A 115,343-nucleotide genomic window follows, 5' to 3' on the forward strand; every position below is an offset into this window, starting at 1 on the left:
TAGGACTTCATGGCCGGGATGCGGGGGACAATGTAACCAGTCGTTTTGAACAGGCTCATACTCAGCAAATGTATACCGGAGTCGTTTTTGCAGGATATGGGGTTGCTTTGCCCAACTCTGTACAGGTGCATCATTTGAATACTGGCAAAATAGAATCCATGTCAGCACTGGAGTTAATTCATAAATCACAACACACCAGCCAATTTACACAGCAATCAAGTGCGATTGCAATAGCGCCTTTGCAACGATTGGCAGCAAATGGCCAATGGCAGAATATTGAGCAGGATATGTCCCAATTGACATTTGGAGCAAAACGCGGTGCCTGATTATGCAATAGGGGATGTACAAGGTTGTTATGATCCTTTACAACGTCTGCTTGAGCTAATTGATTTTAACGAAAAGGAAGATTGCTTGTGGTTTGTTGGGGACTTAGTCAACCGCGGTCCTGATTCATTGGCTGTATTACGTTTTATTTATTCCTTACCTGTGAAACCCAAAATAACCTTGGGTAATCATGATTTGCATTTATTAGGCTTATTATTCGGCGGGCAACCCTGGAAAGGTCATGATGATACACTTGAAGAGGTGATGCTGGCTGATGATGGAGAGGAGCTTGGGCATTGGTTGCGCAAGCAATCCCTTCTTTGCAGGTCATCTGAGTTAAACTTAGTCATGTGTCATGCAGGTATTGCTCCTTTATGGGATTTATCGAAGACCGTGGGCTTGGCTAATGAGTTGGAAGCGGTGCTTTCAGGCGATTCATATCACGAATTTTTCGCCCATATGTACGGCAATAAGCCGGATATTTGGTCAGATGGTTTGGTTGGACTGGATAGATTACGAGTCATTACCAATTATTTTACCCGGATGCGATATTGTGATGCCCATGGACGATTAGATTTCGGTTATAAGGGGACTTTATCCAAAGCCCCCAATCATCTGTATCCCTGGTTTGAAGTGCCATGCCGAAAAGAAATTGAAATGGATATCGTTTTTGGTCATTGGGCGGCGCTCATGGGGCAAAGTTCTCATCCTCGGATTCATGCGATAGATACCGGATGTCTTTGGGGAGGGCAATTAACGGCATTACGCCTGCAGGACAGGCAGCGCTTTTCGGTACCCGGGTATGGGGTTAATCATTTTGAATAACTTTGATGTATAGGCATTTTTATAAACACAGGCGATAACAACGGTGAAATTTTTAAATAAAAGCACAGCATTGTTACCGGTAATTATTTTATCGGGCCTGATTAGTTTTCATGCCGCAAGTGCCAAGACCTCTTCAAATACTGGCAGTTCACTTTATTCCTGGACAGAAAATCCTTTAGCTGAAGCTCAGAGAGTGGAGCAAGCGGAGGAAAGACTAAACGCAGCTATCGCCAACCCGGAATACATGCTGAAAAATTGGATAGAGTTGCCTACCTCGCCTGAATCAAAAAAGAAAACAAGGCATCAGTTGACGATAAGAGAAGCCATACTGTTGGCCTTGCGTTATAATCCTAATATCCAGAATGCGGAATTAGACCGTATTATTCAGCGCTATCAATTGCGTTTGGCTAATAATGAGTTTGAATTGCAATATGCTCTTGGTGCCTCAGGCGTTGTACAGAAAAGTACTTTTGAAGGGATAGGCAGCGCTACAAATCATTCATTTCTGGCCAGTCCTGAATTGGATTTGAAAACCAAATTGGGGACGAAAGCGTCCGTATCCATCGATAACAATGTTTCCACCAACAACAGCTATAATCCGGTATTGAATTTATCTATTACTCAGCCTTTGCTCCGTGGATTTGGCAAGTCAGCGAATGAAGCAAAACTGTTGGATGCGATTGATAAGGAATGGCTAAATAAATTAAGTTTACAGCAATCGGTTATGGATCAGATTACGCAGGTGATTACGGCCTACAGGGCTTTGATTTTAAGTGGGAACAATTTAGAGAATCAGCGCTTGCAATTGGAAGAAGCCAGAAAATCCTATCGTATTAATGAAAAAAAGATTGCAGCGGGACAATTAGAACCTACCGGAAATATTCAGCAATCCTACCAGATAGAATCTTTGAGTTTGATGGTAGAACAAGGTGAAAATGATTTTAAATTAGCCTCTCAGGAATTATTGCAAATGATTGGGCTTGATCCGGATTTGCATATTTCAGTTCCCAGTGATGTGACGATAAAGGAAATTATAGTGCCTGACTTGCAAGAATCCATTGCCATCGCATTAAGTCACAATACTCAGTATCTGGCCCAGAAAATGGCCTTGCGTGCGGATGAGAGGGCTTATACTGTTGCAAAAAATCAGCAACTTTGGCAGCTTGATTTGGCGGGTACTGTGCAAGGCGGCGCAGTCAATGATGTCACCGGGACTAGCAGTGGTTTAAGCAGCATTTACAATGGGAATAATATCACGGAATCAGCCAGGGTCACCCTGACCATTCCATTAAATGACATTGGCCGGCGCAGCCAATTAATTAATGCTAAAGTCCAGTTGGAAAAAGACAAAATCAATCTTATCGCGGCCAAAAGAGCTTTAATTACCAGTGTAACCAATACCATCAATAATATTCAAAGCTTGGCCAAGCGCTATGAGCTGGCACAAAAGCAAGTCAAATTGGCAGAGCAGTCTTACGCTTTGGAAAAGAAAAAGCAACAGGCAGGAATATCCAGCGCCCTAGATGTGAACAATACTCAGAATCAATTGATTCAGGCACAATCAGGGTTGATAGGGGCAAAAATTGCTTATCTCAATCAGTTATCCGCGTTGCAAAGGATTTTAGGGACGACGCTGGATTACTGGCAGATTAAACTAAGGTATGGTGGATGAACAATTATCTGAAAATATTCTCTATAGTGTCATTGATTTTAATGCTGGTTTCTTGTGGCAGTTCTGATAAGCCGCAAACCTCTTCATTAAAAACGTATGAAGTGAAACCTCGACCGTTACACAAGACCTTGCATTTTACCGGGACTGTGCAACCCATAAGGGAAAGCAGCCTGACCAGTCCAATGGAAGCCGTTGTTGAAACCATGCATTTCCATTATGGCCAGATGGTTAAAAAGGGAGAGATTGTTTTAACTTTAAATTCCAATGAATTGCAAAAACAGTATAACGACACATTAACGGATTACTTAAAGGCGAAAGACAGTTATTCCATTGCCAAGGCAAAATTTGTAGGAACCGAGGAGCTGTGGAATGCCGGGTTAATCTCCAAAAACAATTACTTAAGTGAAAAATCCGGGTTGGATACAGCGCGAGTCACTTTGATGCAGGCCACTCGCAAGCTTTCTGAAATGTTGGAAAAAATGGATGATAAAAACACTCAGAATATATCCAACCTCAGTCTGGCTGATTTTGACAAAGTGAGGAAGATTCTTACCTCAAATCATAATCTGATTCATTTAAAGGCTCCCAGTGATGGAATAATGCTGTACCCTCCCAAATCAGGAGAGGATAAAAACAATCGAGTGACCGTAGGATCGACTATAAAGTCAGGGCAAGTCATTGCCTTGATAGGCGATTTGAAAGGAATCAGTGTGGAAATTGATGTCCCAGAGATAGATATTGATAAAATTCGCTCGGGAATGGAGGCAACAATTAGTGGCGTTGCATTTGGCAGGCATCAGCTGAAAGGTAAATTGGTGGCGGTGAATGCGCAGGCATCGAATACTAGCACGGGTGGATTACCCTCCTTTACCGCCGTAGTGGAGGTCAATTCCCTAACTCCTGAACAACAGTCATGGATTAAAGTGGGGATGAGTGCCTCCATAGAGCTGAATGTGGAATCGAATAATCAATTGTTGATCCCTATCGCGGCGGTTAAAAGGGAAAAAGGCAGCAGCGTTGTTCAGGTCCAATTAGCCAAGGGGAAAGTTCAGAAACGAATGATTACTACCGGTGCCGCTCAAGCCGATTCAGTAGTGGTTGAAAGTGGCCTTAAATCAGGAGATGTCGTGGTTTATGATTGACAGACCTTTAATCCAACTTTCTGATTTGGTGAAGACTTATCACCTTGAAGGTATCAGTACCACGGTATTAAAAGCAGTGTCTTTGACCGTAAACGAAGGTGATTTGCTCGCTATTGTCGGTGCGTCCGGCTCTGGTAAATCCACGTTAATGAACATCATCGGCTTATTAGATAAACCGGATGCAGGAACTTATACCTTAAATAATAGAAATGTGGCCAGCTTAAGCGACGATGAGGCGGCTGATTTGCGCAATCAAAATATAGGCTTTGTTTTTCAGCAGTTTAATTTGCTTCCTCGTTTTACAGCAATGCAAAACGTGGCTTTGCCTTTGACGTACCGAGGGGTCAATCCCACTTTGATAAAAGAAAAAGTGGAACAAGCATTGGATAAAGTGGGAATGCGCCAATACATCCGCCACAGGCCAACTCAATTATCTGGCGGTCAGCAGCAGCGAGTTGCTATCGCCAGAGCGTTAGTGACCGACCCACAGGTTATTCTCGCTGATGAGCCGACCGGTGCGCTGGACTCAAGAACAGGTAGCGAGGTAATGAATTTGTTTTTGGCCTTACACCAGGAAGGCCGGACTATTATCATGGTGACCCATGATGAGCACGTGGCCGCGCAATGCAAACGCCGAATAACCTTAGCCGATGGAGCAATTATAGCGGAGTCCGGGCAATGAATTTTCTTAATCATTGTCAACAAGCCTTGGTTAATTTAACAGCATCCAAGCTCCGATCGCTTCTGGCTGTGCTGGGAATATTGGTAGGGACTGCCGCTGTCGTTGCCTTGATTAGCTGTGGACAACTGGCTACCGAGAAGGCGTTGGAGCAATTCAAGGCATTGGGTACCGATTTGCTCGCTGTTTCTGTTTATCAAAAGGTGCCCAGCAAATCCCATAGTGAATCCGACTCGTTAACAATAGATCAATGGCAGCAGATAGCCGAGCGTATCCCTTATGTGCTAAGAATTGCGCCTTACAGCACGGCTTACCAAACTTTAAGCTTTAATGGCAAAGTGATGCAGGGGGCGGTGATTGGCGCCGATGAAAGCCTTGCTGATATTATCCATGTGACCTTGGCGCAGGGGCATTTTGTTTCCTTTTTGGATTCTTTTGAGCATTTTTGTGTTATTGGCGACAGCCTGGCACAACAAATCAAAGAAACTACCCTGGATGATCCCATTGGCAAGCAATTACGCATAGGACAATCCTTGTATACCATTATCGGCGTTGCCGAGCGTTGGAAAGAAAATGGCTTTTTTAATGAGGACATTAATCAGGCTGTCATTATTCCCCTGGCTGGAATGAGCCTGGTCAGCAAGGACGCCAAAATCAATAATGCGGTATTTCTTCTCAAGCCTGACAGCCCCATTGATGAGGTCATTGATGAAATAAAGGAAATCATTAATTCTCAGGCACCGAAGCTCAGTGTTTTTCCGCGCAGCGCCAAACAAATTATAGCCAGCATGGAAAATCAGGGTCGTATTTTTACCTTGCTGTTAGCGGTCATTGGTGGAATATCCTTGCTGGTTGGTGGCATCGGTGTCATGAATGTGATGCTGGTTTCGGTCAGCGAGCGCAAAAAAGAAATTGGGATTCGCAAAGCAGTGGGTGCGAAAAACAGAGAAATCCAGGCCTTATTTTTAGTGGAGTCTGTCATGCTGTCTTTGCTAGGGGGGGTGCTCGGAGTTATTTTAGGATTGATTTTTACCAGAATAGTCGCTTATTTCAGTGACTGGACTTTTACCGTCTACTTACTTCCCCCAATTGCTGGTTTTCTCGTTTCTGCTGCCACTGGAATCTTTTTCGGATTTTATCCGGCTCGACGGGCCTCGAAACTGGAGCCGATGGTTTCTTTACGCAGTGAATAGTTTATTAGGGTCTGTTGACATTTCTACTATCTTGGCCGAAAAGCCTTGATTTTCTGTGCTCCGTTACTCACATACTTCTATGTGTGCTCCGCTACGGTGCTCGAAAATCAAGACTGTTCTACTCAAGCGAGCGGAATGTCAACAGACCCTAAAGTCCTATGATTCTTTTGTATAAAACAGGATACCCGCTCGCTCAATGTGTTCAAGCAAATCGGGATTGTCTATGGTGTGTTTCAGGGATATATCAACCTTCCAGGGTAACAGTAAATCATCAATTGCATTTTCAATAGCAAGTAATTCAGTGATCCCTAATAAGTTTCCGGTAAGGCAAAGATCAATATCTGAGCCCTGATGATATGTGCCTTTGGCACGAGATCCGTAGAGAATCGCATTATCAATTTGAGGATACTCTTTAAAGACACATTTCAATGCTTCAATAGCATGGCTGGGCAAGCCATACAGATGGTTTAATTGCTCATTCATGCTCTTTCAGACCTTGCATTTTATCCAGGAATGCCTGAAAAGAGGTGTGGTAGGAATTAATAATATTTTTGACAATTTCATCGGCAACAGATTGGTTGTAGGTATGAGAGGTTTGGTTGCGACTTTTAATCATTTCCATCCAGATTTCACCTTCTTTAATTAATCCCTTGTTAAATGATTCGCGTGTTGCATCACGAGAACCAGTAATTGCAGAATTTCCCTGGAAAAAGAAATAATCTTTCATCACATTCCAAGCCAGCTCATGGGTAAATTCAAAGGCTTGAATTAAGCCTTGCTTTTCCAAGTCGGATAAGGGTCTTGTTTGCGCCAGGTTGACGGCAAGTGATAATTGTTGAAGCGCTCTTGCATAATTATTTAACCGTTGTTGCCAGCGAACATCGATATTGGTCATAACTTACTTACTCCAGATTTTGAGGTTGTACCGGTTAATTTAATGAAGCGACTTTATCAAATTATAAAAACTCATTTTATAATGAAAAACACGAGGTATTCCAGAAGCGTGTTTTATCTAAATAGGCACCGGATTTACAAGTACTTTAAGACCATAACCTATATCCCTCTTGCATGACTCGCCTCTTTTTGAAAGGTTGCCAAAAGAAGTTGGATTTTACCCTATTTTACTCACATTTCTGTGATATGCCAAAAGCGTTTTTGTACAATTCCAATAACAAATCACCACTATGATCTCCCGCTGCTTCATCAACAAAAGGCGAACTGTTTAATGCAATAACCACTATTTTTTCATTACAAGGATGATAAATATATAAGACTCTAAATCCCACTGTATCACCTTCATAATACCAATATTTTCCCAATTGCGGCTTATAGCCTTGAACAACACCTAAACCAAAGCCATTAGGATCTTCTGAATCAACATGGGAGATTGGAGTACCCGTTTTCATCGAAATGAGGGATTTTAACTCCATTTGCTGTTTCGGCAGTAAAAAATTGGATGAAAATAAAGCTTTTATCCATTTGGCGACATCCGATGTAGTTGCAACAATAGCACCAGCAGGTCCCGCCATTGATAAATTGTCATTGGTTGCCTTTTGACCATGTTTTAAGTTTTCCACTGTTCTACCATAATAGTAACTTTCCGGCATTTTTTTAAAAAATGTGGGGTATAAGAATCAGTAATATAATAAATCTCTTTTAATTGTAAGGGCTTTAGAATTTTTTCCTGTAATTGATTATGAAAGGAATCATGAGTGACTTTTTCTATAATCATACCCAGAATTAAGTAGTTGGTATCAGAGAAATTATAACCTGAGGTGGGGTGTTTATATCCATATGCTAAATCTACCAGTTCTTCACTAGTCCACTGTTTTTTAGGATTATCAGTAATCGAATCTGCAAGCGTTGGAATCGTTGCATAACCTGGAATGGTACTTGTCATATTAAGTAATTGCTTTATAGTAATGCTTTTCCAGTCATCATATTCTGGCAACCAATCTCCAATTGTTTGGTTGATGTTTAATTTCCCTTCCGCTTCAAGCTTTAAGATTAATGCGGCTGTAAACGATTTGGTTATGCTGCCAATTTGAAAATATGCATTATTTGTAAGGCGTTTTTTTCTTTTATTGTTCTCAAAACCATGGGCTGTTGATATTATTTCAGTTCCGCTTAAAAAAGTCGCACCCACACCTGTAACCAGCTCTTCATTTTTATATTTCTCAATGTATTTATCGATTAATGAGTCAATTGATTTCAATTTAACTTGCTCGCTCGCAAATAAGGGCATTCATAGAATTACTGCGCCCATTAAACTCCAGGTGAATATATTTTTGGTATGCATATTTAACTCCTGTGGATCAAAGCCTCAGTAATACTATGAACACTCATTTCTTTTTATTCTAGTTTACTTACATACAAACACATCTTATAGATTTCCATGAAAGATTACTTTCTGTACAATACTTATTGTTAGGTTTGAATTTCTGGTTCAAGCTTTGTCGGTATATTGCCAGAGAATGACGAATAGACAGGCCAATTTTTAATAAATGAGCTATCTTTTAAGAATACCAGTATGTTTTGAGCGGATTGTTTTTTGTAACAATTAAAGAGAAAGAAACGCTGGGCGAAATACATATTATCAAACAATAAATATAACTGAGGGGAAGAGCTATGAAAAAGTGGGGGCTCGCTATTGTTGCACTGATGTTATTTAACCAAATAACCTATGCAGGTCAAAGCTGGAATCAATGGGTTGCCGGGGTGCGTGAGGAAGCCTTACAACAAGGGATTCCACCCAGTTTATTTGATGAAGCCTTTGCCGGCATTCATGAACCAAGCCGTAAAATAAAAGGTTTTTTACGCTCTCAACCTGAACACAGGTTAACGTTCATGAAATATCGTAATACCAGAGCAGACAATTACCGAATTGTGATTGGAAGAAAAGAGTACAAGAGAAACAAGGAAATACTGGAAGAGATTGCCCAACAATACGGAGTTAATCCTTGCTTTATTGTGTCGTTTTGGGGTATGGAAACCAGTTACGGCTCCTACATGGGAAATTTCCCGGTAATCAACGCGCTGGCTACTTTGGCCTATGATTCAAACCGTAAAGACTTTTTCCGCAAGGAATTGTTCCTCGCTTTACACATCCTGAAAGGCGGGCATGTCAGCCTGGCTGATTTCAAAGGAGAATGGGCTGGCGCCTCTGGTCAACCTCAATTTTTACCATCCAGCTGGGTCAAATATGCGGTCGACTACGATGGGGATGGCCGAAAAGACATATGGAAGAGCAAGCCCGACGTTTTCGCATCCATAGCGAATTACATGAAACAAAACGGCTGGCAGGCCGGAGAGCCCTGGGCTATTCAAGTGAAACTCCCTGCCAAGTTTGATATGAAACTGGAAGGGAAAGGCATAGTCAAACCAGTCAGCGAGTGGAATGCATTAGGTGTGCGCACGGAAAGCGGCGAACCCCTGCCCTATCAAAATTTGCAGGCCAGTATCGTACAGCCTTACGGTGGCCCGACCTTCCTGGCGTTTCCCAACTACAAGATGATCCTGCGTTATAATAACTCCATTTATTATGCCGGGGCTATCGGGTATATGGCTGATAAAATTTGCCAGGGTCAATGATTCGCCTCAATTATTTGCTGGAGACATAAATATCTATGGATGAATTCCACTGGGCCAGGCGTTCAGTGGAGTTCACATACGCCAAGCTTTATAAATCATAGGTAACGTGAATTATGGATAAAATCAGTTGTTATCTCGAACCGCTCGGGCTCAGGAGGCATTTATGCCGTCTCGAAGCCTAGTAGCGGATTTTATGTTTCATGCCAAGGCTTCGAGACGATGCTTAGGCATCTCCTCAGCCCGAACGTACCCTGGGTATCGACGGGCTGTTATATCCTCTTTATCCATAACTCACGTTAGGTATTAAAATGAAGCAGAAATCCTTTCAGTGGTCAGTTGTTGGTGCGGGGCCTGCCGGAATTGCTGCAGTAGGTAAACTATTGGATTATGGGATCGCGCCTTCTGAAATATTATGGATTGATCCTCATTTTAAAGTGGGTGATTTTGGACAGCTCTGGCGGCACGTTTCCAGTAATACTACGGTCAAGCTCTTCTCAAGTTTTCTGCATGCTGCAAACTCATTTTCCTATAAAAAAGCCCCTTCCACATTTCGTTTAAACAACCTGGATCCTGATAATACCTGCCTGTTGAGTGATGTTGCGGAGCCCTTGCAATGGGTTACCAGCATTCTGGTGAATCAGGTTATTGCAGAAGAGACTGTCATCCACAGCTTGTCTCTCTCAGGCGGTTGCTGGACTTTATGCTCTGACACACAACAATACAGAGCGAAAAATGTTATTTTAGCGACAGGGGCTGCTCCATCCAGCCTCAACTACCCGGGTGTTAACGTGGTACCGTTTGAAATTGCAATCGATAAACAGCGTCTTGCCCATTTTGTTGATACGAATGAGACTTACGGAGTTTTTGGCTCTTCTCATTCGGCCATTATGATTTTACGCTCTCTTATCGAATTAGGGGTAAAGAAAGTGATTAACTTTTATCGCTCCCCTTGCCGTTATGCCATCAATATGGGCAATTGGATTTTATTCGATAACACAGGCTTGAAAGGTGATACGGCTGCTTGGGCCAGGAAACACATCGACGGTGTTTTGCCTGCCAATCTTGTCCGCTACTACCCAAGCGAATTAAATATTGCACGCCATCTTCCAGAGTGCGACAAAGTCATTTACGCCGTTGGCTTTGAAAGACGTAAAAATATGACCATTGATAATTATGAACACGTTACTCCTAATCCTCATGTGGGCATTATAGGACCAGGCTTATTCGGCTTGGGCATAGCCTATCCTGAACTTAGTGTCGACCTGTTTGGGACTATTGAGCATCAGGTAGGATTATGGAAGTTCATGGTGTATTTGTGTAAAGTGCTGCCTGTCTGGTTCAAATATCCTGCCTAGAGTTGCGAGATGATAACTCATCACACGCCCACTCTTCATCGGCTGGTTTTCTACAGACTCGCAAGACTCTGTTATATTGAAATGGTTAGGAAACGCCAAGGATAAAAAAATGACGAAGATATTAATTTGTTTAGGACTGCTTTTAAGCAGCAATTTACTCATGGCGAAACCATTGTCGCAATTGGACTCTGCTAATTTGCTCCCCTGTTTTAACATAGAGCAAGCAGAACGGATTGGAAAACAAATCAATAAGCTCTTACAGCATGAGTTTTGCGAGGAAAACATCAATCCAAAGAAATTTGCCTCTATCAGTCACAATATCCTGCCCAAAATTATGACAGAAACATTTTTAGGAGTAACCCCGCCAGAAAACTGGCAGCAATTAAGCGACGATATTATAAAAACTGCATCGCAAAAAAGAATCTATGCAAAAAAGCAGCTCACAAAGAGTTGGAAGAATGCATCAAACCGAGAATTCCTTTGATCCTGATACAATTTGGCCCCTGGTTTGCCCAAAATTGTCCACAATTGAATAAGTCTTTGATTGAACAATGGCCAAGTAAACAAACTATTCTCAAAAAGATAATTAATGAAAACAAAAGTGTCGAGTAATCGAGACAGGCTTAAGTCCAAGAGTTATGCTTGATAAAACCACATTTATTTACCTAATTCACCTGATTTCATCAAATATAACTTAACGATATGATCTACAACCAGGTTCTTAAAACGATGGGTTTGCGGACGAATAAAATCGATGTTCAAAAATTTGTATTTCATCGCGAAAACCAGTTCGAAAACCCTATAAATAAATCAAAGCTCATTTTAATCTATTCTTTTAGCCTTTCTGAACAATAAAGAATAATAATGAGAGTAGGTTATGCCAGAGTCTCAACACATAAAAAAAATTTAGATTTACAATTGGATGAATTGAAAGAGGCAGGATGTGGGTAATTTTTTACGGATAAGATTAGTGTTCCTGTATCTGAACGATCGGGTTTAGAGAAAGTTGAAAATTTCCTTAGAGAAGGGCATGCTTTGGTTGTATGGCGTTTGGACAGGTTAGGACGGTCTCTAAACATCTTATTTCATATTTAAGTAAGCTAGGAAAAAAAGGAATAGGTTTTCATAGCGTTACTGAGTCTATTAATATAGAAACATCTTCAGGCAAGTTTATGTTCCATGTATTTGGAGCACTTTCTGAGTTTGAGCGCAGCTTAATTAAAGAGCGGACTCTTGCTGGAGTTGAAGCGGCTAGAGATCGAGGGCGTCAAGGTGGTAGACCAGAAAAACTTAGTGATGAGCAAAAAGAGTTATTGAAAACACTTTATGCTAATAAAAGTCATTCGATTCAGTCAATTTGCAAGATTGTTGAGATAGGAAAGACTACACTTATAAATATATCAACCAATGAAATGAGTTGAATGTGTTTATACTGGATCTGAACTCATTGTTGAGTGAGTAATCCGTTTAATAAAGTGGTGAGGCTAAAATTAAGGCTGCAGGAGCAAATATTCAAAATGGGTTGAGAAGTTCATAATGTGACTAAGCCTAAAAAGGAAATACAACGAATGGGAAGGAGTCAAAGTGTAAATGTCATTTATTTTGATGAGTCAGGTAATACCGAGCAGGGATTCAAAGATAAGATACAGCCTTGTATTACATTTGCTTCACATAATTTTTCTGAAAAAAATTGCAAAAAATTCTGGAAAGTCATTTCCCTCAAACTCAAGCTAAAGAAGTAAAATATTCAAAGCTTGGAAAAAAAGGACGGATTGATAAATGTTATAATGTACTGCTTGAATTAAAAAATAATGGAGATTCTTGTTTTAAAGTATATTCAGTATATAAACCCCTCTTTCTTTTTCATTCCTTTTTAACTTTATTTCACGATAGCGCTTATGAAAAAAAATTTCCTGACAAATCTCATATTACAGGTGATCCAGATTGGGCCTTTTCTAGGATGTATGATTTATGGTTTCATTTTATTAGAATTAAAGGATTAGACTATATATTGAAGTTGATCGAGCTGTATTCATCTTTTATAGAAAAGAGGTCAGAGAGTGGGTATGAATCGTTAATTAAACATATTGAAATTTTAAAAAATAAATGTGGGCATGCAGCTTTGATTTATAACTGGATTTTAAATACTACTTTTGAAAACTGTGTGAAATTAATTAATGGCGAATCATTTCAAGATGAGACTGTCAAACCTTCTTGGTTAGATACAACTTTACCCTGCGTGTACCAGTTACTAAACCACTGGACATATTTTTTTGATGGTAATAATTTTGATGTAGTCCATGATGTTTCCTGGGTATTAAAAAAAAGAGAATGGATTATTAATAAATTACAAGGGATTGCAAGGGATAAGCCAAGGATATCAAATTCAAAAGTGCAAGATATGTGCTTTTATGTTTTTCCTGATTACTTACCAATACATAGTTTTGAATTTGAAAATTCAGAAAATTATGCTGCTTTGCAAATAGCAGACTTAGTGGCCGGATTAATAAATGAATTTATGGTGGATTTGTGTTCTGGAAAAGCTACTGAGAAGCACTTTAGTATTGTTAGAGACCTTATTGCCGAGGATAGTTTTATATATATGTTTCCAACTATTGATTATGCTCGAGAAGAAGACAAGCAAATAATATGCAGTAAAAATATGCAATTTATGTGATGACTATTTTAAATATTAACTAAGGCCTGTTTTTATGTCCCAAATCCACAGGAAAACCTTATAAAGCCAATTCAATTAATCGGACGATGGCAACGATTTGCCATGCGGGTTGATGGCTTCATCAACAGCGTCCTTTATTGGTGGGGGACCCACTAGCACAGGTCAAAGATCTATAAACAGATGCACCAGATTGGAATGGATTAACGTCACGTCAATTGATGCTTTTGAGATCCGCATGTAAACAACGTATTAAAAGTTGCACTCGTAAGAACCAAAACCCATTAATGGAAACAGAACTCTTTTATTTGTTGTTAGGTACAGGACTTCGAGAGAGACCCAAGTGGTTTCATTAAATGCAGCCCAATATCGTCAAAAAGGACTGTGCAATGTCTTACGCCATAAATCAAAACGTATTAGTCAAAAAATTCCATTACCCCAGGAGAGTAGGGGCTATCTAGATCAATATTTGGAAAAAAGAGAAGTTCAAGATGATGAACTATTATTTATTGCCCAATATGGAACTCGCCTGCAGACTTTAGATGTTTATAGGATATGCTAGCGAGTTTTAAAGCAAGCATTGGCTTTTTTACCAGAGCAGGAAAAATTTGCATTTACTCCCCATAAATTGCGGTATACTTTTTTAAAGAGGGTCACTGATAAACATGGAGTGCATTTTGCTCAAGAACTTAGTGGCAATGTTTCCATTAAGGAAATTTTTAGATACGCCAAACCAAGTCAGGAAGAAATGCAAGCAACAATTGAAGAATTGTTTGTCTAGCTATTATTACATGCAAATAAAAAATTCTAGACAAGACCAAAATAAAGACCTAAAATAAGACTATAATTAATTATTTAAGGTCTTATTATGCAAACTTTATTTGCTACACAAGTAGCGAGCATTAGTGAATTAAAAAAGAACCCCACTAAGCTCATTAATGATGCTCATGGAAAACCTGTTGCTATTCTTAACCACAATACAGCGGCAGCATATTTAATTCCTGTTGAAACATTTGAAAAACTAATGGATTTGATTGATGAGAATGAACTACATAAAATAGTAGAAGAGCGTTTGTCAGCACCTTTTACCTCAATAAAGGTAAATATTGATGATTTATGAGCTTCATTTTCATCCTTTAGCTTTAAAAGAATGGAAAAAGCTGGGGAAAAACCTTCAAGAAGAATTTAAGAAAGTGTTAAAACGCCGTTTAGAAAATCCACATGTGGCTTCGGCTGGCTTAAGAGGCTCTTTAAAAAATTGCTATAAAATAAAATTACGTCAATCTGGTTATCGTTTGGTGTATCAAGTTAATGATAATAAATTAATTGTAACCGTCATAGCAGTCGGAAAAAGAAACAAAAATGTTGTCTATGATGATGCAGATAACCGACAAGAAGACAGTTAAATGAGATAATCACCTAATAGCTTTCTTGAGCTCTCAAACCAAAATTGACCTAAGAAATATAAAACGCCACTTTTTCCAGGAATTAAAAATGATTGAAGGTATGATTGGGATTGCAATTTCAATTATTTCTGTTGTTATACCTATTGTATGGCCCGCGATTCCAACTTGGGTGGGGGTTCTTGGTTTAATTATAGGGGCATTTCTTATTGGAATAGCTGTTGGCCTCTTTTTTAATAAAAGAAAACCAAATTTAGCGTTGAGAGCTGAGCTTACTTTTCATTTTTACGGAGATACCAGAAATCCAAAACTACTTTCATCCGAAAATTTGTGGCGGTGGTATTTACTTAGAAATTGCTTTGTTACAGTAGATAACCAAGGAATTACACACAAAATAACTATATCAAATCTGTATATAACTTTTGATACCCCGGTGAAAATAGGCACGGTGGAAGTGAATTCACCCGATTCAAAACTCCCTGCATATGAAGTTAAAGAATATAATAACAGGTTCGTTATTATAGTATTTCAAGATGAACTGACTTCAGGAACTTTGAACATCACAGTCAAATAAATTATATTCATTTTAAGTTGTTAGGTTTGATTAATTCTAAAAGTAGACTTTTTAAGCAAACTGATCTGAAATAAATATTCGAAAAGAAATATGTTTATCTCTAAAGAGCCAATGTTCGCAAACTCCTATTTATTAATACATAAGAGTATCTCCCTTATAAGAAAATACTATTGAAAAGGTAATTCGTTTTGTTATCCGATTTTTGATTAATATCCGTAGATTTTAATAAAATTTCTATCATATTTTTTATTTCCAAAATCAATAGATAGATTTGTGGATAAAAATCGATCATTTAGCTGCAAATAAATATAATGGTATTCCACACCATAGTCCATTTATATTTTTAAATTGAGAAGTAATGAAAAAATTAAAAAATTCATTTTTAGTATTTACGACTTTATTAGTATTCAGTGTCGATGTGCAATCAACAGGAAAAATTGATACTGAAAATAATTTGATTTTAAATGAATCAAGTGTATCGAATTGTTTTAATAAAGAATTAGAAGATAAAATTAGTCATATAGATGATCAATTCAATGTAAAGAATTTATTTTTAAAAAACTTCAAATCTAATATGATCAAATTAATTAAGGAAAATAAATTAAGTAAAGAAGAAATTAATACACTGTTATTCCAGGCGAAAAAAACAAATTTTTGTGGAGCAAAAGCAAATGATGCATTAGCTACGTATTCTCTGCTTCTTGATATCGTAAAAGAGAAGCAAGATAATCGGCTATCAACAAAAAACAATTACTCAAAAAAAGCAACAAACTTATATCGCACTCTTGCAAATCATGGATCTATTGATGCTATAAAAGTATTATGCATACCAGACGGTAGTTGGGTTGTCGAGGCAGTTGATAAAAAGTCCTTGAAAATATGTTTTAATTCTCTTTATTTTGAGAATTTAAAATTAAATTGAACGAGCAAAAAATGTTCAGTGCTACTTATACTTCATTAATTTTAAATGAGTATAAAAATACATCAAAAAGAGCTGAAATTTGCTATAAATTTGCTAATGATAAAGTGATTATGAATTATCCAAAGGGTAAAGAATATACTTATAAAGATAGTTGTAGTCTTGATTTTATTTTGTATGCCGAAGAATTATTTTATGGAGAAAGATATCAGGAGTCATTTAAATATCTTTCCATTTTTGACCAATCTTCAAATGGTTCATGTATACCCCAATTTGAATTGGGCTATATGTACTCAACTGGAAAAGGAGTGCCTCAAAATTATAAGTTAGCAATTGATTGGTATATGAAATCATGTTCCAGCTCCAATAATCCTTCTGCTCAATATAATTTAGGCATTATGTATATGAAAGGCCATGGTGTATTGCAAAATAATACAATTGCGCATGCACTTTTTAATTTAGCATCAGCAAATGGGGTAGAGGATGCTGCCAAATTAAGAGATGCTATTGCTAATAAAATGACAAGGGAACAAATAGAAAAAGCTCAAATATTAGCTAGTAATTGGCTAAAAAAATGGTCTATTGACCTTAGTAATTAGGCCTTTTTTTTCTTTAGTCTGATTGTCATGAAATTAAACATAGAAGCAGGGTGAAGCTCAATCAGCAAGCGTAGGTCGCGCCTTGGCCTGACAATTCCTTGATTTATGGATATATGCAAAAAGAAATTATAACCAGTAATTTGGCTTTCTTGGATACATTACACACGACAAATCAGTTTAAAGATTAACATTGATTTTGTCGGGCCAAGGTCCGACCTTCCCTGCGGTTCCCAACTACAAGATGATACTGCGTTATAATAACTCCATTTATTATACCGGGGCTATCGGGTATATGGCCGATAAAATTTGCCAGGGTCAATAAATAGTATTCTGATGGTTAGATAATAAATGATGAAAAGTTCTTTTGGTGAAATGAATAAAAGAACCCTTTTTATTGAGCGATTCTTAAAAAAGCCATTTGCTTTATTCTGTGCTTTTGGCAAGTGGCATGATCGCATTCAGGCTTTGTTTACAGCCTAGGTGTAGTTTTTTCCCGAGGCGGTTGTGAGCTTGATACCATAAGTATTATTGAATAGGTGCCGCTTGGGAAAAAACAATTGTCGGCAAGGATTGCCCCTGTAATCAGATGGGTAAGCCGATTGACTTCGGCACATCTTGAATCAGTGACAACCTCTTTCGCTTTTTCATCTTTATTTCGCATAACAATCCTGTGTAGTTAATCTTTGCAGAGGACACTATGATGGTTTCATGTCATACAAACGAAGCAACCGGGTACCGAGTTGAGTCCAAAGCTCGATCTTGGTTCCTTCGCTAACGCTTGCAACAAGGAGTATTTCATTTGTAGTCCGTTGCGTTGGTGCAAAGCAAGTTAAGTTAAAAATAATCGACCAGTTAATGTCTGGTTAAGGATAGCATTATATTATTACAGATCAATTGCGCACGTCGTATGATTTAAGAGTAATAAGTAATGAAAGACAAAACAATACCTGGCCCTAATGCAAAATCGTTTAATAAGGAAGAGTTCTCTGAAAACGTGGCAAAAGGAGCCATTGTTGGCGCAACCAGCACGACCATGACGTTTGGTTTATTCGACAAGCCATTGGCCATTGCTACGAAAGCCTCCTCGGAAGTGGCTCAACATCCATGGCGTGGTATCAAAAATTTGTTTGCTGGGGGGATGAACGGAAGTTTTTCGACCAGCTGGAATAATAGCCTGTATGTACAGGCTTATCGAGCTTATTTAGAGCACCCTGTCAAAGGTTATCCTGTGGCTCTTTTAAACTCTTGCCTAAAGAATGTGGTGTTTTTTCCCGCAAAATATGGGAGTGAAAGGGCGCTTTATGCACTTTCAGGGAATGAACAGCAAGCAAAAAATTATTCCGGATTCCTGGCCGGTCTCACGACCGTTTACCTTACTGCGCCTGTTTCTGTTGTGAAAGCAAGACTGATGACTAATGTATCTCTTAATACACTCAATTTAAAACGATTGGGCTCAGGCATGAATGCCATCGCGATGCGTGACTGCATTCAATATGGAATTTATTTTAATGCCAAAGAGTGGTTAAATGAAAAAATTAGTGACGGTGTGATGGTAGGTGGCATAGCTGGCATTGTGGGGTATACCTTTAGTAATCCCTTAAGTGTAATTGGACTTAATCAAAAAACGGCTGTTGAATCAGTAAACATTCCCAACATGGCGAAACGAATTTATCAGGCGAATGGTGTGAAAGGGTTTTATCCTTTAGTCGGCCTAGCCGCTTTGGGCATGTTTGCTCGTGGCGTGGCTATCCATCAGGGCACTAAACTATTCGAATCCTTACGGGAAAACGAAGCTTATGGAAGTCCAACAAGGAACAGGTAGTAAATTCATGACGCCCCCTGTTTCCATGAAAATATTTCAGGGGGGCAGGACGATGAACCGTATTGGACATTAAGGCTATAACGCGGTGACGGTTTAATAATAGTCGCCGTATTGACTCAATTACGAGCAAGCGCAGGTCTGGCCTTGGCCTGACAATTCCTTGATTCATGTATATATGCAAAAAGAAATTGTAACCAGTGATGGGGCTTTCTCGGATACATTACACACCGCAAATCAGTTTGAAGATTAACATTGATTTTGTCGAGCGAGAGAATAGGCCATAGGGATAAAGAACCCCCCAGTTTATTTTCCTTGCCCTATTTTCTCTTCGATTGTGTCTGCATGAAGACATTATTTTTAGTTATTATATAATTGTGTCAGCGTGCAGACATATTTGAAAAAAGATTGCATGAGGCTATTGAACGCGCAAGGGAAAAAGAGCTGATTCAAAAATTACAAGGGGAGTAAGGTAGTACCAAAAATTAGTTAATTATTCTTTCTGGTTAGTGGTATCTGGAACTCAAATTTAATTTTATTTGGGGCACGGTTAGTTGTCTATGTTTTGATGAGATATTATTGCACTTTGAGCCGTTAAGAATTCTTGTGTTAACTTCCAAATAGAGTCTGACCATATCCTGCAGTTGATTCATAAGAAGGATTGCGTGCCCGTTCTGCAAAGGGTATTAAACTTGGCAAACCCAAAGGGGGCATGGAGGCAGCGATGTATGATAAAGATAAGGAAAAAATTTTTCATTTATACCAATTAGGTGTACCTATCCAAAAAATTATTTCAACTCACTTAGCTTATGGCAAATATTTATCCCTCAAAGCGTTTCTCAATAAGTCATTGTTACCATGAACCAGGGTAAGCTTTAATTTTCTTAAACAAAATGGAGTATTTAGTCCTCCCTTAGATGGAAGCTCTTTCACTGCTTTGCTGAGCAGATATTTGACGCTCTTCACTGATTAATTCAATCCATTTTTTAGGTGTAATCTCGTTTTGTATCAATAAGTTGATCGCTGCACTAGGATATTGACTTTGTGTAATGGCAAAATAAAAGTAAGCGGTCAATTTGCTTCTGCATAAGGCCCAGCCACTTTTTGCAACACATTGTTGCAAACTAGCGAATTCAATTTGATCTTCTTTGACTAATTGTTGCAGCTTTTGAATCGTGTCAGGGATGCATGCATCAAAAAACAATGTGGTCCCTTGCTGTCCCCATACGTCACTTAATATAATTCTTTTTAAAATGTTCATGTCACAAATTTGTTGCTCTTGTGAAATAGGTTTCTCAATTCTATGTGTTACCGGTTGTCCCAACATGGAATGTGTCCATTGCTGATAATAAGCCCGACCGTAAATTAACATACCACCTAAAATAAAATCAAAGGCATTTGGGGCTGCATACCAAAGAGCAGTGAAGAAATTGGATTTGATGACGTCCACTTTGGGGTAGGGATACTGATGGTTATTGGTTTTAATGATATGTTTGCGATCGTATTGCATTTTTAAAGATTCATATTTAACAAAGGATTTAGCCTGGTATTGATTCTGGCCAATACTTATCGTTTCTTCCTTCTTTGGTATTCCTCCATCGACTATTGCTAAATGAAAGTTATGATTTAAAACATGTTCATAACCCAGAAAATGACAATCAGGATTCTTAGATAAGGTATTTGCTAAATGTTGTCGCAATGCCTCCCCAACTTTAATATTAGGATCATAAAAATCTGGATGCTTGGCTAAATTCATTACCCAAAATACATTGACTTTATCCTTTTCACCAGCAGGAATATCTCGTAACATCATTCCCCAACAATACCCAATGACTTCGTCGTTTTTATCTTTGGCAATAAAACAAATAGTCTCTTTATAATGTAACATTGAAGATAGGACGATATCCCCTATAAAAGGCAAATCGCCAAAGTTTGCTCCATGGGCTAAAGAATCGATACGTTTAATTTCCCCCATTGCTTTATTAAGTTCAGCAGTATTATTGGGATCTAAAATCTGAACTTCTTTGAAGCCATAGGGCTTACCTTCCATCATTTTTAACGAAAAATTAAAGGTACATTCGCCATCTAACTTTTTGTGGTGTTTAATTTTAAGAGGATTTTGATTTCTGCAATTTAACAGATCTGTCCATAATTGATGAATGTAAAGTAATTTTTCATTATTTGGTGAGGTATTTCGCAAATTAATTAATTGCTGGGTGAAACGATGTACATATTCTGTATGGAGATAAATAGCATGGCTACTGAAATCAACAACAAACTCTGCCGTCATTAATTTTTTGATTTCGGGTAAGTGATATTCAACAGGATCTGTATATGATTTTACTATTGCTTCTAGTGAACTCCATTTGCGTTCAAGTACATCGATTTTTGAATACGACATCTATATTTCCTTGTAATAAATTTTCGGAGAAATCTTAACATGGGAATTTACTTGGCCAAATCCTATTTGGTCAATAAAGATTAGGCCCTTTTAAAATTTAAAAAGGGTTCCACTTTGCAAAAAGAACAAGCATCCTTCTAAGTGCCGGAATTTAGGGTATAACCAGAGTGTATTCACAGAGTTATCCACAGAAAATGGGGATAAGTGATTAATGCAATCTAGGTATCAATACCTAATAAGTCCTTGTAGGGCAAGGGGTTTTGTAAAATGTGCAGGATCTCAGGCGGTCAGAGATTGAAAAATAAAAATAGTTATTCACAGGGTGAGATGCAATTTAGATGTTAAGCGATTTACATCGTAACAAAAAAAAAAATAAAAAAACAGTCTTGACGAAGTCGATTTTTTTCCAAAAAAATTTGGGCATGCGCGATTACGCATAAACCGATTAAGCCAATGTGGTAAGTGCATGGACAACTATTTGATTCAAGCCGATTAGAATGATATAACGTGCACCTTTAATGGTTGCATCGCCTAATGTGAGCGCCATGAGATTAAATAGTATACCACCTTTAAAAGGCCTGACTTTTAATTTGATAAGCTTATGTTGTATTCACTAATTAAAAAATACCATACCGCACACCGCCTATCCGACTATTCTTAGCGACATACCGCTTTTGTATTTCTATCTAATTACTTCAACGTGCTGTCTCTTTAGCTAACGCAAAGAGCAATATCGGTTTTTTTAATATGTAAAGGATGTCAATATGCATGTGTTAGATCCCTTAACTCTTGAAGAAATTCAGGAAAGTTGTGATATTTTAAAACGAGAAAAAGAACTGTCTGACAGTTATCGGTTTGCCTGGGTAATGACTTACGAACCGCCTCAAAAAGAAGTCTTGCATTCAAGTGATACTGATTTCGACCGTTGCGCTTTTCTCTCTGTTTTTAATAAAAAAACGAATGAAACCTTTGAAGCAGTCGTAAACCTCAACAGTAAAAAAGTTGTGGAATGGAAACAGATTGTCCTCGAAGTGCCACCCTATGGTAAGCCGCCTATTTTAATTGAGGATTTTCAAAAATGTGAGCAAATCGTTAAAGCCGATCCGACCTGGAGAGCCGCGATGGAAAAGCGTGGGCTTGATGATGAACAAATTGACAACATTCAAGTAGACGCATTTTCTGCCGGCTATTTTGATGAAGAGGAAGAGAGAGAACAACGGATTGTCAAAGGGATAAGTTTTTACCGTGATAATTTAAAGGATAATGGTTATGCCCGTCCCATTGAAGGGGTTGTCGCGATAGTAGACCTTGGCAATGAGAAGGTATTGCGTGTCATTGATGACGGCCGCAATGTCCCAATTCCTAAAGAAAAAATCAATTACGATTCGGATTCTTATCCTGAAAAACGCAAGGACTTAAAACCACTGGATATTATTCAAGCAGAAGGACCAAGTTTTAAAGTAAATGGCTGGCAAGTCAATTGGCAAAATTGGTCATTCCATGTTGGGTTTACGCCGCGTGAGGGATTGGTTTTGCACCAGATCAAATACCTGGATGAAGGGAAAGAAAGGCCAATTATTTACCGGGCCAGTGTGACGGATATGATAGTCCCCTATGCGGACCCTTCCGTGAGTCATTACTGGAAAAGCGCTTTTGATGCGGGTGAATATGGTCTTGGCAAATTGGCAAATGAACTAAAGCTCGGATGTGATTGTTTAGGCAATATTTATTATTTTGACGTTCCTGCGGCGGATGATTTTGGCAATGCCAGATTGATTAAAAATGCAATTTGCATGCACGAAGAAGACGCGGGCACCCTGTGGAAGCATTATGAAACACGCAACAGCACCTTCGAGGTTCGCCGTGCTCGAGAGTTGGTCGTCAGCTTTTTTACTACGATAGGTAACTACGACTATGGCTTTTACTGGCGATTTGGACAGGATGGCAGCCTCAAACTGGAAATAAAATTGACTGGTATTGTACAAACAGCGGCAATATTTCCTGAGGCTCAGTATGAATGGGGAGGGAAATTGACACCGGAGTTGGCAGCACCTACGCATCAGCATTTTTTCAATGCCCGCCTTCATATGATGGTTGATGGTGAAAAGAACTCATTCAGTGAACACGAGTTTTATCCTATCGCCATGGGTGGAAAAAATCCCTATGGAAATGCGTTTGGCAGTAGCCAGAAAACATTTGAACATGAAGGTGAGGCAGCCCGCTTGGCTTGTGCGCAAACCCAGAGAACCTGGAAGATATTCAATCCCAATAGCGTCAATAGCATTGGCACAGCACCAGCTTATAAACTGGAATTGCCAGAAACCCCTTTACTGCTGGCAGATGAAGAGAGTTATATTTATAAACGCGGGGGATTCGCCAGCAAGCAGGTGTGGGTAACACAATATGACCCACAGGAAAAATACGCAGCAGGAGATTATCCCAATCAGAGTTCTGGTGGCTGTGGTTTACCTGCTTACATTAAACAGAACCGTAAAATAGACAATGACAATTTGGTCTTGTGGGTAACGCTGGGGTCTACGCATTTTCCAAGACCTGAAGACTTTCCGGTCATGCCTACTTCGATCATTTCTGCCAAGCTTCAGCCTTTTGGTTTTTTTAAGAGGAATCCGGCTATGGATCTTCCTCAAGGCAAAGTACAGGAAAAAGGGGACACCTGCTGTTCTTCATTAACTTATTAATCGATTGGAACCAAGCACCTTCTTGAGGAGAGGGTGCTTTCCTGTTGGAGCTTAAAAATCAAAATCTCTCAGGACTTACGAAAAACTCCAATCTCTATGTTAAAAAATGTTTTTAATTCGGTCATTTAGTTTATCTAAACTCCCTCATTAAAAACATTTTTTGCCTTGACCTTGGAGTTTTTCGTAAGTCCTGTCTCTATTAAAAGAGTTCCTGTCTTTATTTTTCCTCTTTTTTATCCAGCTTGTGACCATCCAGATGACGTTCACTGCGTTCATTCTCTTGTTTTTCCTGTTGCTTTTCTTTTTTTGTCCTTCCAAATTTTATGCGATTTTCAGATGCTTTTATTTCTTTTTCCAAGCGGACTTTAGCCTTTCTTTTTTTATTAAGATTAATGATATCTGCCATGGCACTCTCTGTTGTAAGACCTTGTTTATACTATAGCGCATAAAACCAGGGCAAATCATCTCAATACACAAATCGATCGAAATGAATGATCTGGAAGTATACACTTTGAGAATGGGAAGGACTGTCGCAAGATAGTATTTGCAGCATTGTTTTTTATGACACTTTGCAAAAAGAGCAAGCATCCTTTTAAGTGCTGGATTTTAGTCTATAACCAGAGTGTATTCACAGAGTTATCCACAGAAAATGGGGATAAGTAATCAATACAATTCACGTATTAATATGTAATAAATCCTTACAAGGCAAGGGGTTTTATAAAAAGGGCATGGTGTCAAATGCTAATGAGATTAAAAATAAACACAAGTTATCCACAGGAAGCGAGATGCTAGTGAAGGTATGGGACGCTCATTATGATAACAAAAAAAAAAATAAAAAACAGTCTTGACTGGCACAAATTTTTACCTGAAAAAGATTTGGATAGACTGGCATCAGAAATAATAGCAATACAAAAACAGCTAATCCTGCTATAATTTTTGAACAAAAGGTGAGCTCCTGTTGGCAGGATTTTTCACTTTAAATCGTTCACTGACGGCTTCTGAGACTGATGGCACAGAGGGTGTTCAGTAGATTTTCTCATGAGTCGAGTTTTCAAAGGAGCATGCAATGACTGACTACCTCGATAAAACCGCAAGCTTAACTCCAGCCACTAAAAGAATAGTGTGCGACAAAGCTACTGAATATCCTCATACTGGCTCTTATAATCAAGTAGCGACTCATGGCACGTATTTATGCAGGCGCTGTGGCCTGGCGTTGTTTCGTGGTGTCAGTCAATTTAGCTCAGGCTGTGGCTGGCCCAGTTTTGACGATGAAATAGCTAACGCTGTGGCAAGGAAACCGGATGCGGATGGTCAGCGCACCGAGATATTATGCGCTCGTTGTGATGCTCACCTGGGGCATGTGTTCACAGGGGAATACATGACGTATAAGAATTTACGTCATTGCGTTAATTCCGCTTCATTGGATTTTGTCGCGGATAATGAAGTGCTGGATACAGAAGAAGCCATCCTTGCAGGGGGGTGTTTTTGGGGAGTGGAATATTATTTAAAACGAATTCCCGGAGTGTTAAAAGTCGAGTCGGGCTATACAGGTGGCCGTGCTTTAGAGCCAAGTTATGAGCAAGTATGCAGTGGTATTTCAGGGCATTATGAGGCTGTGCGAGTCATCTATGATTCTGCTAAAACCAATTATCATGACATTATAAAGCGATTTTTTGAAATTCACGACCCAACTCAGGTGGATGGACAAGGTCCGGACTTGGGCCACCAATATTTAAGTGCCGTGTTTTATTTTAATCAGGAACAACTCCAGGAAGCGGAGTTATTGATTCAGTTATTAAAGAAAAGAGGGTATCAGGTTGTAACCCAATTATTGCAAGCACAACCCTTTTGGCCTGCTGAAGACTATCATCAAGATTACTATTTTAAACATCACAAAATCCCTTATTGCCATAAGCCGGTTAGTCGTTTTGGCTAGTTGCCTTTACAGGAGGTATTGACGAAGATAAAAAATATATCTGTCCATAATGCTTGTTCTGTTACAGTTCTTCGCTTTATAAACTTTCTTGGGCCAAAGGTGGATCCGGATAGATGCTTTGATCACGACATTAGTTTACTTTCAGAGGATAGGTCATCACTGTTTGCATAGTCTTCCAGGGAGTCTATTGCGCAAGTGGTTTCAAGTTCTTCTGGACTGCTTGCCTTCATTTCTATGTCTATCGCATTTTTCCATTTGATGGCTTTTTTCAAGATTCTTTCATTGCGTATTATGTTTTTTGGTATTGGGAGCTGGTCTTCAAAAAAGCTGCAATTTTTTAGAATAGATTCCTTGAAAGTTTCTTCTTTAGAATTAATAAATGGAGTAGAGTTTAGGATTTTATCATCTGTGATGATGGCTCGGCTCTGGGCAACGCGCAGCAGACGCGGAGGCAAGCTGGCGCAATGTACCGGAAAATCATCTTCGAGTTTTGCAATTTTTACCCTGTCACTGGCATCAGCTTGTTTATCCATGAAATCATAAATGTTTTCATATTCATCTTGGGTAGATAACATGCTGGCGCAATCCATAGTAAACGTAGCGCATCCTAGGTCGGAATGTTGTAGTTTAACATCAGGAATGTAGATTTTTATTGACAGTCCTTCGATTTCATCAAGGGAATCATTCAGTCCAGCCTCATTGACTAATATTTGAGCCATATTGTATGATAATTGTGGCCCCAAGCTATCAAGCACTAAAATTTTTAAAGTATAATGGCCTTTTTCAATTGAATATTGTAGTTCGAGCAAAGACCAATGGCGCCTACCAGATTTTTCCGTATCTAGATAAGCAATTTGTACCTTAAAATTGTTTTCAAATAATTTTGATGAACTACAGCTATTATAAATAAAATCATAAAGCTTATTGCGGCGTTCATAATCACAAACAAAACCGGTAAATGGATAATCTGATTTTTTTAATTCCCGAGATTTTCTCTTTAATGCAAAAGCTACTTCCAATTCGAGTGCAGAAAATGTAGGCGACTCGCCTAAAGAAGGTTTATCGGTAGTTCTATCTGATTTACTGTTTGCCATATAAAAACCGAATCATGTTGTATTATCATTATATAGGATGTTTTTGTTTTGTTCAAGCATGCGTCTTGTCTTGTGAATGATTCATGGAATAAAAATAGTCTACAATTTACATGATGAATTATTTTTAACTGCATAAAGGATGTAAGTGTATGCAAGGAGTGCGTTATGAAAATATTAGTCAATTCATCCATTTTGGCAATCGTTTTGGCGCTTTCAACACCACTATTCGCTGATGATACGAAATGGATGACAGAGAATAATTTGGTGAAAGGGGTTATCACTTTTCAAGATGATTCGCAAATTCAGGTTTATGCTGCTCAAGCCGATCTTGATAAATTGCAACAGAATCTTGCTAATATTCAATCAGTTGAACTACAACCTAATCAAACCGATTCTACAACGTCACCAAATCAACAGAGTGAATAACACAGGTCTTGTCCGAGTTAAACGACATGTGCTGTTTCCAGTTTAGCTCGGGCGTATGTTTTTCTTGTGGTCAGAATTTTGTTTTTCTGAATCTGTCTGCTGATATTGCTGATCAGCCTTTTCCGCTTTGCGTTGGTTTTCATAGAGCTGAATTTCATTGAGTTGTTGCTGCCAAAATGAAGAAGTATGTTCTTTTAATTGATTGATTTTTCGTACGAGCATGCCAAGGTGGGTTGCCAGCATGGGAAGCTTTGATGGCCCAAACACAATGATAGCAATAATGAAAATAAGTAATAACTCACCAAGACTCATGATGGTTTATGATCGTCTTTTTGAGTGTCATTTGTTTCCTCACTATTCATGGCTTTGCGGAAATTCTTAATCGCTTCGCCAAGGTCAGAGCCGATTGTTTTTAATTTGGAAGTACCAAACAAGGCTACAATAATGGCTAGAATTAATAAGAGTGATAACGGACTTATTCCACTTAATCCCATGTTAGTTCCTTATCTTGCGGTTGATGAGTACAAAAATTCCAGCTAAAACAGAACCAGCTATCGTGATGGTTGTGAGATGATTATAATCCAGCAAATCAAAATAGCTAATGACACCTAATGATAAAAATGAGAAAAAGACACCCAGTCCCACACTCCTCCATTGGATGGTCTGATTGTTATTTTCAGATTGCAAGCGTGTGAGTTCATGGACTGTTAACAACTGATCCTTTTTCATCTCCAGTATATCAAAAATCAGTTTAGGCATATGAGGGAGTTGCTCAGTAAAAAAGGGCAAATTTTGCTTTAAGCGTTTAATGAATGCTTTAGGTCCCATTTGTTCGCGCACCCATTTTTCAAGGAATGGTTTTGCTGTAGCCCATAAATCCAATTCAGGATAGAGTTGCCTGCCCAAACCTTCTATTGCCAACAGGGTTTTTTGCAGCAAAATCAGTTGGGGCTGCACTTCCATATGAAACCTTCTGGCAACCTGGAATAAACGGAAAACTACTTGCCCAAAGGAAATGTCTTTTAATGGCTTTTCAAAAATAGGTTCGCAAACGGTTCTTATGCTGCTTTCAAATTCTGCAACAGGGGTGTCACGCGATACCCATCCGGATTCTACATGCAATTCGGCTACGCGCTTGTAGTCACGGTTAAAAAAAGCAACCAGGTTTTCAGCCAGATAACGCTTGTCATTATCTGTCAGGGTCCCAATGATGCCAAAATCAACACAAATATACTGAGGGTCTTTGGGATTTTGGTAGGAGACAAAGATATTTCCCGGGTGCATGTCTGCATGAAAAAAACAATCCCGGAAAACTTGAGTAAAGAAAATTTCTACTCCACGCTCGGCCAGTTTTTTAATGTCAATGCCGTGATCTCTAAGACTGGCTATATCAGTCACGGGTATGCCATGGATGCGTTCAATGACCAGGATGTTATGATGGCAATAATCCCAATAGATTTCAGGTATATATAACATCGGAGATTGATTGAAATTTCTTCGCAATTGAGCGGCATTTGCCGCTTCTCTCATTAAATCCAGTTCATCCAGTAAGGTATGCTCAAATTCCTTGACTATCTCTTTGGGCTTGAAGCGCTTTCCCTCAGGCCAATAGCGGTCAGCCAATGTGGCGATGGTGTACATGATACTTAAATCTTGTTCTATAAGCCGGCGCATATTGGGTCTTAGTATTTTTACAACGACATTTTCCCCTGTCTTCAGAGTTGCCGCATGCACTTGTGCCATGGAAGCGGAAGCCAGAGCGATCGGATCAAATTGGGCAAAAACATCATAGGCCGACTGTTTATAGGCCTGTTCAATGATGTTCATGGCGACATGGCTGGGGAATGGAGGAACTTTGTCTTGCAGTTTACTTAATTCTTTTGCGATGTCTTCAGGAAGTATATCGGGGCGTGTGGAAAGGGCTTGTCCGAATTTAATGAAAATGGGGCCGAGTTCCTCCAGTGATTTGCGCAGCGCTTCACCACGCGTTAATTTCTCTTTGCGAAGCCAGTTCCATGGGTTTAAATAAACTATAAAACGTAAAGGAGCAAACAGTTTGATAGACACAACAACATTATCGAGACCATTTTTGGCTAAAATATAATTGATATGTATAAGACGAATAAGTTGCTTAATTGATTTCATAACAGCTCATCGGTTGTTGATTTCGAGCTTCCAGCCGCTCAATATACAATGATAATCCATCCAGATTCTGAATAAAATCATCCAATCGTTTAATTGCCTTCATCATCGCTCATTAAATTATTAATATGGGCTTGAAGGCGATCAACACTTAACACCAATTCATCAACCTCGGCAAAAAAATCTTCCAATTCATTTCTTGAAGGAGAAATGCGTAATTCTTCCTGAAGAAATTCGGTGATGTTTTGTTGCATTGAGGTGCTGAATTGATTTTTAAATTCCAGTCCTTTACGTACAAAAGAGCCAATTTGATGAGCCACCACATCACCTGTGAAGTGAGCCAGGTGTCCTTCCCAGTCAATATCTATTTCGTCAAATAGTTTCTTTACACTTTGCCCCAATTCAATGTCGCCTGAGATGCGTATCTTGTCATTAAATAAAGAGCGGGCTTTCGATGTGGGTAATAAGCTCAAGCGAATCAATCCTATCGGATTGCTGTGAATGATTGTATCAGGGCGCCCATCAATGCGATGAAGCAATTGCATTTCTCTCCCTTTAAAGCGAATGTAAAAATTAACATTTAAGGGGGTAATGACCATTTCAAGTGTTTTGCCATCCAGTTTTTGAATTTTTTGCGGCATCTGCTCATCGAGCTTCATTGCCTGATTGATGGCTGTTTGTAATGCTTTCAGCGAGTATTCTTTTAACATAATCAACTCAATATTTGTAGGCAATATGCAGAGCGACTATACCGCCACTTAAATTATGATAATGACAATCCTCAAATCCAACCCGTTCAATCATTGCTTTTAATGTTTCCTGATCAGGATGCATTCTGATTGATTCTGCAAGGTATTGATAGCTGGCTTCATCGTTAGCAACAAATTTTCCGATTTTTGGCAAAATGTTAAATGAATACCAATCATAAACGGGCTTAAGTCCAGGAAAAACTGGTGTTGAAAATTCAAGCACCATTAATTTCCCACCCGGTTTGCATACTCTGTACATGGATTGCAGCGCTTCGTCTTTATCAGTAACATTTCTAAGTCCAAACCCCATAGTGATGCAATGAAAACTGTTATCCGCAAAAGGGAGGCATTGCGCATTACCCTGAACATAACGAATGTTTTTAAATAATCCCTCATCAAGCAAGCGATCGCGGCCAACATGGAGCATGGCTACGTTGATGTCGGCAAGAATAACTTGTCCGGAGTCGCCCACTTTTTGCGATAATAAACGGGTTAAATCACCGCTGCCCCCGGCCAAATCCAATACGCTCTGCCCAGGTCGAACATGACTTAATTCAATGGTATAGCGTTTCCAGAGATGATGAATTCCCAAGGACATCAGATCATTCATACGATCATAATTTTTAGCAACAGAATGAAATACTTCTGCTACTTTCTTTTCTTTCTCATTCCAGTCTACTGATTTAAAACCAAAATGGGTGGTTTGTTTCTGATTCGTCATATTTGCCGGATAGTATCATTAAAGTGTTCATCTTAACCGATAATCATTAAGATACCCAGTTAAAAATTGTATACTTTTTTTTATCCATGTACAGATGAAAACAGGGGTATTTACAGGATACACGCTACAAATTTTGCAAGGTAATTAAATAGTAGTTTTCATCTGGCGGCCTATTGTTTTTTTGGGAAAGCCATAGGTATTCTGCCAATTGATCCATGATTAAATGTTCAACAGCCATGGGATCCTGATATTTTTCTATTAACTTGGTGTAAACAGTACGGATGCCTTGTGGCCTATCGGTCGCTACTTGTTCGCGAACGGCAAGATGAAGCCCCATATGAAGGAAGGGATTGGTTTCGCCTAATTCAGGATAATAAGTATGTTCAGGAAAAGATTGAATTTGTTCAATGACTTTATGGTATTCCGGATGATCAAGAATCACTTGGGCAATTTCTTTTTCCAAGGGAGAAAGTTCTTTTTTATTCTGGTACTTATTCCAGCTGATAAAAAATAACTGTCGAGTTTCTTGTACTGTATCGCCGTAAAACATAATAGCCCGATTGATATAAAATGCTCCATTTTAACTGAATAAAAAAATAACAACAATGTTGATGTGCAAATATTGCAGGTCAAGAGCAGGTTATGATGAATAAGTTTTGAATATTTAGTTCAGCCATTATCAAATTCACCCATGAAAACTAATACAATAGATGCATGATGAGCTTTATTGATTATTTTGGTGAAATCAGAGACCTTCGTAAGGATACCAATGTTAAAAGATAACTTGATTGCTTTAAACCCGATGAGATAAACCTCACCGGGTTAGTGCGACTTAGAAAAAGAAAATCCCTTATGATTGCGGACAAATTGTTCCGGGTGCGCAGTTTGTACACGCAATGGAGCACAAGCCCAACCACTCGATCGTTGCGAGCCTGTTTATCGTCTCTTGGATTAAAGAGATCGTTCGTCGTGGATAAGTCTCATGCGCCTGGATCTTCATAAGTGACTGATATTGTGCCAAGGGTTTAGTAGTGCCGGGCGCTGCCAAATCAATTGCCACGAGCTCCTTGTTTGTGTAAGTCTGCGCGGCGTAAAACCCCGGTTCTAGCGAGATTGCGGGATAAGCATCTGTTACGATTGCTTGGCTTACGTAAAAACCTGCACCACCATTCGCCGCTGGTTTTCCAAGACCATCAAAGTTGGCAATAATGTTGGTCGCTCCGTTGACCTCAATGGTATCGGTCACAACATAGCGGCTAGAGTTATCAAGAAAGCACCACCAAACAGGAGAAGTTGGATAGGGATTCATTCCGGGCTGTGTGCTCCAGAAGCTGTAGCTAAGATAAGTTGCCAGCCATTGCCCCATTTTCATCCCCTCAAGATTGCTTGCCCCAAGATCGTCTGTGCTGTGTGAGCTTCCAGGTGAAAGTGTATTGCAGGCATGTTGTTGTAGTCGTTGAGCAGATGGTACTTGGGCAGATGGATAGCGACTATGAATGAAATTCACAAAGCTCGTAAACTCTTGCTGAAAGTTCACGTCAGCAATGCAGGCTTGTCGTGAGAAGCAAGACGGTGAAGGTAGGGCCAGACTTTTGCTCATAGAATTGCTAGGATTGATAAAGAGAGAATTTAAAACAGACATATTCGATGCCTTTTGCGACATTGCTCCAGTCGGTGACGCCACAAGAAGAAGCGATAAGGCTGCGAGACAGATGTTTACAATAGCCCTTTTCTTGCCAAAGTTGATAATCGCTGCAACATTAGGACGTCCAGTGAACCTAATACCAAGAAATTCTATCATGACTATTTAACTCCCTTTAATTATTATCTATTGATTGATTGTTGTTTGAAAGTCGAAAGTTCTCTGGTTAGACCTCTCTGGTAGTTGTTCACCAAATAACTCACAAACTTATTGATGATAACTTGTTCTTTAGGTGGAATTCTTGTCGAAAAATAAATTCGCCTAGCAAGCAAATAGATCACATGGGATTATGGAATGAATGCTTAGCACTCGTCAATCAATTTGAGGCAGCTTTTAGCAGGGAGATAAAATGCATAGTGCTGATTCATCAGTATCACAATGTACGCCATTTGTTCAGCAAGTTTTATAGAGCAAGGATTGATCGTTTCAGTGGTATCATAAACTTAAAAATTGAGGTAACAAAGAGGGATTTTTGTGAGCATAGGTGCTTAGAAAATTGCTTTGATTTATCATCAATGTTAAGTTGGCGATGCCATTCAATGCAAAGCCACCAAGAGTTAACAAAGTTAAGAGGAAGGCTTCTTCGATTTACTCCATCAGTACTGAGGTAAACATTAATGATGAAAACCTTTATCATTGCAGCGGACAGAACGGTTGATTCTTTTGGTTCTCATCAAGACACTGATAATATTCTTAATCTGGCCAGGGAGAAAGAACTTGTTGTCGTAACTTTAGAAATCTTAAGTCTTGCTCAGGGATGGCAGGATAAAATGAAACCGCATCAGTTCAAAAGTGGCGCATCTGCCATGGCAGCTATTGAGAGGGCTCGGAAAATTCTTTCCACCAAAAAAGCAGATGCCGTCCTTATCAAGGGTCAGGATTTTTTAAAAACTGGGTATGGTCCTTGTGAGCGGGAAAAATTTATGAAATTTTATCATGAGAATTACACCCCGCTTCAAGGGTATAACGAACTGGTTCCTCTCTTTTTACAAAAGTACAAACTCGATGAGAAAGAATATTTCAAGATTCGTGATGCGTTGTTTGAAAACTACACAAAGACCTGGAAGAAAATTAATCCAGCAAATAGTATGCCTCATGAAAAATGGTATCGACCTCTCACTAGGTATTTCAGGGGCGTCGATTGTGCTAATCCGAGTGTTGACTATTCAGGTCAGATCATACTATCGACGGAAAAAGCAGCTGATGTTTTAAATATTCCTCAAAAAGCACGTATTGAAATTTTAGGTAACTCGTTTGTAAAAATTAATCTCAAGGGTTTAGCCTCTTTGCCCAAGATCGCAGCGTATCATCACCTTAAACGAGCTATCAACAAAGCCATCACTCAAGCCAAGCTCAATTTTAAAGACAAATTCATGAATGAAAAAGCTTTACTTGACGCATACACCTGCTTCCCGATCGTACCTATGGCTCTCCTCTATTGTCTGGGGCTAGTGAACTCTTTGACTGAAATTCCTAACTTACTTAAGTCATATGAAGTAACAGTAACTGGAGGTCTGAATCTCGGGAAAGCGCCTTGGAGTTTGACATCTCTTAATGCGCTAATTGTGATGCGGGAGAGGCTAATCTCATCAGATAAGGCGAAATTTGGACTTGTGCATGGGAATGGCTTATTTGGGAACCAGCAGGGAATAACTATTATAAAAAAATGAGCCTCCTCAAATCTTGTTGCTTTAGCAAATATGGTAAAAATGTTGACATTAAATAGTGGAGTATGAGATATTTATTTTGCGAGGTTGGACTTGCTATGTGTCATTCCACTGGGTCAATTGGCGACACACTGATTGGCCCTTTCTATTATCCTGAAATCCTGACAAGAGCTCTCTATGGCTTAATCTATAAGCTGCTTGTGATTAATTTCATCGCAATATAAGCCATTAAAATACCGCTAAGTAACTCTATTTTTTGCCATACTTTATTTTGGGTTAATAGGTTTGAAAAATAACGAGTAGTCATCGTTAATGAACTGAACCAAATCATGCTGGCGGAAATTACCCCTGCTAAAAAAGCCAGTTTATGGTCAGGATATTGACTGCTGCCGCTACCCACAATCACCAGGGTGTCTATAATGGCGTGAGGATTAAGCAGACTAAACCCCAGAGCAAATAAAATGATTTGCATTCTTGTATGAGGCTGATGTGTTTCTACAACGGTTTGTTTGTTTTTGGACAGCGCGCTTTTTAAGTTTTTTATTGCATAATAAATTAAAAAGGCAGAGCCTAGCCATACCATCCAGATTTGCAAGTTTGGGTGAGCCAAAAGCAATTGATGTAATCCAGCGACACTGCCGCACACCAAAATGACATCACAAAAAAAGCAAATGACTGCAGAGAGAGCAGCATGATTTTTTCGCGCACCTTGCCTGATAAGAAAGACATTTTGCGGACCTAAAGCCATTATCAAAGACAATCCCAAGAGTAATCCATTAAAATAAATCAACATAATTGCATCAGGATAGTAAAAAAAAGGCGATTATATCATAATTTTGTGCAAGATGTTTTATTGTTGATTGGTGTCGCATATTTTCTCCAGGACTTTATGTAACATGGGAGCGACTTTTGTGCTGGAGTAATGTTGCACTCTCTGAAATGCTTTGAGCGCAAGTTGTTTTGACAGGTCTTTGTCTCGCAAGAGGCGTTCCAAACCATCCGCCATGCTGAAAGGGTCCTCTGGGGGAACAAAGAGAGCACAGCCTGAGTTACCTGCAATTTCAAGTGGGCCTGATAAACGAGTGAGAACCATGGGCAAGGAATGCATCATGCTTTCCAGTACAACCAGGCCAAAAGATTCTTCCCGAGAAGGCAAACAGAAAATATCAATACTTTTATAAAATGACTCTTTATCCTCAATCCAGCCAAGTAAACTGATTTCATGATCCAAGCCACGATGACGAATTAATTCGATATAATGCTCTTTCTCCTTGCCGTCACCGGCAATTTTTGCTTGAAAAGCAACACCTCTCTTTTTTAGTTCCGCCAAAGCGTTTATAAAGACATCTACCCCTTTGATTGCAGCAAATCGGGCACAAACACCAATTGTTGGGATCTGGTTGTTTTTAGGTTCTCTGTATTGCAGATCGTCTGGAATATGAATCAAATTGGGAATGGTAAATACCCGGTGCTCCTCTATCCCCGAATTGATAATATCTCGACGCATTTGCTCTGTGAGTGCAATAATCGCGTCGGTACCAAAGTCATAGTGGCCTTTGACATGGCACACAGCTATCTTGGGGACTTTGGTCCCGGTTTTTTTGAACAAATAGGCTGCTCTGTAACTATGGGTAATGATGCAATCCGGCTGATGGATTTTAATTAATTTTTTCAGGCGGTGAATTGCAAAAAAATCATGCTGATTGAAATTATGCACGGTGATTAAATGGTCTTGGGGGCAACTGTTCCTTATTTCTGCTTTGGGATGAATGATTGGAATGACCATATTGCCTTGAGAACTTAAAGCTGGAATATAGTTTAAAAATACTTGTTCCAGGCCTCCGTTTACCTTGGAGAACATCGCATTAAATATTTTCACTTTAAATTTTCCTCATTCAGAGCTGTTCCTCTATTGATATAGAGGGGGTAGCAATGGGAATGGCTAGCCCACATCAACCAAAACTTGCCCATTTTCTATCTGGGTTGGATATATTTTTAAATTTTTCCGGGAGGAAATTTTACCTAAAAGATTGCCAACAACAGGAGGCCAGGGAGACCAGCATTTCGCTTCGCCAGTTTTCAAATCAAATTCGCTTTTATGAAAAGGGCAAATGATAGAACAGGATTCCGTAATTTTTCCCTTGGCCAGTGGCAATTTTAAATGAGGGCACTGTGACTGGATGGCATGTACTTGATTATCATGCCAGATAATCAGTATTTTTTGGCCATCAATAACTGCGACTTCTCTGTTATTTTGCTGCAACTTGACTAATTCTATGGCAGGTTTGAAAGACACGTTAATTACCTCTATATTGAAAATCAGAGGATTATACCAGTGATGAATTTAATCTGTTAGTAGAAGGCTGATAAAATAAATCAGTTGTGTTATCAAAATTCCTTATTTTTGCTGAGTTAACCCAGGGTATCGTATCAATGACCATGCCTGAATGATGTTTTTGAGCCTGATTATGGCATTTCATTAAATGATGAAATTTTGAGAAAAGGTTGTGAGATATAAGGCAGGTGACAGCTGGGTTTCCATAATTATAATTTTTAAACAGGGCTGAATTTAAACGGTCGAATAACGTTGCAACTTGATAAGCGAGGAGTATACAATGCGACAATTATTCTGTCTCCTCATGAGAGTCGTGAAAAATAAGAACAAATAGGAGGGAGCGTGGGCTCTTTGGTTATAAAAAAATCTATTATTGCGGCGCTAGTTGTTGCACTGGGTATTGCAGGGCAATCTGTACAAGCTGCGTCTGCACCAGATGAAACGTTACAATCTGAAAAAGTACAGACGGAAAAAGTTCAGGCCGAAAAAACAGAAACAGATTTGTTTTCTCCCGTAGAGCAAATCATGAATCCTTTTTATCCCAAATACCCCCCGACCAAGCCAGCTACTGGCGAGCAAGCAGAGTTGATTAAACGTGGTGAGTATCTGGCAAAAATGGGTGATTGCATTGCCTGCCATACCGACGTTGAAGGGGGTACCCCCGCTTATGCCGGTGGTTTGCCTATTAATACTCCTTTTGGCTTATTCTATAGCCCTAATATTACCCCTGATAAAGAAACAGGTATAGGAAATTGGACAGAGAAAGATTTTATTCGCGCTCTTAAAGATGGTCGTGATCCTAAAGGCAGAAATTATTTTCCAGTATTCCCATATGTCTATTTTTCCAAGATAACTGACGATGATGCTCGCGCTCTGTACGCTTATTTTATGAGCATTCCTCCTGTTAAGTTAAAGAACAAATCATTGCCATTTCCTTTTGGTGTCCCCGGGGCTCGCTTTGCTTTATGGGGATGGAACCTGTTGTTTTTCTTCCCTCAGGAAAATTCTATTGAATATGATCCCGATAGATCTCCAGAATGGAATCGAGGAAGGTATATAGTCGATACTTTAGGGCATTGCAGTATGTGCCATACACCCATGAATATATTTGGATCAGCAAAAAACAGATATTATTTGACCGGTAGTTTTATCGATGGATATTGGGCTCCTAATATCACCAAATATGGATTGGAATCAGCGACACATCAAGAGGTGGCTGATGTATTTAAGGCCGGTGAATTAATTAATAAAGCGGGCCCTGTAGCTGGCCCTATGGCCGAAGTCAATCATAATAGCTTGAGTCATTTGACAGAAGCAGACAGGTTGGCTATTGCGACTTATCTCAAGACAGTAGAGAGTGAAGAATACCTGGGTGTTTCTCCTTCTGATTTGCCTCCTACCATTGCACGTGGAAGACAAGTGTATTTGAAGGCCTGTCTGATTTGTCATCAGGACAATAAAATGGGGGCTCCAGTGATTGGTGATTCAGCCAGCTGGTATACACGCCTGAAAAGCAGCGGTTTAACTGGTTTATATCGACATGCTATTTATGGTTATAACCAAATGCCGGTTAAGGGTGCGTGCGTGACCTGTTCTGATAATGACATTATTTCCGCAGTCGATTATTTACTCAATGCGTCATTGACCCGATCTCAATGGCAAGATTTGGCGTCTGGCGGTGTTAAAAAATATCCTGCCAGTGGAAAGGCTGTATATAATGAAAACTGTGCTGTTTGCCATAATGAGGGCAAATTGGGTGCTCCTAAAATAGGCGATAAAGTAACCTGGAAGCCGCTGATAGCACAAAATATGGATGTTTTGATCGAAAACACAATCAGAGGGAAAAATCATTTGCCAAATGGTGGTTGCAATCATTGTTCGACAGATGAAGTAATTGAAGCGATCAAATACATGGTCAGTCAATCTAAAACCGAAGGTAATTATTCTTTGTGGTAGAGTTACCAGCAACATTTGAATAAGTGAACTAGCTTAAACATTAGTCGGTTTCCCGGCTACTTGAAGAGATGAGGGATTGGGATGTTAAACAGGTTAAATATCTGTAAATTAATTGCGTTATTTAGTGCCTTGACTTCTGCGCAGTCACTGTGGGCTGCTGCGGATGAGTGGCAGTTAAACATGTACAAAGGGGTGACTCCTTTAAGCAACGATATGTATTACCTTCACATGGTCGCTATGGCTGTTTGTGCGGTAATCGGAGTGGTTGTTTTTGGCGTGATGATCTACTCATTAATTCATCACAGAAAGTCAAAAGGATATCAGCCAGCAAGTTTTCATGATAATCCAAAATTGGAAATCATCTGGACTATTATCCCGTTTTTAATCCTTGTCGGGCTTGCAGTTCCAGCTACCCGAGTATTAATCCGTATGGATGATACGCAGCTGTCTGATGTAACAGTCAAGGTGGTCGGCTATCAGTGGAAGTGGCAGTACCAGTATCTTGATCAGGGTATTAGTTACTTCAGTAGCTTATCAACACCCTATGAGCAAATTGAAAACAAGCAAAAGAAAAATCAGTGGTACTTGCTGGAAGTAGATAATCCTTTAGTCTTACCAGTCAACAAAAAAATTCGATTTCTAGTGACATCGAACGATGTTGTCCACTCATGGTGGGTGCCTGAGCTGGGCGTCAAGCGAGACGCTATCCCGGGATTTATGCATGAGGCATGGGCCAGAATTGAAAAGCCTGGTGTATACAGAGGTCAATGTGCTGAGCTTTGCGGAATTAATCATGGTTTTATGCCTATCGTAGTGAAAGCAGTTAGTGAAGAAGAATTCGATCGATGGGTTAGTGAGCAAACCAAAGTAGAAGACATTTATGCTGAAAAGTCGGATAAACCGCGTGAACAAAAAACAATGACCCGTGATCAGTTAATGACGCTTGGCAAGCAAAAATACGATTTGATTTGCTCAGCTTGTCATCAGCCTAATGGCACTGGCTTGCCACCGATGTACCCTCCGCTCAAGGGTAGTTCTGTTGCCGTTGGAAAACCAATTTCACGACACATTGAATTACTCCTCAATGGTGTTCCTGGCTCAGCAATGCAGTCTTATAAAGATCAACTGACTGATGAGGAAATAGCAGCAATTGTTACGTATGAGCGTAATGCTTGGGGAAATAATACTAATGATTTAATTCAACCCGCAGATGTTGCGGCACTGCGACATGGTACCGATATTAAACCTACCATGGTTAATAAAGCTAAAGCTGGAGGTTTGCAATGAAATACGCAATAGCGCATTCAGAAGATTCTCATGAAGATCATGGTCCCGAACAAGGCAAAGGCTTTACGGGATTTGTCAAAAGGTGGCTATTTACAACCAACCACAAAGACATAGGTACTCTGTATTTATGGTTAGCATTGATAAGCTTCTTTGTTGCAGGAGCAATGGCTTTGGTTATCAGGCTTGAGTTATTTCAACCTGGCCATCGATTCGTCGATCCTAATTTCTTTAACCAAATGACAACATTGCATGGATTAGTCATGCTGTTTGGTGTCGTCATGCCAGCGTTTACCGGTATGGCAAACTGGCAAATCCCCATGATGATAGGTGCTCCCGATATGGCTTTGCCAAGACTAAACAACTGGAGCTTCTGGATTTTACCATTTGCTTTTTGTCTGCTGTTTTCTACCATGTTTCATGCCGGTGGCGGCCCAAATTTTGGCTGGACCATGTACGCGCCTCTCTCTACAACTTATGCACCACCCAGTACTGATTTCATGATTTTTTCCATTCATATGATGGGACTCTCGTCTATTATGGGATCAATTAATATCATAGCCACGATTTTAAACTTGAGGGCTCCAGGCATGACCCTGATGAAGATGCCCCTATTCGTTTGGACCTGGCTTATTACGGCATTCCTTCTGATTGCCATCATGCCTGTTCTGGCCGGTGCGGTTACTATGATGTTGGCCGATAGACACTTTGGCACTTCTTTCTTTAATGCGGCAGGCGGAGGAGATCCTATCCTGTTTCAACACGTGTTTTGGTTCTTTGGCCACCCTGAAGTGTATGTTCTGGTCTTGCCAGCTTTTGGGGTTATTTCAGAAATCATTCCCACGTTCAGCCGTAAACCATTATTTGGTTATCATTTTATGGTTTATGCCACTGTGAGCATCGCTGTATTATCCTTTATAGTTTGGGCTCACCATATGTTCACTACGGGAATTCCCCTGGGGGCTGAACTATTCTTTATGTACACCACCATGCTGATTGCGGTACCTACCGGTATCAAGGTGTTCAACTGGGTGAGTACAATGTTCAAGGGGGCTATGACCTTTGAAACACCAATGCTGTTTGCCATAGCGTTTGTATTTTTATTCACTATAGGTGGATTTACAGGATTAATGTTGGCTTTGGTACCGGCTGATTTTCAATATCAGGACAGCTATTTTGTTGTGGCTCACTTCCATTATGTTCTTGTGCCCGGCGTTATCTTTGCTCTGGTAGCAGCGACTTATTATTGGTTACCCAAGTGGACAGGACATATGTACAATGAGCGTTTGGGTAAATGGCATTTTTGGCTTTCTGTCATTTCAGTTAATTTGACTTTTTTCCCCATGCATTTTCTGGGGCTAGCTGGTATGCCAAGGCGAATCCCTGACTATGCTTTGCAGTTTGCCAATTTTAATATGATTGTAACAGTGGCTGCTTTTGCTTTCGGTTTGTCGCAATTGTTGTTCCTGTACAATGTGGTAGCCACAGTAAGAAAAAGAGGCACTAATAAGGATGTAGCAACGAGCAGAGTTTGGGAAGGGTCACATGGATTGGAATGGACTTTGCCATCTCCACCACCTTACCATACGTTTACCACTCCACCTGAGATTAAATAAAGGTGGAGTTTGATGATTGAAGAAAAAAAACAGAAAAAACTGCTCACCATATTGACATTATTAGTATTAGGGATGTTTGCTTTTGGTTTTGCTCTGGTCCCTATTTATAATAGCCTTTGCAAGAATCTGGGCATCAACGGTAAAACCAAAATGGAGGCTGTTGCTTATGATGAAGATAAGGCAAAAATTGCAGCAGATAGAGAAGTCTTGGTTGAATTCGTAGCAACCAATAACAGTGGTGTGCCTTGGGCCTTCTATCCCAAGACAAAAAAAATTAAAGTGCATCCAGGAGAAATTGTAAAGCTGGCATTCTATGCAGAAAATAAAACAGACCATACAATGACAGTTCAGGCAATCCCAAGTGTGACACCAGGAATTGCAGCAAAATACTTAAAAAAAACGGAATGTTTTTGTTTTACTCAACAAACGCTAAATGGCCATGAGGCAATGAATATGCCTTTACTATTCCATTTAGATACGGATTTACCGAAAAATGTGAATACGGTTACTCTGTCTTATACATTGTTTGATGTGACAGGTAGATCAAGTAATTAGGCGTCGTTGATATGTCTACCTTTGCGGCTGGCTTGCCTCGATTTTCTGAAGGTTGTTTCTTGAAATCGTGACAATGCAATTCACGCTAGCCAAATATCAACGGTCTTTGAGTATCAGCTTTGGCTGAATGACTTATTGTTACAGGAGATTAAAGCATAATGGGAGCACACGGTACATATTATATTCCCAAACCCAGTCACTGGCCTTTGGTTGGCTCAATAGGCTTGACCACTACACTGGTTGGTGCAGCATGCTGGCTACATCATGACTGGTATGGCCCTTACGTATTTATAGCGGGCTTATGTATTTTGGTTGCAATGATGTTTGGCTGGTTTGGACAAGTCATCTATGAAAACAGCAAAGGCCTATATGATTTGCAAGTTGATCGTTCATTTCGCTGGGGTATGTGCTGGTTCATATTTTCTGAAGTATGCTTTTTCGGAGCTTTTTTCGGGGCCCTGTTTTTTGCAAGATATTGGTCAGTCCCTCTTTTGGGTGGTGAGATGCATCCTATTACTCATTACACCTTATGGCCTGAGTTCAAAGCAGTTTGGCCCTTGCTGAGTAATCCAAATAATCAGACTTTTGCGGGGGCTCATGAAGCCATGGGGGCTTGGGGTTTGGCTGCAATAAACACCATTATTTTATTAACTTCGGGGGTAACCATCACCTGGGCACATTGGGCTTTAAAATTAAGAAAGCGGGGCCAATTACTGACGGGTATGTCATTGACCATCGCTTTAGGTGTTTTGTTCTTGATGTTACAAAGCTATGAGTACCATGAAGCATATACGGAAATGAATTTAACGCTGGATGCGGGTATTTATGGCACTACCTTTTTTATGCTTACAGGATTCCATGGTTTACACGTAACAATCGGAACTATCATGCTTATCGTTATTCTGGTTCGTTGCAAGAGGGGTCATTTTACTCCTGAACGGCATTTTGCTTTCGAAGGGGTTGCGTGGTATTGGCACTTTGTGGATGTGGTGTGGTTGTTCCTATTTGTCTTTGTCTATTGGCTATAGACCTAATCTAATTCATCCTTTATTACAACCGGGTGTTGATAAGCAAGCCCGGTTGAAATTGAATACGAACGATTTCCATTTTGTAAGTAAAGCAGTAATCTGAAAACTCCAGTTCACGAACGATGGCATGGCCTCGAAAATATTTTGCAATAAAAGTAACATGACTTTCTTTTTCAAAATAATCATTACTTTTTAATTCCAATTCCGATTCAGACAAGCTAATCATTTGACAATCATAATTATTCACACCAATTTTTATTGTTATAATAACTGGTTGAATAGGCTGAATTAACACGGCTTCCCCTAATTTCTACTGAATTATGTGCTAATAAATCAAAATGATAAAATAGCCCTATACTTTAAATTCTAGACTATAAGGAATAAAATTAAACAATTAGATCGCTTTTAATCTAATCAAGTTGGTATTCTAAATAGTGTGAGTATATATTGGGAATAAGAGAAGCAACTGAAATTTAAATATGAAAATAGCAAGTAATTTAAATTCTTCTATAAATATAGAAACGCTAGTGTTGGTAGCTGCGTGGAAGTTTCCTTTTGTTTTTCAAGGATCATTTAAAATACTTGATAGAGATAATTACAATGAACATTTTATCTTTTACAGGTGTGAATATACGAAAGCGCATCAAACAGATATTTTGGAAGATGAATTTTCTCCTTTAGATTATCAATTTACCTACCTTTATGCCGGTTCAATTAAATACCTTGACAATATTCTTAATCAACTATCAGAAAATGCCATATATTTATTACAGTATGCCCTACATTTGACCTTGTCCAAAATGCTAACTAGTAAAAGGCCAAGTGATATTTATATCGATGAAATTGCACTTAACTTTTTAACGCAACGCATTAAACAAAAATTTGATGAAGGAAAAAATTTTGAAAGTGAGGCAGATATTGGTTTTGCAGTGGCTATGGATTTTAATCCGCAAGAACAAACAGCACTTACAGCCGTGCGCAATTTACTGTCCTGTTTGACAGTTGAGGTAAATAGGGTTTAGATAGATACTGAATCGCAAATTGAAAATTCAGTTTAATAATTGCTCAATAATTTTTTGCAAATTATGATCGTTTTCATAATGAATAATCAATGTTCCTTTACCGGTTTTGCCTTGTTTTAAATTGATTTTAGTCTGTAAATGTTTTGCTAAAGAGTTTAACTGTTCTTTAAACATAGGATTGTCTTTGTGATGGGTTTTTAATTCCGGTTTTCCGTTTTTTACTCGCTCAACCAGTTGCTCCGTTTCTCTGACCGATAAATTTTTAGCAATGATCAACTGAGCGACTTGACTTTGCTGCTCTTCATCCAAAGCAAGTAATGCTCTGGCATGACCCATGTCTATGTCTCCATTTTCCAAAAGCTTCTTTACTGGCGTTGAAAGAGAAAGCAAACGAAGAAAATTGCTTACTGCGGTTCTGGATTTGCATAAGAGATCGGCTACTTGCTGATGGGTAAGAGCAAATTCATTGGTGAGCCTATACATGGCCCTTGCTTGATCCATGGCATTTAAATCTTCACGTTGCAAGTTTTCAACCAGCGCCATTGCCATGGCCGTTTCATCATCTACTTGTTTAAGGATAACAGGAACTTCTGTAAGACCTGCCAGTTGGCTGGCACGCCAGCGTCTTTCTCCTGCGATGATTTCATACTTTCCATTATCTAACTCACGAACCAGTAAGGGCTGTAATACGCCTTGCTTTTTAATGGATTGCGCAAGTTCATTGAGAGGGGCTTCTTCCATTCCTCCACGAGGCTGATACTTGCCTGGCTGCAAACAAGTCACTGCGAGTTTGAGTTGCTGCTCTGTTTGGGGTTGCTCATTCGCTAATAAAGAGCTGCTTGATTGACTTAATAAAGCAGATAAATTACGGCCTAAACTACTGCGTTTTACTGTCATTACTTACCCCAAATTAACTGGCTACAGTTTGTTTACTTATCACTTCGGCAGCGAGAACCATATAAGCTGCTGCTCCCGGTGAGGATTTATCATATTGCAAGGCAGGCATTCCATGACTTGGCGCTTCGGCCAGTCTTACATTGCGTGGCACAACAGTTCTATACACTTTTGCAGGGAAATGCTCTAATAACTGCTTGGATACTTCGGCGCATAATCTGTTGCGCGCATCATACATGGTACGCAGCACGCCCTCGATGTGCAAACGCGTATTGACTGTTGATTTCACTTGCTCAATGGTTGATAACAAAGCAGCCAATCCTTCCAAAGCATAGTATTCACACTGCATGGGTATCAAAACGGAGTCAGCAGCAACAAATGCGTTAATGGTTAATGTATTCAAAGCAGGAGGGCAGTCAATTAAAATAAAATCATAATTGGACTGGATGGGTTGTAACGCCTTAAATAAGAAAGTTTCCCTATGATTGCGCTCCATGAGGCTAACTTCTGCAACAGTTAAATCTTCATTACCGGGAATTAAATCATATCCGCAAGTTGTAGCAAGGCATGCCTGCTCAGCCAGACAGTCGCGTAACAAGACATCGTTGGTTGTGTGAACCAACTGTCTTTTATCTACCCCACTACCCATCGTTGCATTACCCTGAGGATCTAAATCGATCAACAAAACTTGCTGTTTGGATGCGGCAAGAGATGCAGATAAATTGATGGCTGTGGTTGTTTTACCTACTCCACCTTTTTGGTTGGCAATGGCTATGACTTTCGCCATAATTATTCCTTGTTCGTGTTGTTAATAAGCACGCAGCAACGCTCTCCTTCGATACCCGGGACAGCATATCTTTCAACTCGATATGTTTGATGAATCGGGACCAATTCAGTATCCGGAAACCGCCCTTTCATGGCTAACCACAAACCATCCTGAGCGACAAGATGTTCAGTCCATTTTATCATTTGTTCGAGACTGCTAAATGCTCTGCTTATTACTGTATCAAAACCTTGGTTTGGGTGGTAGTTCTCTACTCGAATTTGTATTGGTTCAATGTTCTTTATATTGAGTTGACGTTTTACTTCATTGAGAAAGCTAATTTTTTTCCCATTACTGTCCAATAATACAAATTGTAAGTCAGGTTTGGCAATAGCCAAAGGGATGCCAGGTAAACCCGGGCCAGTACCCACATCGATAATATGGTTTCCCTTTATCCAGGGTAAAATAGCCAGACTGTCGAACAGGTGCTTGCTGACCATAGTTTCAATATCACGTATTGCGGTGAGGTTATATGTTTTATTCCATTTATTGAGCAGGAGCAAAAAATCAAGCAAGAGGTCGCCGATGGAATCCAGTTGAAACGCAGTCAGACCCTCTTCAAGCAATGATCTTATTTTCGCATTATTTATCATACTGGAAGCCGACTCTTTTTCAGGTGAACAAGTAAAAGAGATAGAGCTGCAGGTGTTACGCCAGAAATCCGCCCGGCTTGAGCCAAAGAAGTTGGTTTAATACGGTTTAATTTTTGGATAACTTCACTCGATAAACCAACGACGTCATTATAATCCAAAGTCTCAGGGAGCATTGTATTTTCATGCTTACGCAATTTCTCAATTTCTTGTTGCTGCCTGTCTATGTACCCGGCATATTTATTCTGAATTTCAATTTGCTCAGTTATTTCTTGTGGCAATTCGGGTAAATTCAAATCATCCATCATTAAAAGATGCTGGTAGTTAATTTCTGGTCGCTTCAAAAATTCAACGGCGCGGCAATCGTGTTGCATTGGATTGAGCAAGGTTTCTTTAAACAGATCATTGTGATGGACTCTCACCCAGCTGTTGTGTAACAAAGCCTGAGTTGACTCAATCGCTTCACGTTTTTTGGAAAAGTTGTCCCATCGTTCATCACCTACCAGGCCAAGCTGCCGGCCTTTTTCAGTCAGTCTTAAATCGGCATTATCTTCACGCAATAACAAACGATACTCTGCTCTTGAAGTAAACATCCTATAGGGTTCTTGAGTTCCACAAGTAATCAAATCATCGATAAGTACACCTATGTACGCCTCATCTCTGCGAGGACACCACAACTCTTGATCTTTGATTTGCAAGGCAGCATTCATGCCCGCTATAATTCCTTGCGCTGCTGCTTCCTCATATCCGGTTGTGCCATTGATTTGCCCGGCAAAAAACAAATTAGGAATTGCTTTCGTTTGCAAAAATGAGGTTAATCCACGTGGATCAAAATAATCATACTCGATGGCGTAACCTGGTCTGGTGATGTGGGCATTTTCAAAACCTTTAATGGTGCGCACAAATTGCACTTGCACCTCGAAGGGGAGGCTGGTAGAAATTCCATTAGGGTATATTTCTTCCGTTGTCAGGCCTTCTGGCTCCACAAAAATCTGGTGAGATGTTTTATCAGCAAAGCGAACAATTTTGTCTTCTATCGAGGGGCAATAACGAGGGCCAACTCCTTCAATCACTCCCGCATACATTGGCGATTTATCCAAATTATTTCTTATTATGTCATGAGTGGCTTCTGTAGTATGGGTAATATGGCATGGCACTTGTTGAGGATGGTCGCTTGCCGTTCCCAAATAGGAAAATACTGGAACCGGGGTATCACCTGGTTGTTCCACCATCTGGCTAAAATCAATGGTGCGTCTGTCAATTCGAGGAGGAGTTCCTGTTTTCAAACGTCCTACCGGTAAATCCAAATCCCGCAAGCTTTTAGATAAAGCAATGGATGGAGGATCTCCTGCTCTGCCTCCTGCGTATTGGTTCATACCGACATGAATCTTCCCACCCAGAAAAGTCCCTACTGTTAATACAACAGCACGCGCCTTGAGCGTGAGCCCCATTTGGGTTACAACACCAGTGACTAATCCGCCTTCAATTTTCAAATCATCAACAGCTTGTTGAAAGATGGTTAAATTAGCTTGTGATTGAAGTTGTGTTCGAATGGCTTTTCTATACAAAACACGATCCGCTTGTGCACGTGTGGCTCGAACCGCAGGTCCTTTTGAGGCATTAAGAATTCGAAATTGGATCCCTGCCTGATCGGCGGCTTTAGCCATCGCTCCATCAAGGGCATCAATTTCTTTAACCAGGTGACCTTTACCAATGCCCCCTATGGCTGGATTGCAGGACATTTGTCCAAGCAAGTCTATGTTATGGGTTAATAACAAGGTTTTTACACCCAGGCGTGCTGCTGCAAGCGCTGCTTCTGTACCAGCATGCCCTCCGCCAACGACTATGACATCATATAATTGTTCGAGATTCATGTTTAACCATTAGTTATGCCAAAATTATAAATTGGATTTTTGGATCATCTGCAAAAATGATCCAAGCCAACATATAAAAAAATGAGCAATTATACACTTTTTTGGCAATTGTCCCAAGATGTAATAAAGATTATATATTGGGCGTGTTTTTGCTACTTAACAACAGGGGTACACTGCTCTCATCATCTAGCAGATCGATTCTGTCGTTTTCTTTTTCCTGTGTTTTTGCAGCGATGGTATCTAAAAGAGGTTTTTTCTCTTTAGGCTGAAAGAACCCTTGTTTTGATTTGGAGGGCTTATCCCAATTATCCGGGTCTTTACAAAATGCCTCATATTCTTTTTCATCAAAGGCTTTGACTTCATTTTTCGCAGGTTTGAAAGCAGCGTTGATCATTAAGTTGGTCGCCAGGGCAACACCAATTGTGGCGCCCAAAACAGCAAATCCAATTCCTAACGGTAAAAACACGAAGCTGGCAAAAACAACGGCTGGTATAAACGATTCCAAAATCACCGACCGCAGCAAATGCATGGTTTGAAAAACAACCATCTGCTTCTGGTATTCAGTTTCTGCTTTTAATTTTTTGATTTCCAGGAAGAGAAATTTTTTTTCATTATCATCCAGTGATGGATTTTTTTCCAATAAGAGTTTAAAGAGCTCAATTTTGTTATTATATCCTTCTTTCGCTTCCTTGGCGGAGCAATGTGCTTTGTAGACTTCCATACCGCCTTTCACTCCATTGTAAATCACTGTAAAAGCCAGGCAAAGAACAGCGCCTGTTATGGTGATTGCCAGTAAAGCCGGTCCTGAAACGGGGAAGAAAGGGGCAGCCAGTAATGCAAAAGCGAGCATGAGTCCGACAGCATAAGCTATGCCTGCATATAAACTGACTTTTTGCAGGTCCCAATTTCTTTCAGATTCTTTTTGCGCTCGCATTAGACCTTGCAATTGCAATTCGTATTCTTTGATTATTCTGAGCTTTTCATCCTCTTTTCCGGGTTCTTCTTCTGCCTTGCTAATTAACTGCTTTAATTTTTTAATGTCTTCCTCATAAGCCAGCATTTCTTTGTTGTGGCGAGTCTTTTGCTCTTCGTAATCCCAAATGGCCATGCTGATGTCAAAGACTAACAGTGCCAAAGTCAATACATCACCCCAAGTCCCGAGAGCGCCTTTGCCAGTAAGCCAGAAAAAGCAAATCAAGTTTCCTGTTGCCCAGATGGAATCATTGAGCAAGGTGAATTTTCTTTGATCCCATTGGGTGAGGAATCGTTCTGTCCATGGTGTCTTTTTTTCCCTCTCGCTCATCCATGGGCCACTAATCGTGTGCTTGAGTAACAAAAACATGTTGAGGGAAAAGCGGAAATAATATAAAGCCCAGCTCAGGGTACCTGTATAGGGGTCAGGTGCTTTGACTACATCTGTTGCCTGACTGACATTGAAAAAATCTTCAGGTAATGCAGCGAGTATCACTTTAAGCAGGCTGGATGCCCAAACCCAATACAAACGTTTTTCATTAAACCAACCCATTGATTCTTTGATGGTTTTGGTTTTACGGTCCATAGAGTCGACTATCATCTCTGCCAGCTCTTTACCCAGAAAAATGCTCAAGTACTTGACTGGATAACCATCACTGGCGTAACCATGTTCTGGAGAGGGGGCTCTTTTTTGTTCTTTGCAGACTTGATTATAATTGAGGTGGTCTAGCAGTTCTTCACATCGTTTAATGTGCTGCGTATATGTTTTTATGTTTTCGTATTTCTGATGTTCTTCCTCGTATTTTTTTTGCGTGAGTAAAAGCAAGTAGGCAACTTGCAAGTCTCGTATCAGTTTCTGCTTGTTTTCTTCGCTCATGTAACGAAGCATCACTTCATCAGTGTTTTCTAAAATAGCCAGATAAAAACTCAGTGGAGCAAGAAAATCGCCTCCTTTGGCTTTGCTATTGTATTCAAGAAGTTCTTCTACTTTGTCTTCATAGCGTAGTTCAGATTTCTCATCATTTTTGAGAGTTTTCAGGTAAGATTGAAGAATTAAACTACTGGTTGCCATAAAGTCATCTCTTTTTTAATTTTTGTTAATTACCTATATAAATGATACTATAAAAAGCAAATTTGTTCTTTTTTATAACACAGTATTTATTTTAGGTACAAGATGAATGCGATTGGCTTTACAGTATTGATACTAAAATTTGCAGGAATAGGGATGAAGTGTATTGCAACTTAGGCAAGAGGGCTAAGCACAGTGAGTGGAATCAAGAGGGTTATTTTCGATAGACATCATTCTGCCAGTTCAACTTCCTTTCTTAAATAAATATCATCAAAGCGTTTGATGTCGTCTTCGCCCAGATAAGAGCCACTTTGTACTTCGATAACATAAAGTGGTTCATTATGCGGGTTACTTAATCGATGCAATGCGTTTTTCGGAATGTAGGTGGATTGGTTTTTTGATAATCGGAACGTATTGTTTGCATTAACTACCTCGGCCTCACCGCCAACGATAACCCAATGCTCAGCCCGGTGCTGATGCGTTTGTAGAGAGAGTTTTGCACCAGGCTTCACCATAAGCCGTTTTACTTTAAATGAGGTGCCCTCTGCCAGCACTTCATAATACCCCCATGGTCTGGGAACACGTTGATGATCTTGAGTTAAATGAGGATGATCTTTGCGTAAGGAGTGAACCAAATCTTTCACTTGTTGCGAATAACGTTTATCGGCAACTAACACAGCGTCACTGGTTGCAACTATGATTTGATCCTGAATTCCAACGGTTGTGACTAACAACTCTTCACTATTAATCAGGCAATTGTGACTATCCTGGGCGATAACATTTCCAATGAGAGTATTGCCTTGTTCGTCTTGTTTATTCGCGTCGGCCACAGCGGTCCAGCAGCCCAGATCACTCCATTGTATTGAAATGGGTATTACAACAGCCTTTTCTGTTTTTTCCATTATGGCATAGTCTATAGACTCTTCTTTACATTGAGAAAAACAATCCAGATCAAGGCGCAAAAAATCATGATGATGCTGCGCAAGGTTCAATGCCTGTTGACTGAATTGGTAGATGTTGGCTTCAAATTGTTCTAGCTCTTCAAGATAAACCCCTGCACGACAAATGAACATGCCGCTATTCCAGAAATAATTCCCTTTACTGACGAATTGTGCAGCAGTGTGTGCGTCTGGTTTTTCTCTAAAGCTCAAAACTTGCTTTATATCACTGAATAAAGTGGTGCCGGCCTCAATGTAGCCATAACCGGTTTTGGGGCTATCAGGCTTTATCCCAAATGTCACTATCGCATTGTTTTCTGCGGCAAATTGTCCGCCCTCTAACATGGCGTCCAGCCAGATTTCATCATCAGCTATCCAGTGATCCGAGGGTAAAACCAGCATGATGGCATCCTTTCCTACTGTGTTTGCCAAATAATGGGCTGCGCATGCTATCGCGGGGGCTGTATTTCTTGCACAAGGCTCAAGCAAGTAAGTGGTTTGTGCATTAAAATCTTGCAATTGATCCTGACAGATAAAGTAATGGGCATCATTACTTACGATAATGGTCTGATTGCCAGGCAATCCCATCGCTCTTTTCATGGTTTGTTGAATTAAAGACAATTCGCCATTTAATTTTAAAAATTGCTTAGGAAAATTTTGTCTTGATAAAGGCCATAGTCGAGTGCCAGAGCCCCCGGCTAAAATTATTGGATATAGAGGTGTCGTCATCACATTCCATATTGTGGCATAATTGACCTGCATTTTAGCAGGAATTTTTAAGAGCAAGCAATTGTTCCAATTTTTTGAGGTTTTGCATTATGAAAAAAGCTGTGGTCTTGCTTTCTGGCGGTTTGGATTCAACGACTTGTCTCGCGTTGGCTAAATCTAAGGGGTTTGCTTGTTATGCATTAAGCTTTTCTTACGGCCAGAGGCATTCCGCAGAACTGTGTGCCGCAACTCGAATAGCGAAACATATGGGTGCGGCTGATCATAAAATAGTCACCCTGGATACCGCTTTATTTGGTGGCTCCGCTTTGACTGATGCATCTATTGAGGTACCCGAATTCAAGGAAAGCCCGGAAATACCAGTCACCTATGTCCCAGCCCGTAATACTATTTTTTTGGCTATGGCTTTGGGTTATTCTGAAGCAATTGGTGCCAGAGATATTTTTATTGGTGCCAGTTCTGTCGATTATTCTCATTATCCTGATTGTCGCCCGGAGTTTATTGAATCTTTCCAATCTTTGGCAAACTTGGCAACGAAAGCAGGAATTGAAGGCGATCGCATTACTATCAATGCTCCTCTGCAATATCTGAGCAAAGTGCAGACTATTCAATTAGGTACTGAGCTTGGTGTTGATTACGGATTAACAGTTTCCTGCTATCAAGCGAATGAAGCAGGTGAAGCTTGCGGACAGTGTGATAGCTGTACTTTTAGAAAGCGGGGTTTTAAGAGTGCTGGAGTAGATGATCCCACTCGATATCAAAAATGTGTTCATATTTAACCCATACAGTTAAATTAATGATATAATCCCTGAAATTTTGGTTTGGAGTTTTTTATGTGGGATAAAATCAAAGAATGGTATAAAAATAACAAGAGCTATTTGACAATGCTTTTGATTGGATCGGCGGTTGTAGGTTTGAGTGTTACATTTCTGGCTCTGTTCTTCCCCCCAGTTCTGGCGGCATTTGCCAGCATAAGTATTTTGGGAATGGCACCATTGGCTTTTTTAACGTCATTGCATCTTCCTCTCGCTGTGCTAACCCTAGGCTGTATTGTTACTGGAGCTGCTTTTGGAGCAATTTTAGGAGGCCTGGTGGCATGGAAACAATCAATTAGCATTGCTAAACATGTTTATTCATACTTTGGTCATAAGCAGGAGCATCAAGTCGAGATCAATGAAGAGGATACCTACCGTTATTTAATGGGTCATTTGGAGGGAGAGGCCAGTGAGTCTTTTGAAGTCGAGGTCGATGAAGAATTTAATGATTATACTTCTACTGATTCTACTGAAGACAGACCAAACCCATTGAATTTTTCAACAGATTCAAACCCTCAGGCTCTTGATGGCGGCTATGAAATGACAGAATTTAGAATCTAAAATTCGAGCACAAATCAAATATATCTTCAGGGTTTACGAAAAACGTTGTTCGCTTGAATTTGATCATTTGGCTTATTCAAGCATATTAATTCATGGTATTTTTTGCTTCTATCTTGGATTTTCGAAAATCCTGATCACCTGATCATACATTGTAAATTTTATCGAGCTCTCGGCAAAAACCTGGTTGAGATGAAGACAATAAAATGAACTTACTTTACACTTTTGTAACAACATATTGCGCACAATTAATTCACATTTAGGAAATGGGTTGCTACAATCTGCTCCGATTTATAACCTTGGAGTAAAAAAATGACATTAAAACAATTTGCAACTGGCGTATTTTATTTGCCAGCAGCCGTTTTTTCTGGTTTAACTAACCTATTTTTAGGTTCTTACGCAAAAGACAAACGCGGTAACTACATTCAAGATGAAGATGGTAACTATTTAAGAAACCGTGGTTTAATTGGTTTGACTCTGGACGCTGTTAAATATTTGGGAACAAGTGTTGCCCATTTCATTTCTAATCATCAAAAAGCAATTTCAGTTGCGTTTTGGTCTTCTTTAGTTGTTGCTGGTGCTGCTGCTTTAACCGTTGCTTTCTGGCCTGCTGCCTTGGCTGCTGTAGTTAACTTCTCTGTTTTTGGAGTATCAATCGCTTCAGTAGTTGGTGCTGGTTATGCGGCTCAAGTTGCTGCTACTGCCGGTGTTGCTGCTGCTTTAACCAGTACTGGTGTGTATATTGGCGCTACTGTTGTTAATGGTTTTAATGCATTCAGAGAGTGCATCTCTAAAATGCGTAGCAAAAAGCCTTCCAGCAACCCAGAGTTTACATCTGTTAACGATGAGACATTTGAAGAAGTACGTAGAAACCAATTCAGTGGCTTAAACAAAGGTTCTGAGCAACAACAAACTGTACAACTTTCCAGCTCAAGCTCTGAAGAAGAGCCTGTCCATACTACTAAGGTATTTCCACAACCTAAGAATGTTACTCCTGAAGTGGTTGAGAACCCAACTTCTACCGTATCTCTCACTGGCTCAAAGTAATATAAAAATATTACAAGCAAGTGGTCATTAAAAACGCGGCTAAAGCCGCGTTTTTTTATGTTTCGCCCCAGCGTTTCACCAATCCACAATCCAAATCAAATAAATCGAGTACCCTCCCAACGGTATCATTGATTAAGTCGTCTATGTTTTGCGGATGATTATAAAAAGCGGGCACTGGAGGGCAGATAATGCCTCCCATTTGTGTAATACACACCATATTGTTCAGATGAACAAGGTGCAAAGGTGTTTCCCTCGGCAAGAGCACCAATTTTCTGCGTTCTTTAAGAACGACATCAGCGGCTCGGGTCAACAGATTGCTACTGATACCATGCGCAATTTCACCTAAGGTTTTCATTGAACAGGGCGCAATGATCATACCCAAAGTTTTAAATGAGCCGCTGGCAATGGATGCGGCGAGGTCAGTGCAGGGATGATAGACATCTGCTAAAGCTTTGAGTTCTGCGGCACTAATATTTGTTTCATAAGCACGGGTCAATTGCCCTGCTTTGCTAATGACTAAATGCGTTTCTATTGGTAGCTTTTGCAAGACTTGTAATAGTCTAATCCCATAGATTATGCCTGATGAGCCACTGATGCCTATGATAAGTCTTGGATTGTTTGCCATGTGTATTCACTCGTTGAAAATTTAATTTGATCAGAACTTACGACGCTCCAATCTTTTTATTAAAAACATTTTTTACTTTGATCTTGTGGTTTCTCGTAGCCCTGTTGATATTAACAAATTATAAGAGAATAAGTAGTACTTAAATTATTGGATCATCTCGGTAAAAGTTAATACTTCATAAATAACTACCAATAAAAACCTGTTTTCTATTGCAGCATTTCCATTGTCTTTGCGTTATAATTAGTCGCTTTATTGTAGGTGATGAGTATTCTATAACTATGACTAGTGAACGAAAAATGTTAGTGACCAGTGCCTTGCCTTATGCTAATGGGCATTTGCATCTGGGACATTTGGTTGAGCATATTCAAACAGATATTTGGGTCCGTACTCACAAAATGTTGGGTATTCAATGTATTAGCGTTTGTGGGGATGACGCTCATGGAACACCCATTATGCTGAAAGCAGAGCAGCTGGGAATTACTCCAGAAGCTTTAACCGCCGAAATTAAGTTAAGTCATGAAAAGGATTTTAAAGCCTTCGCTATTGATTATGATTATTACCATACCACTCATTCACCTGAAAATCAGGTATTGGCGACTAGCATATTTGAACGTTTGCAGGCAGGCGGTGATATAGTCAAAAAAACAATTCGCCAGTTTTATGATCCCGTAAAGCAAATGTTTTTGCCGGACAGGTATGTGAAGGGAACTTGCCCCAAATGTGCTGCTGTCGATCAGTATGGTGATAATTGCGAGGTTTGTGGCGCCACTTATTCACCGACGGATTTGATTAACCCTGTTTCTGTTATATCGGGAGCCAGCCCTGTAGAAAAGGAATCAGAGCATTATTTTTTTGATTTGCCGCGTTACGAAGAGTTACTTAAGGATTGGACAAGAAAGGGGCATTTACAAACTGAAGTAACGAATAAACTCAGCGAATGGTTTGAGGCGGGTTTAAAGCAATGGGATATTTCTCGCGATGCTCCCTATTTTGGTTTCCCTATTCCCGGTGTTCCGGATAAATACTTTTACGTTTGGTTAGATGCTCCCATAGGCTATATGGCAAGCTTTAAAAAGTATTGTGATGAGCGGGGCGTTTCTTTTGATGAGTTTTGGGATAAGGCTTCAAAAACAGAATTATATCATTTTGTAGGCAAGGATATTGTGTATTTTCATGCTTTGTTCTGGCCAGCTATGTTAGCTGCCAGCGGTTTCAGAACACCTACTGCCGTGTATACCCATGGGTTTTTAACGGTTGAGGGGCAGAAAATGTCCAAATCGCGCGGTACTTTTATAGAAGCACGCGCTTATCTAGCTCACTTGCATCCTGAATATCTGCGTTATTATTTCGCTGCCAAATTGAATGGTCGAGTAGACGATTTGGATTTGAATTTTGACGATTTTGTCAATAGGGTGAATGCGGATCTGGTAGGGAAGGTAGTGAATATTGCAAGCCGATGCGCGGGATTTATTAATAAGCGCTTTGATAATCGATTGAGCTCAGAGTTGAGTGATCCAAAATTATACAAAGACTTGCTGAGCGCAAGAGAGTCCGTGATTGACGCATTTGTTTCAAGAGACTATGCGCGAGCAATAAGACAAATCATGGATTGTGCTGACAAAGTCAATCAATACATCGATGCCAATAAACCTTGGGTATTGGCTAAAGATGAAAGCAAATTAAATGAAGTTCATGCCATATGTACAATGGGAATCAATTTATTCCGCATTTTAATAACCTATTTAAAACCAGTCTTGCCAATGATGGCCAAAGCTTCAGAAGAATTTTTAAATTCTGAGCCTTTACACTGGGGTTCTATCGATAAACCTTTGCTAAACCATCGTATAAATACTTTTAAGCCTTTGATGGTTAGAGTAGAAAAAGAAAAAATTGAAGCGATGTTGGTTCAAAGCAAGGAATCTCTGATGACTACCCCAGTAAAAGAAAATACACCGGTTGAGGACGCTAACCTAATCAGTATTGAGGACTTTGCCAAAGTCGATTTACGGATTGCAAAAATTGTCAATGCGGAACCTGTGGAAGGCGCAGATAAACTAATGCGCTTGATTTTAGACTTGGGTGATGCTCAAAAGCAGGTTTTTGCTGGCATAAAAAAGGCTTATGATGCTGAAGAATTGATTGGGCGTTTGACAGTAATGGTTGCTAATTTGGAGCCCCGCACTATGCGTTTCGGTGTTTCTGAAGGCATGGTATTGGCGGCAGGGGATGGGCAGGGAATTTACTTATTACAACCTGATGCAGGAGCAGTTCCTGGCATGAAGGTGAAGTAATGGCCTCTGTTAAAGAAATTGATGCGTTATTGCCGCAAACCCAGTGTGGGGAATGCAGATATGCTGGTTGTTTGCCTTATGCTGAAGCGCTTGCCCAAGGAGCGGCCCCTATTAATAAATGCCCTCCTGGTGGTGTTGAAACTGTAAAAGCTTTAGGAAAATTACTGCATCTTGATGCATCTCCATATTTGAAAGAAGCAATAGATAATACTCGGCCTCCCTCAGTTGCTGTTATCAAAGAGGATGAATGCATTGGTTGTACTAAATGCATCAAGGCCTGCCCTGTTGATGCAATTATTGGTAGTAGTAAATTAATGCATGCCATTATTACTCATGAGTGTACTGGGTGCGGCTTGTGTGTGGATCCTTGTCCTGTTGATTGCATCGAGATGGTTAGTTTGCCTGCTGCTGGATATGATAAGGATTTGGCTCGCCAGCGTTATAATGCCAAACAAATGCGCCAGTTGCGGGATGAGCATGAAAAACAGCAAATATACAGGGAAAGAAAGAAACTTTCAGCCCATGCGCAAGATCATACTCAAGACGTACAGGCAAAACAAAATTATATTCTTGAGGCTTTGGCTCGGGTGAAAGCAAAAAAAACATATGAATAAACAAAAATCACAAGAAATTTTCAAACGTTTTCAAGAACAAAACCCTCATGCTACAACGGAGTTGCAATATAGTACCCCTTTTGAGTTATTAATTGCCGTCATGCTTTCAGCCCAGGCAACGGACGTCAGTGTTAATAAAGCCACAGCCAAACTATTCCCGGTAGCCAATACCCCACAAGCCTTACTGGATTTGGGATTAAATAGATTAAAAGATTACATTAAGTCCATAGGTCTTTATAATAGCAAAGCACAAAATATCATGAAAACCTGTGAAATACTTATTGATCAGCATGAGGGACAAGTTCCTGGCCAGAGAGAGGCGCTGGAAGCATTGCCTGGTGTTGGCCGAAAAACTGCAAATGTGGTTTTGAATACAGCATTTGGTCAGCCAACCATAGCGGTCGACACCCATATTTTCAGAGTGGCTAACCGGATTGGCATAGCGAAGGGTAATACACCGCTGGCGGTTGAGCGGGAGTTATTAAAAAAAGTGCCCCGTGAGTTTTTACATGACGCTCATCACTGGTTAATATTACATGGCCGTTATGTCTGTACAGCGCGTAAACCACATTGCAAAACTTGCATTATTGAAGATCTTTGCGAATACAAAGAAAAGAATTTACTTTAAGACAAAGCCATAATGAAGGAAACTCAAACGATAATGAGCAATCTATGCCTCATAAAAATGACGGGCTGTTGTATTTCAAATTCATTCTATCAAATCATCCGGGTTGATATTAGCTTTTGTACAGTTAAAACACAAAAGTTCAATTGACCATCAGCTCTTATAAAAAATTTCAATAAAGTTCAAGAAAAGTGCTCTTTCCCTCTGGTATTTCCCAATTTTTACTCATAAAATGAAATTCCGCTGTTGCAGGAGAGCATTATGAAGTGGTTTTCATCGGTGGTAAATGGAGTCAAAACAATTGGGTCAAGCCTGTGGGAAGGTTCAAAATGGGTTTGGAGCAACGCCTCATTGTCAAAAATCACGACTGGTGTATTTAGATATACCGCAAATACAACTTTTCAAGTGTTAGAGCAGGCAATAGCCTTGCGTGATGCTGTTCCCACCTTGGTCAACAATCCTCAGGCGAAGAAAATTGCCTATGGAATGGGTTACATTCTTGTTAACGATGTTTTACCGTTGGTTGCTTTAAATTTTGCAAACAATACGGCACAAAATTATTTCAGAGAGGGATATGACGAGGATGCTTCATGGTATGCGCCTTATTCTCTTTTTTTATCGGGATTAACTCTAACGAATTATCTGGTCAAAGCATACACCTGGCGGCAAGGAGTCCAAACTGTAGCACATGTAGCGGTTCTTGACTCATTAGGCCCTTCCTCATTTAATTCAAATAAGAAATCACTTCCTCCTTCAATCTGCGATGAATTAGATTGTAACTATAAGCGTAAAATTAAAGGTTGGGGAAGAGAGCCTCTTGTTTTAATGGCTAATGATGCACTGACTTACGGTGTTAGTTTAATTCCTTATGTAGGTGAGCCTCTCTCACAAGTATTAAGAGTGTATTTCAATGGCCGTTATATTATTCGTTTAACTACACCAGAGCTGTGTGAGCGCCATAAATATTTGGCCATGAAACCAGAGTCTGTTCTAGGATTTGGGCTAACCTTTGAAGCGACAAGTATGTTAATGGACAAGGCTCTGGAATCTACTGTGGGCATGCCACCGTTTTTATATTACAGGGCTCTGCGACATTTATTGCTGCTGATGCATATTAATGTTGCTGCACATATGGAGTTGCCTAAATCTGATTTGAAAGACAAAGCCTCGTCTTTTGATCCGTTTAATGTTTATGAACGCGTCAATCGCTTTGTAGCGGATGTCATATTTTCAGGTTTAATTAAAAGGATACCCATTGATTTCAAACCAGATAAAGATGCTGAGCCGTTAATTCCATTATCCCCCGCTCTAAAATTTGGTACTATGGTGTTGAATATGGATTTGGAGAAGGAAAAGAAAACAGCTCCCGGATTTTTTAGCAAAGCCATAGATAAAGCGTATGTTTTGGTTTTACCTCCTGTTTTTCGCGGTGCTAATGGCTTAATCAACGATCCAATTGTATTTATGTATTGGCCTACTATTCGCTCAGGGGCTATTTCTGCTGTTGAATTTGTAGAGGGTGTGGGGAAAACCAAAACGATGGCTACTTTGGCATGGGCACCAAAAACTGTAGCAGCCGCCATCAATCTCAAATTTGGAATCCCTAAAAAAGTAACACGCTTTGTTTTAATGTTAAGCAAAGAAGAAGACTTCTGGAATCTGGCTACAGCATTCAAATTGTGGTTTGAGAGACACAATATCAAAGGTGAACCAAAATTAATTACAGGCTCGAATCTGGCTTTGAATGGGGTGACACCTCTTCAGCCTACTCCAGTATCTGTTGAAAAGGAACCCATAGTTTCTCCCCATCTATTAATTACGGAAAAAGATACTAAGGAAGTAGTGCCAGCCAAAAGCCTCATTCCTGTTCGATCCCAACCTCAGACTGGAGTTGTAGTGACGATTAGCCCTGATAGTTTATTTTCAACCAGGAGACGCCGAATTAATCCAGATCAAGAAAAAGTTGCGATAACAGAACTTAGCATCAGTAAATAAGTTTTAGAGGCTTTCTTGACAACAGGGCAACAGAAGTGTGTTGCCCGATAAAGATCCTACCGAGTTCTATCGATGATATTATGCAGGTTGTAAATGGGGCGCTTGCCGCCACTTAAAATAATTTTTTTCGTTTAAAAAAATACAGCATGAGCATTGCCAGAAGTACCATGGTAACCAGAATCATAGGGTAACCGTATCGCCAATCCAGCTCAGGCATAAATTTAAAATTCATTCCATAAACCCCAGCAATAAAACTTAAAGGAATAAAAATACTGGCAAACAAAGTCAGAATTTTCATGGATTCATTCATGCGATTATTTATAGTAGACAGGTATATGTCTAGCATACTTGCCGACATTTCTCTATGCAAATCGATCGATTCTACCAGGCGAATGCAATGATCATATAAGTCCCGGAAGTAAAGATTATACTTTTTATTGATTAATCCTCCATCGTCTGTAAGCAACAAATGGACAATATCTCTCAAAGGAGGAATGATTTTTCTGAGGGTAATGGTTCTTCTTTTGATGGTGTATAACGCTTGTAACTTAATCGTTTCTGGTTTATTAATTAATTGATCTTCCAAGGTTTCAAGCAGTTGGGCTGAAGTTTCGACAAAGTTGAAATAATCATCAACAATATAGTCCATGATCAAATAGGTCAAATAATCACTTCCATATTCTCTGGTTAACGAGTGCTCTCCATTAAGGCGTTGATAAATCGATGCTAAATTATATTTTTCAGATTCTCTGAATGTGAGTAAAAGTTTTTGCTTGATGATTAAACAGAACTGTTCTGTATTATAAGATAAGTGATCGGGAGGGGATTGTAATAATTTAAAAACAACAAAAATATAATCGTCTACAATATCCAGTTTGGGTCTTTGTCTGGTATTAAGCAAATCCTCGATAACCAAGGGGTGTATGTTGTATTCTGAGCAAATTTTAGTAATTTTATCGATGTCTGCAAGACCTGATATATCTATCCAAATATTATGCCCGGCCTCATAGGCTTCTTTCACTTTTCGGGTATCGAAGGAATCTAACCGCTTATAATTCTTTTTGTCATAAATATGTATCGTTACTTGAGTTGGTTGCGGTGGGTGTTCGCCTATATATACGGCAGTTCCCGGTAATAGTCCTGCTTTTGCTGAAGCCTTTGTTTTATGAGTATTCATGAAGTTATCTCAGCTTATTTATTTTCTTATTAACTTACCATTTAGTCATTGTTTAAGTCGACAGTTGACGACTCTCGTTTATCTTGCTATGCAAAGGGCTATAATGCTATATTTGCGACCTGATTAGCTTAATAAAGGGCAACTATTATTTGAAGCTTATAGGGATGTTGTTAATACTTCCATGTAAATCATAAAGAATTAACCCTTTATAGTCAGTCTCTATCAATAAGGCAGAATGAGTTGTTATATACTATGGAAGCTCTTGTCGTATGAATCAATCGTTATCACCCCAACAATCCCCCGGGTTTTTGTTCATCGCAGTGAGTATGATAACTTGCCTGATATTATTAATTAACGTTTCTTTTAAAATTATTCTACTCGGGGGATTGGTATTTGCAATAAACAGTTTGATTTGTCCCCTTATTGCAGCGTTATTTTTATTCGCACTGAGAAATTGTACCTTCAAAGAGCAACGCCATTTACTTAATATTTGTTTGATGACTTTATATATGTTTTGTATTGGGGTTTATGTGCTCGTCAATTTACCTGCTGCTGAATACATGCATGATAATCCAGCCTATCAAGTTATTTTTGAAGAAATACCCAAGAAATTTTTTGCTACAACTATCGCTTTTGCACTCAGTTTCTATTTGCCTCATTTATTGTTTTGTACTAAAAATGACAGGGTTTTATCAACTCCAAAGCAATGCGTGTTATTAGCTTTGCTGGGGGGGGTAAGTTTTTTTTGCCTGGATTTTTATCTATTATTTTCTGCTCCACATGCTCATAGTTTCAAGCAAATTTTCATCGATTCATTCATGATCTCGTCTCTTTTACTCCTAATTATTGGTGTAGTTTATTTAACATTTTTATTGAACGACAAACAACATAAGAGCAAAACATTAATTGAAACCACAGAATTAACGCTTTTTCCAATTTATCAATATTTGATTTGCTTCGCTGTGACCGTGATGTTGGTTTGTTTGGCCTGTGAGTATCGAATCATCGCGATCAATAAAGACTTGGTTTTATCTGCCAGCTGTATTTTCTTTCCAATTACTATCATTATCAGTTCTATAGTTGGCGAATTGTGGGGTTACCAGGCCAACTTGAAATTAGCATTGGCTCTTCTTGCGGCACAATTTATTTTTGACATGTTATTGATGGGGAGTGTTGCACTACCTTCTCCTCCTTTTTTTAATTTGAATCCTTTTTATCATTACATCATGCCACGCAGGCTATCAGCTGCATCGTTGTCATTGTTTGTCACTTTTCTTGGTAATGCAATGCTATTGCACTATTTAAAGTATTCAAAATGGAAAATTAACCGATCCTTGCGAATATTAATCGCTAATATATCAGTCAACTCGTTATTATGCCTGGTTGACTACAGTTTGCTTTATGGCGGTATTTATCCTTACGAACAAATTATTAATTTAGCGGTGAGTGTTTGGCAATACAAACTATTGACAGCGTTAATTGCTCTCCCGGTCATTTTATGGATGTGCAAGATTTTAGAAAGAAATTATTCATTAGTTGTGCAAACAGAGAGGAATTAAATAAATTTAATGGTTCATTCTCTTATATTTTTTGAAGGAATGAGATATACACTAATAGATTAAGTAAGGTAAGTGGGGCTCCCACAAGTATAAACTCCAGAAATCCAAAACCTCTGACACCACGTTTTTCACTATTTTGAATAATAATAATGTTACTTGCTGCCCCCAGGATAGAGAGATTACCGGCAATAGTACTTCCCGCAGCCAGGCTCAGCAGGGTTATACTGGAATGATTATGACTCATCAATAAAGGCAAATATATTGTTACTAATGGGACATTAGAGATCAATTGGCTCAGGGCGATACTCATTATAAAAATCACTACGATGTGGCTGACATCAATATGAAAATCACTCATTCCGGTTTGGAAAAAGCCGCTATCCCATACGCTTTGCATTAAAATAAAGGTACTCGCAAAAAAAACTAAAGTTCCCCAATCCAGTTTTTTTATATAATTCCATCGATGCTTGCTAAACCAAATTGGTAAAGACGACAAGAGTGCAATATAACTAAAATTCAACTGAAATTCTGAATAATGCAGGAAATCCGTCAAGATTTTGATCACAGTCAGAACTAACATCATGAGCAAGCTCATTTTAACCAAAGTAAGATTGTTACGGTCATTTATTAAAGGGAGAACTGGTTTTTTAATAGGTTCTTTTAATTCATTTTTGTATAAAAAAAGAATAAAAAAATAAACTATACCCAGATTTAACAAAGTAGGTACAGCCAAGTGTTTGAAAAACTCAAAAAATGGCGAAGCCATCTCTCCCTTAATAGCAATCAATAAATTTTGTGGATTGCCTATAGGACTCATGGTGCTTCCAATAGTAATTGAAAATGCCAATGCCAATAGCAAGGGTTTAATTAAATTTTTATGTGATTGACACAGTTGTAAAATGATAGGTGTACCTATAATGGCAATGGTATCATTCATTAACACCGCGGAGCTTAAACCCAGAATAAAAACAATCAACATTAACGTTTGTTTTCCATTATTCGCATAATAAAAAATTTGATCGGTCAGAAAAGCGAGGTAGCCACTTTCCTCTGCGGCTTGTGAAATGAAAAAAACACCAAACAAATAAAGCATGACATCCGGCTCAACGGCAGTGAAAGCGCGTGATGGTGTTATCTGTTGGCAGAGCAAAACAGCATTGGCTCCTGTTGCCATAATTGCCCAAATTGGAATGATAACTCTGACAACCTGGCGTAAAGCAATTGCAATAAGAATAATCAGAAGAATGATGACAGCAGAAGGCATTTCTGTCCTCTTTTAATTAATCCCTCTCCCTTTTTACCGGCCTTTTCCAGCCGTAGATGGTTTTTTGTCGTGATTCGGTTAATGTTAACTCATCGGGCGGCACATTCCGGCGTATGGTGCTCCCTGCTCCTATTGTTGCGTTAGCGCCCACGGTAACTGGAGCAACTAATTGAGTATCTGATCCAATAAAAACACCATCTTCGATAATTGTTTGATGCTTATTAACCCCATCGTAATTACAAGTAATGGTTCCAGCGCCAACGTTTACATTTTTTCCTAACAGGACGTCCCCTAAGTAACTGAGATGACTGGCTTTCGTGCCTTCATCAAAAATCGCTTTTTTAGTTTCAACAAAATTGCCGATTTTACAATGGGAAGCTAATTGCGTCCCTGAGCGCAAGCGGGCAAAAGGACCGATGTGGCAGTCGTTTGCAATGTGGCAGCTTTCCAGTACGCTATTAGCGTAAACTTCACATCCATCGCCTAATGTGACATTAGTCAGACTGCAGTTTGGGCCAATTTTACAGCCATTACCTAAAACTACCTTGCCTGTAAAAATGCAGTTAATGTCGATATAGACGTCTTTGCCACAATATAATTCTCCTCTCAAATCAAAGCGGTTGGCATCAGCCAGGGTCGCGCCTTTTTCCATGAGTTGATTGGCTGCTCTTTGCTGCCAGGTGCGTTCGAGTTGCTGAAGTTGTTGGCGATTATTAATGCCCTGCACTTCAAAGCTGTTCTTGGCGGTTAATGACGTAATGGGTGTTTTATTTTGTACAGCCAATGAGATAATTTCAGTTAAATAATATTCGCCTTGCGCGTTACTATTACTTAGTTGAGGCAACCATTTCTTCAGATTATTTGCCAAAGTACAACACACCCCGGAATAAATTTCTTTTATATTCTTTACTTGCTCATTTGCATCCTTTTCTTCTACAATGCTATAAATTTCACCTTGGTTGTTTCTGATAATACGCCCAAGACCGCTTGGATTTTCCAGTTCTGCAACCAGGAGTGCTAAAACAGAATGATCTGGATTTTGACGTTGGCTGCATTCAATTAATGATTGAAGAGTTCCCACTTGAATCAGGGGAACATCGGCAGATAAAACCAGAACGTATGCATCGTCAGGGATATGGGGCATGGCTTGCAAAACAGCATGGCCAGTCCCTAGTTGCTCTGCCTGATGCACCCAATGAACAGGTAAGTTGGGGAGTGAACTTTTAATTTGTTCACCACCATGACCATAAATGACATGAATTGCATCGGGATTTAGTTGCTGAGCGGTTTCCACGACGTGGGTTAACAACGGTTTGCCAGCTAGGTGGTGAAGAACTTTGGGCGTGTCCGAATACATTCTTTTACCTTGCCCTGCAGCTAAAATAATAATTTGTAAATTCATGAGATTTGTGTTTTCCTAAGTTAAATATCATAATCGGTGCTGATTTAAACAGTCTGCCCCAATGTTATGAATGATGTAAAGAGCTATATGATAAATAAGTTGCAGTTAAAGGAGTAGAGCAATGAATATATTTCTAAAGGTTTTAAAGAAATTAATGAAGGAAAAATTGAGTGAGTTATCCGCCAATTTGAAATGGAAGTCAGAAACCATTGGGTATAATACCAAACTATCAATCGATCAAAAGGATGTTATTGATAAACTCGAAGAAAGTATCGTTCTTTTTAAAGACTCAGGTAATGACGAAGCGGATTTGCTGTCAATCAATACATTGATAGATACTGCCCGAATAAAAATTCAATCCATAAGAGAATCCTATGGTGAGCCGAGAGATAAAGGGGAATCTGTAACCTGTCTCAATAATTTGAAAAATCACTCCAACGATTTTCTTGGCAAACTAAAGAAATTTGATTTTGATCTGTTAAATAAAGCTTATACAGAAACACCTGAAAATATTGTCTATTACCATGCTGCTATCTATCTGGGAGATGAAATTTTTAGCCCCAGAACAGGGATAGATTACGAAATCCGCACCAAAAAAGAAGTGCAATTGGCAGTAAGGCTGCAGGCATTAAGCGAGCGGATTAATCCAAGCCACAATTTGGAAGAACAAAGAAAAAGAGCGTTGCAAGTGTTGCAAGATCTTGCCCAGGACAATCAAAACGCTATCAAGAAAGATAAAGGTTTTTCTCTCCCTGGTTTAAGCTTTTGGGGTGTTTCAGTAGTTACCCCATCGGATTGGTTTAGCTCAGGAGAAGGTCGGTTTGGCGTTGAATTTAATACGGCGGTTCGTACCATTCAGGGAATGACTGAAAGCCAGTTTGAAAGACCGACAGTAAAACAAACAACGGCAAAGCAAGACGAGACCAAACCATCCGATGTAAAAAAAACAGAGGCAACAGACGAGGAGGATGAAGAACATTCATCTGAAAATACTCATACAATATAAGTTACTTTCAATGGGTGTATTTTGATTTTTCTGCCTCGAATGCATACGAGAGGTCTCCAAAAGATATTTTCTGTTGGAGCAAGGAGATCCCTCGTTCTTAAATCTGCAGTTCACCACACAAATTGGTTTCAATCAGTTTTTTGATTTCAGGGATTTCCAGATTCTTGCTTAATAAATACAGCAATTTGCAATGAGCTGCCTCAGGTGTCATATCATGGCCGCTAATCAAGCCTGCTTCTTTTAAAGTATGTCCTGTTGCGTATTGATTCATTTCCACTTTCCCCTGGTGGCATTGGGTGCAATTAATAATAATAACCCCCCTGCCGCAAGCTTCCTTAAGCAAATTTAAAAATCTTGGATCATTGTTCTGGGCATTACCTGCCCCATAGGTTTCAAGGATTAAACCCCGCAAAGGTTGATTTAAAATGTATTCAAGAACGTCAGAGGCAAAGCCTGGGAACAGGCGGAAGTTTGCGATGAAGTGAGGAGTAATGGTTTGTAGATGGAACGGTGCTTTGGGGCGTGGCAATAAACGGTGTTGATGTAACTCGATATCGATACCAATCGATGCCAAGGGTGGGTAGTTGGGCGAATCAAAAGCATTGAAGCGTTGGGCACTAATTTTTTGGGTGCGATTGCCTCGAAACAAATGTTGATTGAAGTAGATGCATACTTCACGGATAGGTTGATGAGCACAAAGCCATAAGGACGTAATGAGGTTATCTGTCGCATCGTTACGAATCTCGGATAAAGGAATCTGTGAACCAGTGACTATGACGGGTTTTCCCAAATACTCCAACATAAATGACAAAGCGGAGGCAGTGTAAGCCATGGTATCAGTGCCATGTAATACAACAAATCCGTCAAACTGTTCATATTCGTGAGCAATATCTCTGGCAATCCTGTTCCATTCCGTGACGGTCATATTAGAGGAGTCAAGTAGCGGCTGATATTCTTTGATAACGTAGTCAGGCATGTCTTGATGTTTTAGAGCAGGAATGTCTGCCAACGCTTTTTGAATGAATCCTGGCGAAGGCTCATAACCATGCGATGTTTTTATGCTGCTGATTGTGCCGCCAGTATTGATAATTAAAACTCGTTTTTTCATGCGGATTTATAATCAATGATGTGTTATTGTTTCGATAAGTATAGCGAAAACTTAGCTATACCAATAACAACTAATTTCAAGACTTGCGAAAAGCCTCAATCTCTTTGGTAAAAAAGATTTTAATTCAGCTACTTAGTTTATCGAAACTCCCTCGTTAAAAACATTTTTTCCTTTGATTTTGGGGCTTTTCCTAAGTTGTGAATATGCTGCCCTATTGTTATTCGCTCTCTAATGGTCGCTCAGTTTATCAGAACAAGATCTGCAACCATTAGGGAGCGAATAATGCATGATGTTATTAAGAACAATAAAGTTACCTGTCTCCAAGGTATTGAGAGTCATTATGATGAGCAATTTTTGTACTATAATGAATCAGAAAATGCAATATAAAAACAGGGAATAAATTAGTCCAAATAATATTTGCGGATTTAATTGTAAGCTCTTGTACTTTGTGGAAAAATCAAGTTATTAACGGTTTATTCTAAGCAGTGACATCATGGTTATCGATCGTGCCGGATATCGCTTGAATGTAGGTATTATCCTTGTCAACGATTCTGATAGAGTTTTTTGGGGGAGACGAAGCGGGCATGACGCTTGGCAATTCCCGCAAGGTGGATTGGCACCTGGCGAGACGGCCATGCAAGCAATGTATCGTGAATTGCATGAGGAAGTCGGGTTGGATAAAGGTGATGTTGAAATATTGGGTTCAACCAGGCGTTGGCTAAAGTATCGACTTCCGAAGCAATATTTGCGCCATGGTAGTGAACCCTTGGTTATCGGCCAGAAACAAAAATGGTATTTGTTAAAGCTTGTAACAAGCGAGCAAAAAGTCAGATTGGATTTGAGTGATTCTCCCGAATTCGATAGCTGGCGGTGGGTGGATTTTCATGAGCCTGAGCAACAAGTTATTTTCTTTAAGAGGCAGGTTTATATTCAAGCGTTAAAAGAATTAGAACCTTTGTTAAAAAAAGAACGCCGTACCCCTTATGGCTTAAAACGTAAAAGAGGTAATCAAAGAGCTTAGATGCTTAAAATACTTAAACGGATAGTACAAGATGTTACCGCTGCCAGTGATTTGAAAGAAGCACTTGGCATTTTGGTGCAACGTATTAATACAGCCATTAATGCGGAGGCTGTTTCCGTTTATCTTATTGATAATAAAAATGCTGAATACGTGCTGATAGCCACGGAAGGTTTGAACAAACAGGCGGAGTTTAGAGTCAGAGTTGCTCTTGATTGCGGCCTTATCGGGTTGATAGGACGAAGAGAGGAACCTATCAATATAGAAAATGCTCCCTCTCATCCGGATTTTTATCATAACCCATTAATTGGCGAAGATCACCTGAACGCTTTTTTAGGCGTCCCTATTATTCAACATAGAAAATTATACGGTGTTTTAGTTGTACAACAGCTTGAACAACGTCATTTTGATGATGCTGAAGAATCATTTCTTATTACCTTGGCGGCTCAATTAGGCGGGATTATTGCTCATGCAGAGGCAACAGGTGAATTGGCCGAGTTAACACAACCTAAAAAAGGTATAGGAGTCGACAAGGTAGAAGCGGCTTATACTGCGCTGACTGGAATAGGCAGTGTTCCTGGTATAGGAATTGGTACTGCCGTGGTTGTGTACCCACCTGCGGATATTGATGCTGTCCCTCGTAATCCAGTTGAAGAATTGGAAGATGAAATCAATGCGTTTTATGAAGCTTTGGAAACGACAAGAGATGATATCAGGCGTTTAAGTAAACGCATGAAAGAAACTGTTGCTGAGGAAGAGCATGCTTTATTCGATGTGTATTTAAGAATTTTGGATAGGGATAGCTTGGGTGCTGAAGTAGAGCATGTGATTCTTGAAGAGAAAATCAGCGCTCAAGCTGCCCTGGCTACAGTGATCAAGAAACACGTGCAGCAATTTGAAAGCATGGGCGATGATTATCTGCGCGAACGAGCCAGCGATTTCCGTGATTTGGGCCGAAGAGTTTTGGCGGAATTACAACGTACCCAAAGAGAGGAAATTGTTTATCCGAAGAGAACCATTTTAATAGGAGAAGAAATTACTGCTGCCGCTCTGGCAGAAGTTCCAGAAGGGCAATTGGCGGGTGTCGTTTCAGCTAAAGGCTCCAATAACTCCCATGTTGCTATTTTAGCGAGAGCTCTCGGTGTACCTACTGTGATGGGGTTGAGAGGATTAAAAGTAGAATTGGTATCGCGTCGGGCTTTGATTGTTGATGGCTATTATGGGCATGTTTATATCTCTCCTTCCAAATCATTATTAGCGGAATTTAAGCAATTAGCTCAAGAAGAACAGGAATTAAACCAAAGCCTGGTAAGCTTGCGTGATAAACCAGCCGAAACTACTGATAACTACAGAGTCTCTTTGCAAGTCAATACTGGCTTGGCAATGGATGCTGGTTTATCAATGAGTGTTGGTGCTGAAGGAGTTGGTTTATACCGTTCAGAAGTACCATTTATGAGTCGAGATCGATTCCCTTCAGAAGATGAGCAGACCATTATTTACAGACAGACTCTTAAGGCTTTTGCTCCACGTTTGGTAACTATGCGTACCCTGGATATTGGTGGAGACAAAATTCTACCTTATTTTCCAGTTGAAGAGGAAAACCCTTATTTAGGATGGCGTGGAATAAGGATAACTCTTGATCATCCAGATGTCTTCCTGATTCAGGTTCGTGCCATGATGCGTGCCAGTGAGGAACTGGATAATTTACGTATCATGTTGCCTATGGTCACTACGCTTAGCGAAGTAGAAGAAGCCGTTTATTTGATTGAGCAAGCATTTGAAGAGCTGGTGGAAGAGGGGTGCGAAATAGTAAAACCTAAAATTGGTGTCATGATTGAAGTGCCAGCCGCTGCTTATCTGGCAAGAGAAATGGCGAAACGAGTGGATTTTATTTCGGTGGGTAGTAACGATCTTACACAATATTTATTGGCTGTGGATAGAAATAACGCCCGAGTTGCCGCACTTTATGATCCCTTGCATCCAGCCATGTTGCGTACATTGCTAAAAATAGTCGAAGGAGGGCATGCTGCTGGTGTTGAGGTGAGTATTTGTGGCGAAATGGCGAGCGATCCTTTAGCTGTGATTTTGTTAATTGCTATGGGTTTTGACACCTTAAGCATGAATTCCGCCAGTTTACCCAGGGTGAAATGGGTTATTCGCAATTTTGCTATCGCGAATGCCCGTAAAATTCTGGCAGAAGTTTTGGAATTTGAACATCCTGCTGAAATACGATTTCATTTGCAAAAGGCTCTAGAAGAGGAAGGATTAGGGGGATTGATCAGAGCAGGAAAGTCATGATATCCGGTGAGTTACTGATTAATGGAGTGATTTACATCATTATTGGTGCTTTTGCAGGAATAATGGCGGGCGCTCTGGGCGTCGGTGGCGGGCTTATTGTGGTACCAGGACTCGTCTATATTTTTCAACACTCGCAGGTGATTCCAGAAGATATCCTTATGCATGTCGCTGCAGGTTGTTCACTGGCGGTGATGATTTTTACTTCTTATGCATCCTTAAAAGCACATAATAAAATGGATGAGATACTCTTACCCCTTTTTAAGAGGTTATGTCCGGGTTTGGTTCTTGGTACTATTTTAGGTTCCATAATGGCTTCTTTTATTCCAACCCATTTATTGAAAATAATATTTGGACTGTTCTTGCTTGGCGTAGCTATGAAAATGCTTCTTGATGCCCAAGTGAGCCACACTGATAAATTTCCGGGATATTGGCTTAATACTTTAGTCAGTAGTTCAATAGGTTCGATATCTGGTTTATTAGGGGTTGGAGGAGGAGTCATCATTATCCCTTATCTGACTTATTGTGGAGTTCCAGTCAGAAAAATTGCCGCAGTATCCAATTTGAGCACTTTTGCGGTTGGTCTAGTGGGTACAATTGTGTTTATGATTACTGGCACATTAGACATGACAAAAATATCGTATTCCATAGGGTATATATATTGGCCAGCAGTTTTAGGGGTAGCAATCCCAAGTAGTTTGATTGCACCACTTGGGGCGAAATTAAATTATCTTTTACCCGTAAATTATTTAAAATATGGATTTATAGTGATTTTAATTACCACTGCAATTCATATGTTTTTGTGAAAGGAATTTGAATAACCATGCTCACCTATCCAAATATTAATCCAATTGCTTTTTCTTTCGGGCCATTAAAAGTTCATTGGTATGGTTTGATGTATTTAATCGGTTTTGTTGGCGCCTGGCTACTGGGTTATTGGCGTATCAAACATTATAAATTGAACTGGAATAACGACCAGTTAAGTGATTTGATCTTTTATAGTGCCCTTGGCGTTATTCTTGGGGGCCGAGTAGGTTACATGTTGTTTTATGACTTTCAGGAGCTTATCCACCACCCCTGGGTATTATTTAAAATATGGGAAGGCGGGATGTCTTTCCATGGTGGTTTGCTTGGAGTAGTGATTACCGTATGGCTATTTTGTCGTAAATACGGAAAAACTTTTTTGGAAGTTGGAGACTTTGTTGCGCCTTTAGTTCCTTTAGGATTAGCGGCAGGTCGCCTGGGAAATTTCATTAATGGGGAATTATGGGGTCGTGTCACTGATGTTCCGTGGGGTATGATATATCCTCATGTCGATGATCAACCAAGACACCCCTCTCAATTGTATGAATTTGGTTTGGAAGGAGTCGCTTTATTTATTTTGATTTGGTGTTACGCGTCAAAGCCAAGACAACAAGGGAGAGTGAGTGCTTTATTTTTAATGGGATACGCGATTTGCAGGTTAATTGCTGAAAGCTTTAGGCAACCTGATTCGCAATTAGGTTTTGTGGCATTTGGCTGGCTGACAATGGGGCAGGTTTTATCCATCCCTATGTTATTAATTGGAATTTGGTTATGGTGGGCTAAGCGATGAAAACATATTTGCAATTGTTGGAGCATATTTTACAACATGGGATAGAAAAATCGGATAGAACGGGCACTGGAACATTATCTGTATTTGGGTATCAAATGCGGTTTGATTTGACCAAGGGATTCCCGCTGGTCACTACTAAAAAGCTACACACGAGAAGTATTGTTCATGAATTACTATGGTTTTTGCGAGGTGATACCAATATTTCTTATCTTAAGGAAAACGGGGTAACTATTTGGGATGAATGGGCAGATAATAATGGTGATTTGGGGCCTGTCTATGGAAAGCAATGGAGGAGTTGGCCCACTGCTGATGGACGCACCATTGATCAATTAAGTGATGTAGTGCAACAAATAAAGAGCAACCCTGACTCTCGTCGCTTGATTGTAAGCGCCTGGAATGTGGGTGAATTGGAGCAAATGGCTTTAATGCCTTGTCACGCCTTGTTTCAGTTTTATGTTGCAAACAACAAGCTATCCTGTCAATTATATCAACGCTCAGCCGATGTATTTTTAGGAGTTCCTTTCAATATCGCTTCTTATTCTTTGCTTACTCATATGGTTGCTCAGCAATGTAATTTGGATGTGGCTGAATTTATATGGACCGGGGGAGATTGTCATTTGTATCTTAATCATTTGGAGCAAGCGCAAATCCAATTAACAAGAGAACCTTTGCCATTGCCCTCTTTAACAATTAAGAGAAAAGCGGCTTCTTTATTTGACTATGCTTATGAGGATTTTGAATTTGTGAATTATCAATCACATCCTGCAATTAAAGCGCCTATCGCCGTTTAATTTTTATCAGCATTGGATTTTTATTGCCACTTATGGTTTAATATTGCCTCAAGTGTTTATTAGGGGTTCAATGCCGTGAAAAAAATTATGGTGTTTGTATTGCTGACGGTTGTTTGTAGCGCAGGCTTTTCCAGTAAATTGAGTAAATTTCTGAATAAAATGGATGCTGAGCAAAAACAAAGAGATGCTCAGGAATGGCAACAGGATATGAACTTTGGAGATTATGCTTTTCGTTTGAAAGAGCGCTATATCGATGATCGCGGACAACGTTGTCGTGATTACGAATTCAGAGGACGCTCCAACCCCTATCGACATGGTTATTTTACTGTGTGTGATGATCGTTGATTTGGCTGAACATACTCTTTCTGTATATTAGATTATCGTCCGCTCCCTGACGGTCGCGGCTCAGATTATAACTAAAACTGAGCCGCGACCGTCAGGGAGCGATTGTCCGAATAGGCCCTACACTAAATTCCTAATAATATCAGGTAAAGGCACGGATTTATTTTGGGTATAATCAATCCAAACTATTTTACTCACTCCTTGTGCCATAAGCGTTTCTTCCTGATACAAATCATGGTCCATAATCATGCTGGAATTGCCAAGACTGTGTACCTTGCTGTGTATGGTTACAGTAGCAGGATAAACGATTGGTTTCAGAAAGGTACAAGCCACATGGATGACAACAGGACCTGTTTGACCTGTCATTTTGATGTCAAGCTCCCGGAGCCAATCAATTCGGGCTTCCTGAAAATAATCAAAATAGCGGGCATTGTTAACATGTCCTAATGCGTCCATATCGCCCCAGGCGATATCAAAAGTTTTTTTATGTATTATTTCGTTTATTTCAGTCATGATAAGTCCATAGGATCAACATCCACATTCCAGCGGATGCCATTACTTAATTTATTCATTGTTAACCACTCTCTCAATTGCGTCAATGAACTTTTTAGAACTTTTCTTGAAGGGGATTTAATTAATAGTTGCATTCTATGCTGGTTAGCTTTTCGTGGCAAAGGAGCTGGTGCAGGGCCTAATACCTTGAGAGGATGGGCCTGAATTTGATCTTTGGTTGCTTTTAGGAATTGAGCTACCTTGTTGACGGTTTTGCCTTGAGCCCTGATGACCGCTAAAAACTGAAAAGGGGGCATTTGAGCCTCCTGTCTTGAAATTAATAAAGCGTTTGCAAATTCATCATACCCATGCTGAATGAGTAGATTAAGCAGGGGATGATCAGGTAAATAAGTTTGAATCAATACTTGCCCGGGATGTTCTGCCCTGCCTGCTCGTCCAGATACTTGAGTTAATAATTGTCCCAAATATTCAATAGCCCGGAAATCCTGGTTGTAAAAGCCTGCATCAGCATCTACGACAACGACCAGGGATAGGCGGGGGAAATGGTGTCCCTTGGCTAGCATTTGAGTGCCTATGATTAGCTGAGCTTCCCCTTTATTAATTTTGTCCAAATGGCTGTTTAGAGAATTTTTTTTACGAACCTCATCTCGGTCAATTCGTAAAACATTCGTATCTGGAAACTGATGGCTTAAAAACTCATAAATTCTCTGGGTGCCAGATCCTACGGGGATTAATTCTTTGCTTTGGCAGTTATTGCAAAACAAGGGTATTCTTTGGGTTAATCCGCAATGATGACAAATCATTTGTCCTGCCTGTTTATGCAAGGTTAAATGGCTATCGCATGCTTTGCAATCAACCATCCATCCACATTGATGGCAGAGTAATATTGGAGCAAAGCCGCGTCGGTTAATGAAAACAAGTACCTGGTTTTGTTGCAGCAAATGATTTTCTATGATTTTAAGGGTTGGGAGAGCCAAGCCATGCTGTACCATTTGCGAGCGTAAATCAATCAGTTGATAGTGTAATGGCATAGTGGAGGCGGCTTTGTGCGTTAAGCGTAATAAAGTATATTTTTTTTGTTTGCAGTTGTGGATGGTTTCCAGACTGGGAGTGGCTGTACCAAGAATGATAGGAATATTGGCAAGATGAGCACGCATTAAAGCAGTATCTCGCGCAGAATAACGCACCCCTTCCATTTGTTTGAGCGAACTGTCATGCTCTTCATCGATGATAATTAAACCGAGATTGGGCAGAGGGGTAAAAACGGCAGAACGAGTTCCAATCACCATTTTAACTTTGTTCTCTTTTGCCAGCTGCCAGGCAATTTGCCTTTCTGATTCATTCAAATTGGAATGTAATACGGTTATGGGATGGTTAAATCGGGCTGTAAAACGAGATAAAAGCTGAGGGGTTAACCCGATTTCTGGTACCAGCACCAATACTTGTTTGCCTTGCTCCAATATTTTGGCAATGACATGCAAATAAACCTCTGTCTTACCACTTCCGGTAACACCTTGCAGTAAAAAGCATTGGTAATGATGGATGTGTTCTAAAATGGAAGCTACGGCAACGGCTTGTTCAGGATTGAGTGTTAATGGTGGACTGAGTTTTTCAGGAATTTTGGTTGGCAAGGTAACTTGCTGTGACAGGTTAATGGCTTGACAAGCAAGTAGTGCCGCAATTTGAGTTCCGTTGTAGCCATGTTGTTTTAGGGTCTGTTTGGAAATTCCTTTCTGGTGCCTGCTTAAAAAATCAATCAATTCATGTTGTTTTTTTGCTTTTTTCGAGATGAGTGTCTTCGCCTTTTCAACAGGGATATTCAATTGATAAAAATCTTCTGTAGGTAGTGAGCAAGGCAAACCCAGGCGATATTTTTTGGGTATTACCAAAGGAATCACTTCAGATAATGGTGACTGATAATAACTTCCTACCCATAGACAAAGCTCTAAGAGATCTTCAGGAACCAGAGGTTTGTCATCGATTATTGAAGTGATTTTCTTTAACGAATGGCCCGTTTGCTGGCCACAAACTTTATTGATTACAATGCCCACCCGGGCTTGATTGCGAAAAGGAACCCATACTCTTCCGCCAATACATGGAGTTAAATCCAGGGTTTCGTAATCAAAACAATCTCGATTGGTATGGGGGATACAAACTTGATAAATATCGTTCATTTAACTTCTAAGCCATTCATGACTCGCTGATTGGCCGGGCGCGGAAAACACTTTGACTACTACTTTTTCGATACGATGTTTATCTAACTCCTCTTTTTCTTTAATCAGTTCATTAACAAACCAGCGTGATAACTCTTCCACGGTAATATTGGTTATGGGCATTAAGGTGACATCTTCTTTAAGAAAAGGGATTTTTTTCTTATTGAAGATGAAATAATAATATTCTTCGTCTTCCGAGTATTCTAAAAAAGGTGAAAATTGTGGCATAAGAAAAGTTTGATTTAAGTAGCGGCATAATTTATGAATCCGCTCTTTGTAATAACGGTAATCAAAAGTCATACCATTTTCTTCTACCCAGGTAGTTAGAGCCAAATAAACAGAATACATATGACCATGCAAAGGCTCTCTTTCTGTTGCCGAAAAGATGGTGGTATGCCCGGCAGAAAACTTCATGGATTCTTTCTGTAATTCCACAGTAGTCAGATATTTTTTCATAATTATAAATTCACTCGCTTATCATTTATCAGAAAACCATTTAAATCAATTTCCAGATCTTTGGTTAACGCAATGACTTTGAATAGCTCTCCCATTTCACTCGGTTGAGTTAGCTGTTTAATGGCCTGTTTTGCCGCAAACAGTTCCTGTTCATCATCAAGAGTATGGATTAAGCTTAGCAAACCGTTCGCCAGCAAAAAAGAGGCTTGATTAGTATACCCTGCAACATGAAATCCCGCCTGGTGCCCTGCCTCAGCAACATGAGTAAAATCAACATGTGAAGTGATATCCTGTTCTCCCGGGTTAAGTAAGGGATTGGAATGAGAATAATGTTGGTAATGACACATTAACGTGCCTTGATTACGATCAGGGTGATAGTATTCATGACGAGGGAAGCCATAATCAATAATAAAAAAAGCCCCTTTTTTCAACATATGACTGCAATTCAACAACCAATCATCAAGAAATAAATTAGCCTCAGTAAGGTAAGGATAATCGAGTTGTGGTAAATGATTTTTGATATAGGCCAATAGTCGTTGATTTTGTACTGGTTTGAAGATTTCTGCTAATTGATCATGTTCATCCAGAGTGACATAGCTTTCCAGGATTTCTGTTTCAGATTGCATAAAGCGATAAACTGGCATGGCATCCAGTACTTCATTTGCTATTATTACTCCATTAAAAGGAGCTTCTGGCCATTTGTCCAGCCAGTGAATCAAGCCGGCCAATTGTGGGATTTTTTGTTGAATCAATTCTTGCTGACGATGACGTAAGTTAGCACTTACTTCCAGGATGAAATATGAGTCAGGCAAGCACTGTAATTGTTCCAAATGAGTCAATGTATCAATACAGAGCTTTCCAGTTCCGGCCCCAAACTCGAATAGTACGGGGGAATCCAGCAAGGGCAGAATTTGTTGGAATTGGTTGGCTAAAGTTTTGCCGTACAAGGATGTTAATTCAGGAGCAGTGATAAAATCACCGTGTTTTCCTAACTTTTGCAGTCCTGAAGTATAATAACCCTCATAGGGGGCATAGAGTGCTTGCTGCATAAAATCTATAAAAGGGATTTCTTTTTGCAGTTTTAACTGGTTTATTAGAGTTTGTTTTAAATTCATAATCACTTAAACTATCGTTAGACTTTTTTTAAACTCGCTGTGAACAAGAGGGTGCGAGGAGAAACAAAGAAAATACTGAAGTGTACACAATAATACTTGAGGATTCGAGCATCCTGGCTGATTAGTTTTTGCAGTGAGGTTGCGAAAGGAGTCTGTTACCATATGGGGAACGTACCTTGAATCAGACAAACACGCAAGAAGCCAAGGTTGCTTTAGTGACTGGAGGCGCTAAACGTATCGGCGCAGCAATTGTTAAAAAATTACATCTCTCTGGATATCAGGTAGCCATCCATTGTCGTTCTGCTTTGCATGAAGCCGATATTCTGGCCAAAGATTTGAATCAGTTGCGTACGAATAGCGCCATTGTCATGCAAAAAGAATTAACTGAGCTTGATGCAGCAGAAGAGATCATATCCAAAGTGAAACATTGGGCCGGCCGTTTGGATTTGTTAGTCAATAATGCGTCTGTTTTTAAACGAACGGATTGTCATTTTTTGAATGAGGCAGACTGGCAATATCTGTTTGCAGTGAATGTTCAGGTTCCCTTTCTGCTGAGTATGGCTGCTTGTCCTTTACTGGCCCCATGCAAGGGTTCCATTATTAACATAACTGATATTCATGCAGATAAACCACTTAAAGGATATTCGGTATATTGTCAAACTAAAGCCGCATTGGAGATGCAAACGAGGTCGCTTGCTCGTGAGTTGGCGCCAGAAATAAGAGTCAATGCCGTCGCGCCTGGTGCCATTGCCTGGCCTGAGAATGACAATAGTTTAACTGCGGAAGCACAACAAAAAATTATCGAAAAAACGCCATTAAAGAGCCACGGCAGCGCTGAGTTTATCGCTCAGGCTGTCCTCGCTTTGGCTGAAAATCCATTTATCACAGGTCAGACATTGAAAGTGGATGGTGGGAGAAGTTTGACAAGCTAGGGTTGTATACTGGATTTCAATTCAATAGCTCAATTTACTATATAGCGATTATTATTATGTCAAAATGGATTTTATTTTCTGGCTCCTTTTTTTTATGCTTATTCTCTTTAAGTGTTCACTCCAATTCTTTTGATAAAGATCAGTTAGTGCAAAGATGCCAGATTCTTCATGAGGAATTAAAGGAGCTGGAATCTCACCAATACCAGGGGGTATGTCGGCATAAACTGGCATTAGCTGCAAATAAGATATTCTCTGCAAAAATTAGAATTGTTTATGAGAATTACAAAGGCGCTAAACAAGATCTTTCAGTATCAATGAATAATATGAAATTTGCAGAAGATATTTCTTGTGTTTTTAAGTCAGAGATTACCAAGGCTAGAATGGAAGCCCGAGAAATTCAGCGTGAGCTGAACTAAATAGCGGAATATAATGGTTATCAAATTATAGAAATAATATACAAATCCTGACTTTATATCATGAGATGGCAACTAATATGGAGAGACTCAATGAGTTGCCCCGGCTAAAAAATCCTTAATTTCGATTAATGAGTTTAGTTGGTAGAACTTTTGCAGTTGCTGCTCATCCAGTTCCTTTTTGAAGTAATAGCGAACCAGAGACTTGCTTTGCAGTGCCGCTTTATGCTCGTTTTCAAGGCATGACAATCCTTCAAGGTGGAGCATAAACAGTTTTAATTTCTCGTCAAAAGCGACATCATTTGTTTCCAGATTCAATAAATCTCGATATAGCCAGGGTTTGCCTGTACCTGCTCGAGAAATCATAAAACCATCGCACGCGCTGATTTCCAGGGCATTTCTTAAATTGAATATATTGTTAATATCACCATTTACAATAACTGGTATATTGACAGCATTTTTGATATTTGCAATTTGGTGCCAATTGCATGGAATATCATAATCTTCTGTCCATCGCCTGCCATGTACTATCAGGGCATGAGCTCCGGCGTCCTCTATTTGTTTGGCTAAGGTTAAATCCTTTTCATTGTTTTGAATGCGTATTTTAATAGTCAGCGGAATGCTGATCGCTGTGCGTACCCTAGAGATAATCGCAATCAATTTTTGTGGATCTTCCAATAAAGCGCTACCAGCCCCTTTTTTACGAATTTTGCTTTTAGGGCAGCCGCAATTAATATCAATTAGATCTGCACCCAGTGATTGCAGTTTAGCTGCTGCTTCTGCAAGGACATGTGGCTCATTTCCGGAGATTTGGTAAGCCATGAGTTTTTCTGTGGGAGCTCTGTAAATATACCGGGATTGAGAGGAGTGTTTATGAAGAATGTCGATGGCAGAACACATTTCAGAAACGCAATAAGCAGGCGGTGTATAAATATTGAATAGATCTCTGAAAGGGGCGCAACTGTATCCTGCCAAAGGTCCTTGAATCAGTCGATGAGGAAGTTTTAAAGAGCCAATTTGCAGAGGACTGTTAATAAAAGTGTGCATCAATGGAATTAAAGGATATAATCGCTTTTTATTTTAACATGATTCATCATGAAGAACCAGAAAAAAGGGAGAGGCTTCCATATGGACAGGAGGTATTTGTCACCTTTGGAGCTGCTAGGTATTGCTACGCAACACGCCTATACAGCAGATTATATGTTGCAGCAAATTGCCAATGGAATGTATCGAGGTGGGGAAACCATCGCAGTTTTTTCTCCAATCACTTCACTCATGTACGTTGCTTTTCAGCTAACCTTCAAAGCTTATTGTTTGCATGATCACAGACCAATAAAGGAATATAAAAATCTGATGGAACTGGTTGAGTTGAATAGTCATCTTGGTTTATCCAGCAATGATATTTTTCTTTTAAAAACTTTATCAAGACAGCAAGTGTTTAATAAAGGAGTAGATTACGACCTTTGGGAAAATCAGCAACAATTGCATGTTTTTTGTGAGGAAATTATTTCATTGTATGAGAGAGTGCAGTCGATGATGCCTCTGGAGTTGCAAAGTGACTATCAGGAGTGACCGGCTGAATTAGCGCCCTGTTAAGTGTCTTTGCTTAAGTTTTCTTATGTTGTGCATGGTCCAGGATGCATTAATCAGATATCAAAATGATTTATTTTTATCCAAAATAGACTCATTCTACTTGGCATCCCAATGGATTCAAGTTAGGATATTATTTTTTTAAAAGGGTAATTGTAATGGAGCAACTAGACGATAAAGTCGCAGATAATGTGCAACAAAAAATACTACAGTTAAGTCGTCATCTTAATTCGCGTATTTTGGGTCAAAAGGATTTGATCTCTCGTCTGTTGATCGCTTTGCTTGCAGATGGCCACTTGTTGGTTGAAGGAGCTCCGGGTTTAGCAAAAACCAGAGCCGTTAAAGAATTGTCAGACGTAGTTGAAGGTGATTTTCATCGGATTCAATTCACCCCCGATCTGCTACCTGGGGACTTAACCGGTACGGACGTCTACCATCCGCAAAATGGTTCTTTTGTCTTTCAGCCCGGCCCTATATTTCATCATCTTATCCTAGCTGATGAGATCAATCGCGCCCCTGCCAAAGTACAGTCAGCCCTGCTTGAAGCGATGGCGGAAAGGCAAGTCACTATTGGAGGAAAAACTTATCCTCTGCCGGAATTGTTTCTGGTCATGGCAACTCAAAATCCTATAGAACAAGAAGGAACTTATCCTTTGCCAGAAGCCCAATTGGACAGATTTTTAATGTATGTGAAAATTAGTTACCCTGATGCAAAAGTAGAACATGACATTTTAACTTTGGCACGTAAAGAAGCACTGGGTAATGCAACAGAAAATCAAATCAAAGTGACAAAATTGTCCCAAAAAACTTTATTTGAAGCTCGAAAACAAGTATTGAAGGTACATACTAGTGAAGCACTTGAAAATTATCTGGTTCAGTTGGTAGTTGCTACCCGTAATCCTGGTGTATACAGTGACGAATTGGGACGCTGGTTGCGTTTTGGAGCAAGCCCACGCGCTACTATCGCACTGGACCGTTGTTCCAAGGCTCATGCCTGGCTTGCAGGTAGAGATTATGTGACTCCCGATGATATACACGTTATCGCTCATGATGTACTGCGCCACAGGATTTTGTTAAGTTTTGAAGCAGAAGCAGAAGGCATTAGCAGCGATGACTTTATAGATTCTTTATTACGTTTAGTCGCCATCCCTTAGAGGTTTTTTATGACTGACGGAGTTGTAGCTGAATTAAGCGAATTAATCGATTTAAGACGGTATGTTCATTCCGTTCATTATAAGCCGCAAGGAAGAGCGTTGCGTTCTGGAAACCATATTTCCAAATTTCGTGGACGGGGAATGGATTTTGCGGAAGTAAGGAATTATCAGGCTGGTGATGAAATTCGTCATATGGAATGGCGCGTTACCGCCCGTACTGGAAGACCTCATGTCAAAATTTATCAGGAGGAGCGGGAAAGGCCAGTGGTTCTGCTTGTAGATTTTAACCCTTCCATGATTTTCGGTACCAGGATAGCATTTAAGTCAGTGGTAGCTGCACGATTGGCTTCTCTTTTTGCATGGACAGTGATAAAACAAGGAGATCGTGTAGGAGGATTCTTTTTTTCAGCTACGGAACACAGTGAGTTTATTCCGCGAGGACGAGATTCGGGCGTACTCCCTTTATTGGCTTCTTTAAGTCGATATACCACTCAAACAGAAGCTCAGCGAGAAGAAAAGCCACGTCTGTTAAGTGATGCCTTAATGAGGCTGCGTCGGGTCATTCGGCCTGGAAGTATACTGGTTTTGATAAGCGATTTTTATTCTATGGATGCTGAGTGTGAGAAGCATTTAAATCGTTTACGAGGCCATAATGACATACTGGCCTATCATGTTTGTGACAGAATTGAACTGGCTCCTCCAAAGCCGCAACAATATGCCATTAGCGATGGTAAAAAGGAAATCATATTAGACACTGGTCTGGAAACTGTTAGCACAGCTTATCAACTCTATTGCCAGCAGAGAATCGAGCGGTTAAATGATCAATTTAAGCGGTTGCAAATTCAGTATGTCCAGGTGACTGCTGATACCAATCTCACTCAATTGGTGCGCTTGACCTTTCCCCGGAGGTCTCGTGGCTAAAGCAGAACCATTAGCTCAATTACGAGACATTCATTTGCCTGAGCCTGTTGGCTGGTGGCCTCTTGCGCTAGGATGGTATGGCTTAATGGTTCTTATCCTTGTTTTAGTGGCAGGAATTGCCTATTTCATCTATAAAAGGCATGTTAATGCATTACCCAAGAAACAAGCCTTAGGTTTATTAAAAATCTACAAAGAACAGTATGAAAAAGATAAAAACACTCAATTGGCCAGTGCCCATATTTCTGAATTGCTAAAGCGAGTTGCCTTGGTTTATTATCCAAGAGCAGAAGTTGCCAGTATGCATGGTGAAGCTTGGTTTGAATTTTTAAATCAGACTGGCAAGGGGATTGATTTTACTCCGGTTAAATTGATGTTATTGGATTCACCCTATAAAACATCAGATGCACTGAATTTAAATCCTTTATTTACTCGTGCAGAAAAATGGATCAAGCAAAGGGGGGCGCCATGTTCGAATTAGCTACCCCATGGGCTTTGTTACTCATTCCTGTCCCTTTGTTTCTCTGGTATTTGTTACCGCGGGCAAAAGTAAAATTACCTGCTGCATTGAAGGTTCCTTTTTTTGAGGCAATGGCGGGTATTGTTGAACAAGAGAACCGGTTAATCTCGGCTAAAACGCTGCTATTAATTCCTGTTTTAGTTTGGGTATTGCTGGTTATCGCCCTTTCTGGTCCGCGATGGGTTGGTGAGCCAAAGCCTGTAGCAAGGGAAGGATATAATATCATGATGGTATTGGATCTTTCAGGCAGCATGGAAATTACGGATATGCTGCTGCATGGCCGACCAGTCAGTCGTTTGCTTGTCGTGAAAAGGGCCGCAGAGCAATTTGTTGAGGACAGAGTCGGAGATAGAATCGGTTTGATTCTGTTTGGTACTCGAGCTTATTTGCAAACACCATTAACCTATGACAGACATAGCGTACTAATGAGGATAGACGACGCAACAGCTGGTCTTGCAGGTAAAACTACTTCGATTGGTGATGCAGTAGGTTTAGCCGTCAAAAGGTTACAAGATGTTCCTTCCAAAGGAAGGGTTATTATTTTGCTGACGGATGGAGCAAACAACTCAGGTGTATTAGCCCCCTTAAAAGCAGCAGAGTTAGCCAAGCAAGATGGAATCAAAATCTATACTATAGGCTTAGGTTCGGAGGCCGATCCAAGAGCGTTAACTGGTGATTTTTTTGCCCCCACCCTTTCCGCCGAACTGGATGAAAAGACACTGGAAAAAATGGCAAAAATGACAGGTGGTCGTTATTTCAGGGCGACAGATCCTGAGTCCTTACAATCCATATACCAAACCATCAATCAACTGGAAACCGTGAAGCAAGAACAGGCATCTGTTCGGCCTCAAAAGGAATATTATCCCTGGTTCGTTGCCTGTGCTTTGTTATTATGTTTTTATTGGTTGATTAGCAAGGTGGATTTATTTGTGTACTTAAGGTCTTTTTTAAAAGTAGAGCGGAGCTTAAGTCATGATAGCTGAGTTTCATTTTTTAAGGCCATGGTGTTTGTTGATGATTGTGCCTTTGCTTGCGTTGGCGGTAATTTATTGGCGGCAAAAGCCAAAATTACATGCCTGGGAGGCGGTATGTGATCCCCATCTTCTGGAACATTTATTACACAGTAAAGGTCAGAGTAAACGTGTCTTATCTTTATCATTCCTGTTTTTTAGTATTTTATTTATGATTTTGAGTGTGTCTGGCCCAACTTGGTACAAATTGCCTCAATCTACTTATAAGCCAATTCAGCCAAGGGTTTTGTTATTGGATATGTCAGATAAAATGATGCTTGGGGATTTATCGCCAAATCGTCTTAGTCGGGCCAAATTCAAATTACATGATTTATTTACCCGCAAGGATATAGGGCAGTTTGGTTTGATTGTTTTCACAAGTGAGCCTTTTGTTGTATCTCCTTTAACAGAAGATGGTCAAACTATCTCTTCCTTATTGTCCACATTGACCCCTGATATCATGCCCATTGCAGGATATAATTTAGACAGTGCCTTGGATGAAGCAAGCCAATTAATTAAGCAAGCGGGTTATGATCATGGCGAAATTTTAGTTTTAACCGCCGAAACACCATCCTCTAGCGCCATTGAAAAAGCTAAAAAGCTGGCAGAATCAGGTATTTTTTCTTCAATTATGCCAATCAGAGCTGATGAAAATTTGAACCCCTTGTTTCAGCGCTTCGCCAATGCGGGAGATGGATACTTGTTGGTATACTCCCCAGATTCAAGTGATTTGGAAAAGTGGTTGAACGCCTCTCAAGGCAAAGAAAAATTTGCTCTTGAAAAAAATGACGATATACCATTATGGCGTGATGAAGGCCGTTGGTTCTTGATTCCCGCATTGCTTTTATTATTACCCGTATTTCAACGAGGTTGGATGCAAAGGGTGACAATATGATGTGGCGGGTTTTAACTATTGCGGCAGTTGCACTAATATCCAATCAGCTTAAGGCATTTAGTTGGTCTGATTTATGGTTTACTCCCAATCAACAAGCTCAACATTTGATGGAAAAGGGGCAATTTGCAAAAGCTAAAGATCTTTTTGAGCGCAATGACTGGGCTGCAAGCGCAGCATACAGAGCAGGAGATTATGAACAGGCAGCTAAATTATTTAACGAGTTAAAAACGGAACAAGGCTACTATAATCAGGGAAATGCTTTAGCACACTTGGGGAAATATGAGGAAGCAATACGAGCATATGACAAAGCCTTGGCATTTAATCCAAATAATCAGGATGCTTTATATAATCGAAAATTAATCAGTGAATTGTTGAAGAAAGATAAAGAAAAGAAAAAAAGCCAGAATCAGCAGGATAAGGATCAACAAAACAAAGATCAACAGAACCAGGATCAGCAAAATCAGGACAAGCAGAACAAAAATCAGCAGAACCAGGATCAACAAAATCAGGACAAGCAAAACAAAGATCAACAGAATCAGGATCAACAAAATCAGGACAAGCAGAACAAAAATAAGCAGAACCAGGATCAACAAAATCAGGACAAGCAGAACAAAAATCAGCAGAACCAGGATCAGCAAAATCAGGACAAGCAAAACAAAGATCAGCAGAACCGGGATCAGCAAAATAAGGCACAACAGAATAAAAATCAAAATAAAAAAAATGACAAGCAAGAGGGAGAAATTCAGTCCGAATCGAATCAGGAGAAACAACTTGCTAAAGAACAATGGTTGCGATTAATACCTGATGATCCGGGTGGATTAATGAGAGAAAAATTTTTACGTGATCATTTACGTAGAGAGCGTGGGTGGTATCAATGAAGAAATTAATGTTATGGGTTTTATTGAGTTTATTTTCATCATTATCTTTTGCAGAAATCAAAATCGAACTTGAGCCTTCGCAAGTCACAATGGGAGAAACCTTTAAATTATCCATTACTCAAGAAGATCAACAGGGGGGCGGAGTTCCCGATCTGACTGAATTGCAAAAGGATTTTGTGATTTTGGGTACAGAAAGGCATGTAAACTATTCCATTATTAATGGGCAGGCGCAATCACAAAGTCAATGGATTGTACTCTTGAGAGCGCTAAAGCCAGGTATTTTTACTATTCCTCCAATAAAAGTAGGTCTTGAACAAAGTCTGCCAATCACTATCAATGTCCAGGGTAGTGCCAATCCGCAAGCTTTGCCAGATGAGGCTATTCAAAAGCAGGACGTTTTCCTGACAGCTGAAGTGAATGAGAAAAACCCCTATGTTAACCAACAAATTATTTATACGGTTAAATTATACAATAGCAAACGATTGTTAGATGCCGATTATCAAGGTCCAAAAGTGGATGATGCCTTGCTGATTCCGTTAGGGGATGCGAAACGTTACCATGCTGTTCATAACAACATTAATTATGTTGTTGAAGAGCAAACTTATGCGATATATCCGCAAAAAAGTGGTACTTTGAAAATCATATCACCGATTTTTAATGCTCTTGTATATGACTATAACCCCCAACGCACCAAAGCGACGGATAAAGCGATTAACTTAACTATCAAACCAATCCCTAAAAAGTATCAAGGCAAATTATGGTTGCCAGCAAAACAAGTCAAGTTATCCGAGCAATATGAAAACAGTAATCAGACCCTCAGTCAGGGAAGTACGTTAACACGTACAGTGACATTGGAAGGAATAGGCATTCCAGCTCAGTTATTGCCAACACTTACCTTTCAAGAAACAGATTTCTTTAGCGTTTATCCAGAGAAAGGGGCGGAACGCAATCAGGTGAAACAAGGTGAGCTAATTGGTAGTGTTGAAATCAAGGTCACTTATTTATTCAATAAAGCAGGTAAAACGACAATACCCGAATTGCGTCTTCCTTGGTTTAATACTGAAACAGGTAAAGAAGAAATCGCCGTTTTGCCTCCAAGGAGCATAGATATCATCCCTTCTACTGCGGTCAAGGCAAATACTGCAAACACCCTAGTCACAGGTAAAGAAATGTCTGCCAGCAGTCAATCAGCTCCAGATTCTGCATCAGTGGCCAATGAATCAGGAGGTTGGGCTGTGAAGCTGGCAATATTTTTTGGTTTGGCCTGGCTAATCACTTTAAGCTTATGGATATGGCAAAAGCGACCGAGAGAGTCATCCAGTAAAAAGGAGTATAAAAAAGCTTTGGATGCTTTAAATAAAGCTTGTAATCAATGTAATCCCCAAAAAGCTCGTGATGCTGTTTTAAAATGGGCCTCTTTGCAATGGCCTGATGCTCCGATGCTTAATTTAACTGACTTGGCGCAATTGGTAAGAGACGCGCATTTAAGGAAACAATTACATCTGCTTTCGCAAGTGTTGTATCGAAGTCAGGAAAAAACATTATGGCGAGGGGATGAGTTATTACGGGCTGTGCAAGCGGTAAAACGTAACGAATCTGTGAAAAAGCGAAAAAACAGTAAATTACCTCCTATTCATCCATTTTAGAAATTAAATCTATTTAAGCGATGGTTTTTGCCAGTTATTCCTTTACTGTCAATACGGACAACTTATTTATCCTCTTTTTTCTGTAATCACGAGACTACTGCCAGATTCTATGTTGCCATAATTTTGTTAAGCTCGCTCAGGCGACTATGATAACAACAGCTATAATGTTATAGATAACCTCGTAAAGAGTAATGTTCTCTCTTTATAAAGCTCTCTGGCTATTGTAGGAATTGAGTATGCATGTTAATGAGTATATCCACTATGATGTGCAGGAGCTCGCTAAACTGATCAAAAACCATCAGGTTGGTGCTGAGGAAGTTTTGCAGTGTGCGCAAGAACGCCTATATCAAGTGAATCCTTCATTAAATGCCGTAGTTACAGATTGTTTTGAATATGCGCATCAATGCCTTGCGAAAATGAAAGGTAACGAGCCCTATTATGGTGTTCCGTTATTAGTCAAGGATCTGGGCCATGCCATAGAGGGCATTCGACTAACGGAAGGGTCAAGGTTTTTTTCAAATAATCTGGCTGAGACAAACAGTGATTTGATTAATAAATTGATTGCTCTTGGTTTTGTACCATTTGCAAAAACAAATACTTCAGAATTAGGCCTTTCCTGCGTTACTGACTCTAATTTATTTGGGCCTTGCAGAAATCCTTTTGATACTATGAGAACGGCAGGCGGATCTTCTGGTGGTTCTGCTGCTGCCATAATGGCAGGGATAGCGCCAGTGGCTACGGCAAGCGATGGAGGCGGGTCGATTCGTATTCCAGCCGCTTGTTGTGGTTTGTTTGGATTCAAACCGACACCAGGTCTGGTTCCCTCAGGGCCATGGGTTGATGAAGCATGGTCTGGGATGGCTACCAGTTTTATACTCACTCGTTCCATGAGTGATGCTATTGCATTGTTTAAAAATGTAATAAACCCCATGCGACTTAACAGACTATCGAGAAAGAAAAAAAAATTACTTATTACCGAGTTGACAGGCGCTTTTGCCGAGGTACCAATTGCAAGGGAATGCCAGGAGGCGGTAGAGAAAATAAAAGAAATCCTGAAAAATTCGGGTCACAGATTAAATGAAGTGCACTTGCCATTGGATCTGCAAGTTATCAGCTCATGCGCTCATACTTTAATTGCAGCGAGCACGTATGCGAAAGTAAAAACTCAAGAGCAAATCATTGGCAGAAAACCAATGATTCATGAATTGGAGCCCATAACATGGGAATTTTATTACAGAGGGAAAATGATCTCCGCTTATGAATTCATTATTGCCAAAAACAAACTATACCAATTACTCAGACCTCTGCATCAATTATTGGAAAAAACAGACATTGTATTAACTCCTGCATTGGCTCAATTACCCCTGTTAATCGGTCATTTGCGAACTGATGAGGAATTCAATAAGTATCTACAAAAAAAGAAAGAGTTCTCACCTTTTACTTCCCTGTTTAATCAAGGCGGATTACCCGCTATGACTGCACCAGTTATGTTCCACCATCATTTGCCTGTCTCTGTGCAAATGGGTTCAGCAAAAGGCAATGATTTGCTCTTATTGGAGTTGGCTCATGAATTACAGTCTGTGCTGCCAAAAAATATCACGCCTGCATCAATTCCTTGATGCTGATTTTTTGTAAGTTTTCATTTATCGATCCTTGTGTTAAGTTAACTGTAGCTTTTCATAAAATTAAGAATAAGTGATTGTTTTTTATAGCTATAGTCACTTGAATTATTAAATAATCAATTCTCTACGTACCGCTGATTAACGCGGTTTTTAAAAATCAAGTCACTATATATTTTTTCAACTTCAGGGTATTTTGCGTAGGCAGTAAATAGTTCCAGTTTGCGTAGTTGTATTTAATAAAGGTAAGTTGTAAATGGATTTCACCAAAGAGGATTTCAATGAAGACGTTACCATCCAAAGTCATTTTTATAGGGGCAGGCCCGAGCGGCTTATTCGCTGCACGCCAATTAAAGGAAATGGCAAAATTACAAAATAAGACAGTAGAATGTATATTCCTTGAACGTGAACCCGTAGTGGGTGGCAAATGCCACACCTACTCTGATGCAGTTCATCCTGAGTTAAAAACGGAGTGGGGAGCCGCATTGGTTGCTCCCAACTACGGTGTTGTTCTTGATGCATTAGCTGAGCATGGCATTGAATTTGAAAAAGTAATGCCAACAGCTTTTGAAACGATAGAAATCAAGCAATTATTTGAAAAAGCCAGTTCCTTAGAAAAAATAAGCATAGAAATGAAGTTGCTTAGAGAATTATGGGTTTTTAATAGTGATTATGATGTTTATAAAAAGGCAAAACAAAATAAAAAAGCACTTCCAGATAAATTGTTAAACCCTTTTTCTGAATATTGTAAGCTGAACAACATGTCTTATTTACCTGTATTTTTAAAGCCATTTGTGCCTGGATTTGGCTACGGGGATTTAAACTTTTGCCCAGCTTATTGTGTTCTTGAGTATATGGGTAAAGTCACCATGCCGGACATCCTGTTAGCGGAACAATTAATCGGCAGGCCCTCATTATTAGCAATACATGGTGGTTTTCAGCTTTTAATGGAGAGAATCGCAGAACAATTTGATGTGCGTACCAGTGCTTCTGTTTCCAGGATTGAGAGAGAAAAAAATAAGGTGACTGTGACTTATGTGCATAATGGTATCGAGCAAACAGAAACAGCCGATACTTTGGTTTTAGCGACTTCACCAAGAAACTGGAAATCCATGGGTTTAGACTTAACTGAAGTTGAAAACAAATGTATAGAGAGTTTGGATTATTATCGCTATCCGGTCGCTGTTTATAAAATCAAAGGATTGCCAGCACAACAGTATTTTTTCACAAAAGCACTTGAGGAAACAGGCTTTGGACATTTGGCACTTATTACAACCAGGGATAACAGGAGTAATCCGGAAGATGGACGTTTATGCACAGTTTATGTGAATTTATCTCCCAATAATAATGAGTTTAAATTTGATCATGAAGCGCTTAGAAAAGAGTTGGAGTCTATCCCGGATGTAACTGAAGTTACGGTTGTAAAGGATAAAATCTGGGAAGATTATATGTCGACTCTTCCCTGGAATTTGCGATTGCAATTGGATAAAGAACAACAGTGCACTAATACTATGTATTTGGGCTCTTATGCTCTGGGAAGTTTTGAAGACGTAGCCTGTGTGGCAAATAAGGCAACCGATGCCATGACCGAATGGTATGCTCCCACTATGAGGTATGAAGAGGATTTCAGCTGGAAAAATATGAATAGGGCCTGGCAGTTTTTTACATCGCCAACGAAATCGCCGCTCGCTTCGTTAGGTGAGTCCAGGATGTCGGATGAACACAGTAACAGGCCATAGACGGTAAGATAAAAGTGGTACATTTATCGAAGATATTGTACATAATGCTCGCTATTTGTAGAATAGTGTATTATAATATAATCACTTGTTCTACGAGCATTATTGGTTAAAATCTTGTTTTTCGACAAACTCCTTCCTTATATTTCCCTTGGTCGTGAATTTCTCTCGATGATTACATTGTATTTTTTCTCTTATCGCTCAGTACAAGTGTTTGTTTAATTTTATTTGGAACTTTGAAATGTCTGTGAAAGAAACTGGCCACGTTAAGTGGTTTAATGATGATAAAGGTTATGGCTTCATTAGTCGTGATAATGGTCAAGACGATGTATTTGTACACTTCCGCTCTATCGTTAGCAGCGCTGGGCGCAAAACTTTGGTAGAGGGGCAACGAGTGGAATTTCTTGTTACTAAGGGAGCGAAAGGTTTGCAAGCAGAAGAAGTAACTGCTATATAATCCCGTATTCACTGAATTACCTTCCTCTTTGTCTCAAAAGAACGAATAGGGAGGTGGTTTTTTAATGCCAATAAATCGCATTAATTTTTTCAATTATTTTTCACTTTCTCTTAAGAATTTGTACTGAAACCTGTTTGGTATAAAAACTGGCAGTAAGATAACGATATTCCACTTTATTTTCTTTTACCCATTCTTGAAACGCTTTAAATTCATCCTGGCGCCAATTGATATTACCAATGTACTCATCGAATACTATGATAGTACCAGGCGCAATCTGGGAGTTTAATTCGCTGAACACCAATTTAGTGGAAGAATAGAGATCACAATCGATATTCATAAAAGCTATGGGTTCCCTGTTATTTTTTTTAAAATCGGGCAAAGTTTCATTAAACCATCCAGCGATTAAAGTCACATTGTTTGCTACGGAGGGAATTTTACCGTAGGTGGAATAGGAGCCAGCCTTTTCGTGGTGCCAATCTTCAGGTAACCCTTGAAAACTGTCAAAACCGAAAATTTTGCGTTTGGGAAAGAGTTTGGCAATATGGGAAATGGAATAGCCAAATCGTACTCCAAATTCCAGTATTAAGCCTTCAGAAAGAACCTGTGGCGCTAATAAATCAAATGTTTGATAAGTTGTTCCACTATGTCGCAAATGTTTGTCAGCGTGTTTATGAAGATAATCAGCTGCATCAATGAGATCAAAGCGTTTGAATGCGCGATACGTTTCTATCGGTGTCTTGTTTAAACCATCGAGTATGTCTATTGCAATTCGCTGGCAGCAAAAATAATCATTATTGGGTATGCGTTGAATTGCTCTGTCTAAAAGAGATTTTACTGCTTTTTTATCATTTAAAGCCAGATATACCGCATGCAGTAAAATGGTGATGTGTCCATCCTTATCCGTTTTTTCAAGTGGTTCAAGTAAGAAGCGTGCTTCCTCTACTTTATTAAGATCAAGCAAAATAATGGCTCTTGCCCAACTTGTTTTGGGGATATTGAATTGGTTTACATAAGGGAATAAGGCATACGCTTCTTGTATCCTTCCTTGTTGCCTTAGAGCATAGAGGTAATATGCGAGGCTTTCACCGTCCAATTCTTCTATTTTAAATGTCTCAAAAAGTTTGCAGGCTGACAAAGAATAATTAGCATGCGCCAGAGTTTTTGCTGTCATTAATCCTATGTCAGTTTTGAACTCGCTGAATAAATAAGATTGCCAGTACATGGCTGCTGCTTGTATCGTTTTGCCCATGCGAAGTAAAACGGTTCCTTTTTGATAATAGGCTCCGGAAAATTGTGGGTTTATCGCTAATGCTTCATCATACAATGTTAAGGCAAGAGGCAAATCTCCCTTCTCTAAAGCCTGGTCTCCCTCGGATTTAATCACTACAGGATCTTGTTGAGTCATTTATTTTCTCCAGTACCTACTTCTATATCATAGTATTCTTTTATTAGTAATGTAGTTGTATTGAAAAAAACCTTATTAATCAATTTCATGAAAAAATAATTGCTGGCATTCATATCCGACTAGGGTATAATGGGCTTACCAAAGACAAGCCAGGATGTCTTAATGATAAAACCAATCACCTTGCTTTTGCTTTTTTGTTCTTTCTCTGTTAATGCCTCAATTCTCGTCAATGGTACTTTCGAAGCAACAAAATCATGCCCTGCTTACCTTTCCAAGAATCGTAAATCAAATCCTGAGAATTTAATGGTTGAGCCCAACCAGAAATATCAATTAAAAGAAATTAATAAAACCAAACCGGATTGGTTGCGTATACAATTTTCAGATCATCAACCTAATCTGCGCTGGGTGAGTGTTGATTGTGGGGTCATTGAATACACTGAGCGTCCCAAAGCGAGCTGTGATCTTTCTCCCGGGATGGCTGATTCTTATGTGTTGGCTTTAAGTTCACAGCCAGGTTTTTGTGAAACTTATGGATATGAAATAGGCAAGCCAGAGTGTTTGAAATTAACAAAGACAGCTTATCAGGCCAATCATCTAATCCTGCATGGATTATGGCCTAATCAAGAAGCATGCGGCCATAATTATGGCTATTGTGGAATAAGCCCTCGAACAAACCATTGTGATTATTCTCCATTGGATTTATCTTCTGATGTTGCTCAAAATTTAAAGCAACTTATGCCGAGTTACAATTATGGCAGTTGTCTGGAGCGCCATGAATGGAACAAACATGGGAGCTGTCAGGATTTAAGCACAGATGGTTATTTTAGTTTGGCCATGCGCTTAACTACAGAAGTTAATAATACAGAGTTCGGTCAATATCTTACCGCTCATCGTGGTGATACTGTAAAATTGACTACTTTGCGTGAATTGATTCAAAGATCTTTCGGGGAAAACAATACAGGTAAAGTGACTTTAAGTTGCAAGAATGGGATCTTGGTGGATATTTATGTCCAATTACCTGCCCTCATACCTTTTAAAGAGTCTCTAGAGTCTTTGGTTGATAAAGCCAGCCACTCACAACACCATGATTATTGTAATAACAATGTCACCATTTCTGATTTTAGTAATGAAAAATGATGATAGGAATTCAAGTGCAGGAGATGGCTCGTTCACAAAACTTTTTTTAAAATAATATGGCATTGCTTCCTTATAGGAGACTGCCTTGCACATTGTCAAAACTTCCTCTAATGTAGAGAGATTATTGATATAGGAATACAGATTATGTTAAAGCGGTGCTACTTATTGATTTTACTTATGTTTGTATTGGCAAGCTGCGCCCACCATAAAACGCAAACACCTCCAGCGGAAGTTAAAAAACAAGGTACCAGCACTACACGGCAGTTTCGCCAAGTGTCATCGTTCAATCAAATCGTAGTTCAGGGACGACTGAATGTTAATTTGCATACCGGGTATAATAAGCCAGAGGTTATGTTACGTGGTGATCCCAGAGATTTGGTTCAAGTAAGAACGATAGTAAAACAAAATACACTCTATGTGTCTTTGGGCCAGGGATATCCGGATTATGGTACTGTGACTGTAGATATTAAAACCAAATTCCTCAACCGGTTTCGCTATGAGGGTGCTGGGGTTGTTACAGGGAATAATTTACGGACCAGCTATTTGGATTTGTATTTGGCGAACGAAGGCACCACCAGACTGGCAGGAAACATTGGGTTGCAAAAACTGGAAGCAGTCGGTAGTGGTGTGACACAAATCAATGGTGTATCCAGCAGGAATTTGCAAATCGTATTGAAAGGAGATCCCAAAGTACTGATATCTGGTTTTGTCAATCTAAGACAGCTTGATATGTATGGAAAAGGCACGTTAAGTTTGTATTGGATAAAAAGCGATACTTTAACCATTAGAGCAAAAAAGGCGGCTAAAATTCAATTGGCTGGAATTGTGAATCGACTGGATGTAGAATTGTGGGATTTTGCTCAATTTAAGGGGAAATATTTACGAGCTCAACGTAGTTTTGTGAAAACCCATGATAAATCCGTAGCAGAAATTTCAGCTGTGAATCATCAAAGCAGCCTTGCTACTGATGCCAGTGATATTTACTATTATAACTTATCAAAAACCAGGGCTGATTTCATGGCATTTAATGGCTCCGTCTTGGATATGCGCGAATGGAGTCAATCTGATTTAAAAGATTTTGATAGATACAATAAGCAGTTTCCCTAGCATTGTAACTGTTCATGGGGTATGTAATTAAGGAATATTAGGTCCTCTGTCTTTCCCGCGAAGGCGCTGAGGAATCCTGTCATTTAATGTAAACGTTCACGCTCCATGTAAAGGGGCGTTTAATTATATTTGAATAGAAGTCCACTTTAGAAGGGCTTCCATGATAAATGTTAAGATATTATTTTTTTGTTGTTTGCAAGTAGCAATAACAGAAAAGATACGTTCAATAAAACGACTGCCTCGCTCAGATTGAGTTCCAAAAGTAAGTTTTTTAGAAATAACCAGAGGTCTGAGTTGACGCTCAGCGTGGTTATTTGTTGGAGGAACATTAGGTAGTTCAAAGAAGCTCCATAAGCTAGCAACAGACTCCCAAATATTAGTGCATGTTCTAGCAGTTGCTTTATGCGAACACCGAGCTCCTTCTCGTAAATGACGAAGTAATTTTGCTTTAAAATAACGAAACCTTTTTCTAGGTTTTTTAAACGAGAGCATGTTTGGGTCATACTCTGTTTTCCAGAACTTAAAAAGACGCTCATAAGCTTTAAGAAGCCTTTTTCCTATTTTTCCTGGCACTCCAGGGCGTTCGGATATTTTTTGAAAATCCCTTTTCAAATGAGCCCAACACACTTGACGATTCCTATCCGGCAAAAAATCATAAGCAGAATAACGATCTGTTACATAAATGTGGTTTCGAAAATCACCAATGAGTTCTTTAGCAATTTTCCTTCCTCGAGAACGCTCTAATTTGAAATAAGTCGCTTCCTGTGTGCTCATAATCCATGCCCAACCATTTTGGTAGCATTCTTTATGGCCTGTTTCATCTAAATGAATCACTGTTGCGTTTTGAACTTGGGCTTTAATTTCTTCATGAGCTTGCTCGAGTGATTGACTCACCGTGTGCTCAACATTCGATACACTTCCTAAGCAAATGGGCATTTGATAAACATCAGCAAACCAAGCATGAACCAAACGCTTACTCAGCCGGTATTTACTGGTCAATAAACTCACCATCGCTTGAGCTCTGGGACCAAATCCCTTACGACTCACGCCTTCAGGCAAATTGCCTTGATAGCGGCGTCGGCATGTTCTACAGCATCCAGTTTGAAGCTGGTATTCAATCACTTCATAACGGGGGGTAGGTAGTTCAAAAACTTGATGTCGTTCAAACTGACCTAAAACATCTAACTCTTTACCACAATCACAATGGCTTTGGGGTGGGCAAACAATCACTGAGTTGATTTTCTCTATAGGTACTAATGCACGTTGATGACCTTTATGTCCCGCTTGCCCTCCAGGTTTCCGACCACTCTTGGGCTTACTTTGCTTTTTCTTTTTAAGGTCTCGCGATGGTGGCAATGAGGAATTTTTCGAATTGGTATTCAACCGCTCTTTAAGGCAGGCATTTTCTTCTTTAAGCTCAACTATTATTTTTGCCAAATGGCCTATAGTCTCCAATGCTTCTTCCAAGCTCTTCGGAGTTAAATTGATTTGCGATAAATCAGCCATAAAATCAAAATGTTATATTTTGACTCCTTATAGCAATTTTCTAAACTAATAAAAACCCCTCCTCACAAAAATTATTAAAATTTATATGGTTATGTGACAAGGGGCGTGAACGTTTACCATTTAATTGAGCAGTTACTTTTTTAAAGTGTACATTAATAAAGATGGGAAAAGAAATTGAAGTGCATACAGATTCATGATCAAATTTGTTTACCAAGACAAAACTAATCGGAAGTTGTATGCACAAGAAAATATTTTGCCAGAATTTATTGGATAGCGCATTAAAGAATTCAATTCATGCTAAAAGAAAACAATGTTTGGTTCGCTTTTTAAGTGACTTAATGGACTACGATACCACATTATCCGTTACAGAGATTGGTAAAAAATTAACATCCAAAACGACAGTTAAAAGTAAAATATATGCGGCTCAAACATTCGTGAATAATTTCAAACTGGAAAGGAATATTGTTTGCATTTATAAGAGTCTGGCCCATTTTTTTTGGAGCCATGCAAAAGAGATTGTTATTTTAATTGATTGGACTGGAGGATGTAGCGAGGGCTATCATGTTCTGGAAGCTAGTATTGCAGCTCATGGTCGCTCAATACCAATCTATCACGAAGTTCATTCTGAGTCAGAGCAAGAAAATGCAGAGATTCATCGTCAATTTTTATTACGCTTGAAAGAGGTTATTCCTTCGAGTTTGTCCGTGACAATTATTACAGACGCGGGTTTTCATCGTGAGTGGTTTCAACAGGTGCTTGAGCTAGGCTGGGATGTTATTGGCCGCATCTATTCTTTGTATTGCTATCAGATTGAAGGAGAAACAAATTGGCACAAAGTGAAAGATATTCTTTTTGAAGGTATTGGAAAAGCTTCTGCATTAGGTAAGGTCAAGCTTGGAAAAACAAAAAAGGCGGTGGAAGGTTATCTTTATACCTATAAAGAAACACTCTCAGGCAAGGTACGAAAAAAGAAAAATAAATATCCTTCTCATGATAAAGCTCATTCCAATTATTATAAAAATGGGTGGGTTCTCTTTAGCTCATTAAATAAGCATGCTCGATTTCTCGTATCTTATTACAAAAAAAGAATGCAAATCGAACAAAATTTCAAAGACATAAAAAATGAACAACTGGGAATGGGATTACGACGAAATCAATCTTCAGGAAAAACCAGAGTTAATATGCTTTTTTTTCTTGCTGTTTTATTAATTATGATTGCCTGGTGGTTCGGTTTAATGATTGAATCCCTTAATAAACATCGCTCTTATCAAGCAAATACTATAAAAAACAAACGAGTTCGCTCTTTTATTCATCTTGCTAGAATGGCTTATCGACATGAGCCGGAATTACTGAATTGGGATTTATTTCAAAACATAATGAGTGATTTGAAACAGCAATATCACTCATTTATTGAATGTGGCGCTTTGAGCTGAGTAAAATAATGACAGGATCACTCAGCGCCTTCGCGGGAAAGACAACTCAAATAAATAGGCTTATAAACAGAAAAATTTGCATACCCCGTGTACGGTTACCTAACATTTATTCAGGATAAAAGAGCTAAATTCATAAGGGTAAACCCTTGGTGAATTTAGCTTGCTATAAATTACAGTTGAAACGGAATCCCTATGTTGACTTCAAATCCTTCGTCATCGAATGTAAATGGATAATTAGGAGTATCTTCTATCATCCGACTAAGGAAAGAGGGAGAGACATCCTCGTAGGACTCTTCATCACTATAATTTCCAATGAGTAATAATGATGCTAATCCTGTAACGAGAATAGCAATTTTTGATGCATTTAATTCATCATTTTTTAATGAGGCATTATAAAAAAACATGTTTAATTTCCAAGGAACAAAATGAGCCTTTAAAATACAATGAATTTTTTTCTTATTCAATATCTGAATGGTTAGAACAGCGCAAGTCCAATTGCCATGTTTTATGATTGATTACAAGTCAATTATGACAATATTTGATTTTCATTCACTTACTTTTATTAATACAATCAATAATTTCATTCAGATCATTGTCTAGTGGCAATACATGCGCGGAATTTTTTAACCAATGTATTTTTACATTAGGTAAATTACAAAATAATTGTTCTACTTGTTGAGAAGCAACCACTTGATCATGAATTCCAAGAAAAAGATCGGCTGGGCAAGCAGGAGGGAGCCATTCATATTGCTGAGCCAAGGTTAGCATTTCAATTATTGTAGAAATCGGTAGTTTTCTATAAGCGATTTCAGCATGCTCATCGGTGATAAGATTCCCTGCGGCGTTGCGAAGTTGTCGAAATCCCAGGCACTTAAGAATCTGGGCTAATTTCAGCATGGCATTGGTGCGCATGTGTAATTTTAATGCGGGGGCTAATAGAAACAGGTGATTGATAGCAAAGGATTGACTTAATTGACAGGCTAATAATCCTCCCAGGGATAACCCTAAAACATCAACTTTTTGATACTGATTTATTAAGAGTTCACAGGCGTTTTTTGCTGATTGAAGCCAATCAGCTGCTGTGGATTTTGAAAAGGCTTCTATACTTTCGGCGTGACCAGCCAATACAGGACAAAGGATGGCATCATAATTTTTTAAATTAGGAATCAGATATCGGTAAACTGCCGGTGAAGAAGAGAAACCATGCAATACCAGTAAAGCTCGATCTGTGCCTTTACCACGCTGATTGACTGGAGCAAGGAGATTTGCTTCCTCTGACTGCAGTTCACTGAGATGTTTTCCGCGGCGCATATACCGAAAATCATTGATTTTCATAGAGTATTCATTGTTCATTGTCATGCCATGTATGGTTGCTATAGTAATTGGTTTAATTTGGGGTGAATAGGCTTTCCAAAAAAGAAAGTGTATTATCAAATATAAAAATGTAAAAGTTATAATTGTACCAGTTTAATTTTAGTATAAGTACTGTACTATTTTTTCTTTGTCATATAAGACGCCTAAAGCGTAAATCCTTTTGCCTTATTTGGGGCAATGGTCTTTTTCAAAAAATATGTAAAGACACTGCTTGAATGGAAATTATCTAAAGATTCATTATTAATAATTACTGTTGGCATATAGAGTTACAGACATGATTTTAATTTAGTAAATTTTTTGTAAATTGTTGAGCCATATTGCCTTTAATTGAACCATTTATTTTACTATATTATATGCTAAATAAAAAATATATCCCTGAACAGTAAACTTGGAAAAGTAACCTCGGACAAAATCTTGATGAGGTACTATAATTTAGATATCAACAGATATGGTAAATTGACATGGCAGAAACTCCAAAACCCAAATCACAGGCACCAACACCGAAGCCGAAACCGAAACCAACGGATGAGCAGTCTGTTGAGCCAGGTCCTCAACAAAGTACACTTGGGAAAGTAGGTAGTGTAATCGGAGGACTTGCTAAAAAAGGGTTGGGTAAATTAGCCGACAATATCGGCAAGCAATTTGGCTCAAATGCTCCTCAACCCGGTGCTGAAAATAAGCCTGCGGAAGGACAAAAGAAGGATGATGACAAAAAAGATCCGCAAATGGAAATGATTGAAAGGTATATGAAGCTGGTCGAACAATGGCAAGGTCTTGTTAACAAGCCTTTTTACTGGGTGGGTGGAAAAATATCAGCTGGTGCCAGTTTTCTGGTTGATAAGGCAGTGGAAGGGATTAAAAATAAACTGGCAGGTTCAGAAGAACCCAAACCAAATCCCAACTCTTCCTCACAACAATCCAGTTCGAGCAGTACTACTCCTAACCCCACACCTACCACGACAAATACATCAGGGACGGATACTCCTACGTCAGGGACGGATACTCCCACGTCAGGGACGGATACTCCCACGTCAGGGACGGATACTCCCACGTCAGGGACGGATACTCCCACGTCAGGGACAGATACTCCCACGTCAGGGACAGATACTCCCACGTCAGGGACGGATACTCCTACGTCAGGGACGGATACTTCCACGTCAGGGACGGATACTCCCATGCAAATGAGCCCACCACCAGAATCGAATACAAGTACAAGTACGCTAGATCTTGGCGGCCAAACAAAGTATGACGAAACATCCAGCAGTTCTAACAGCGGGAGTGGTCAACCTTCTGGCTCAGGCTCATCCTCTGATGTCCCAACACCTAGCCAGTCTATGCCCGGATAGATGTGAAAACAGATTGTCCGGGTTGGTGAGTTATCCCTCCAACAACTTATGAGGCAAGCTTTCTATGCGTCCGGCCTGGGTGACAATCACATAATTCAATTTTCTTTGCAATTCGCTGATGGAGTCCGCGCCGGCATAGGTTAGACCTGAGCGCAATCCGCCTATGATATCAGCAATAATCCCATCAGGGTTTTCTTTAAATGGCACTTCAGTTGCAACGCCTTCTGCTGTTTTCCATTCATGCATTTGTCCAAGGAATGCTTCCTGGGCTTCTCGGGATGCCATGCCTCGATAGCGTTTGACTTTGCTTCCGTCATCTTTTTGAATGACCTCTCCTGGCGTGGGGGCAGAGCCGGCTAACATGCCGCCTATCATCACAAAATCAGCGCCAAAGGCCAATGCTTTGACGATATCACCCGATGTTTTGATGCCGCCATCAGCAACAATGGAACGATCAGCACGTGAACAATCCTGAATACAGGTTAACATGGGTACGCCAAAGCCGGTTTTAATTCGGGTACTGCATACTGAGCCTCCCCCAATACCCGCTTTAATAATATCAGCGCCACAAGACGCAAGATAATCTGCTCCGGCATAAGTGGCGACATTCCCAGCCATAATGCAGCGGCTTCCTAATAACTGACGTAAGCTTTTTAATGTTTTGCCGACGTATTTGGCGTGGGCATGTGCCACATCAACACAAAAAAAATCGGCTCCTGCATCCCGCAGTGCTTCCGCTCTTTGTAATTCATTTTCGGTGCACCCAACTGATACAAAGACAGGTCCTTTGCATTTCTTAAATTCCTGAATATTTTCTTCTATAGTCATAAATCGATGTAAAGCGCCCATGGCTCCTTTACTGTGCATAAAATTAGCCATATTACTTTCGGTAATCGTATCCATATTGGCGCTGATTACCGGAAGATTTAAAGTCAGTTTACCTAACCTGTCGGTACTGGTTGTTTCAACAACTCGCCTGGATTCATGATGGTTGTACGATGGGACGAGCAGAACATCATCAAAAGTGATCGCTTGATCAGTCATTATTAATCCTCATAAACAAATACTATAAATGCTCAGCCGCATAAAAAGCCAGCCTTGAGCGCTCTCCCCGAGTCAAAGTCATATGAGCGCTGTGTTCCCAACTTTTAAACCGGTCTACGGCAAAAGTCAGTCCGGAAGTGGTTTCAGTTAAATAGGGGGTATCAATTTGCTTGATGTCCCCCAGACAAATAATTTTACTACCTGGGCCTGCTCTTGTAACCAAGGTTTTAATTTGTTTTGATGTCAGATTTTGCGCTTCATCAATTATAATATAGCGGTTTAAAAAAGTTCTTCCCCGCATAAAATTTAACGAGCGTATTTTAATTTTATTTTGCAGCAAATCCTGAGTTGCCCCACGTCCAAAACTGCCGCCGACTTGCGAGCTGTGAAGCACTTCAAGATTATCCATTAAAGCGCCCATCCACGGAGTCATTTTTTCCTCCTCGGTACCTGGCAAGAATCCTATATCCTCGCCAACAGGAATCGTTACCCTTGTCATTAATATCTCGCTGTAGCGATTTTGATCCATGACCTGGGTTAATCCTGCGGCTATGGTTAATAGTGTTTTCCCTGTACCTGCTGAGCCTTGCAAGCTGACAAAATCAATATCGGGATCCAGTAACAAGTTTAGGGAAAAATTTTGTTCACGGTTTCTTGCCGTGATTCCCCAGACTGAATGTTTGGGTTGAGTGTAGTCACGAATGAGTTGAACTATGGCATTAGGGCCGTCAATTTTCTTGACCAAAGCTTGAAACTGGTCATCTTCCGTACTAAGGCAATCGTTTGGATTCCATTGGCTTACCAAAGGACCGGTTACTTTATAAAAGGTTTTACCACTTTCTTGCCAGGATCCCATATCTTTGGCATGACTATCCCAAAAATTGTTATCGAGAATATGTAATCCTCTGTGAAGTAAATTGACGTCATCCAGCACTTGGTCATTGTAGTAATCTTCAGCATGAATACCTAATATCCCTGCTTTAATACGCAAGTTGATGTCTTTTGAAATAATGATAACTTGCCTTTTGCCATAATATTTTTTTTGCAGACCTAAAGCGGTTGCCAGTATTGTATTGTCTACTTTATGACCCGGCAGAGTTGAAGGAACCACTTGATCAAATTCATCTGTTTGAAAAAACAATCGCCCACTGCATTTCTTGTTGCTGCTATTGATGTAAGATGGGATAGGCAGTCCTGAGACAATTTGATCGTGAGTGGCGTTACTCATTAGCTCTACTAACATGCGGTTCGTTTGCCTCACGTTTCTCGCCAATTCGGATGTCCCTGTTTTATGACTATCCAATTCTTCAAGCACCACCATTGGCAAATAAATATCATGCTCATCAAAATGGTAGATAGCAGTAGGATCATGCATCAAAATATTAGTATCAAGCACGAACAGCTTAAGTCCGGTATTGGTATTATCCATAGGTTCACCCTGTCAGCTAAAGTATTCTTCAATTCAAGTGGAATCAGCTTCCTGCCTGGGCAGTGAGTGCATTGAAATCCCTGAATTCTATGTTCATTGTGCTGAGCTATGGTGGTTCCGTCAAGAATTATATTGTTAAGTGTTTGCTTTTAAGTTAAATGGGTATGCCTTCCATATGCCGTTCTGTTTTCAATTCCTTATTATTGAAAACAATGAACGCAATGAAGGCCATAAAAAGTAGAAACAATCCAACAGGAAACAGGCTATTATGATTAACCAGGCGACCGGAATAAGTACCAAAAGCAGCGAAGCACAGTAAGATTAAACTGCGAATCGCGGAAGCCGAGCCTCTGCAATCATCGAAGCATTGTAGGGCTCTGGATGTGGTTGCGCCCCATAGCAAGGCTGAACTTAGAATATAGACGCCGAGAGTTATGGCATTATAGAGTTGGTACTTGCTCCAGTGAAAGTATTCTCCTATTAACAACATCAGGCTGCTCATTACAGCCAACTGAATTCCCAATGCTATGATTTTATCAATCCCCAGGCGATTAAATAAGCGGGAAGCCAGTAACGAGCCACAGACAAATCCCATGGAAGTAATCATTAATAATATCCCCATGGTGTCAGCAGCAATATGAGCATGCGAATAATAAAATGGAGCCACTGTCAGGAAGCACCATTCACCACAATTTAATAGACCAAATAGTGCGATATAGGAAATAAATGTTTTGTTTTTTATAATTCGAATGTAAATGCCTAGTGTTTCCTTCAGGTCAGCAGTCGTCGTTTTTTGCACAGGGATAGTTCTGGGTAAAAACAGCATAATGACGCATAAAATGAAAGAGTAAAATGCAATACAATAAAGATTTGAACGCCAACCATATAACACGTCCAATTGTCCCCCTAATGCGGGGGCAAAGAGTGGAATCACTGCAGTCAGTGTCCCAATCCAGGTCATTATGCGAGCTCCTTCGTCTTTGGGGAAGAGATCCTGAACTAAAGCCCAACCTGCAACAGGGACAACTACTGCGCCAGTACCTTGCAAGAATCGACAGGCTAGTAACAACTGAATTGAATCGGCTTTTAAACTGAAGATTGAGCCTATAAAGAAAATAAGCATCCCCAGAAATAATGTTTTTCTTCTGCCTAGCCGGTCGGCAATAACGCCCCAAATAAGAACTGTAGAAAATTGTCCTATCATGAAAATGGAAATGAGCATTTTGGCTTCATTTGATGAGACAGACAGTGAGTGAGCAATGTTAGGCAGGCTGGGTAACAAAATATCTGTGCCAATTAAAACCAGTATGCAAGAGGCGACAACGATAAAAAGTTGCAGGTTGCGGATAAACATATTGAACTCTTAAGAAAAGGGTGTATTTGATGTATTTATCCGCAACAATAATAGCAAAAATTAATTAAATACTCTATAAAAAGTACTTTTTAAAAACAGGAATCCTTATCAGGGATTATTTTTTTATCCCGCCAAAGCTCGCACTGCGTTTAGAACTTCCTCTACGTGCCCTTTAACATTCACTTTACGCCATTCGTGTGTCAAGACACCTTGTGTATCTATAATAAAAGTACTTCGTTCTATCCCTCTGACTTGTTTGCCATACATGGATTTCATTTTGATCACATCAAACATTTGGCATAATGTTTCATTATCATCACTGATTAATTCAAAAGGGAAATTCTGTTTGCTTTTGAATTGTTCATGGGATTTTAAACTATCTCTCGAAATACCAAAAATCACCGTATTTAAATCTTTAAATTGTGAGTAGGCATCTCTGAAGTCTTGACCTTCAGTCGTACAGCCCGGGGTGGCATCTTTAGGGTAAAAATAAAGTACGATGATCTGTCCTTTGTAATCATTAAGATGTCCTTGTACATTGTTCGTGGCGTTAAAAGCAAAATCGGGGACCATCTCACCTATTTTCATAAACCATCTCCTCAAGTGTTCTTTTTCATTATTCTTGAACGATCTCTTTGCCATTCTCTGTCTTTGATCGTGTCTCTTTTGTCATGCTCTTTTTTTCCTTTGGCCAGAGCAATTTTTATTTTAATTTTATTTTTTTTCCAATACAAAGAAAGAGGGACTATGGTATAACCTTGCCTTTCAACACTTCCTATGAGATGGTTTAATTCTTTTTTATTCATCAATAGCTTGCGCGTCCTGACCGGATCAGGAATAAAATGAGTGGATGCGGTGGGAAGAGGCTGTATTTGGGCACCCAATAGGAATGCCTCACCGTATTTGATTATCACGTGTGAATCCGACAAATTGACTTTCCCTGCACGCAGACTTTTTACTTCCCAGCCTTCCAAAACCAGGCCTGCTTCGTATTGATCTTCAATAAAATAATCAAAACCAGCTTTTCTATTCAATGCTATGGTGGAATCTGGTTGTTTTTTGGTAGTCATAATTCATCTGATTTATTGAAAAAAACAGTATAACTGATGTACTATCCCATTGAACTGCTTTTCTTAATTTTATTGCCTTGAACGGCTTATGGCAAAAAAGTATATTCTACGTTATTTCTGCTCTCTTTCGTATTTATAATCCTGAGGTAACTGTGGATAAACACGATCTAATTTTTGATCCACTGCAACACGGTCATCAAAAACAAAACATTTGCCTTCCCAAAGTGATTCGCTTTCAGGAATAGATTCCAGGTAATTTAGAATGCCGTCATGAAGTTGGTAAACATGCTGAAAACCCAGCTCTTTCATATAGGCTGTCGTTTTTTCGCAACGAATTCCGCCAGTACAAAACATGGCTATTTTCTTGTCCTTTTTATCAATTAAATTGCGCTGAACGTAGTCGGGAAATTCCCTGAAATTTTCTATGTCAGGATTAATTGCATTCTTGAAAGTACCCAGTTCGTATTCATAGTCATTGCGGGTGTCTAGTAAAATAACATTAGGATCTTGAATTAATTGATGCCATTCCTCAGGGCTTAGATAGGTCCCTGCATTATAAGAGGGGTCAACTTTCTGGACACCCATGGTCACTATCTCTTTACGGAGTTTCACTTTCGCTTTATCAAAAGGGTTCTTGTTGTCATAGGTTTCTTTAAAATGCAGGTCGGCAAAGCGCGAATCAGAACGCAGGTAATCATAAAAAACATTCATTTGTTCTCTATTCCCGGCAAATCCGCCGTTGACGCCCTCATGGGCCAAGATGATAGTTCCTTTTATGCCTATTTCATGCATTTTAGTGAGTATGGGCTCTCTCAGTGATTCAAAATCATTGAGAGGAATGAACTTATAAAATGATGCAATAATAATGTCTTTCACGCTGTAACCTAAGGATTAACAAAAAATCAATTCGCAAAAATTATCATTTACTCACAATTTAATCAATAGGAATGAATTAAATGCATTTCCTGGACATCGGGATTTTAACGGCATATTGGGTGAAAAATACTTGCGTTATTTTATGTTAGTACTTAAGTATAAAGAATCGTTGACAATAATTAAATTCCGATCATACTCTAAAGGTTAAGCTGCTATCTTTTGTTTCGCTAGCTTTGATATAAGGAGATTTTTATGATCCAAAACAACAGGATTTGTCGCTGGCTTTTCATTATATTGCTGTCTCTCCCCTTGGTTGGTTTTACGTCTATTCCAGTGAAATCAATCGTGGTGTTTGGAGATAGCTTGTCCGATAACGGCAATACTACCCATTTACTTAAAAGCCTGCGTCAGGAAGAGGATCCTGCGTTTTTAGTGGCTCCTTTCAAAATTTTTGTTATCAACAAAATGATAGAGTTTGCTAACGATTATTATGTTCCACAGATGGTGCTTGATGCAGGAATATCAGCAGTTACAGATTTTTTTGATCATGATTTGGCTCCCTATCTTGCCAATTTGGTGGGTAAAGTAAAACAGGTCCCGGTGCTGCCTGGCAAACCTTATTGGAAAAATCGCTTTTCTAATGGCCGTGTCTGGATTGAGTATTTGGCAGAAATGTTATCGATACAAAAAAGTGATGAAGAAATCTACCTAAATAAGGCATTTGGAGGTAGCTGGTCTGCCACTTATGATTATCAATTAACAGTTTGGAACTTGATACGGCATCCATTGGGAACAATCAAGAACCTGATAGTAGGAAAATTAATTCCTCCGAGTCTTGGTCTGATAGTGCAAGCTTATCTGCTGGAGCACGAGCAGTTAAGTGATGAAACGCTATATTTTATTTATTCAGGAAGTAATGATTATATTAATGTTCTGTTTTTTGAAGACAATTACAATACTGAAGTAATGAGCACCTATATTGACAATGTGTTGGATGGTTTGAGTTCTGCGGTTCTGAAACTGGCTAATGCGGGAGCGAGACGTTTTGTTATTATGGGAATACCACATGTGGGGGATACTCCCAAGTTTGTGAAAACTACCGACCGTGACGTGTTAAATGCAGCGGTAGACCTTCATAATGAGCGCCTTGCAAAACGGATTGACGCATGGAAAGAGCGGTATCCAACAGCTGACTTCTTGTTTGTGAATACTGAGCAATATCTGAAAAAAGCGTTTGAAGATCCGGAGAAATATGGTTTTTATAATGTGAAAGATGCCTGTATCGATGTGAAATTCCCCATGTTCAATGCATTCATTCACTCTCCATTTGCTCGTAACTACGTATTGCAATACACACAGGTTCTTCAATATCGAGATAAGCAATTTGCTCCAGGTGAAAATAACTATCACATGTGTAGTGAACCAGAAGACTATTTATTCTGGGATGAAATTCATCCAACCACGAGAGCACATAACTATCTTGCTTATGAGGTTTGTATGGCTTTGGAGGAACATGGCTACGAGGTAACTTGCAAAATGCCGGAGTCCGCCTAATATAATTAGGTATCATCACCTGAACCACATTAACAGTGGTTCAGGTGATTTCATGATGAAGTTGTCAAAATTGATCCTCATTTAAGTAAATCCAGAGTGGTTTTTAAGTAATTCTTGAGTCTCTAAATGATGACGAAGATTAATTTGCCTTAGTGATTTGTAAAACTTTATGTCATAATTCCCCTTTTTTATTGATATACTTCATTCATATGAGGGAATATTATTTATAAAATTTAAGGCACTAGTTATTTAGGAAATGAGCTGCATTCTTATGCGTTTTACTCTTTAATCTATATGTAGTAAATGAACCAAGAATGAAAAAAGCTTATTTCTACAAAAACAGTTGCTGAAAAGAGGAGCAGGTTATGTGCGGGATTATGGGAGCTGTTTCAGAACGGGATATTAGCAAGATTTTATTGGAAGGCTTGCGCCGATTGGAATATAGAGGATACGATTCTGCAGGTATTGCCGTCATAGATAGTCAAGATCGTTTAAAGAGAGTAAGAATCCAGGGGAAAGTGCAGAATTTGGCGGATGCTATGCAAGAGACCGCTATTGCTGGAAATACAGGTATAGCACATACTCGTTGGGCGACGCATGGTAAACCCTCGGAACAAAATGCTCATCCTCATTTATCTCATGGAGAAATCGCATTAGTTCACAATGGCATTATTGAAAATCATGAACATTTGCGTCAACAACTTATTACTTATGGCTATCAATTCACATCTGAAACTGATACAGAGGTTGCTGCCCATTTAATTCATTATCATTACCAACAGCATGAGAATTTATTACTTGCTGTACAAAAAGCTGCTGCAGAAATGCAAGGAGCTTTTGCATTAGGAGTGATTCATCAGAAAAGACCAGAAGAATTAGTTGCAATTCGTAAAGGGAGTCCTTTGGTTTTGGGATTTGGAATTGGTGAGAATTTCATTGCATCTGATGCTTTGGCACTAAGATCTTTCGCACAATCAGTTATTTACATGGAAGAGGGTGACAGTGCTTGTGTCACAACACAGGATATTAAGGTCTATGATTCCAATCGAATACTTGTTCAAAGAGCGGTTCATCCGTTGAACAGTGATTCTGAGATAGTGAATAAAGGGCCATACAGGCATTTTATGCTGAAAGAAATATTTGAACAATCCAAGGTAATCACAGACACGTTAGAAAGTCGAATTAATAGCATTGATGTGCTAAGAGCGAATTTTGGTGAAAAAGCATCCCATATTTTTCCAATGGTAAAAAACATTCACATTGTGGCATGTGGAACCAGTTATCATGCTGGAATGATTGCCAAATATTGGCTTGAATCACTTGCCGGCTTACCTACACAGGTTGAAATTGCAAGTGAATATCGATACCGAGATGTTGTTGTCCCCGACAATACCTTATTTATCACTGTATCTCAGTCAGGAGAAACAGCTGATACTCTTGCTGCCCTATTTAAGGCAAAGCAATCGAATTATTTGGCTAGTTTAGCTATATGCAATGTTGCAACCAGTACTTTAGTTAGAGAGGCGGATTGTGTTTTTTTAACTCGGGCAGGTATTGAGATTGGTGTAGCATCTACCAAAGCATTTACTACACAGTTGGCAGCCTTCCTGATGTTGGCAGCAGCACTTTGTAAGGACGATCGTGCGCAGGAAGTTTTAAGGCAATTACAGGAGCTGCCTGCCTGTTGTGAGCGTGTTTTGCAGATGAATGAAGAAGTCGAATCATTGGCTTCATTGTTTGTAAATAAAGTTCATGCCTTATTTTTAGGTCGAGGGGTTCAATATCCCGTAGCCCTGGAAGGCGCATTAAAACTTAAGGAAATATCTTATATACATGCGGAAGCTTATCCTGCCGGTGAATTAAAGCATGGTCCATTGGCTTTGGTTGATAAGGATATGCCTGTGATTGCAGTAGCCCCTAATGATGAACTTTTAGATAAATTAAAATCCAATTTACATGAAGTGAGCGCCAGAGGTGGGCAGTTATTTGTATTTGTTGATGATTCACAAAATTGGAAAGCGAATGGCGCTCGTCTAATCAAAGTTCCATCCTGTGGTGCTTGGCTTGCGCCTATTGTTTACACTATTCCTTTGCAATTGCTGGCCTATCATGTTGCTGTAGCTAAAGGGACTGATGTGGATCAACCTAGAAACCTTGCAAAATCGGTGACTGTGGAGTGAACAAAGGTCAATGTTTTTGGAATGAATTATGGTGCGAGGGACGTATTTCTTTTCATAAAGAAGAAGTAAATCCGGATTTGATAGCCTATGTCTCTTCCTTAAATATACCTGCAAAGGGAAGGATTCTGGTTCCTTTATGTGGAAAAAGTGTCGATATGCTTTGGTTAGTTCGCCAAGGGTATCATGTGGTTGGTATCGAACTGGTTGAAAAGGCTATTCTTCAGTTTGTTCAGGAACACCAAATCACTGTTCGGGAGAATACGATAGGTCAAGCAAAACAATATTTTACAGATAACTTGAATTTATGGGTTACCGATATTTTTGCTTTAAACTCGGCTTTAATAGAACCAGTTGATGCTATCTATGACAGAGCAGCTTTGGTTGCTTTGCCAAAAAAATTGCGACCAGCGTATGTAGATATTTGCCTCAAGTGGCTTAAGCCTGGGGGAAGTATTCTGCTAAAGACTTTACAATATAATCAAGAGAAAGTGCAGGGTCCTCCGTATTGTGTTTCCTCAGAAGAAATCGCTTTATCGTATCAGCAATGTGCCAAGATAGAGTTGTTGAAATCGCAAAATCGAATTCAGGAGCCTAATGATCATTTATTTAATCTTGGTATTAGTGAAGTGAATGATTATGTTTGGCGTATTAGGAAGGGGTAAAACGTAGGACAGTGTTACGCATAAGGACATTTTGTATGGATATTAGCTTAATTTCTATATCGCATTATAGTATGTGATGAGTATATAATGAGACGATTTTTATCATGTTTTACGGGGATATGAATGGCAGAAGTGATGTTGGCGTCAGCCGCAATTATTGCAGATGAACTTAAGGTCAAAGTATCGCAGGTAGAAACTGCTATTCGGCTGTTAGATGAGGGAGCAACAGTACCTTTTATTGCGCGTTATCGCAAAGAAGCAACTGGAGGGCTTGACGATGTGCAATTGCGGTTTCTTGCGGAAAGGCTAATTTATTTGCGTGAATTGGATGAGAGACGAACAGTCATTTTGCAATCCATTCGTGAACAAGAAAAATTAACACCGGAATTGGAACAAAGCATATTAGCTGCTGAAACTAAAACACGCCTGGAAGACTTGTATTTACCCTATAGGCCTAAACGTCGTACAAAAGCGCAAATTGCTATTGAAGCAGGATTAGAGCCATTAGCTCATGCTTTATGGAAAGATCCTGCTTTGGATCCAGAACAACAGGCTTCCCAATTTATAAATAGCGAAGCAGGGATCGAAAATACCCAGGCCGCACTGGATGGTGCGCGGCATATTTTAATGGAGCATTTTGCTGAAGACGCCGAGTTAATTAATGAATTACGAGAGTATTTATGGCAACACGGAATAGTCAAATCAGTAGGAAACAGTACTAAAAAGGATCAAGCGAATAAATTTTCTGATTACTTTGATTATTCGGAAGCAATTAAAAAGATTCCATCTCATCGAGCACTGGCCTTGTTCCGGGGGCGGCGTGAAGGAATTCTGCAAGTAAGTCTGGTTTTACCTGATCAGGATGCCAATTATGGAGAGAATAAGGTTGCGACTTACTTTAATGTTACTGACAGGCAAAGAAAAGCTGATGGTTGGCTTATAGATACGGTCAGGATGACTTGGAAAATTAAGTTATTTACCAAGCTGGAGCTTGAGTTATTAACTCGTCTGCGCGAAATAGCAGATGAGGAAGCTATTAAAGTGTTTTCCAAAAATTTACGTGATCTGTTACTGGCTGCTCCCGCAGGTCCTCAAGTGACGATAGGTCTTGACCCGGGAATTAGAACGGGTGTTAAAGTGGTTGTCGTGGATGCTACAGGTAAGCTGTTGGATTACTCTGTTATTTTTCCATTTGCTCCTCAAAATGAATGGCATCAATCCATTGCGGATTTGGCCAAGCTTGCTGCGAAATATCAGGTTAATTTAATCAGCATAGGAAATGGCACCGGTTCTCGGGAAACAGAGCGATTGGTAGCTGATTTAATTAAAATGTACCCTGATTTGAAATTAACAAAAATAATTGTCAGTGAAGCCGGGGCATCTGTTTATTCCGCATCTGAACTTGCAGCCAATGAATTTCCTGATTTGGATGTTTCCCTAAGAGGCGCTGTATCTATTGCACGAAGATTGCAAGATCCTTTGGCAGAACTGGTAAAAATTGAAGCCAAATCAATAGGTGTTGGCCAGTATCAACATGATGTGAACCAAGCAAAGTTGGCGCGTTGCCTGGATGGTGTTGTCGAGGATTGTGTGAATGCTGTTGGCGTAGACATTAATACGGCCTCTGCAGCTTTGCTCTCCCATATTTCTGGATTGAATGATACCTTAGCTAAAAATATTGTGCAATTTCGCGATGAACATGGTGCTTTCACAAACAGAAATCAATTAAAAAATATCAATCGCATGGGAGAAAAGGCTTTTCAGCAAGCAGCTGGCTTTTTGCGCATTATGAATGGAGATAATGCTTTAGATGCCTCTTGTGTTCATCCTGAAGCCTATCCTTTAGTGGAAAAAATTATTTCAGATAAAAAGGTTAGTATTAAGGAAATAATCGGCAATAGAGAATTATTGCAGAGTATTAACGCTGAACAATATGTGGATGACAATTTTGGTTTGCCAACAATAAGAGATGTTTTACGTGAATTGGAGAAACCGGGGCGAGATCCAAGACCAGAATTCAGAACCGCTCAATTTAAGGAAGGTGTTGAGGACATTAAAGATTTGGAACAAGGAATGGTTCTGGAAGGTGTTGTAAGTAATGTGACTAATTTTGGTGCCTTTGTTGATATTGGCGTTCACCAGGATGGGTTGGTACATATTTCAGCAATGACCAATCGCTTTATTACAGATCCTCGTTCTGTTGTTAAAGCAGGTGATATTGTAAAAGTTAAAGTGGTTGAAGTGGATAAAGAACGCCGAAGGATTGGTTTAAGTATGAAACTGAATGATGAGCCGGCTCCTGCTGTATTGCAGAAAGCTAATAAACCACAGCCGGCTAGAAAACAAGCGGAACAAAAGCCGCCTGAATTTAAGAAGAAGCAAGAACATAAGAAAAAACCAGATAAGATAAAAAAATCGGAGTCAGTCAAAAAAACCGTATTTAATACAGCCATGGCCGATGCTTTGGCCAAACTAAAACGTGGTGGAGAATAGGGATGCAAACACCTAAAGGAGAGTTGACTATCCAAACTTTGGCCATGCCTTTAAATACTAATGCTAATGGCGATATATTTGGCGGATGGATAGTCTCCCAAATGGATTTGGCAGCAGGTGTTTTGGCAAAGAGAATTTCCCATGGGCGTGTCGCTACCGTTGCAATTAATTCAATGACTTTTTTAAAACCTGTGCATGTAGGCGATGTAGTGAGTTGCCACGTTGAATTAGTGAAAGTGGGTAATACCTCTATGACTATTCGGGTTGAGGTATGGGCTTACTCATCGATCAAAATGGAAAAATACCAGGTTACTGAAGGGATATTTGTTTTTGTTGCGATTGATGAAAATGGAAAGCCGAGGCAGGTACCAAAAACACAATGACTAATAAAACTCAAGAATTGCAGCGAGTAATTGCTGATATGGCTGTATTGATTGAGCAAGATGCAGAGCCTGACCCTCAATTGTATGCCTTTTTTTTTCAACATCCGGAAATTAGTCTTGAATTAATACACCTTATTAATAATTTGAGTGAAGAATTAGTGCATGATGGGCCTCCAATATACTCAGCATGCGTTTTCGCTTTAGACATTTGTATTGCTCAATTGCAAGCAGCTGCAGAGGCAAATAATAAAAATGCCACAAAATTATTGTCTCAACTAATGAATCATTTAGCTGAGATCATTGATACACATAAGCATAGCTTAAGCTTTTGGTTGCCCGTACTGAATGCATTTTATGAAGTGCATGTTGAGCTAACTGATGATTTAAAGGAAGCATATTATGGCTTGGCAAGCCAGGATGATGATGCGGTAGAAGTGGATGAGCAATTTAATCATTTGGACTCCATAAAAGATTTGATCCATGAATTATCTGATTTAACCCTGTTTGACATAGCAGAGAGTTTTTTTGCACAAAGCTATGCCATGCCGCCTGATTTTTTTGCAGATTTGATTGTTGATTTGTATAGTATTGAAGAAGGTAAAGATATTGCACTACTGGTTTTACTCCATCCTAATATCGAGGTACGAGAGATAGCGCTGTCTACTATCGATCAATTAATGAATACAATTACTTTGACGCCAGCATCATTGTCAAGATTACAAATAATCAAACATTGGTATCCAACCCATTACCATGGAATGTTTGATCGTTGGATTAAAACGCAAAGAAAAAAGGGAGTAACATTTGAAAC

The 115,343-nt window shown here is 39.6% G+C and carries 111 protein-coding genes and 3 pseudogenes (2 of these 114 only partly in view); 70 read left to right on the top strand and 44 right to left on the bottom strand.

Annotated features, from left to right (window positions below; all coding sequences use genetic code 11):
• The 6 genes in view from OQI99_RS12390 to OQI99_RS12415 are tightly spaced (at most 43 nt apart) and all read left to right on the top strand, a layout consistent with a single transcriptional unit that may run on beyond the window.
• A protein-coding gene (locus OQI99_RS12390; RefSeq protein WP_195911909.1) for a conjugal transfer nickase/helicase domain-containing protein crosses the window boundary here: on the top strand, positions 1-326 show its final stretch. The gene continues 1,012 nt to the left of window position 1, outside the view; 326 of the gene's 1,338 nt are visible here — the last part of the coding sequence; its start codon lies off the left edge, out of view; the stop codon is at positions 324-326.
• The gene (locus OQI99_RS12395) at positions 319-1,149 is read left to right on the top strand and encodes a symmetrical bis(5'-nucleosyl)-tetraphosphatase (RefSeq protein ID WP_061513041.1); all 831 of its coding nucleotides are present in this window, start codon (positions 319-321) and stop codon (positions 1,147-1,149) included. Before OQI99_RS12390 ends, OQI99_RS12395 begins: the two co-directional genes overlap by 8 nt.
• A gap of 43 nt (positions 1,150-1,192) precedes the next feature.
• On the top strand, positions 1,193-2,821 hold the full coding sequence (locus OQI99_RS12400) for a TolC family protein (RefSeq protein WP_061513042.1): 1,629 nt from the start codon (positions 1,193-1,195) through the stop codon (positions 2,819-2,821).
• Complete coding sequence (locus tag OQI99_RS12405; RefSeq protein WP_061513043.1) at positions 2,818-3,963, top strand: efflux RND transporter periplasmic adaptor subunit; 1,146 nt, start codon at positions 2,818-2,820, stop codon at positions 3,961-3,963. The genes OQI99_RS12400 and OQI99_RS12405 overlap by 4 nt, the downstream gene beginning before the upstream one ends.
• Entirely contained in the window at positions 3,956-4,645 is a 690-nt protein-coding gene (locus tag OQI99_RS12410; RefSeq protein ID WP_011216765.1) for an ABC transporter ATP-binding protein, read from the top strand. Before OQI99_RS12405 ends, OQI99_RS12410 begins: the two co-directional genes overlap by 8 nt.
• Positions 4,642-5,835 carry an ABC transporter permease gene (locus tag OQI99_RS12415; protein ID WP_061513044.1) on the top strand — a complete coding sequence of 398 codons (1,194 nt, stop codon included), beginning with the start codon at positions 4,642-4,644 and terminating at the stop codon, positions 5,833-5,835. Before OQI99_RS12410 ends, OQI99_RS12415 begins: the two co-directional genes overlap by 4 nt.
• A gap of 156 nt (positions 5,836-5,991) precedes the next feature.
• Here OQI99_RS12415 and OQI99_RS12420 read toward each other — a convergent pair whose 3' ends face one another.
• The 4 genes from OQI99_RS12420 to OQI99_RS12435 form a co-directional block, all read right to left on the bottom strand.
• The gene (locus OQI99_RS12420) at positions 5,992-6,318 is read right to left on the bottom strand and encodes a nucleotidyltransferase family protein (protein WP_061513045.1); all 327 of its coding nucleotides are present in this window, start codon (positions 6,316-6,318) and stop codon (positions 5,992-5,994) included.
• Positions 6,311-6,730: a nucleotidyltransferase substrate binding protein gene (locus tag OQI99_RS12425; protein WP_061513046.1), complete on the bottom strand. Its 420-nt coding sequence runs from the start codon at positions 6,728-6,730 to the stop codon at positions 6,311-6,313. The genes OQI99_RS12420 and OQI99_RS12425 overlap by 8 nt, the downstream gene beginning before the upstream one ends.
• 226 nt (positions 6,731-6,956) lie before the next feature.
• A complete protein-coding gene (locus OQI99_RS12430) occupies positions 6,957-7,412 on the bottom strand; it encodes a serine hydrolase (RefSeq protein ID WP_265732113.1) in 456 nt (151 codons plus the stop codon).
• Positions 7,400-8,050, bottom strand: a complete 651-nt coding sequence (locus OQI99_RS12435) for a serine hydrolase domain-containing protein (RefSeq protein ID WP_265732114.1) — start codon at positions 8,048-8,050, stop codon at positions 7,400-7,402. Before OQI99_RS12435 ends, OQI99_RS12430 begins: the two co-directional genes overlap by 13 nt.
• Positions 8,051-8,463: 413 nt before the next feature.
• On the opposite strand from OQI99_RS12435, the gene OQI99_RS12440 reads away from it, so the two are divergent.
• The 16 genes and pseudogenes from OQI99_RS12440 (at position 8,464) to OQI99_RS12515 (ending at position 19,631) form a co-directional block, all read left to right on the top strand.
• Positions 8,464-9,426: a lytic murein transglycosylase gene (locus tag OQI99_RS12440; RefSeq protein WP_061513047.1), complete on the top strand. Its 963-nt coding sequence runs from the start codon at positions 8,464-8,466 to the stop codon at positions 9,424-9,426.
• A 308-nt stretch (positions 9,427-9,734) separates the two neighbouring features.
• Positions 9,735-10,781, top strand: coding sequence for an FAD-dependent oxidoreductase (locus OQI99_RS12445; protein ID WP_061513048.1), 1,047 nt, complete (start codon positions 9,735-9,737; stop codon positions 10,779-10,781).
• A 109-nt stretch (positions 10,782-10,890) separates the two neighbouring features.
• A pseudogene (locus tag OQI99_RS12450) lies at positions 10,891-11,393 on the top strand (hypothetical protein).
• A gap of 252 nt (positions 11,394-11,645) precedes the next feature.
• Positions 11,646-12,202, top strand: a pseudogene (locus OQI99_RS16265) (recombinase family protein).
• A gap of 269 nt (positions 12,203-12,471) precedes the next feature.
• Positions 12,472-13,458, top strand: a complete 987-nt coding sequence (locus tag OQI99_RS12460) for a DUF3800 domain-containing protein (RefSeq protein WP_061513049.1) — start codon at positions 12,472-12,474, stop codon at positions 13,456-13,458.
• 340 nt (positions 13,459-13,798) lie between these two features.
• Positions 13,799-14,017, top strand: a complete 219-nt coding sequence (locus tag OQI99_RS12465; protein WP_241495164.1) for a hypothetical protein — start codon at positions 13,799-13,801, stop codon at positions 14,015-14,017.
• Positions 14,018-14,035: 18 nt separating this feature from the next.
• The gene (locus tag OQI99_RS12470; RefSeq protein ID WP_236708780.1) at positions 14,036-14,236 is read left to right on the top strand and encodes a hypothetical protein; all 201 of its coding nucleotides are present in this window, start codon (positions 14,036-14,038) and stop codon (positions 14,234-14,236) included.
• Between the two features lie 87 nt (positions 14,237-14,323).
• On the top strand, positions 14,324-14,575 hold the full coding sequence (locus tag OQI99_RS12475; protein WP_027266056.1) for a type II toxin-antitoxin system prevent-host-death family antitoxin: 252 nt from the start codon (positions 14,324-14,326) through the stop codon (positions 14,573-14,575).
• Positions 14,565-14,861 (top strand): type II toxin-antitoxin system RelE family toxin, encoded by a 297-nt coding sequence (locus OQI99_RS12480; RefSeq protein WP_014842909.1) that lies wholly within the window; start codon positions 14,565-14,567, stop codon positions 14,859-14,861. Before OQI99_RS12475 ends, OQI99_RS12480 begins: the two co-directional genes overlap by 11 nt.
• 88 nt (positions 14,862-14,949) lie before the next feature.
• Complete coding sequence (locus tag OQI99_RS12485) at positions 14,950-15,432, top strand: hypothetical protein (protein WP_061513050.1); 483 nt, start codon at positions 14,950-14,952, stop codon at positions 15,430-15,432.
• A gap of 358 nt (positions 15,433-15,790) precedes the next feature.
• On the top strand, positions 15,791-16,354 hold the full coding sequence (locus OQI99_RS12490) for a hypothetical protein (RefSeq protein WP_061513051.1): 564 nt from the start codon (positions 15,791-15,793) through the stop codon (positions 16,352-16,354).
• Complete coding sequence (locus tag OQI99_RS12495) at positions 16,351-16,950, top strand: tetratricopeptide repeat protein (protein ID WP_265732115.1); 600 nt, start codon at positions 16,351-16,353, stop codon at positions 16,948-16,950. Before OQI99_RS12490 ends, OQI99_RS12495 begins: the two co-directional genes overlap by 4 nt.
• Before the next feature lie 208 nt (positions 16,951-17,158).
• Positions 17,159-17,272 (top strand): annotated as a pseudogene (locus OQI99_RS12500) (lytic murein transglycosylase); the annotation flags it as partial.
• Between the two features lie 26 nt (positions 17,273-17,298).
• Positions 17,299-17,430 (top strand): hypothetical protein, encoded by a 132-nt coding sequence (locus tag OQI99_RS12505; protein WP_265732116.1) that lies wholly within the window; start codon positions 17,299-17,301, stop codon positions 17,428-17,430.
• Positions 17,431-17,878: 448 nt separating this feature from the next.
• The gene (locus OQI99_RS12510; protein ID WP_061513054.1) at positions 17,879-18,772 is read left to right on the top strand and encodes a hypothetical protein; all 894 of its coding nucleotides are present in this window, start codon (positions 17,879-17,881) and stop codon (positions 18,770-18,772) included.
• A 721-nt stretch (positions 18,773-19,493) separates the two neighbouring features.
• Complete coding sequence (locus tag OQI99_RS12515) at positions 19,494-19,631, top strand: hypothetical protein (protein ID WP_241495165.1); 138 nt, start codon at positions 19,494-19,496, stop codon at positions 19,629-19,631.
• 51 nt (positions 19,632-19,682) lie between these two features.
• Here OQI99_RS12515 and OQI99_RS12520 read toward each other — a convergent pair whose 3' ends face one another.
• The gene (locus tag OQI99_RS12520) at positions 19,683-21,170 is read right to left on the bottom strand and encodes a lpg2912 family Dot/Icm T4SS effector (RefSeq protein WP_061513056.1); all 1,488 of its coding nucleotides are present in this window, start codon (positions 21,168-21,170) and stop codon (positions 19,683-19,685) included.
• A gap of 764 nt (positions 21,171-21,934) precedes the next feature.
• Between OQI99_RS12520 and OQI99_RS12525 the strand changes: the two genes are divergently transcribed.
• Complete coding sequence (locus OQI99_RS12525) at positions 21,935-23,869, top strand: primary-amine oxidase (RefSeq protein WP_061513057.1); 1,935 nt, start codon at positions 21,935-21,937, stop codon at positions 23,867-23,869.
• 217 nt (positions 23,870-24,086) lie between these two features.
• On the opposite strand, the gene OQI99_RS12530 is transcribed toward OQI99_RS12525, so the two are convergent.
• Positions 24,087-24,275, bottom strand: a complete 189-nt coding sequence (locus OQI99_RS12530) for a DUF4169 family protein (protein WP_061513058.1) — start codon at positions 24,273-24,275, stop codon at positions 24,087-24,089.
• A 660-nt stretch (positions 24,276-24,935) separates the two neighbouring features.
• Between OQI99_RS12530 and OQI99_RS12535 the strand changes: the two genes are divergently transcribed.
• Positions 24,936-25,805: a bifunctional methionine sulfoxide reductase B/A protein gene (locus OQI99_RS12535; protein WP_061513059.1), complete on the top strand. Its 870-nt coding sequence runs from the start codon at positions 24,936-24,938 to the stop codon at positions 25,803-25,805.
• 122 nt (positions 25,806-25,927) lie between these two features.
• Here OQI99_RS12535 and OQI99_RS12540 read toward each other — a convergent pair whose 3' ends face one another.
• Entirely contained in the window at positions 25,928-26,899 is a 972-nt protein-coding gene (locus tag OQI99_RS12540; RefSeq protein ID WP_265732117.1) for a hypothetical protein, read from the bottom strand.
• Between the two features lie 165 nt (positions 26,900-27,064).
• Here OQI99_RS12540 and OQI99_RS12545 point away from each other — a divergent pair, with 165 nt between their 5' ends.
• Positions 27,065-27,325: a hypothetical protein gene (locus OQI99_RS12545; protein ID WP_061513061.1), complete on the top strand. Its 261-nt coding sequence runs from the start codon at positions 27,065-27,067 to the stop codon at positions 27,323-27,325.
• A 42-nt stretch (positions 27,326-27,367) separates the two neighbouring features.
• On the opposite strand, the gene OQI99_RS12550 is transcribed toward OQI99_RS12545, so the two are convergent.
• The 7 genes from OQI99_RS12550 to OQI99_RS12580 form a co-directional block, all read right to left on the bottom strand.
• Positions 27,368-27,637, bottom strand: coding sequence for a Sec-independent protein translocase subunit TatA/TatB (locus OQI99_RS12550; RefSeq protein ID WP_061513062.1), 270 nt, complete (start codon positions 27,635-27,637; stop codon positions 27,368-27,370).
• The gene (tatA, locus tag OQI99_RS12555; RefSeq protein WP_011216738.1) at positions 27,634-27,819 is read right to left on the bottom strand and encodes a twin-arginine translocase TatA/TatE family subunit; all 186 of its coding nucleotides are present in this window, start codon (positions 27,817-27,819) and stop codon (positions 27,634-27,636) included. Before tatA ends, OQI99_RS12550 begins: the two co-directional genes overlap by 4 nt.
• Position 27,820: 1 nt before the next feature.
• Positions 27,821-29,470, bottom strand: coding sequence for a ubiquinone biosynthesis regulatory protein kinase UbiB (ubiB, locus tag OQI99_RS12560; RefSeq protein ID WP_061513063.1), 1,650 nt, complete (start codon positions 29,468-29,470; stop codon positions 27,821-27,823).
• An 89-nt stretch (positions 29,471-29,559) separates the two neighbouring features.
• Entirely contained in the window at positions 29,560-30,177 is a 618-nt protein-coding gene (locus OQI99_RS12565) for a ubiquinone biosynthesis accessory factor UbiJ (RefSeq protein WP_061513064.1), read from the bottom strand.
• A gap of 7 nt (positions 30,178-30,184) precedes the next feature.
• The gene (gene ubiE, locus OQI99_RS12570; RefSeq protein ID WP_061513065.1) at positions 30,185-30,937 is read right to left on the bottom strand and encodes a bifunctional demethylmenaquinone methyltransferase/2-methoxy-6-polyprenyl-1,4-benzoquinol methylase UbiE; all 753 of its coding nucleotides are present in this window, start codon (positions 30,935-30,937) and stop codon (positions 30,185-30,187) included.
• A 124-nt stretch (positions 30,938-31,061) separates the two neighbouring features.
• Positions 31,062-31,487 (bottom strand): DUF1841 family protein, encoded by a 426-nt coding sequence (locus OQI99_RS12575; RefSeq protein WP_061513066.1) that lies wholly within the window; start codon positions 31,485-31,487, stop codon positions 31,062-31,064.
• Between the two features lie 300 nt (positions 31,488-31,787).
• Positions 31,788-32,738 carry a hypothetical protein gene (locus OQI99_RS12580; protein WP_061513067.1) on the bottom strand — a complete coding sequence of 317 codons (951 nt, stop codon included), beginning with the start codon at positions 32,736-32,738 and terminating at the stop codon, positions 31,788-31,790.
• Between the two features lie 518 nt (positions 32,739-33,256).
• Here OQI99_RS12580 and OQI99_RS12585 point away from each other — a divergent pair.
• A complete protein-coding gene (locus tag OQI99_RS12585; protein WP_061513068.1) occupies positions 33,257-34,309 on the top strand; it encodes a hypothetical protein in 1,053 nt (350 codons plus the stop codon).
• Between the two features lie 184 nt (positions 34,310-34,493).
• On the opposite strand, the gene OQI99_RS12590 is transcribed toward OQI99_RS12585, so the two are convergent.
• From OQI99_RS12590 to OQI99_RS12600, 3 genes are all read right to left on the bottom strand, one after another.
• Complete coding sequence (locus OQI99_RS12590; RefSeq protein ID WP_010948586.1) at positions 34,494-35,099, bottom strand: LysE/ArgO family amino acid transporter; 606 nt, start codon at positions 35,097-35,099, stop codon at positions 34,494-34,496.
• 57 nt (positions 35,100-35,156) lie between these two features.
• Entirely contained in the window at positions 35,157-36,185 is a 1,029-nt protein-coding gene (locus OQI99_RS12595) for a glycosyltransferase family 4 protein (RefSeq protein WP_061513069.1), read from the bottom strand.
• A 63-nt stretch (positions 36,186-36,248) separates the two neighbouring features.
• On the bottom strand, positions 36,249-36,602 hold the full coding sequence (locus OQI99_RS12600; protein WP_014842888.1) for a Rieske (2Fe-2S) protein: 354 nt from the start codon (positions 36,600-36,602) through the stop codon (positions 36,249-36,251).
• A 381-nt stretch (positions 36,603-36,983) separates the two neighbouring features.
• Here OQI99_RS12600 and OQI99_RS12605 point away from each other — a divergent pair, with 381 nt between their 5' ends.
• From OQI99_RS12605 to OQI99_RS12625, 5 genes are all read left to right on the top strand, one after another.
• Positions 36,984-38,597, top strand: a complete 1,614-nt coding sequence (locus OQI99_RS12605; RefSeq protein ID WP_061513071.1) for a c-type cytochrome — start codon at positions 36,984-36,986, stop codon at positions 38,595-38,597.
• Between the two features lie 81 nt (positions 38,598-38,678).
• Entirely contained in the window at positions 38,679-39,884 is a 1,206-nt protein-coding gene (gene coxB / locus OQI99_RS12610) for a cytochrome c oxidase subunit II (RefSeq protein ID WP_061513072.1), read from the top strand.
• A complete protein-coding gene (gene ctaD / locus OQI99_RS12615) occupies positions 39,881-41,497 on the top strand; it encodes a cytochrome c oxidase subunit I (RefSeq protein WP_061513073.1) in 1,617 nt (538 codons plus the stop codon). Before coxB ends, ctaD begins: the two co-directional genes overlap by 4 nt.
• Positions 41,498-41,509: 12 nt before the next feature.
• On the top strand, positions 41,510-42,052 hold the full coding sequence (locus tag OQI99_RS12620) for a cytochrome c oxidase assembly protein (protein WP_011216728.1): 543 nt from the start codon (positions 41,510-41,512) through the stop codon (positions 42,050-42,052).
• Between the two features lie 158 nt (positions 42,053-42,210).
• On the top strand, positions 42,211-43,080 hold the full coding sequence (locus OQI99_RS12625; RefSeq protein ID WP_013102019.1) for a cytochrome c oxidase subunit 3: 870 nt from the start codon (positions 42,211-42,213) through the stop codon (positions 43,078-43,080).
• 22 nt (positions 43,081-43,102) lie between these two features.
• Here OQI99_RS12625 and OQI99_RS12630 read toward each other — a convergent pair whose 3' ends face one another.
• The gene (locus OQI99_RS12630) at positions 43,103-43,375 is read right to left on the bottom strand and encodes a hypothetical protein (RefSeq protein WP_014844936.1); all 273 of its coding nucleotides are present in this window, start codon (positions 43,373-43,375) and stop codon (positions 43,103-43,105) included.
• Between the two features lie 184 nt (positions 43,376-43,559).
• On the opposite strand from OQI99_RS12630, the gene OQI99_RS12635 reads away from it, so the two are divergent.
• Positions 43,560-44,102, top strand: a complete 543-nt coding sequence (locus OQI99_RS12635; RefSeq protein ID WP_061513074.1) for a hypothetical protein — start codon at positions 43,560-43,562, stop codon at positions 44,100-44,102.
• Between the two features lie 27 nt (positions 44,103-44,129).
• On the opposite strand, the gene OQI99_RS12640 is transcribed toward OQI99_RS12635, so the two are convergent.
• From OQI99_RS12640 to OQI99_RS12665, 6 genes are all read right to left on the bottom strand, one after another.
• Positions 44,130-44,999, bottom strand: coding sequence for a ParB/RepB/Spo0J family partition protein (locus OQI99_RS12640; protein ID WP_061513075.1), 870 nt, complete (start codon positions 44,997-44,999; stop codon positions 44,130-44,132).
• 13 nt (positions 45,000-45,012) lie between these two features.
• Positions 45,013-45,783 (bottom strand): ParA family protein, encoded by a 771-nt coding sequence (locus OQI99_RS12645; RefSeq protein ID WP_061513076.1) that lies wholly within the window; start codon positions 45,781-45,783, stop codon positions 45,013-45,015.
• 2 nt (positions 45,784-45,785) lie between these two features.
• Complete coding sequence (gene rsmG / locus OQI99_RS12650) at positions 45,786-46,412, bottom strand: 16S rRNA (guanine(527)-N(7))-methyltransferase RsmG (protein WP_061513077.1); 627 nt, start codon at positions 46,410-46,412, stop codon at positions 45,786-45,788.
• Positions 46,409-48,283, bottom strand: coding sequence for a tRNA uridine-5-carboxymethylaminomethyl(34) synthesis enzyme MnmG (gene mnmG, locus OQI99_RS12655; RefSeq protein WP_061513078.1), 1,875 nt, complete (start codon positions 48,281-48,283; stop codon positions 46,409-46,411). The genes rsmG and mnmG overlap by 4 nt, the downstream gene beginning before the upstream one ends.
• A gap of 130 nt (positions 48,284-48,413) precedes the next feature.
• Entirely contained in the window at positions 48,414-50,327 is a 1,914-nt protein-coding gene (locus tag OQI99_RS12660; protein ID WP_061513079.1) for a lpg2888 family Dot/Icm T4SS effector, read from the bottom strand.
• Between the two features lie 227 nt (positions 50,328-50,554).
• A complete protein-coding gene (locus OQI99_RS12665; protein ID WP_061513150.1) occupies positions 50,555-51,991 on the bottom strand; it encodes a mannose-1-phosphate guanylyltransferase/mannose-6-phosphate isomerase in 1,437 nt (478 codons plus the stop codon).
• Positions 51,992-52,080: 89 nt separating this feature from the next.
• On the opposite strand from OQI99_RS12665, the gene queC reads away from it, so the two are divergent.
• From queC to OQI99_RS12680, 3 genes are all read left to right on the top strand, one after another.
• Positions 52,081-52,767, top strand: coding sequence for a 7-cyano-7-deazaguanine synthase QueC (gene queC, locus OQI99_RS12670; protein WP_061513080.1), 687 nt, complete (start codon positions 52,081-52,083; stop codon positions 52,765-52,767).
• Positions 52,768-52,809: 42 nt separating this feature from the next.
• Positions 52,810-53,364 carry a lpg2885 family Dot/Icm T4SS effector gene (locus OQI99_RS12675; RefSeq protein ID WP_080446618.1) on the top strand — a complete coding sequence of 185 codons (555 nt, stop codon included), beginning with the start codon at positions 52,810-52,812 and terminating at the stop codon, positions 53,362-53,364.
• Positions 53,365-53,673: 309 nt separating this feature from the next.
• Entirely contained in the window at positions 53,674-54,408 is a 735-nt protein-coding gene (locus tag OQI99_RS12680) for a lpg2884 family Dot/Icm T4SS effector (RefSeq protein ID WP_061513082.1), read from the top strand.
• A gap of 55 nt (positions 54,409-54,463) precedes the next feature.
• On the opposite strand, the gene OQI99_RS12685 is transcribed toward OQI99_RS12680, so the two are convergent.
• A complete protein-coding gene (locus OQI99_RS12685) occupies positions 54,464-55,033 on the bottom strand; it encodes a UbiX family flavin prenyltransferase (RefSeq protein ID WP_061513083.1) in 570 nt (189 codons plus the stop codon).
• A gap of 278 nt (positions 55,034-55,311) precedes the next feature.
• Here OQI99_RS12685 and metG point away from each other — a divergent pair, with 278 nt between their 5' ends.
• The 4 genes from metG to OQI99_RS12705 all read left to right on the top strand — a co-directional run bounded on the left by metG (position 55,312) and on the right by OQI99_RS12705 (position 60,558).
• Positions 55,312-57,324 (top strand): methionine--tRNA ligase, encoded by a 2,013-nt coding sequence (gene metG, locus OQI99_RS12690; RefSeq protein ID WP_061513084.1) that lies wholly within the window; start codon positions 55,312-55,314, stop codon positions 57,322-57,324.
• On the top strand, positions 57,324-57,938 hold the full coding sequence (locus OQI99_RS12695) for an RnfABCDGE type electron transport complex subunit B (RefSeq protein ID WP_061513085.1): 615 nt from the start codon (positions 57,324-57,326) through the stop codon (positions 57,936-57,938). Before metG ends, OQI99_RS12695 begins: the two co-directional genes overlap by 1 nt.
• Complete coding sequence (nth, locus tag OQI99_RS12700) at positions 57,931-58,566, top strand: endonuclease III (protein WP_061513086.1); 636 nt, start codon at positions 57,931-57,933, stop codon at positions 58,564-58,566. The genes OQI99_RS12695 and nth overlap by 8 nt, the downstream gene beginning before the upstream one ends.
• A 240-nt stretch (positions 58,567-58,806) precedes the next feature.
• Entirely contained in the window at positions 58,807-60,558 is a 1,752-nt protein-coding gene (locus OQI99_RS12705; protein WP_080446619.1) for a lpg2879 family Dot/Icm T4SS effector, read from the top strand.
• 112 nt (positions 60,559-60,670) lie between these two features.
• Here OQI99_RS12705 and corA read toward each other — a convergent pair whose 3' ends face one another.
• Positions 60,671-61,735: a magnesium/cobalt transporter CorA gene (corA, locus tag OQI99_RS12710; protein ID WP_061513088.1), complete on the bottom strand. Its 1,065-nt coding sequence runs from the start codon at positions 61,733-61,735 to the stop codon at positions 60,671-60,673.
• Between the two features lie 269 nt (positions 61,736-62,004).
• Between corA and OQI99_RS12715 the strand changes: the two genes are divergently transcribed.
• Positions 62,005-63,294: a VUT family protein gene (locus OQI99_RS12715; RefSeq protein ID WP_061513089.1), complete on the top strand. Its 1,290-nt coding sequence runs from the start codon at positions 62,005-62,007 to the stop codon at positions 63,292-63,294.
• Between the two features lie 22 nt (positions 63,295-63,316).
• Here the strand turns inward: OQI99_RS12715 and OQI99_RS12720 are convergent, their stop codons facing one another.
• On the bottom strand, positions 63,317-64,558 hold the full coding sequence (locus OQI99_RS12720; RefSeq protein WP_061513090.1) for an anion transporter: 1,242 nt from the start codon (positions 64,556-64,558) through the stop codon (positions 63,317-63,319).
• Positions 64,559-64,574: 16 nt separating this feature from the next.
• Positions 64,575-65,960 carry a bifunctional UDP-N-acetylglucosamine diphosphorylase/glucosamine-1-phosphate N-acetyltransferase GlmU gene (gene glmU / locus OQI99_RS12725; protein WP_061513091.1) on the bottom strand — a complete coding sequence of 462 codons (1,386 nt, stop codon included), beginning with the start codon at positions 65,958-65,960 and terminating at the stop codon, positions 64,575-64,577.
• Positions 65,961-66,081: 121 nt separating this feature from the next.
• Here glmU and OQI99_RS12730 point away from each other — a divergent pair, with 121 nt between their 5' ends.
• Positions 66,082-66,966 carry a lpg2874 family Dot/Icm T4SS effector gene (locus tag OQI99_RS12730; protein ID WP_061513092.1) on the top strand — a complete coding sequence of 295 codons (885 nt, stop codon included), beginning with the start codon at positions 66,082-66,084 and terminating at the stop codon, positions 66,964-66,966.
• Positions 66,967-67,063: 97 nt separating this feature from the next.
• Here the strand turns inward: OQI99_RS12730 and ansA are convergent, their stop codons facing one another.
• Entirely contained in the window at positions 67,064-68,074 is a 1,011-nt protein-coding gene (gene ansA, locus OQI99_RS12735; RefSeq protein WP_061513093.1) for an asparaginase, read from the bottom strand.
• A gap of 493 nt (positions 68,075-68,567) precedes the next feature.
• Here ansA and OQI99_RS12740 point away from each other — a divergent pair, with 493 nt between their 5' ends.
• The 6 genes from OQI99_RS12740 to OQI99_RS12765 all read left to right on the top strand — a co-directional run bounded on the left by OQI99_RS12740 (position 68,568) and on the right by OQI99_RS12765 (position 74,117).
• Complete coding sequence (locus OQI99_RS12740) at positions 68,568-69,095, top strand: RNA pyrophosphohydrolase (protein ID WP_010948558.1); 528 nt, start codon at positions 68,568-68,570, stop codon at positions 69,093-69,095.
• Positions 69,096-71,390, top strand: a complete 2,295-nt coding sequence (ptsP, locus tag OQI99_RS12745) for a phosphoenolpyruvate--protein phosphotransferase (protein ID WP_061513094.1) — start codon at positions 69,096-69,098, stop codon at positions 71,388-71,390.
• Complete coding sequence (locus OQI99_RS12750; protein ID WP_061513095.1) at positions 71,387-72,193, top strand: sulfite exporter TauE/SafE family protein; 807 nt, start codon at positions 71,387-71,389, stop codon at positions 72,191-72,193. Before ptsP ends, OQI99_RS12750 begins: the two co-directional genes overlap by 4 nt.
• A 17-nt stretch (positions 72,194-72,210) precedes the next feature.
• Complete coding sequence (gene lgt, locus OQI99_RS12755; RefSeq protein WP_061513096.1) at positions 72,211-72,981, top strand: prolipoprotein diacylglyceryl transferase; 771 nt, start codon at positions 72,211-72,213, stop codon at positions 72,979-72,981.
• Positions 72,978-73,772 carry a thymidylate synthase gene (gene thyA, locus OQI99_RS12760; protein WP_061513097.1) on the top strand — a complete coding sequence of 265 codons (795 nt, stop codon included), beginning with the start codon at positions 72,978-72,980 and terminating at the stop codon, positions 73,770-73,772. Before lgt ends, thyA begins: the two co-directional genes overlap by 4 nt.
• A gap of 75 nt (positions 73,773-73,847) precedes the next feature.
• Entirely contained in the window at positions 73,848-74,117 is a 270-nt protein-coding gene (locus tag OQI99_RS12765; RefSeq protein ID WP_061513098.1) for a hypothetical protein, read from the top strand.
• A 117-nt stretch (positions 74,118-74,234) separates the two neighbouring features.
• Here the strand turns inward: OQI99_RS12765 and OQI99_RS12770 are convergent, their stop codons facing one another.
• The 4 genes from OQI99_RS12770 to OQI99_RS12785 are packed head-to-tail and all read right to left on the bottom strand — an operon-like array spanning position 74,235 to position 78,411.
• Positions 74,235-74,627 carry an acyl-CoA thioesterase gene (locus OQI99_RS12770; RefSeq protein ID WP_061513099.1) on the bottom strand — a complete coding sequence of 131 codons (393 nt, stop codon included), beginning with the start codon at positions 74,625-74,627 and terminating at the stop codon, positions 74,235-74,237.
• Complete coding sequence (locus tag OQI99_RS12775; protein ID WP_061513100.1) at positions 74,624-76,801, bottom strand: primosomal protein N'; 2,178 nt, start codon at positions 76,799-76,801, stop codon at positions 74,624-74,626. Before OQI99_RS12775 ends, OQI99_RS12770 begins: the two co-directional genes overlap by 4 nt.
• Positions 76,802-77,296: a 6-pyruvoyl trahydropterin synthase family protein gene (locus OQI99_RS12780; RefSeq protein WP_061513101.1), complete on the bottom strand. Its 495-nt coding sequence runs from the start codon at positions 77,294-77,296 to the stop codon at positions 76,802-76,804.
• A gap of 2 nt (positions 77,297-77,298) precedes the next feature.
• On the bottom strand, positions 77,299-78,411 hold the full coding sequence (locus OQI99_RS12785; protein WP_061513102.1) for a class I SAM-dependent methyltransferase: 1,113 nt from the start codon (positions 78,409-78,411) through the stop codon (positions 77,299-77,301).
• 176 nt (positions 78,412-78,587) lie between these two features.
• Here OQI99_RS12785 and OQI99_RS12790 point away from each other — a divergent pair, with 176 nt between their 5' ends.
• Together OQI99_RS12790 and OQI99_RS12795 are read left to right on the top strand one after the other, a co-directional pair.
• A complete protein-coding gene (locus tag OQI99_RS12790) occupies positions 78,588-79,343 on the top strand; it encodes a pteridine reductase (RefSeq protein ID WP_061513103.1) in 756 nt (251 codons plus the stop codon).
• 56 nt (positions 79,344-79,399) lie between these two features.
• Entirely contained in the window at positions 79,400-79,759 is a 360-nt protein-coding gene (locus OQI99_RS12795) for a hypothetical protein (protein WP_061513104.1), read from the top strand.
• An 87-nt stretch (positions 79,760-79,846) separates the two neighbouring features.
• On the opposite strand, the gene OQI99_RS12800 is transcribed toward OQI99_RS12795, so the two are convergent.
• Positions 79,847-80,803 carry a tRNA dihydrouridine synthase gene (locus OQI99_RS12800; protein WP_061513105.1) on the bottom strand — a complete coding sequence of 319 codons (957 nt, stop codon included), beginning with the start codon at positions 80,801-80,803 and terminating at the stop codon, positions 79,847-79,849.
• A gap of 81 nt (positions 80,804-80,884) precedes the next feature.
• Here OQI99_RS12800 and OQI99_RS12805 point away from each other — a divergent pair, with 81 nt between their 5' ends.
• The 11 genes from OQI99_RS12805 (at position 80,885) to OQI99_RS12855 (ending at position 92,179) form a co-directional block, all read left to right on the top strand.
• On the top strand, positions 80,885-81,328 hold the full coding sequence (locus tag OQI99_RS12805) for a hypothetical protein (protein WP_011216694.1): 444 nt from the start codon (positions 80,885-80,887) through the stop codon (positions 81,326-81,328).
• Positions 81,329-81,504: 176 nt separating this feature from the next.
• On the top strand, positions 81,505-82,500 hold the full coding sequence (locus tag OQI99_RS12810) for an AAA family ATPase (protein WP_010948545.1): 996 nt from the start codon (positions 81,505-81,507) through the stop codon (positions 82,498-82,500).
• A 9-nt stretch (positions 82,501-82,509) separates the two neighbouring features.
• Positions 82,510-83,421: a DUF58 domain-containing protein gene (locus OQI99_RS12815; RefSeq protein ID WP_061513106.1), complete on the top strand. Its 912-nt coding sequence runs from the start codon at positions 82,510-82,512 to the stop codon at positions 83,419-83,421.
• Positions 83,414-83,899, top strand: coding sequence for a DUF4381 domain-containing protein (locus OQI99_RS12820; protein WP_061513107.1), 486 nt, complete (start codon positions 83,414-83,416; stop codon positions 83,897-83,899). The genes OQI99_RS12815 and OQI99_RS12820 overlap by 8 nt, the downstream gene beginning before the upstream one ends.
• Positions 83,887-84,921 carry a vWA domain-containing protein gene (locus OQI99_RS12825; protein ID WP_061513108.1) on the top strand — a complete coding sequence of 345 codons (1,035 nt, stop codon included), beginning with the start codon at positions 83,887-83,889 and terminating at the stop codon, positions 84,919-84,921. The genes OQI99_RS12820 and OQI99_RS12825 overlap by 13 nt, the downstream gene beginning before the upstream one ends.
• Positions 84,911-85,843 carry a VWA domain-containing protein gene (locus OQI99_RS12830; protein ID WP_061513109.1) on the top strand — a complete coding sequence of 311 codons (933 nt, stop codon included), beginning with the start codon at positions 84,911-84,913 and terminating at the stop codon, positions 85,841-85,843. The genes OQI99_RS12825 and OQI99_RS12830 overlap by 11 nt, the downstream gene beginning before the upstream one ends.
• Positions 85,840-86,721, top strand: coding sequence for a tetratricopeptide repeat protein (locus tag OQI99_RS12835; RefSeq protein ID WP_061513110.1), 882 nt, complete (start codon positions 85,840-85,842; stop codon positions 86,719-86,721). Before OQI99_RS12830 ends, OQI99_RS12835 begins: the two co-directional genes overlap by 4 nt.
• Positions 86,718-88,367 (top strand): BatD family protein, encoded by a 1,650-nt coding sequence (locus tag OQI99_RS12840; protein WP_061513111.1) that lies wholly within the window; start codon positions 86,718-86,720, stop codon positions 88,365-88,367. Before OQI99_RS12835 ends, OQI99_RS12840 begins: the two co-directional genes overlap by 4 nt.
• Positions 88,368-88,603: 236 nt before the next feature.
• Positions 88,604-89,986 carry an amidase gene (locus tag OQI99_RS12845; protein ID WP_061513112.1) on the top strand — a complete coding sequence of 461 codons (1,383 nt, stop codon included), beginning with the start codon at positions 88,604-88,606 and terminating at the stop codon, positions 89,984-89,986.
• A 281-nt stretch (positions 89,987-90,267) separates the two neighbouring features.
• Positions 90,268-91,725: an FAD-dependent oxidoreductase gene (locus tag OQI99_RS12850; RefSeq protein ID WP_061513113.1), complete on the top strand. Its 1,458-nt coding sequence runs from the start codon at positions 90,268-90,270 to the stop codon at positions 91,723-91,725.
• 238 nt (positions 91,726-91,963) lie between these two features.
• On the top strand, positions 91,964-92,179 hold the full coding sequence (locus OQI99_RS12855; protein ID WP_014844898.1) for a cold-shock protein: 216 nt from the start codon (positions 91,964-91,966) through the stop codon (positions 92,177-92,179).
• Between the two features lie 100 nt (positions 92,180-92,279).
• Here the strand turns inward: OQI99_RS12855 and OQI99_RS12860 are convergent, their stop codons facing one another.
• Positions 92,280-93,584, bottom strand: a complete 1,305-nt coding sequence (locus OQI99_RS12860; protein WP_061513114.1) for a class I SAM-dependent methyltransferase — start codon at positions 93,582-93,584, stop codon at positions 92,280-92,282.
• A 162-nt stretch (positions 93,585-93,746) separates the two neighbouring features.
• Between OQI99_RS12860 and OQI99_RS12865 the strand changes: the two genes are divergently transcribed.
• Both OQI99_RS12865 and OQI99_RS12870 read left to right on the top strand, forming a co-directional pair.
• The gene (locus OQI99_RS12865; RefSeq protein ID WP_061513115.1) at positions 93,747-94,721 is read left to right on the top strand and encodes a ribonuclease T2 family protein; all 975 of its coding nucleotides are present in this window, start codon (positions 93,747-93,749) and stop codon (positions 94,719-94,721) included.
• 144 nt (positions 94,722-94,865) lie between these two features.
• Positions 94,866-95,828 (top strand): GIN domain-containing protein, encoded by a 963-nt coding sequence (locus OQI99_RS12870; protein WP_061513116.1) that lies wholly within the window; start codon positions 94,866-94,868, stop codon positions 95,826-95,828.
• 123 nt (positions 95,829-95,951) lie between these two features.
• On the opposite strand, the gene tnpC is transcribed toward OQI99_RS12870, so the two are convergent.
• Complete coding sequence (gene tnpC / locus OQI99_RS12875; protein ID WP_265731468.1) at positions 95,952-97,334, bottom strand: IS66 family transposase; 1,383 nt, start codon at positions 97,332-97,334, stop codon at positions 95,952-95,954.
• Between the two features lie 236 nt (positions 97,335-97,570).
• Between tnpC and OQI99_RS12880 the strand changes: the two genes are divergently transcribed.
• Positions 97,571-98,767 carry an IS4-like element ISLpn1 family transposase gene (locus OQI99_RS12880; RefSeq protein WP_265732118.1) on the top strand — a complete coding sequence of 399 codons (1,197 nt, stop codon included), beginning with the start codon at positions 97,571-97,573 and terminating at the stop codon, positions 98,765-98,767.
• Between the two features lie 170 nt (positions 98,768-98,937).
• Here the strand turns inward: OQI99_RS12880 and OQI99_RS12885 are convergent, their stop codons facing one another.
• Both OQI99_RS12885 and OQI99_RS12890 read right to left on the bottom strand, forming a co-directional pair.
• Positions 98,938-99,171, bottom strand: a complete 234-nt coding sequence (locus OQI99_RS12885; protein ID WP_061513117.1) for a hypothetical protein — start codon at positions 99,169-99,171, stop codon at positions 98,938-98,940.
• 145 nt (positions 99,172-99,316) lie between these two features.
• Positions 99,317-100,102, bottom strand: a complete 786-nt coding sequence (locus OQI99_RS12890; protein WP_265732370.1) for an alpha/beta hydrolase — start codon at positions 100,100-100,102, stop codon at positions 99,317-99,319.
• A gap of 500 nt (positions 100,103-100,602) precedes the next feature.
• Here OQI99_RS12890 and OQI99_RS12895 point away from each other — a divergent pair, with 500 nt between their 5' ends.
• Positions 100,603-101,487 (top strand): hypothetical protein, encoded by an 885-nt coding sequence (locus OQI99_RS12895; protein ID WP_265732119.1) that lies wholly within the window; start codon positions 100,603-100,605, stop codon positions 101,485-101,487.
• Positions 101,488-101,517: 30 nt separating this feature from the next.
• On the opposite strand, the gene OQI99_RS12900 is transcribed toward OQI99_RS12895, so the two are convergent.
• The 6 genes from OQI99_RS12900 to OQI99_RS12925 form a co-directional block, all read right to left on the bottom strand.
• On the bottom strand, positions 101,518-102,531 hold the full coding sequence (locus OQI99_RS12900; RefSeq protein WP_011216677.1) for a guanosine monophosphate reductase: 1,014 nt from the start codon (positions 102,529-102,531) through the stop codon (positions 101,518-101,520).
• 22 nt (positions 102,532-102,553) lie between these two features.
• Entirely contained in the window at positions 102,554-103,960 is a 1,407-nt protein-coding gene (locus OQI99_RS12905; protein ID WP_014844891.1) for a PhoH family protein, read from the bottom strand.
• 154 nt (positions 103,961-104,114) lie between these two features.
• A complete protein-coding gene (locus OQI99_RS12910) occupies positions 104,115-105,314 on the bottom strand; it encodes an MFS transporter (protein ID WP_061513120.1) in 1,200 nt (399 codons plus the stop codon).
• Between the two features lie 123 nt (positions 105,315-105,437).
• Positions 105,438-105,902, bottom strand: a complete 465-nt coding sequence (locus OQI99_RS12915) for a peroxiredoxin (protein ID WP_061513121.1) — start codon at positions 105,900-105,902, stop codon at positions 105,438-105,440.
• Between the two features lie 11 nt (positions 105,903-105,913).
• Positions 105,914-106,384, bottom strand: a complete 471-nt coding sequence (smpB, locus tag OQI99_RS12920; RefSeq protein ID WP_061513122.1) for an SsrA-binding protein SmpB — start codon at positions 106,382-106,384, stop codon at positions 105,914-105,916.
• Between the two features lie 111 nt (positions 106,385-106,495).
• Positions 106,496-107,260: a rhodanese-related sulfurtransferase gene (locus tag OQI99_RS12925; RefSeq protein ID WP_061513123.1), complete on the bottom strand. Its 765-nt coding sequence runs from the start codon at positions 107,258-107,260 to the stop codon at positions 106,496-106,498.
• 252 nt (positions 107,261-107,512) lie between these two features.
• Here OQI99_RS12925 and plaC point away from each other — a divergent pair, with 252 nt between their 5' ends.
• The 6 genes from plaC to OQI99_RS12955 all read left to right on the top strand — a co-directional run.
• Positions 107,513-108,814 (top strand): lysophospholipase/glycerophospholipid:cholesterol acyltransferase PlaC, encoded by a 1,302-nt coding sequence (gene plaC, locus OQI99_RS12930; protein WP_061513124.1) that lies wholly within the window; start codon positions 107,513-107,515, stop codon positions 108,812-108,814.
• Between the two features lie 365 nt (positions 108,815-109,179).
• The gene (glmS, locus tag OQI99_RS12935; protein WP_061513125.1) at positions 109,180-110,994 is read left to right on the top strand and encodes a glutamine--fructose-6-phosphate transaminase (isomerizing); all 1,815 of its coding nucleotides are present in this window, start codon (positions 109,180-109,182) and stop codon (positions 110,992-110,994) included.
• The gene (locus tag OQI99_RS12940; protein WP_061513126.1) at positions 110,991-111,656 is read left to right on the top strand and encodes a thiopurine S-methyltransferase; all 666 of its coding nucleotides are present in this window, start codon (positions 110,991-110,993) and stop codon (positions 111,654-111,656) included. Before glmS ends, OQI99_RS12940 begins: the two co-directional genes overlap by 4 nt.
• Before the next feature lie 123 nt (positions 111,657-111,779).
• Positions 111,780-114,149: a Tex family protein gene (locus tag OQI99_RS12945; protein ID WP_061513127.1), complete on the top strand. Its 2,370-nt coding sequence runs from the start codon at positions 111,780-111,782 to the stop codon at positions 114,147-114,149.
• Between the two features lie 2 nt (positions 114,150-114,151).
• Positions 114,152-114,532, top strand: a complete 381-nt coding sequence (locus OQI99_RS12950) for an acyl-CoA thioesterase (RefSeq protein ID WP_010948520.1) — start codon at positions 114,152-114,154, stop codon at positions 114,530-114,532.
• Positions 114,529-115,343 carry the start of a lpg2832 family Dot/Icm T4SS effector gene (locus OQI99_RS12955; protein ID WP_061513128.1) on the top strand. It continues 826 nt past the right edge of the window, so only the first 815 of its 1,641 coding nucleotides appear in the window; it begins with the start codon at positions 114,529-114,531; the stop codon falls past the right edge of the window. The genes OQI99_RS12950 and OQI99_RS12955 overlap by 4 nt, the downstream gene beginning before the upstream one ends.

Source organism: Legionella sp. PATHC039 (assembly GCF_026191275.1).
GTDB classification, from domain to species: domain Bacteria; phylum Pseudomonadota; class Gammaproteobacteria; order Legionellales; family Legionellaceae; genus Legionella; species Legionella pneumophila.

Bases quoted from the DNA above. Each gene is read 5' to 3' on its own strand.
- OQI99_RS12405 (WP_061513043.1), top strand. From the start codon at position 2,818: ATGAACAATTATCTGAAAATATTCTCTATAGTGTCATTGATTTTAATG.
- OQI99_RS12410 (WP_011216765.1), top strand. From the start codon at position 3,956: ATGATTGACAGACCTTTAATCCAACTTTCTGATTTGGTGAAGACTTAT.
- OQI99_RS12415 (WP_061513044.1), top strand. From the start codon at position 4,642: ATGAATTTTCTTAATCATTGTCAACAAGCCTTGGTTAATTTAACAGCA.
- OQI99_RS12420 (WP_061513045.1), bottom strand. From the start codon at position 6,318: ATGAATGAGCAATTAAACCATCTGTATGGCTTGCCCAGCCATGCTATT.
- OQI99_RS12425 (WP_061513046.1), bottom strand. From the start codon at position 6,730: ATGACCAATATCGATGTTCGCTGGCAACAACGGTTAAATAATTATGCA.
- OQI99_RS12440 (WP_061513047.1), top strand. From the start codon at position 8,464: ATGAAAAAGTGGGGGCTCGCTATTGTTGCACTGATGTTATTTAACCAA.
- OQI99_RS12445 (WP_061513048.1), top strand. From the start codon at position 9,735: ATGAAGCAGAAATCCTTTCAGTGGTCAGTTGTTGGTGCGGGGCCTGCC.
- OQI99_RS12475 (WP_027266056.1), top strand. From the start codon at position 14,324: ATGCAAACTTTATTTGCTACACAAGTAGCGAGCATTAGTGAATTAAAA.
- OQI99_RS12480 (WP_014842909.1), top strand. From the start codon at position 14,565: ATGATTTATGAGCTTCATTTTCATCCTTTAGCTTTAAAAGAATGGAAA.
- OQI99_RS12485 (WP_061513050.1), top strand. From the start codon at position 14,950: ATGATTGAAGGTATGATTGGGATTGCAATTTCAATTATTTCTGTTGTT.
- OQI99_RS12490 (WP_061513051.1), top strand. From the start codon at position 15,791: ATGAAAAAATTAAAAAATTCATTTTTAGTATTTACGACTTTATTAGTA.
- OQI99_RS12505 (WP_265732116.1), top strand. From the start codon at position 17,299: ATGATGAAAAGTTCTTTTGGTGAAATGAATAAAAGAACCCTTTTTATT.
- OQI99_RS12510 (WP_061513054.1), top strand. From the start codon at position 17,879: ATGAAAGACAAAACAATACCTGGCCCTAATGCAAAATCGTTTAATAAG.
- OQI99_RS12515 (WP_241495165.1), top strand. From the start codon at position 19,494: ATGTATGATAAAGATAAGGAAAAAATTTTTCATTTATACCAATTAGGT.
- OQI99_RS12520 (WP_061513056.1), bottom strand. From the start codon at position 21,170: ATGTCGTATTCAAAAATCGATGTACTTGAACGCAAATGGAGTTCACTA.
- OQI99_RS12525 (WP_061513057.1), top strand. From the start codon at position 21,935: ATGCATGTGTTAGATCCCTTAACTCTTGAAGAAATTCAGGAAAGTTGT.
- OQI99_RS12530 (WP_061513058.1), bottom strand. From the start codon at position 24,275: ATGGCAGATATCATTAATCTTAATAAAAAAAGAAAGGCTAAAGTCCGC.
- OQI99_RS12535 (WP_061513059.1), top strand. From the start codon at position 24,936: ATGACTGACTACCTCGATAAAACCGCAAGCTTAACTCCAGCCACTAAA.
- OQI99_RS12540 (WP_265732117.1), bottom strand. From the start codon at position 26,899: ATGGCAAACAGTAAATCAGATAGAACTACCGATAAACCTTCTTTAGGC.
- OQI99_RS12545 (WP_061513061.1), top strand. From the start codon at position 27,065: ATGAAAATATTAGTCAATTCATCCATTTTGGCAATCGTTTTGGCGCTT.
- OQI99_RS12550 (WP_061513062.1), bottom strand. From the start codon at position 27,637: ATGAGTCTTGGTGAGTTATTACTTATTTTCATTATTGCTATCATTGTG.
- tatA (WP_011216738.1), bottom strand. From the start codon at position 27,819: ATGGGATTAAGTGGAATAAGTCCGTTATCACTCTTATTAATTCTAGCC.
- ubiB (WP_061513063.1), bottom strand. From the start codon at position 29,470: ATGAAATCAATTAAGCAACTTATTCGTCTTATACATATCAATTATATT.
- OQI99_RS12565 (WP_061513064.1), bottom strand. From the start codon at position 30,177: ATGTTAAAAGAATACTCGCTGAAAGCATTACAAACAGCCATCAATCAG.
- ubiE (WP_061513065.1), bottom strand. From the start codon at position 30,937: ATGACGAATCAGAAACAAACCACCCATTTTGGTTTTAAATCAGTAGAC.
- OQI99_RS12575 (WP_061513066.1), bottom strand. From the start codon at position 31,487: ATGTTTTACGGCGATACAGTACAAGAAACTCGACAGTTATTTTTTATC.
- OQI99_RS12580 (WP_061513067.1), bottom strand. From the start codon at position 32,738: ATGATAGAATTTCTTGGTATTAGGTTCACTGGACGTCCTAATGTTGCA.
- OQI99_RS12585 (WP_061513068.1), top strand. From the start codon at position 33,257: ATGATGAAAACCTTTATCATTGCAGCGGACAGAACGGTTGATTCTTTT.
- OQI99_RS12590 (WP_010948586.1), bottom strand. From the start codon at position 35,099: ATGTTGATTTATTTTAATGGATTACTCTTGGGATTGTCTTTGATAATG.
- coxB (WP_061513072.1), top strand. From the start codon at position 38,679: ATGTTAAACAGGTTAAATATCTGTAAATTAATTGCGTTATTTAGTGCC.
- ctaD (WP_061513073.1), top strand. From the start codon at position 39,881: ATGAAATACGCAATAGCGCATTCAGAAGATTCTCATGAAGATCATGGT.
- OQI99_RS12620 (WP_011216728.1), top strand. From the start codon at position 41,510: ATGATTGAAGAAAAAAAACAGAAAAAACTGCTCACCATATTGACATTA.
- OQI99_RS12625 (WP_013102019.1), top strand. From the start codon at position 42,211: ATGGGAGCACACGGTACATATTATATTCCCAAACCCAGTCACTGGCCT.
- OQI99_RS12635 (WP_061513074.1), top strand. From the start codon at position 43,560: ATGAAAATAGCAAGTAATTTAAATTCTTCTATAAATATAGAAACGCTA.
- OQI99_RS12640 (WP_061513075.1), bottom strand. From the start codon at position 44,999: ATGACAGTAAAACGCAGTAGTTTAGGCCGTAATTTATCTGCTTTATTA.
- OQI99_RS12645 (WP_061513076.1), bottom strand. From the start codon at position 45,783: ATGGCGAAAGTCATAGCCATTGCCAACCAAAAAGGTGGAGTAGGTAAA.
- rsmG (WP_061513077.1), bottom strand. From the start codon at position 46,412: ATGATAAATAATGCGAAAATAAGATCATTGCTTGAAGAGGGTCTGACT.
- mnmG (WP_061513078.1), bottom strand. From the start codon at position 48,283: ATGAATCTCGAACAATTATATGATGTCATAGTCGTTGGCGGAGGGCAT.
- OQI99_RS12660 (WP_061513079.1), bottom strand. From the start codon at position 50,327: ATGGCAACCAGTAGTTTAATTCTTCAATCTTACCTGAAAACTCTCAAA.
- OQI99_RS12665 (WP_061513150.1), bottom strand. From the start codon at position 51,991: ATGACGACACCTCTATATCCAATAATTTTAGCCGGGGGCTCTGGCACT.
- queC (WP_061513080.1), top strand. From the start codon at position 52,081: ATGAAAAAAGCTGTGGTCTTGCTTTCTGGCGGTTTGGATTCAACGACT.
- OQI99_RS12680 (WP_061513082.1), top strand. From the start codon at position 53,674: ATGACATTAAAACAATTTGCAACTGGCGTATTTTATTTGCCAGCAGCC.
- OQI99_RS12685 (WP_061513083.1), bottom strand. From the start codon at position 55,033: ATGGCAAACAATCCAAGACTTATCATAGGCATCAGTGGCTCATCAGGC.
- metG (WP_061513084.1), top strand. From the start codon at position 55,312: ATGACTAGTGAACGAAAAATGTTAGTGACCAGTGCCTTGCCTTATGCT.
- OQI99_RS12695 (WP_061513085.1), top strand. From the start codon at position 57,324: ATGGCCTCTGTTAAAGAAATTGATGCGTTATTGCCGCAAACCCAGTGT.
- nth (WP_061513086.1), top strand. From the start codon at position 57,931: ATGAATAAACAAAAATCACAAGAAATTTTCAAACGTTTTCAAGAACAA.
- corA (WP_061513088.1), bottom strand. From the start codon at position 61,735: ATGAATACTCATAAAACAAAGGCTTCAGCAAAAGCAGGACTATTACCG.
- OQI99_RS12715 (WP_061513089.1), top strand. From the start codon at position 62,005: ATGAATCAATCGTTATCACCCCAACAATCCCCCGGGTTTTTGTTCATC.
- OQI99_RS12720 (WP_061513090.1), bottom strand. From the start codon at position 64,558: ATGCCTTCTGCTGTCATCATTCTTCTGATTATTCTTATTGCAATTGCT.
- glmU (WP_061513091.1), bottom strand. From the start codon at position 65,960: ATGAATTTACAAATTATTATTTTAGCTGCAGGGCAAGGTAAAAGAATG.
- OQI99_RS12730 (WP_061513092.1), top strand. From the start codon at position 66,082: ATGAATATATTTCTAAAGGTTTTAAAGAAATTAATGAAGGAAAAATTG.
- ansA (WP_061513093.1), bottom strand. From the start codon at position 68,074: ATGAAAAAACGAGTTTTAATTATCAATACTGGCGGCACAATCAGCAGC.
- OQI99_RS12740 (WP_010948558.1), top strand. From the start codon at position 68,568: ATGGTTATCGATCGTGCCGGATATCGCTTGAATGTAGGTATTATCCTT.
- ptsP (WP_061513094.1), top strand. From the start codon at position 69,096: ATGCTTAAAATACTTAAACGGATAGTACAAGATGTTACCGCTGCCAGT.
- OQI99_RS12750 (WP_061513095.1), top strand. From the start codon at position 71,387: ATGATATCCGGTGAGTTACTGATTAATGGAGTGATTTACATCATTATT.
- lgt (WP_061513096.1), top strand. From the start codon at position 72,211: ATGCTCACCTATCCAAATATTAATCCAATTGCTTTTTCTTTCGGGCCA.
- thyA (WP_061513097.1), top strand. From the start codon at position 72,978: ATGAAAACATATTTGCAATTGTTGGAGCATATTTTACAACATGGGATA.
- OQI99_RS12770 (WP_061513099.1), bottom strand. From the start codon at position 74,627: ATGACTGAAATAAACGAAATAATACATAAAAAAACTTTTGATATCGCC.
- OQI99_RS12775 (WP_061513100.1), bottom strand. From the start codon at position 76,801: ATGAACGATATTTATCAAGTTTGTATCCCCCATACCAATCGAGATTGT.
- OQI99_RS12780 (WP_061513101.1), bottom strand. From the start codon at position 77,296: ATGAAAAAATATCTGACTACTGTGGAATTACAGAAAGAATCCATGAAG.
- OQI99_RS12785 (WP_061513102.1), bottom strand. From the start codon at position 78,411: ATGAATTTAAAACAAACTCTAATAAACCAGTTAAAACTGCAAAAAGAA.
- OQI99_RS12795 (WP_061513104.1), top strand. From the start codon at position 79,400: ATGTCAAAATGGATTTTATTTTCTGGCTCCTTTTTTTTATGCTTATTC.
- OQI99_RS12800 (WP_061513105.1), bottom strand. From the start codon at position 80,803: ATGCACACTTTTATTAACAGTCCTCTGCAAATTGGCTCTTTAAAACTT.
- OQI99_RS12805 (WP_011216694.1), top strand. From the start codon at position 80,885: ATGGACAGGAGGTATTTGTCACCTTTGGAGCTGCTAGGTATTGCTACG.
- OQI99_RS12810 (WP_010948545.1), top strand. From the start codon at position 81,505: ATGGAGCAACTAGACGATAAAGTCGCAGATAATGTGCAACAAAAAATA.
- OQI99_RS12815 (WP_061513106.1), top strand. From the start codon at position 82,510: ATGACTGACGGAGTTGTAGCTGAATTAAGCGAATTAATCGATTTAAGA.
- OQI99_RS12825 (WP_061513108.1), top strand. From the start codon at position 83,887: ATGTTCGAATTAGCTACCCCATGGGCTTTGTTACTCATTCCTGTCCCT.
- OQI99_RS12830 (WP_061513109.1), top strand. From the start codon at position 84,911: ATGATAGCTGAGTTTCATTTTTTAAGGCCATGGTGTTTGTTGATGATT.
- OQI99_RS12835 (WP_061513110.1), top strand. From the start codon at position 85,840: ATGATGTGGCGGGTTTTAACTATTGCGGCAGTTGCACTAATATCCAAT.
- OQI99_RS12840 (WP_061513111.1), top strand. From the start codon at position 86,718: ATGAAGAAATTAATGTTATGGGTTTTATTGAGTTTATTTTCATCATTA.
- OQI99_RS12845 (WP_061513112.1), top strand. From the start codon at position 88,604: ATGCATGTTAATGAGTATATCCACTATGATGTGCAGGAGCTCGCTAAA.
- OQI99_RS12850 (WP_061513113.1), top strand. From the start codon at position 90,268: ATGAAGACGTTACCATCCAAAGTCATTTTTATAGGGGCAGGCCCGAGC.
- OQI99_RS12855 (WP_014844898.1), top strand. From the start codon at position 91,964: ATGTCTGTGAAAGAAACTGGCCACGTTAAGTGGTTTAATGATGATAAA.
- OQI99_RS12860 (WP_061513114.1), bottom strand. From the start codon at position 93,584: ATGACTCAACAAGATCCTGTAGTGATTAAATCCGAGGGAGACCAGGCT.
- OQI99_RS12865 (WP_061513115.1), top strand. From the start codon at position 93,747: ATGATAAAACCAATCACCTTGCTTTTGCTTTTTTGTTCTTTCTCTGTT.
- OQI99_RS12870 (WP_061513116.1), top strand. From the start codon at position 94,866: ATGTTAAAGCGGTGCTACTTATTGATTTTACTTATGTTTGTATTGGCA.
- tnpC (WP_265731468.1), bottom strand. From the start codon at position 97,334: ATGGCTGATTTATCGCAAATCAATTTAACTCCGAAGAGCTTGGAAGAA.
- OQI99_RS12880 (WP_265732118.1), top strand. From the start codon at position 97,571: ATGCACAAGAAAATATTTTGCCAGAATTTATTGGATAGCGCATTAAAG.
- OQI99_RS12885 (WP_061513117.1), bottom strand. From the start codon at position 99,171: ATGTTTTTTTATAATGCCTCATTAAAAAATGATGAATTAAATGCATCA.
- OQI99_RS12890 (WP_265732370.1), bottom strand. From the start codon at position 100,102: ATGAAAATCAATGATTTTCGGTATATGCGCCGCGGAAAACATCTCAGT.
- OQI99_RS12895 (WP_265732119.1), top strand. From the start codon at position 100,603: ATGGCAGAAACTCCAAAACCCAAATCACAGGCACCAACACCGAAGCCG.
- OQI99_RS12900 (WP_011216677.1), bottom strand. From the start codon at position 102,531: ATGACTGATCAAGCGATCACTTTTGATGATGTTCTGCTCGTCCCATCG.
- OQI99_RS12905 (WP_014844891.1), bottom strand. From the start codon at position 103,960: ATGGATAATACCAATACCGGACTTAAGCTGTTCGTGCTTGATACTAAT.
- OQI99_RS12910 (WP_061513120.1), bottom strand. From the start codon at position 105,314: ATGTTTATCCGCAACCTGCAACTTTTTATCGTTGTCGCCTCTTGCATA.
- OQI99_RS12915 (WP_061513121.1), bottom strand. From the start codon at position 105,902: ATGAAAATAGGTGAGATGGTCCCCGATTTTGCTTTTAACGCCACGAAC.
- smpB (WP_061513122.1), bottom strand. From the start codon at position 106,384: ATGACTACCAAAAAACAACCAGATTCCACCATAGCATTGAATAGAAAA.
- plaC (WP_061513124.1), top strand. From the start codon at position 107,513: ATGATCCAAAACAACAGGATTTGTCGCTGGCTTTTCATTATATTGCTG.
- glmS (WP_061513125.1), top strand. From the start codon at position 109,180: ATGTGCGGGATTATGGGAGCTGTTTCAGAACGGGATATTAGCAAGATT.
- OQI99_RS12945 (WP_061513127.1), top strand. From the start codon at position 111,780: ATGGCAGAAGTGATGTTGGCGTCAGCCGCAATTATTGCAGATGAACTT.
- OQI99_RS12950 (WP_010948520.1), top strand. From the start codon at position 114,152: ATGCAAACACCTAAAGGAGAGTTGACTATCCAAACTTTGGCCATGCCT.